The sequence below is a fragment of the Zobellella iuensis genome, from assembly GCF_016746085.1.
GTDB classification, from domain to species: domain Bacteria; phylum Pseudomonadota; class Gammaproteobacteria; order Enterobacterales; family Aeromonadaceae; genus Oceanimonas; species Oceanimonas iuensis.
This window is the reverse complement of the sequence record NZ_JAERTZ010000004.1, coordinates 1-108,420: the sequence shown is the minus strand read 5'-3', so window position 1 is coordinate 108,420 and position 108,420 is coordinate 1. Positions and strand designations below refer to the sequence as shown.

At 62.6% G+C, this 108,420-nt stretch carries 116 protein-coding genes (1 of these 116 only partly in view); 62 read left to right on the top strand and 54 right to left on the bottom strand.

Annotated elements, in window-relative coordinates; all coding sequences use genetic code 11:
- The 3 genes from JKV55_RS02265 to JKV55_RS02255 all read right to left on the bottom strand — a co-directional run.
- A protein-coding gene (locus JKV55_RS02265; RefSeq protein ID WP_202082122.1) for a DUF1820 family protein crosses the window boundary here: on the bottom strand, positions 1–88 show its 5' portion. The gene continues 23 nt to the left of window position 1, outside the view; 88 of the gene's 111 nt are visible here — the first part of the coding sequence; the start codon lies at positions 86–88; the stop codon falls past the left edge of the window.
- A 39-nt stretch (positions 89–127) separates the two neighbouring features.
- A complete protein-coding gene (locus JKV55_RS02260; protein ID WP_202082121.1) occupies positions 128–1,477 on the bottom strand; it encodes a sodium-dependent transporter in 1,350 nt (449 codons plus the stop codon).
- Positions 1,478–1,655: 178 nt separating this feature from the next.
- Positions 1,656–2,774, bottom strand: a complete 1,119-nt coding sequence (locus JKV55_RS02255; RefSeq protein ID WP_202082120.1) for an acyl-CoA desaturase — start codon at positions 2,772–2,774, stop codon at positions 1,656–1,658.
- Positions 2,775–2,918: 144 nt separating this feature from the next.
- Between JKV55_RS02255 and fabR the strand changes: the two genes are divergently transcribed.
- The 3 genes from fabR to JKV55_RS02240 all read left to right on the top strand — a co-directional run bounded on the left by fabR (position 2,919) and on the right by JKV55_RS02240 (position 5,014).
- On the top strand, positions 2,919–3,530 hold the full coding sequence (fabR, locus tag JKV55_RS02250) for an HTH-type transcriptional repressor FabR (RefSeq protein ID WP_202082119.1): 612 nt from the start codon (positions 2,919–2,921) through the stop codon (positions 3,528–3,530).
- A 23-nt stretch (positions 3,531–3,553) separates the two neighbouring features.
- Complete coding sequence (locus JKV55_RS02245) at positions 3,554–3,919, top strand: YijD family membrane protein (RefSeq protein ID WP_202082118.1); 366 nt, start codon at positions 3,554–3,556, stop codon at positions 3,917–3,919.
- Positions 3,920–4,198: 279 nt separating this feature from the next.
- Positions 4,199–5,014, top strand: a complete 816-nt coding sequence (locus JKV55_RS02240; protein WP_202082117.1) for a hypothetical protein — start codon at positions 4,199–4,201, stop codon at positions 5,012–5,014.
- A gap of 188 nt (positions 5,015–5,202) precedes the next feature.
- Here the strand turns inward: JKV55_RS02240 and JKV55_RS02235 are convergent, their stop codons facing one another.
- The 5 genes from JKV55_RS02235 to JKV55_RS02220 all read right to left on the bottom strand — a co-directional run bounded on the left by JKV55_RS02235 (position 5,203) and on the right by JKV55_RS02220 (position 8,876).
- Complete coding sequence (locus JKV55_RS02235; RefSeq protein ID WP_202082116.1) at positions 5,203–6,117, bottom strand: nucleotidyl transferase AbiEii/AbiGii toxin family protein; 915 nt, start codon at positions 6,115–6,117, stop codon at positions 5,203–5,205.
- Between the two features lie 5 nt (positions 6,118–6,122).
- Positions 6,123–6,896, bottom strand: coding sequence for a type IV toxin-antitoxin system AbiEi family antitoxin (locus tag JKV55_RS02230; protein WP_202082115.1), 774 nt, complete (start codon positions 6,894–6,896; stop codon positions 6,123–6,125).
- Between the two features lie 139 nt (positions 6,897–7,035).
- Positions 7,036–7,548: a tyrosine-type recombinase/integrase gene (locus tag JKV55_RS19855; RefSeq protein ID WP_237332613.1), complete on the bottom strand. Its 513-nt coding sequence runs from the start codon at positions 7,546–7,548 to the stop codon at positions 7,036–7,038.
- A gap of 63 nt (positions 7,549–7,611) precedes the next feature.
- Positions 7,612–7,815 (bottom strand): Arm DNA-binding domain-containing protein, encoded by a 204-nt coding sequence (locus JKV55_RS19850; RefSeq protein WP_255511227.1) that lies wholly within the window; start codon positions 7,813–7,815, stop codon positions 7,612–7,614.
- Between the two features lie 197 nt (positions 7,816–8,012).
- Complete coding sequence (locus JKV55_RS02220) at positions 8,013–8,876, bottom strand: YicC/YloC family endoribonuclease (protein ID WP_202082114.1); 864 nt, start codon at positions 8,874–8,876, stop codon at positions 8,013–8,015.
- A gap of 159 nt (positions 8,877–9,035) precedes the next feature.
- Here JKV55_RS02220 and rph point away from each other — a divergent pair, with 159 nt between their 5' ends.
- Positions 9,036–9,761: a ribonuclease PH gene (rph, locus tag JKV55_RS02215; protein WP_202082113.1), complete on the top strand. Its 726-nt coding sequence runs from the start codon at positions 9,036–9,038 to the stop codon at positions 9,759–9,761.
- 22 nt (positions 9,762–9,783) lie between these two features.
- Positions 9,784–10,425, top strand: coding sequence for an orotate phosphoribosyltransferase (gene pyrE / locus JKV55_RS02210; protein WP_202082112.1), 642 nt, complete (start codon positions 9,784–9,786; stop codon positions 10,423–10,425).
- A gap of 48 nt (positions 10,426–10,473) precedes the next feature.
- On the opposite strand, the gene mscS is transcribed toward pyrE, so the two are convergent.
- From mscS to coaBC, 4 genes are all read right to left on the bottom strand, one after another.
- Positions 10,474–11,349 carry a small-conductance mechanosensitive channel MscS gene (mscS, locus tag JKV55_RS02205; protein WP_202082111.1) on the bottom strand — a complete coding sequence of 292 codons (876 nt, stop codon included), beginning with the start codon at positions 11,347–11,349 and terminating at the stop codon, positions 10,474–10,476.
- 85 nt (positions 11,350–11,434) lie between these two features.
- Positions 11,435–12,034: a nucleoid occlusion factor SlmA gene (gene slmA, locus JKV55_RS02200; RefSeq protein ID WP_094040660.1), complete on the bottom strand. Its 600-nt coding sequence runs from the start codon at positions 12,032–12,034 to the stop codon at positions 11,435–11,437.
- A gap of 17 nt (positions 12,035–12,051) precedes the next feature.
- The gene (dut, locus tag JKV55_RS02195) at positions 12,052–12,507 is read right to left on the bottom strand and encodes a dUTP diphosphatase (RefSeq protein ID WP_094040659.1); all 456 of its coding nucleotides are present in this window, start codon (positions 12,505–12,507) and stop codon (positions 12,052–12,054) included.
- Positions 12,494–13,702 (bottom strand): bifunctional phosphopantothenoylcysteine decarboxylase/phosphopantothenate--cysteine ligase CoaBC, encoded by a 1,209-nt coding sequence (gene coaBC / locus JKV55_RS02190; RefSeq protein WP_202082110.1) that lies wholly within the window; start codon positions 13,700–13,702, stop codon positions 12,494–12,496. The genes dut and coaBC overlap by 14 nt, the downstream gene beginning before the upstream one ends.
- 107 nt (positions 13,703–13,809) lie before the next feature.
- Between coaBC and radC the strand changes: the two genes are divergently transcribed.
- From radC to mutM, 4 genes are all read left to right on the top strand, one after another.
- Positions 13,810–14,484 (top strand): RadC family protein, encoded by a 675-nt coding sequence (gene radC, locus JKV55_RS02185; protein WP_202082210.1) that lies wholly within the window; start codon positions 13,810–13,812, stop codon positions 14,482–14,484.
- 131 nt (positions 14,485–14,615) lie between these two features.
- Positions 14,616–14,852, top strand: a complete 237-nt coding sequence (gene rpmB, locus JKV55_RS02180) for a 50S ribosomal protein L28 (protein ID WP_014291125.1) — start codon at positions 14,616–14,618, stop codon at positions 14,850–14,852.
- An 11-nt stretch (positions 14,853–14,863) separates the two neighbouring features.
- Positions 14,864–15,031: a 50S ribosomal protein L33 gene (rpmG, locus tag JKV55_RS02175; RefSeq protein WP_094040656.1), complete on the top strand. Its 168-nt coding sequence runs from the start codon at positions 14,864–14,866 to the stop codon at positions 15,029–15,031.
- 93 nt (positions 15,032–15,124) lie between these two features.
- Positions 15,125–15,937, top strand: coding sequence for a bifunctional DNA-formamidopyrimidine glycosylase/DNA-(apurinic or apyrimidinic site) lyase (gene mutM / locus JKV55_RS02170; RefSeq protein WP_202082109.1), 813 nt, complete (start codon positions 15,125–15,127; stop codon positions 15,935–15,937).
- 24 nt (positions 15,938–15,961) lie between these two features.
- On the opposite strand, the gene coaD is transcribed toward mutM, so the two are convergent.
- Positions 15,962–16,441 (bottom strand): pantetheine-phosphate adenylyltransferase, encoded by a 480-nt coding sequence (gene coaD, locus JKV55_RS02165; protein ID WP_202082108.1) that lies wholly within the window; start codon positions 16,439–16,441, stop codon positions 15,962–15,964.
- A 77-nt stretch (positions 16,442–16,518) separates the two neighbouring features.
- Between coaD and JKV55_RS02160 the strand changes: the two genes are divergently transcribed.
- Positions 16,519–17,544, top strand: coding sequence for a glycosyltransferase family 9 protein (locus JKV55_RS02160; RefSeq protein WP_202082107.1), 1,026 nt, complete (start codon positions 16,519–16,521; stop codon positions 17,542–17,544).
- Here the strand turns inward: JKV55_RS02160 and JKV55_RS02155 are convergent.
- Together JKV55_RS02155 and JKV55_RS02150 are read right to left on the bottom strand one after the other, a co-directional pair.
- Positions 17,513–18,292, bottom strand: a complete 780-nt coding sequence (locus JKV55_RS02155) for a glycosyltransferase family 2 protein (protein ID WP_202082106.1) — start codon at positions 18,290–18,292, stop codon at positions 17,513–17,515. The two genes, JKV55_RS02160 and JKV55_RS02155, sit on opposite strands and share 32 nt — an antisense overlap.
- Entirely contained in the window at positions 18,289–19,350 is a 1,062-nt protein-coding gene (locus JKV55_RS02150; RefSeq protein ID WP_202082105.1) for a glycosyltransferase family 9 protein, read from the bottom strand. The genes JKV55_RS02155 and JKV55_RS02150 overlap by 4 nt, the downstream gene beginning before the upstream one ends.
- Positions 19,351–19,434: 84 nt before the next feature.
- Here JKV55_RS02150 and JKV55_RS02145 point away from each other — a divergent pair, with 84 nt between their 5' ends.
- Positions 19,435–20,142, top strand: a complete 708-nt coding sequence (locus JKV55_RS02145; protein ID WP_202082104.1) for a 3-deoxy-D-manno-octulosonic acid kinase — start codon at positions 19,435–19,437, stop codon at positions 20,140–20,142.
- On the opposite strand, the gene waaA is transcribed toward JKV55_RS02145, so the two are convergent.
- Genes waaA through waaF form a run of 3 tightly spaced genes read right to left on the bottom strand, consistent with a single transcriptional unit; the run spans position 20,127 to position 23,208 of the window.
- Positions 20,127–21,392 (bottom strand): lipid IV(A) 3-deoxy-D-manno-octulosonic acid transferase, encoded by a 1,266-nt coding sequence (waaA, locus tag JKV55_RS02140; protein WP_202082103.1) that lies wholly within the window; start codon positions 21,390–21,392, stop codon positions 20,127–20,129. The two genes, JKV55_RS02145 and waaA, sit on opposite strands and share 16 nt — an antisense overlap.
- Positions 21,393–21,400: 8 nt before the next feature.
- The gene (locus JKV55_RS02135; RefSeq protein ID WP_202082102.1) at positions 21,401–22,162 is read right to left on the bottom strand and encodes a glycosyltransferase family 25 protein; all 762 of its coding nucleotides are present in this window, start codon (positions 22,160–22,162) and stop codon (positions 21,401–21,403) included.
- A gap of 14 nt (positions 22,163–22,176) precedes the next feature.
- Positions 22,177–23,208 (bottom strand): lipopolysaccharide heptosyltransferase II, encoded by a 1,032-nt coding sequence (waaF, locus tag JKV55_RS02130; RefSeq protein WP_202082101.1) that lies wholly within the window; start codon positions 23,206–23,208, stop codon positions 22,177–22,179.
- Positions 23,209–23,280: 72 nt separating this feature from the next.
- On the opposite strand from waaF, the gene JKV55_RS02125 reads away from it, so the two are divergent.
- The gene (locus tag JKV55_RS02125) at positions 23,281–24,348 is read left to right on the top strand and encodes a glycosyltransferase family 9 protein (RefSeq protein ID WP_202082100.1); all 1,068 of its coding nucleotides are present in this window, start codon (positions 23,281–23,283) and stop codon (positions 24,346–24,348) included.
- A 67-nt stretch (positions 24,349–24,415) separates the two neighbouring features.
- Here the strand turns inward: JKV55_RS02125 and JKV55_RS02120 are convergent, their stop codons facing one another.
- Entirely contained in the window at positions 24,416–26,188 is a 1,773-nt protein-coding gene (locus JKV55_RS02120; protein ID WP_202082099.1) for a bifunctional glycosyltransferase family 4 protein/polysaccharide deacetylase, read from the bottom strand.
- A gap of 14 nt (positions 26,189–26,202) precedes the next feature.
- Complete coding sequence (gene rfaD, locus JKV55_RS02115) at positions 26,203–27,156, bottom strand: ADP-glyceromanno-heptose 6-epimerase (protein WP_202082098.1); 954 nt, start codon at positions 27,154–27,156, stop codon at positions 26,203–26,205.
- 141 nt (positions 27,157–27,297) lie between these two features.
- Here rfaD and JKV55_RS02110 point away from each other — a divergent pair, with 141 nt between their 5' ends.
- The 3 genes from JKV55_RS02110 to tdh all read left to right on the top strand — a co-directional run bounded on the left by JKV55_RS02110 (position 27,298) and on the right by tdh (position 30,286).
- Entirely contained in the window at positions 27,298–27,960 is a 663-nt protein-coding gene (locus tag JKV55_RS02110) for a TetR/AcrR family transcriptional regulator (protein ID WP_202082097.1), read from the top strand.
- 96 nt (positions 27,961–28,056) lie between these two features.
- Positions 28,057–29,247 (top strand): glycine C-acetyltransferase, encoded by a 1,191-nt coding sequence (locus JKV55_RS02105; RefSeq protein ID WP_202082096.1) that lies wholly within the window; start codon positions 28,057–28,059, stop codon positions 29,245–29,247.
- Positions 29,248–29,260: 13 nt separating this feature from the next.
- On the top strand, positions 29,261–30,286 hold the full coding sequence (tdh, locus tag JKV55_RS02100) for an L-threonine 3-dehydrogenase (protein WP_202082095.1): 1,026 nt from the start codon (positions 29,261–29,263) through the stop codon (positions 30,284–30,286).
- A gap of 142 nt (positions 30,287–30,428) precedes the next feature.
- Here the strand turns inward: tdh and JKV55_RS02095 are convergent, their stop codons facing one another.
- Positions 30,429–31,442 (bottom strand): substrate-binding domain-containing protein, encoded by a 1,014-nt coding sequence (locus tag JKV55_RS02095; protein ID WP_202082094.1) that lies wholly within the window; start codon positions 31,440–31,442, stop codon positions 30,429–30,431.
- A gap of 319 nt (positions 31,443–31,761) precedes the next feature.
- On the opposite strand from JKV55_RS02095, the gene JKV55_RS02090 reads away from it, so the two are divergent.
- From JKV55_RS02090 to glpG, 7 genes are all read left to right on the top strand, one after another.
- Positions 31,762–32,877 (top strand): branched-chain amino acid ABC transporter substrate-binding protein, encoded by a 1,116-nt coding sequence (locus tag JKV55_RS02090; protein ID WP_237332611.1) that lies wholly within the window; start codon positions 31,762–31,764, stop codon positions 32,875–32,877.
- Positions 32,878–32,969: 92 nt separating this feature from the next.
- Entirely contained in the window at positions 32,970–33,893 is a 924-nt protein-coding gene (gene livH, locus JKV55_RS02085; RefSeq protein WP_202082093.1) for a high-affinity branched-chain amino acid ABC transporter permease LivH, read from the top strand.
- Complete coding sequence (locus tag JKV55_RS02080; RefSeq protein WP_202082092.1) at positions 33,890–35,131, top strand: high-affinity branched-chain amino acid ABC transporter permease LivM; 1,242 nt, start codon at positions 33,890–33,892, stop codon at positions 35,129–35,131. Before livH ends, JKV55_RS02080 begins: the two co-directional genes overlap by 4 nt.
- Positions 35,128–35,892 (top strand): high-affinity branched-chain amino acid ABC transporter ATP-binding protein LivG, encoded by a 765-nt coding sequence (gene livG, locus JKV55_RS02075; protein WP_237332610.1) that lies wholly within the window; start codon positions 35,128–35,130, stop codon positions 35,890–35,892. The genes JKV55_RS02080 and livG overlap by 4 nt, the downstream gene beginning before the upstream one ends.
- A gap of 2 nt (positions 35,893–35,894) precedes the next feature.
- Positions 35,895–36,599, top strand: a complete 705-nt coding sequence (locus tag JKV55_RS02070; protein ID WP_202082091.1) for an ABC transporter ATP-binding protein — start codon at positions 35,895–35,897, stop codon at positions 36,597–36,599.
- A gap of 55 nt (positions 36,600–36,654) precedes the next feature.
- Positions 36,655–36,972: a thiosulfate sulfurtransferase GlpE gene (gene glpE / locus JKV55_RS02065; RefSeq protein ID WP_202082090.1), complete on the top strand. Its 318-nt coding sequence runs from the start codon at positions 36,655–36,657 to the stop codon at positions 36,970–36,972.
- Entirely contained in the window at positions 36,972–37,814 is an 843-nt protein-coding gene (glpG, locus tag JKV55_RS02060) for a rhomboid family intramembrane serine protease GlpG (protein ID WP_202082089.1), read from the top strand. Before glpE ends, glpG begins: the two co-directional genes overlap by 1 nt.
- Here glpG and JKV55_RS02055 read toward each other — a convergent pair.
- Entirely contained in the window at positions 37,808–38,209 is a 402-nt protein-coding gene (locus JKV55_RS02055) for a flagellar basal body-associated FliL family protein (protein WP_202082088.1), read from the bottom strand. The two genes, glpG and JKV55_RS02055, sit on opposite strands and share 7 nt — an antisense overlap.
- Positions 38,210–38,341: 132 nt before the next feature.
- Here JKV55_RS02055 and JKV55_RS02050 point away from each other — a divergent pair, with 132 nt between their 5' ends.
- The 7 genes from JKV55_RS02050 to JKV55_RS02020 all read left to right on the top strand — a co-directional run bounded on the left by JKV55_RS02050 (position 38,342) and on the right by JKV55_RS02020 (position 44,972).
- A complete protein-coding gene (locus JKV55_RS02050) occupies positions 38,342–38,893 on the top strand; it encodes a chorismate--pyruvate lyase family protein (RefSeq protein ID WP_202082087.1) in 552 nt (183 codons plus the stop codon).
- Positions 38,890–39,762 (top strand): 4-hydroxybenzoate octaprenyltransferase, encoded by an 873-nt coding sequence (gene ubiA / locus JKV55_RS02045; protein ID WP_202082086.1) that lies wholly within the window; start codon positions 38,890–38,892, stop codon positions 39,760–39,762. The genes JKV55_RS02050 and ubiA overlap by 4 nt, the downstream gene beginning before the upstream one ends.
- 140 nt (positions 39,763–39,902) lie before the next feature.
- Positions 39,903–40,520, top strand: coding sequence for a transcriptional repressor LexA (gene lexA / locus JKV55_RS02040; protein ID WP_202082085.1), 618 nt, complete (start codon positions 39,903–39,905; stop codon positions 40,518–40,520).
- 297 nt (positions 40,521–40,817) lie between these two features.
- On the top strand, positions 40,818–41,939 hold the full coding sequence (gene coxB / locus JKV55_RS02035) for a cytochrome c oxidase subunit II (protein ID WP_369409610.1): 1,122 nt from the start codon (positions 40,818–40,820) through the stop codon (positions 41,937–41,939).
- Between the two features lie 9 nt (positions 41,940–41,948).
- Positions 41,949–43,574: a cytochrome c oxidase subunit I gene (gene ctaD / locus JKV55_RS02030; RefSeq protein WP_237332609.1), complete on the top strand. Its 1,626-nt coding sequence runs from the start codon at positions 41,949–41,951 to the stop codon at positions 43,572–43,574.
- Positions 43,561–44,088, top strand: coding sequence for a cytochrome c oxidase assembly protein (locus tag JKV55_RS02025; protein WP_202082083.1), 528 nt, complete (start codon positions 43,561–43,563; stop codon positions 44,086–44,088). Before ctaD ends, JKV55_RS02025 begins: the two co-directional genes overlap by 14 nt.
- A gap of 14 nt (positions 44,089–44,102) precedes the next feature.
- On the top strand, positions 44,103–44,972 hold the full coding sequence (locus JKV55_RS02020; RefSeq protein WP_202082082.1) for a cytochrome c oxidase subunit 3: 870 nt from the start codon (positions 44,103–44,105) through the stop codon (positions 44,970–44,972).
- Positions 44,973–44,990: 18 nt separating this feature from the next.
- Here the strand turns inward: JKV55_RS02020 and JKV55_RS02015 are convergent, their stop codons facing one another.
- The gene (locus JKV55_RS02015; protein ID WP_094038765.1) at positions 44,991–45,197 is read right to left on the bottom strand and encodes a DUF2909 family protein; all 207 of its coding nucleotides are present in this window, start codon (positions 45,195–45,197) and stop codon (positions 44,991–44,993) included.
- Positions 45,198–45,223: 26 nt separating this feature from the next.
- Here JKV55_RS02015 and JKV55_RS02010 point away from each other — a divergent pair, with 26 nt between their 5' ends.
- The 11 genes from JKV55_RS02010 to JKV55_RS01960 all read left to right on the top strand — a co-directional run bounded on the left by JKV55_RS02010 (position 45,224) and on the right by JKV55_RS01960 (position 53,396).
- Positions 45,224–45,898 carry an SURF1 family protein gene (locus JKV55_RS02010; protein ID WP_202082081.1) on the top strand — a complete coding sequence of 225 codons (675 nt, stop codon included), beginning with the start codon at positions 45,224–45,226 and terminating at the stop codon, positions 45,896–45,898.
- Positions 45,888–46,319 carry a hypothetical protein gene (locus tag JKV55_RS02005; protein ID WP_202082080.1) on the top strand — a complete coding sequence of 144 codons (432 nt, stop codon included), beginning with the start codon at positions 45,888–45,890 and terminating at the stop codon, positions 46,317–46,319. Before JKV55_RS02010 ends, JKV55_RS02005 begins: the two co-directional genes overlap by 11 nt.
- Positions 46,320–46,327: 8 nt before the next feature.
- Complete coding sequence (locus JKV55_RS02000; protein ID WP_202082079.1) at positions 46,328–47,335, top strand: COX15/CtaA family protein; 1,008 nt, start codon at positions 46,328–46,330, stop codon at positions 47,333–47,335.
- Complete coding sequence (gene cyoE / locus JKV55_RS01995) at positions 47,296–48,192, top strand: heme o synthase (protein WP_202082078.1); 897 nt, start codon at positions 47,296–47,298, stop codon at positions 48,190–48,192. The genes JKV55_RS02000 and cyoE overlap by 40 nt, the downstream gene beginning before the upstream one ends.
- The gene (locus JKV55_RS01990; protein WP_202082077.1) at positions 48,185–48,832 is read left to right on the top strand and encodes an SCO family protein; all 648 of its coding nucleotides are present in this window, start codon (positions 48,185–48,187) and stop codon (positions 48,830–48,832) included. The genes cyoE and JKV55_RS01990 overlap by 8 nt, the downstream gene beginning before the upstream one ends.
- Before the next feature lie 103 nt (positions 48,833–48,935).
- Positions 48,936–50,303: an MATE family efflux transporter DinF gene (dinF, locus tag JKV55_RS01985; protein ID WP_202082076.1), complete on the top strand. Its 1,368-nt coding sequence runs from the start codon at positions 48,936–48,938 to the stop codon at positions 50,301–50,303.
- Positions 50,296–50,760 carry a tRNA (cytidine(34)-2'-O)-methyltransferase gene (locus JKV55_RS01980; RefSeq protein ID WP_202082075.1) on the top strand — a complete coding sequence of 155 codons (465 nt, stop codon included), beginning with the start codon at positions 50,296–50,298 and terminating at the stop codon, positions 50,758–50,760. The genes dinF and JKV55_RS01980 overlap by 8 nt, the downstream gene beginning before the upstream one ends.
- A gap of 118 nt (positions 50,761–50,878) precedes the next feature.
- Positions 50,879–51,181: a hypothetical protein gene (locus tag JKV55_RS01975; RefSeq protein ID WP_202082074.1), complete on the top strand. Its 303-nt coding sequence runs from the start codon at positions 50,879–50,881 to the stop codon at positions 51,179–51,181.
- 142 nt (positions 51,182–51,323) lie between these two features.
- Positions 51,324–52,259, top strand: a complete 936-nt coding sequence (gene fieF / locus JKV55_RS01970; protein ID WP_202082073.1) for a cation efflux pump FieF — start codon at positions 51,324–51,326, stop codon at positions 52,257–52,259.
- Positions 52,260–52,262: 3 nt separating this feature from the next.
- Positions 52,263–53,045 (top strand): serine O-acetyltransferase, encoded by a 783-nt coding sequence (gene cysE / locus JKV55_RS01965; RefSeq protein ID WP_202082072.1) that lies wholly within the window; start codon positions 52,263–52,265, stop codon positions 53,043–53,045.
- Between the two features lie 141 nt (positions 53,046–53,186).
- A complete protein-coding gene (locus tag JKV55_RS01960) occupies positions 53,187–53,396 on the top strand; it encodes a cell division protein ZapB (RefSeq protein WP_202082071.1) in 210 nt (69 codons plus the stop codon).
- A 31-nt stretch (positions 53,397–53,427) separates the two neighbouring features.
- Here the strand turns inward: JKV55_RS01960 and JKV55_RS01955 are convergent, their stop codons facing one another.
- The 7 genes from JKV55_RS01955 to argS all read right to left on the bottom strand — a co-directional run bounded on the left by JKV55_RS01955 (position 53,428) and on the right by argS (position 59,690).
- Positions 53,428–53,895, bottom strand: a complete 468-nt coding sequence (locus JKV55_RS01955) for a threonine/serine exporter family protein (RefSeq protein ID WP_439654892.1) — start codon at positions 53,893–53,895, stop codon at positions 53,428–53,430.
- Complete coding sequence (locus JKV55_RS01950; RefSeq protein ID WP_202082069.1) at positions 53,892–54,659, bottom strand: threonine/serine exporter family protein; 768 nt, start codon at positions 54,657–54,659, stop codon at positions 53,892–53,894. The genes JKV55_RS01955 and JKV55_RS01950 overlap by 4 nt, the downstream gene beginning before the upstream one ends.
- A gap of 128 nt (positions 54,660–54,787) precedes the next feature.
- Entirely contained in the window at positions 54,788–55,273 is a 486-nt protein-coding gene (gene rraA, locus JKV55_RS01945) for a ribonuclease E activity regulator RraA (RefSeq protein WP_202082068.1), read from the bottom strand.
- 96 nt (positions 55,274–55,369) lie between these two features.
- Complete coding sequence (hslU, locus tag JKV55_RS01940) at positions 55,370–56,698, bottom strand: ATP-dependent protease ATPase subunit HslU (protein WP_202082067.1); 1,329 nt, start codon at positions 56,696–56,698, stop codon at positions 55,370–55,372.
- A 49-nt stretch (positions 56,699–56,747) separates the two neighbouring features.
- Positions 56,748–57,278, bottom strand: coding sequence for an ATP-dependent protease subunit HslV (gene hslV / locus JKV55_RS01935; RefSeq protein WP_202082066.1), 531 nt, complete (start codon positions 57,276–57,278; stop codon positions 56,748–56,750).
- Between the two features lie 81 nt (positions 57,279–57,359).
- A complete protein-coding gene (locus JKV55_RS01930; RefSeq protein ID WP_202082065.1) occupies positions 57,360–57,932 on the bottom strand; it encodes an SPOR domain-containing protein in 573 nt (190 codons plus the stop codon).
- 3 nt (positions 57,933–57,935) lie between these two features.
- Positions 57,936–59,690, bottom strand: a complete 1,755-nt coding sequence (argS, locus tag JKV55_RS01925) for an arginine--tRNA ligase (protein WP_202082064.1) — start codon at positions 59,688–59,690, stop codon at positions 57,936–57,938.
- 168 nt (positions 59,691–59,858) lie between these two features.
- On the opposite strand from argS, the gene JKV55_RS01920 reads away from it, so the two are divergent.
- Positions 59,859–60,449: an LON peptidase substrate-binding domain-containing protein gene (locus JKV55_RS01920; RefSeq protein WP_202082063.1), complete on the top strand. Its 591-nt coding sequence runs from the start codon at positions 59,859–59,861 to the stop codon at positions 60,447–60,449.
- Positions 60,450–60,452: 3 nt separating this feature from the next.
- Here the strand turns inward: JKV55_RS01920 and priA are convergent, their stop codons facing one another.
- Positions 60,453–62,648 (bottom strand): primosomal protein N', encoded by a 2,196-nt coding sequence (gene priA / locus JKV55_RS01915; RefSeq protein ID WP_202082062.1) that lies wholly within the window; start codon positions 62,646–62,648, stop codon positions 60,453–60,455.
- 138 nt (positions 62,649–62,786) lie between these two features.
- Here priA and rpmE point away from each other — a divergent pair, with 138 nt between their 5' ends.
- From rpmE to JKV55_RS01900, 3 genes are all read left to right on the top strand, one after another.
- Positions 62,787–63,002: a 50S ribosomal protein L31 gene (gene rpmE, locus JKV55_RS01910; RefSeq protein WP_202082061.1), complete on the top strand. Its 216-nt coding sequence runs from the start codon at positions 62,787–62,789 to the stop codon at positions 63,000–63,002.
- A gap of 112 nt (positions 63,003–63,114) precedes the next feature.
- Positions 63,115–63,876, top strand: a complete 762-nt coding sequence (locus JKV55_RS01905; protein WP_202082060.1) for a thermonuclease family protein — start codon at positions 63,115–63,117, stop codon at positions 63,874–63,876.
- A 96-nt stretch (positions 63,877–63,972) separates the two neighbouring features.
- Positions 63,973–65,217 (top strand): malic enzyme-like NAD(P)-binding protein, encoded by a 1,245-nt coding sequence (locus JKV55_RS01900; RefSeq protein WP_202082059.1) that lies wholly within the window; start codon positions 63,973–63,975, stop codon positions 65,215–65,217.
- Between the two features lie 47 nt (positions 65,218–65,264).
- Here the strand turns inward: JKV55_RS01900 and trmA are convergent, their stop codons facing one another.
- Positions 65,265–66,362 carry a tRNA (uridine(54)-C5)-methyltransferase TrmA gene (gene trmA, locus JKV55_RS01895; protein ID WP_202082058.1) on the bottom strand — a complete coding sequence of 366 codons (1,098 nt, stop codon included), beginning with the start codon at positions 66,360–66,362 and terminating at the stop codon, positions 65,265–65,267.
- A gap of 254 nt (positions 66,363–66,616) precedes the next feature.
- On the opposite strand from trmA, the gene JKV55_RS01890 reads away from it, so the two are divergent.
- From JKV55_RS01890 to JKV55_RS01865, 6 genes are all read left to right on the top strand, one after another.
- Positions 66,617–67,318, top strand: a complete 702-nt coding sequence (locus JKV55_RS01890) for a GntR family transcriptional regulator (protein ID WP_202082057.1) — start codon at positions 66,617–66,619, stop codon at positions 67,316–67,318.
- A gap of 273 nt (positions 67,319–67,591) precedes the next feature.
- The gene (locus JKV55_RS01885) at positions 67,592–68,401 is read left to right on the top strand and encodes a transporter substrate-binding domain-containing protein (RefSeq protein ID WP_237332608.1); all 810 of its coding nucleotides are present in this window, start codon (positions 67,592–67,594) and stop codon (positions 68,399–68,401) included.
- 11 nt (positions 68,402–68,412) lie between these two features.
- Positions 68,413–69,078 (top strand): amino acid ABC transporter permease, encoded by a 666-nt coding sequence (locus JKV55_RS01880; protein ID WP_202082056.1) that lies wholly within the window; start codon positions 68,413–68,415, stop codon positions 69,076–69,078.
- Complete coding sequence (locus tag JKV55_RS01875; protein ID WP_202082055.1) at positions 69,075–69,725, top strand: amino acid ABC transporter permease; 651 nt, start codon at positions 69,075–69,077, stop codon at positions 69,723–69,725. The genes JKV55_RS01880 and JKV55_RS01875 overlap by 4 nt, the downstream gene beginning before the upstream one ends.
- Positions 69,712–70,440 (top strand): amino acid ABC transporter ATP-binding protein, encoded by a 729-nt coding sequence (locus tag JKV55_RS01870; RefSeq protein ID WP_202082054.1) that lies wholly within the window; start codon positions 69,712–69,714, stop codon positions 70,438–70,440. Before JKV55_RS01875 ends, JKV55_RS01870 begins: the two co-directional genes overlap by 14 nt.
- 30 nt (positions 70,441–70,470) lie before the next feature.
- Positions 70,471–71,331 (top strand): MurR/RpiR family transcriptional regulator, encoded by an 861-nt coding sequence (locus JKV55_RS01865; protein WP_202082053.1) that lies wholly within the window; start codon positions 70,471–70,473, stop codon positions 71,329–71,331.
- Here JKV55_RS01865 and JKV55_RS01860 read toward each other — a convergent pair whose 3' ends face one another.
- The gene (locus JKV55_RS01860) at positions 71,332–72,207 is read right to left on the bottom strand and encodes a LysR substrate-binding domain-containing protein (RefSeq protein ID WP_202082052.1); all 876 of its coding nucleotides are present in this window, start codon (positions 72,205–72,207) and stop codon (positions 71,332–71,334) included.
- A gap of 171 nt (positions 72,208–72,378) precedes the next feature.
- Here JKV55_RS01860 and JKV55_RS01855 point away from each other — a divergent pair, with 171 nt between their 5' ends.
- On the top strand, positions 72,379–73,230 hold the full coding sequence (locus JKV55_RS01855) for a bifunctional allantoicase/(S)-ureidoglycine aminohydrolase (RefSeq protein WP_202082051.1): 852 nt from the start codon (positions 72,379–72,381) through the stop codon (positions 73,228–73,230).
- Positions 73,231–73,642: 412 nt separating this feature from the next.
- Here JKV55_RS01855 and yjjG read toward each other — a convergent pair whose 3' ends face one another.
- The gene (yjjG, locus tag JKV55_RS01850; protein ID WP_202082050.1) at positions 73,643–74,317 is read right to left on the bottom strand and encodes a pyrimidine 5'-nucleotidase; all 675 of its coding nucleotides are present in this window, start codon (positions 74,315–74,317) and stop codon (positions 73,643–73,645) included.
- Positions 74,318–74,516: 199 nt separating this feature from the next.
- Here yjjG and JKV55_RS01845 point away from each other — a divergent pair, with 199 nt between their 5' ends.
- The 3 genes from JKV55_RS01845 (at position 74,517) to JKV55_RS01835 (ending at position 76,772) form a co-directional block, all read left to right on the top strand.
- Positions 74,517–75,443, top strand: a complete 927-nt coding sequence (locus JKV55_RS01845; protein WP_202082049.1) for a LysR family transcriptional regulator — start codon at positions 74,517–74,519, stop codon at positions 75,441–75,443.
- A 97-nt stretch (positions 75,444–75,540) separates the two neighbouring features.
- A complete protein-coding gene (locus tag JKV55_RS01840; protein ID WP_202082048.1) occupies positions 75,541–76,149 on the top strand; it encodes a LysE family translocator in 609 nt (202 codons plus the stop codon).
- A complete protein-coding gene (locus JKV55_RS01835) occupies positions 76,149–76,772 on the top strand; it encodes a LysE family translocator (RefSeq protein ID WP_202082047.1) in 624 nt (207 codons plus the stop codon). Before JKV55_RS01840 ends, JKV55_RS01835 begins: the two co-directional genes overlap by 1 nt.
- Here the strand turns inward: JKV55_RS01835 and JKV55_RS01830 are convergent, their stop codons facing one another.
- From JKV55_RS01830 to JKV55_RS01815, 4 genes are all read right to left on the bottom strand, one after another.
- A complete protein-coding gene (locus tag JKV55_RS01830; RefSeq protein WP_202082046.1) occupies positions 76,773–77,837 on the bottom strand; it encodes an META domain-containing protein in 1,065 nt (354 codons plus the stop codon).
- 229 nt (positions 77,838–78,066) lie between these two features.
- On the bottom strand, positions 78,067–78,660 hold the full coding sequence (locus tag JKV55_RS01825; protein WP_202082045.1) for an NADPH-dependent FMN reductase: 594 nt from the start codon (positions 78,658–78,660) through the stop codon (positions 78,067–78,069).
- Positions 78,661–78,779: 119 nt separating this feature from the next.
- Positions 78,780–79,571: a universal stress protein gene (locus tag JKV55_RS01820; protein ID WP_202082044.1), complete on the bottom strand. Its 792-nt coding sequence runs from the start codon at positions 79,569–79,571 to the stop codon at positions 78,780–78,782.
- A gap of 173 nt (positions 79,572–79,744) precedes the next feature.
- Positions 79,745–80,086: a hypothetical protein gene (locus tag JKV55_RS01815; RefSeq protein ID WP_202082043.1), complete on the bottom strand. Its 342-nt coding sequence runs from the start codon at positions 80,084–80,086 to the stop codon at positions 79,745–79,747.
- 199 nt (positions 80,087–80,285) lie between these two features.
- Here JKV55_RS01815 and JKV55_RS01810 point away from each other — a divergent pair, with 199 nt between their 5' ends.
- Positions 80,286–81,641: an MBL fold metallo-hydrolase RNA specificity domain-containing protein gene (locus JKV55_RS01810; protein WP_202082042.1), complete on the top strand. Its 1,356-nt coding sequence runs from the start codon at positions 80,286–80,288 to the stop codon at positions 81,639–81,641.
- Positions 81,642–81,653: 12 nt separating this feature from the next.
- On the opposite strand, the gene lhpI is transcribed toward JKV55_RS01810, so the two are convergent.
- The 5 genes from lhpI to proC all read right to left on the bottom strand — a co-directional run bounded on the left by lhpI (position 81,654) and on the right by proC (position 86,529).
- Entirely contained in the window at positions 81,654–82,604 is a 951-nt protein-coding gene (gene lhpI, locus JKV55_RS01805) for a bifunctional Delta(1)-pyrroline-2-carboxylate/Delta(1)-piperideine-2-carboxylate reductase (protein WP_202082041.1), read from the bottom strand.
- An 81-nt stretch (positions 82,605–82,685) separates the two neighbouring features.
- Positions 82,686–84,011 (bottom strand): TRAP transporter large permease, encoded by a 1,326-nt coding sequence (locus JKV55_RS01800; RefSeq protein ID WP_202082040.1) that lies wholly within the window; start codon positions 84,009–84,011, stop codon positions 82,686–82,688.
- A complete protein-coding gene (locus tag JKV55_RS01795; RefSeq protein WP_202082039.1) occupies positions 84,008–84,517 on the bottom strand; it encodes a TRAP transporter small permease subunit in 510 nt (169 codons plus the stop codon). The genes JKV55_RS01800 and JKV55_RS01795 overlap by 4 nt, the downstream gene beginning before the upstream one ends.
- 77 nt (positions 84,518–84,594) lie before the next feature.
- Positions 84,595–85,647 carry a TRAP transporter substrate-binding protein DctP gene (gene dctP, locus JKV55_RS01790; protein WP_202082038.1) on the bottom strand — a complete coding sequence of 351 codons (1,053 nt, stop codon included), beginning with the start codon at positions 85,645–85,647 and terminating at the stop codon, positions 84,595–84,597.
- Positions 85,648–85,704: 57 nt separating this feature from the next.
- Positions 85,705–86,529, bottom strand: a complete 825-nt coding sequence (gene proC, locus JKV55_RS01785; RefSeq protein ID WP_202082037.1) for a pyrroline-5-carboxylate reductase — start codon at positions 86,527–86,529, stop codon at positions 85,705–85,707.
- Between the two features lie 453 nt (positions 86,530–86,982).
- Here proC and JKV55_RS01780 point away from each other — a divergent pair, with 453 nt between their 5' ends.
- Positions 86,983–87,729 carry an AraC family transcriptional regulator gene (locus JKV55_RS01780; RefSeq protein ID WP_202082036.1) on the top strand — a complete coding sequence of 249 codons (747 nt, stop codon included), beginning with the start codon at positions 86,983–86,985 and terminating at the stop codon, positions 87,727–87,729.
- 10 nt (positions 87,730–87,739) lie between these two features.
- Here the strand turns inward: JKV55_RS01780 and JKV55_RS01775 are convergent, their stop codons facing one another.
- Both JKV55_RS01775 and JKV55_RS01770 read right to left on the bottom strand, forming a co-directional pair.
- On the bottom strand, positions 87,740–88,630 hold the full coding sequence (locus JKV55_RS01775) for a ribose-phosphate diphosphokinase (RefSeq protein ID WP_202082035.1): 891 nt from the start codon (positions 88,628–88,630) through the stop codon (positions 87,740–87,742).
- Complete coding sequence (locus JKV55_RS01770; RefSeq protein WP_202082034.1) at positions 88,627–90,135, bottom strand: thymidine phosphorylase family protein; 1,509 nt, start codon at positions 90,133–90,135, stop codon at positions 88,627–88,629. Before JKV55_RS01770 ends, JKV55_RS01775 begins: the two co-directional genes overlap by 4 nt.
- Positions 90,136–90,334: 199 nt before the next feature.
- Between JKV55_RS01770 and JKV55_RS01765 the strand changes: the two genes are divergently transcribed.
- From JKV55_RS01765 to JKV55_RS01745, 5 genes are all read left to right on the top strand, one after another.
- Complete coding sequence (locus tag JKV55_RS01765; RefSeq protein ID WP_202082033.1) at positions 90,335–91,060, top strand: ABC transporter ATP-binding protein; 726 nt, start codon at positions 90,335–90,337, stop codon at positions 91,058–91,060.
- Positions 91,061–91,070: 10 nt separating this feature from the next.
- Positions 91,071–93,434: an FtsX-like permease family protein gene (locus JKV55_RS01760; RefSeq protein ID WP_237332607.1), complete on the top strand. Its 2,364-nt coding sequence runs from the start codon at positions 91,071–91,073 to the stop codon at positions 93,432–93,434.
- 3 nt (positions 93,435–93,437) lie between these two features.
- The gene (locus tag JKV55_RS01755) at positions 93,438–94,646 is read left to right on the top strand and encodes an efflux RND transporter periplasmic adaptor subunit (protein ID WP_202082031.1); all 1,209 of its coding nucleotides are present in this window, start codon (positions 93,438–93,440) and stop codon (positions 94,644–94,646) included.
- A gap of 59 nt (positions 94,647–94,705) precedes the next feature.
- The gene (locus JKV55_RS01750; protein ID WP_202082030.1) at positions 94,706–96,991 is read left to right on the top strand and encodes a heavy metal translocating P-type ATPase; all 2,286 of its coding nucleotides are present in this window, start codon (positions 94,706–94,708) and stop codon (positions 96,989–96,991) included.
- A gap of 130 nt (positions 96,992–97,121) precedes the next feature.
- Positions 97,122–97,856: an endonuclease/exonuclease/phosphatase family protein gene (locus JKV55_RS01745; protein ID WP_202082029.1), complete on the top strand. Its 735-nt coding sequence runs from the start codon at positions 97,122–97,124 to the stop codon at positions 97,854–97,856.
- A 630-nt stretch (positions 97,857–98,486) separates the two neighbouring features.
- On the opposite strand, the gene JKV55_RS01740 is transcribed toward JKV55_RS01745, so the two are convergent.
- Positions 98,487–99,572, bottom strand: coding sequence for an ADP-ribosylglycohydrolase family protein (locus tag JKV55_RS01740; RefSeq protein ID WP_202082028.1), 1,086 nt, complete (start codon positions 99,570–99,572; stop codon positions 98,487–98,489).
- A gap of 155 nt (positions 99,573–99,727) precedes the next feature.
- Between JKV55_RS01740 and JKV55_RS01735 the strand changes: the two genes are divergently transcribed.
- On the top strand, positions 99,728–100,786 hold the full coding sequence (locus tag JKV55_RS01735) for a linear amide C-N hydrolase (RefSeq protein ID WP_202082027.1): 1,059 nt from the start codon (positions 99,728–99,730) through the stop codon (positions 100,784–100,786).
- Positions 100,787–100,805: 19 nt separating this feature from the next.
- Here the strand turns inward: JKV55_RS01735 and JKV55_RS01730 are convergent, their stop codons facing one another.
- The 8 genes from JKV55_RS01730 to JKV55_RS01695 form a co-directional block, all read right to left on the bottom strand.
- Positions 100,806–102,044, bottom strand: coding sequence for an MFS transporter (locus tag JKV55_RS01730; protein WP_202082026.1), 1,239 nt, complete (start codon positions 102,042–102,044; stop codon positions 100,806–100,808).
- A 425-nt stretch (positions 102,045–102,469) separates the two neighbouring features.
- Positions 102,470–102,640 (bottom strand): hypothetical protein, encoded by a 171-nt coding sequence (locus tag JKV55_RS01725; protein ID WP_202082025.1) that lies wholly within the window; start codon positions 102,638–102,640, stop codon positions 102,470–102,472.
- A 147-nt stretch (positions 102,641–102,787) separates the two neighbouring features.
- On the bottom strand, positions 102,788–104,449 hold the full coding sequence (locus JKV55_RS01720) for a hypothetical protein (protein WP_202082024.1): 1,662 nt from the start codon (positions 104,447–104,449) through the stop codon (positions 102,788–102,790).
- Positions 104,450–104,495: 46 nt separating this feature from the next.
- Positions 104,496–105,008 carry a HEPN family nuclease gene (locus tag JKV55_RS01715; RefSeq protein WP_202082023.1) on the bottom strand — a complete coding sequence of 171 codons (513 nt, stop codon included), beginning with the start codon at positions 105,006–105,008 and terminating at the stop codon, positions 104,496–104,498.
- A 72-nt stretch (positions 105,009–105,080) separates the two neighbouring features.
- Entirely contained in the window at positions 105,081–106,214 is a 1,134-nt protein-coding gene (locus tag JKV55_RS01710; RefSeq protein ID WP_202082022.1) for a hypothetical protein, read from the bottom strand.
- Between the two features lie 75 nt (positions 106,215–106,289).
- Positions 106,290–106,763, bottom strand: a complete 474-nt coding sequence (locus JKV55_RS20190) for a DUF2441 domain-containing protein (protein WP_500814670.1) — start codon at positions 106,761–106,763, stop codon at positions 106,290–106,292.
- A 193-nt stretch (positions 106,764–106,956) separates the two neighbouring features.
- On the bottom strand, positions 106,957–107,373 hold the full coding sequence (locus JKV55_RS01700) for a hypothetical protein (protein WP_202082020.1): 417 nt from the start codon (positions 107,371–107,373) through the stop codon (positions 106,957–106,959).
- Between the two features lie 92 nt (positions 107,374–107,465).
- A complete protein-coding gene (locus JKV55_RS01695) occupies positions 107,466–107,951 on the bottom strand; it encodes a hypothetical protein (protein ID WP_202082019.1) in 486 nt (161 codons plus the stop codon).
- Between the last annotated feature and the right edge of the window lie 469 nt (positions 107,952–108,420).

The following is a 108,420-nucleotide window of genomic DNA, read 5'->3' as shown; positions in this document are numbered from 1 at the left end:
AGATGGGGGTGGCTTCCCGCACATAGATTTCGTAGTGTTTACCCGCATTGACGAATTGCACGCGGTACAACAGCTCGGCAGATTTCATCTGACCATCCACTCCGGATAGGGTTGTCCACCGGCGGCGTCAGCCGCCCACCGACTGGATGATGACCACCAGCACCAGAACCGGGCACACCAGGCGCACGTACCAGGGCCAGATCTTCCAGAACAGCCCTTGTTCCAGGTCGGGGTTACCCGACTTCAGCTCGGCCAGCACCTGGTTGCGTTGCCATACCCAACCTGCATAAAGGGTAATACACAGGCTGACCAGGGGCTGGGCATACTGGGTGGTGAGGGTAATTACCAGTCCAAACAGGCTGCCAAAGTTAAACACTATCACCGCACTAATCAAGGTACAGAGGCCGGTCATCAGCCAGGTGGCCTTGATCCGGGACAGGCCGGTGGACTCCATGGCCAGGGAGACCGGCGCCTCCAGCATGGAGATGGCGGAGGTCAGCGCCGCCACTATCATCAGCACGAAGAAGGCAAAAGCCACCGGGTACTGGGCCTGGCCCATGGTTTCGAACAGCGCCGGCAGCACCGAGAACACCAGGGTGTCGGAGCTGAGCAGGCTGCCGTCTTCGGCGAAGATGGCCACGCCGTTGTGTTGGGCCACATACATGGCGGGCAGGATCAGCAAGCCGGCCAGGAAGGCGACGCTGGTGTCCAGCAGGGTGACCTGGGCCGCCAGGGCCGGAATGCTGGCCTGGCGGCTCAGGTAGGAGCCGTACAGCATCATCACCGCCGCGCCCAGCGAGAGCGAGAAAAAGCTCTGGCCCAGGGCGCCGATCAGCACCTCACCATGCCATACCCGGGAAAAGTCCGGCACCAGGTAGGCCTGGAGTCCGGCGCCGGCGCCCGGTTGCAGCAGCATATAGCCGGTCAGCAGTACCAGCATCACCAGCAGCAGCGGCATCAGCCGGCGCGACCACTTCTCGATGCCCTTTTCCAGGCCGCGGCTGACCACGCAGAGGCTGAGCAGCGCGAACAGCAGGGTGAACACCAGGTTGCGGGAGGTGGAAAAACCGGTCAGCCAGTCCGCCGACGCCTTGGCGCCCGTCAGCCTGGCCAGGGGCTCCAGGGCATAGGCGACGAACCAGCCGGAAACGATGGCATAGAAGGTGAAGATCAGGCTGACGGTCACCACCGCCGCCAGCCCCACCAGGCCGGCGATGAATTTACCCGCCGGGGTGCCGGTGAGCTGCTGCAGGGCGCGGAAGGGGCTGGCCTGGCCATGGCGGCCTATGGTGATTTCCGCCACCAGCATGGGATAGCCGAGCAGGAAGATAAACAGCAGGTAGACCAGCAGGAAGGCCCCGCCGCCGTTGCTGGCTGCCTGGGTGGGGAAGCCCCAGATATTGCCCACGCCGATGGCCGAGCCGGCGGCGGCCATTACGAATCCCAGCTTGCTGCTGAACTGTGCCCTTGCTTCCACGTCTTGCTGCTCCTGTCGACTGTAAAGCTAACCATACAGTCGTCGTTGGTTAAAAATGGCGGAGACTATGGTGTTTTGCAGAGTTTTTGTCAAAAGAGATTTGGCTGGGGCAGGGAATGAACGTGGAATGACCATTTTTTTCAGCAAGAAATAAGGCGGGGAGATCCCGCCTTATGCTTTAGGCAAACTGGGTGGTCAGCTTCAGCCAGTTGCGCCGTTGGGTGGTGAAGGCGGCCTTCAGTTCGTCGCAGCTGAGTTTGAGCCGCAGTTCTTCGTACTTGCAGCGAGCGGCCTTTTTCTTCAGTTCCAGTAAGGTCTTACGGGCCTGATAGTAATCCTTGAGCTGGTGCAGCAAACGTTCGTATTCGCTGTGCAGCAGGGCCAGCCACTGCTCGGTATCGGCATCCTGTTGCCGGCGCAGTATCTTCTGGCGGGTGATTTCCAGCCGGCGTTCCAGCTTCGCCTGCTCTATTTTTTCCTGGGGGCAGGTACGCAACCGGGTGGCCAGCCCCAGCCAGCCCAGGGTCCGGATCAGCCACTTGGTGGGATCGTAATGCCACCAGTTGATGCCGTTACGGTAGTCGTATTCGAACAGGTGGTGGAAGTTGTGATAGCCCTCGCCGAAGGTCAGCACCGCCAGAATGTCGTTGTCCCGCGCCGTGTTCTTGCTGGTGTAGGGCTGGCGGCCCCAGTAATGGGCGAGGGAGTTGATAAAGAAGGTGACGTGGTGGCCGAGGAAGAGGCGCAGCACGCCGGCCATCAGCAGCATGCCCCAGAGATCCCCGTGCCAGAGGCCGAGTAATACCGGCAGGCCGATGTTCATGGCCAGGGTGAGCGACAGATAATGCTGGTGCTGGAACTGTAGTATGGCATTGCGCTTGAGGTCGGGAACATTGCTGTCGTCCTCCGGGTGATACTCCCTCAACATCCAGCCCATATGGGAAAACCACAGTCCGCGCTGGGCGGAGTAGGGATCCTTGTCCAGGTCGTCCACATGGCGGTGATGGCGACGATGGTCGGCGCACCAGCGGAAGGCGGAGTTTTGCAGGGAGAGCGCGCCCCCCAGGGCGAACAGCCACTGCAGCAGGGGATGGGCCTCGTAGGCCTTATGGGCCCACAGCCGGTGGTAGCCGGCGGTGATCGACAGGCAGCTGTAACTGAACAGCGCCAGCATGGCCAGCCACTGCCAGCCGTCATAGCCCTGGGTCAGGCCATACCAGGGCACCAGCACCATGGCTGCCAGACCGCTGCTGGCAAAGAGGATGGCGTTGGTCCATATCAGGGGAGGTTTACGCATCTTGGTATCCATTGAGCGAACATCTGTACACTATTTTCATATTTAAAGCGGGATAGCGTCAATCATAAATTGACCAATCAGGGCTGACCGGGTTCACACAAAAAGGTATGATCCGGTCATTAAATAGTTGGACCCTGGTGTGCCGTGGGCATTCGCGCTGAACAAAAAGAAAAAACCCGGCGTTCTTTGATCGAGGCGGCGTTCCGCCAGTTAAGCGCCGAGCGCAGTTTTTCCAGCCTGAGCCTGCGCGAGGTGGCGCGGGAAGCGGGGTTGGCACCGACCTCCTTCTACCGTCACTTCAAGGATATGGAGGAGCTGGGGCTGACGCTGGTGGATGAAGGCGGCCTGACCCTGCGGCAACTGATGCGCCAGGCCCGCCAGCGAATCGCGGACGGCGGCAGCGTGATCCAGATATCGGTAAAGACCTTTATGGAATTTATCGATAGCAGCCCGGATGTGTTCCGGTTACTGTTGCGGGAGCGCTCCGGTACTTCGGCGGCCTTCCGCCAGGCGGTCGCGCGGGAGATCCAGCATTTTACCGCCGAGCTGACCGACTACCTTGAGGAGCGGCAGCGCACCAGCCGCAGCTATGCCGAGGCCCAGGCCCAGGCGATGGTGACCATCGTCTTCAGTGCCGGGGCCGAGGCGCTGGACATGAACGACGACGAGCGGGAGGCGCTGGCCGAACGCATGATCCTGCAACTGCGCATTATTGCCAAAGGCGCGGATGCATATAACAAGGCAAAGAGGCTCTAGGCCCTACATTAGGAAGGATAACCATGTCAGGAAGTAAGCAAATTCGCCGTAAACCCATCTTGTTGGCTCTGCTGGTCGGCATCTGTGGCAACGCCACGCTGGCCACCCTGAGTGTCAGCCAGCTGGCGTTTTCCATTTTCCCCATAGTCTCGCTGGTGCTGGCAGCCCACCTGCTGTACCAGGAATACCTGAGCGTGCCGATGGAAGGGGATACCCCGCTGTGCACCTTGCTGGGTTTCCTGATCGGGGTGTTCGGCTACTCCGCTTTTCTGCGCACCCAGTTCCCGGAAATGGGTTCCAACTACCTGTCGGTAATGATTTCCCTGGTGCTGGTGATCTGGCTGGCCCTGAAAATGGGCGTGGCGGCACGGCCCAACGCCGAGAAGTAATGGCTTGCCACTACTGCCCGCGAGCCCGCCGTTATGGCGGGCTTTTTATTGCAACGTCGGCTGAACTCTTCAATGCCATGTAACCCCTTGCCCTGATTGGACTTACTCTGTTTCCTGCATCGCCCGTTGGCTTATCGCTGTCTGCGGCCTATCAGCAGGACATGGGCCTTCACGGGGGCTCCTGTGATGATTGGTGGCGTTAAAAACCGGGTTATTCTAGCATGTCGGGCCCGGGAGCCGACCCTGAATGTCGGCCATGTTCTCATCGTTCCAAGGATCTTGCCGTGCCGACTCAAAGCGAACAGGCTGACCGCCGGCCACGAGTTCGAGATCACCGGGGATGTCAGCACGCTTTATCTTTGTGAGCGGTATTACGGTACCCTGCGTTACCTCCAGTGGGAGGTGCTGCAGGGACGCTACCTGCGCTGCCTGCTGCTGGAATACGCCGCCACCCTGGGGCTGGTCGATCTGGTACTGGCACCGCCTCAGCAGCCGGAGCCCGACTACGACTATATGTGGGGTGCCGATGACGTATGCTGCCTGAGCCGTTACGACGGCCTGCTGTATCTGCGGCTGACCGCCCTGGGCGCCTTTTGCCTGGGGCTGACCGGGGATTACCAGGATGTGGCGGCCCGCCGGCCAACCCCGCTCGCCCTTCACAAGGGGGGCCGGCTGGTGTTCAGCCTGCCGCCGGCCGAGGCCGAACTGTTGCTGATCGAGGCCCATGCAGCGCAGCATGGCGCCGATGGTTGGCGTTTATGCCGGGAAAAAATGCTCACCCTGCTGGAAAACGGCGGCAGCCTGGCGCCATTGCGGGCGTTTATGGCCGAACGCGATCCACAGCCGTTCCTGCCCGACGACGTTGAGCGCTTGCTGGATGAGTGCGAGGCCAATGCGCGGGCGGTGACGCCGGCGGGCAGGGTGTTGCTGCTGCACTGCCGGGATGCGGCCACCGCCGCCGCCATCGCCGCTCATCCGCAGACCGCCGGTCTGTGCCAGGCGGCGGGCGACCATCGCCTGCTGGTTGAACCCGAGCGGGAAGCGGCTTTCCGCCAGGCCCTGCACCGGGCCGGCTTTGGCATGGCGGCCACCTGACGCAGCCGGGCCGCATAAAAACGGGTGGTAGGCTATTCGCCCACCGTCCTTTGCTCGATTTGTTTGATACGTCCGTTCAGATCGGCCACCCTCTCCACTCTCAGGTGTTTGAAGATAAAGGGCATGATGGTCGGATGGTGACTTGGGGAAATTCAATGAGAAACCAAGAGGGCAGAAATAAAAAGATTTTATATCTTCAGGATTTCTTCAAGCCGGAGGTAAGCTTCTGCATGTTTTGCCGGCGTCATCCTAACCAGGTTCTGCAGTTTCCAGCGGACGGCTGGTAACCGGTCAATGCCGGAGAGCCCAAGGAGTGGCCAATAGGGTGTGCGATTTTTGAATGACAGTAAAAATGCCCGCTCCTGGGACGTCAAAGAAGTGTTGATGAGCCTCACCAGTTGCGCCCGTGTTGCTTCCAAGTCAGCCTGGGGAATGTCTTGATCGGCCATATTGCGAAATTCCCCCTCGTAGACACCGGAAATATCTTTAAAGTTTGGCCTGAGCAGCTCGGCAATAGGCCGCGGATGACTGATGATGTACACCAGCAGGGCTTTGCGCAGGTCATCGGTGAGCCCTTCGTTATCGAGTAGCTGCTTGATGTCGAAAAGATCTCGCGGGTGCTGGCGATCCAGCGCCGCGCATATTTTGCCAGCATACAAATCCGCGAAGCTCACCACGGCCATCTCGGCAAAGCCAAACTCTTCTTCAACGGCTTCACTGACCGGTATGATCCTGGGCTCGTAAACCGTGCCACGCAGTACGGGGGAGAGTTCTATTTTGATTTGAACGCCATCCCGCTCCACCAATAGACGCAGGGCATCCGCTTTATCCTGGAAGGAGCGGATAACCCGAGTATTGTCGATGCTGGCCGTGATGGTGGAAGCCAGGGTATCCAGGTTGTTCTTGATGGTCTGCAGGGCTTCATGCCGTTCCATCATGGGCAGGAAAACCAGATCGATATCGACCGAAAGTCGGGGAAAGTCACGAACGAACAAATTGATAGCCGTGCCACCTTTGAGGGCGAAACTGTCGTGCCGGGCAACAAAGGGAATCAGCCGCAGCAACAGCTGGACTTGTCGGTAATAGTGGCTTTGTCTGTCCATGTTATTTACATCTCCTTCGGCACGGTGATCTGCCAGGTTGGCTCCAGCTTGCCGCCTTTGGCGAGCAGTCGCTTACCGGTTCCAAGCGCATAATTTTCCGGTGTCAGGTGCTTGAGCCAGGCGTGTTGGTGTCTTCCTGCCAGCCAGAGGAAGAGCCGTTTCGCTTTGATACTGCAACAGGCTTTCAGCAAGGCGTCCAGCTTGCGTGGCGAGAGGTTGTGCAACCCTTGCATAAGCTGGTCGGCATGTTCAAAGCTGATGGTGTTGGGCACCGCTGCCAAGAGCTCGAGAATGGCTTTTTCCGGACAGGAATAGTGCAGTGGGGGGAGTGATGCCTGCCAGTTGTCTTGCCGGAGGTACTTATCGTCTTGCATCAGCGTCTCGGGCCACAGGCGGCGCGTTCCGTGCCACTCAAACCGTGCTGGAACGTCGATTCTGCCTAGCCATCGGGGAAGCGCGGCATCGGAATAGAGCTGAACCCTTGGCTTGCTTCCCTTGGACAGGTAATGGCCAAGGCCTTCCAACTCTAACGCGATCAAGCCTCCGACATGGACAGGCGCATCGGACATGCGCTGCAAGGATGCAACGATTCCTTTCCAGGACAGCCTTGCTTCCTGCCTGGCGTAAACACCGGCTACGAGAGGGATCAGGGTCTGGTTGCGCACCGCATTGTCCAGAAAATGCAGGTTGAACCCTTGTGCCTCCAGCCATGATTTGGTGGCCACCATATCCAAGGGCAGCACCTTCTGTAGCTGCTGTCTGGCTTCAGTATTCAGCATGGCTGGCCTCAACGTGGTTTGTAAACAATAAAATATACGTTGATTATTGACGTGATTTAGATATTTATCAAACCAATTCGCTTCTGTAGTTTGTTAATTTTCAATTTCACGCCAATTAATGCCGTGAAAATTATGGTTTTCAAACCCCGTCAAAGCTGATGTTGCCATTTGCATCACTGCCACAACTGCGGATTTTCAGTTCTTCCAACCCCAACAGCGCCGCGTCACTGAGTGGAATGTCGATCGCCCGGCGTTTCTTGGTGCGGTTTTTGGGGAGATGCCACACTCGGTTTTGCAAATCGAACTCGTGCCATGGCGCGGCAAGCAACTCCATTTTTCTCGTACAGGTCGTGATCAACAAAGCACAGGCCAAATAGTTCTCTCGACTGAATTGTGCCGGGATCCTTCTGAGCTTGGTAAAGAACTCAAGGACTTCGGCTTCGGTCATTGGGTCGTTGGCGGCTTGTTCCTCCCCACCGGCATCCCTGGGCCGGAAAGGACTGGCAGGGTTGAACTGGGTGACATCGAGCGGTCTTATCTTCTCCAACTCGACCTTGCCTATGTGCCAGGCAACCTCACGTTCGTAAAGACTCTTGTCTTTTTCGTGGGTAGCAATTTCCCGCTGGCGAAGCTGATGGTAGTCGGCAGACAAATCGTTCAGCGTTTTGAAGGGGTTCTGATTAGCCTTCTTACGTTATTGGACCTGATCGGCTCCCTATCGTTTTATCGCGAACCTCAGCCTTACCGCTTCATCCCGGGCGTCGGCCAGTGACCAGTCGTCCACTTTACCGATGCTGTACTCGCGCCGGAGCTTGGTCGTTGGTGTGGTGTAGCGCAACATCCAGTAGCCATCGCCACGCTTAGGCGTCATCAGGTACAGCCCATCGCCATCGGCATGCCGGACCGACGGTTTTGCCATGCAGCTTACCCATGATCTGCCTCAAAAAAGTTGGGGAGTACAATCTCGACTAAAAGCTATAGCGAGAAAGTACTCCCCAATCTACTCCCCATAACTACCCAAACAAAATAGAGCACTTTCGGACTTTACGACCTTCAATGTCATCTATATTGCTGATATTTATGTGCTTTTGTTGCATATCTGAAAAGCTGAAGAGATCACTCTATATTCTGGATCTGCTCCCGCATCTGCTCGATTAGCACCTTCAGCTCCACCGCCGAGGCGGTGATGTTGGCGTTGATCGACTTGGAGCCCAGGGTGTTGGACTCGCGGTTGAACTCCTGCATCATAAAGTCCAGCCGCCGGCCACAGGCGCCGCCTTTCTTGAGGATCTTGCGGGTTTCGCCGATATGGGTGGCGAGGCGGTCCAGCTCTTCGGCCACGTCCACCTTCTGGGCCAGCAGCACCATTTCCTGCTCCAGCCGCTGCGGGTCCAGCTCCAGTTTGGCCTCCTCGAAGCGCTCCTGCAGGCGCTGGCGTTGCCAGGCGAGCACGTCGGGCATATGGGTTTTCACCTTGGCCACTTCCTGCTCTATGCCGGTAAGCCGCTGTTCAATCAGTTCTTTCAGCTTGCCGCCTTCGCTGGCGCGGGCGGCGAGGAAGTCGTCGATGACCTTGTCCAGGCAGCCGATTAGGGCACTGCTGAGGGCATCCATATCCTGGGCCTGGGCTTCCATCACCCCGGGCCAGCGCAGTATGTCCATCGGGTTCATGCTGCCGTGGCCGGCCTTTTCCATCACCCAGGTGGCACCTTCGATCAGCTGTTCGGCCAGGGCCTTGTTCATCTGCAACTGGCCCTGGTTGGCCAGGTTGGACTCGAAGCGCAGGCCGCATTCCACCTTGCCCCGTTGCAGCCGGGCGCGCAGTTTTTCCCGTACCAGGGGCTCCAGGCCGCGGAACTGTTCGGGCAGCCGGGTGTAGGTCTCCAGGTAGCGCTGGTTGACCGAGCGGATTTCCCACACGGCGGTGCCCCAGTCTTGCTTGAATTCCTGACGGGCATAGGCGGTCATGCTGTGGATCATGGGGTTCTCATCTGGTAATTGGGCGTCATACCCAGAGTGTGACACAGGGTGGGGCCGGCGCCAATGGCGGACGGCATGCAATGGCCGGCCGCTTTCTCTATAATGGCGGCGTTTCGCCCGCCGGGCGATGCCGGTTTTTTATCCCCATTGGAGAATCTCATGTCAACACGAGCCAGCGGTCGCGCGGCCGATCAAATCCGGCCGGTCACCATTACCACCCATTATACCCGTCACGCGGAAGGCTCTGTGCTGGTGGAATTCGGCCATACCAAGGTGCTCTGCACCGCCACCGTGGAAACCGGGGTGCCCCGTTTCCTCAAGGGCAAGGGACAGGGTTGGGTAACGGCGGAATACGGCATGCTGCCCCGTTCCACCCACAGCCGGATGCATCGTGAGGCGGCCAGGGGCAAGCAGGGTGGCCGCACCATGGAAATCCAGCGGCTGATTGCCCGCTCTTTGCGGGCGGCGGTGGATCTCAAGGCCCTGGGCGAGTACACCATCACCGTGGACTGCGACGTGATCCAGGCCGACGGCGGCACCCGTACCGCCTCCATTACCGGGGCCTGTGTGGCCCTGGCCAATGCCCTGCAATGGATGCAGGAAAAGGGCATGATTGCCGCCAGTCCCCTCAAGACCCTGGTGGCCGCCGTGTCGGTGGGCATTGTCGATGGCCTGGCGGTGACGGATTTGGAATACACCGAAGACTCGGCGGCGGAAACCGACATGAACGTGGTGATGACCGCCGAGGGCAAGATGATCGAGGTGCAGGGCACGGCGGAAGGAGAACCCTTCAGCCACGAAGAGCTGCTGGCCATGCTGGCCCTGGCCCGACAGAGCATCAACGAGCTGGTGGAGCACCAGCGCCGGGCCATTGCCGGCCTGTAACACGAGCGGAGATAAGGAAAGCATGAAAGCCTACCAGCGTGAGTTTATCGAGTTCGCCATGAGCAAGTCCGTGCTCAAGTTCGGCGAATTCACCCTTAAATCCGGGCGCAAGAGCCCCTACTTCTTCAATGCCGGCCTGTTCAACAGCGGTCGGGATCTGGCCCGGCTGGGCCGCTTCTACGCCGCCGCCCTGGTGGACGCGGGCGTGGCGTTCGACGTGCTGTTCGGCCCGGCCTACAAGGGTATTCCCATCGCCAGCGCCACCGCGGTGCAACTGGCCGAGGTGCACGACCTGGACGTGCCCTACTGCTTCAACCGCAAGGAAGCCAAGGAGCACGGCGAGGGCGGCAACCTGGTGGGCAGCCCGCTTGCCGGACGCATCATGCTGGTGGACGACGTGATCACCGCCGGCACCGCCATCCGCGAGTCCATGGACATCATCCAGGCCAACGGCGCCACCCTGGCCGGGGTGCTGATCGCCCTGGACCGCCAGGAAAAGGGCAAGGGCGAGCTGTCCGCCATCCAGGAAGTGGAGCGGGACTACCAGGCTCAGGTCACCGCCATCATCACCCTGGCGGATCTGATTGAATTTCTGGGCGAAAAGCCGGAGATGGCCGAGCATCTGGAACGGGTCCGGGCCTACCGGGAGCAATACGGGATCTAATAAAAAAGCCGCTGAAAAGCGGCTTTTTTGTGGCTGATGGCGGCGGAGTCAGGCAACTTCCTGCTTTAAGCGCTGGGGCTCCTTCTGGTGCAGGTGCACATCCATCTGCGGGAAGGGGATGCCGATGCCGTTGGCGTCCAGCTCGTTTTTGATCTTTTCCAGCAGATCGAAGCGCACCGTCCAGAAGTCTTCGGCCTGCACCCAGGGGCGGACGATAAAGTCGACGGAGGAGGCGCCCAGGTTGTTCACCGCGACGCGGCACTCGGGTTCTTTCAGGATGCGCGGATCTGCGTTGACGATGCGGGTCAGCACTTCCTTGGTTTTCTTCAGGTCGGCGCTGTAGGCGACGCCGATCACCAGGTCGATGCGGCGGGTCTTCTCCCTGGAGTAGTTGATGATGTTGTCGTTGAGGATCTTGGCGTTGGGCACCACTATCATGCGGTTGTCCGGGGTCAGCAGTATGGTGGTGAAGATTTGCACCGAGTGCACCGTGCCGGCGGTGCCGGCCGCCTCCACGTAGTCGCCGGCCTTGAAGAAACGGAAGCCGATCAGCAGCACCCCGGCGGCGAAGTTGGACAGGGAGCCCTGCAGCGCCAGGCCCACGGCCAGGCCGGCGGCACCGACGATGGCCACGAAGGAGGCGGTCTGTACCCCGACCCGGCTCATGGCGGCGATGAGCACGAAGGCGAGCAGGCCGTACTTGATCAGGCTGGTGACGAAGTCGGAGATGGTGCTGTCGACCTTGCGCGCCTTGAGTACCTTGTTCAGGCCGCCGGTCAGCATGCCGACCGCCATGAAGCCGATGATCAGGGTCAGCAGGGCGGCGGCGATATTCACCGAATACTCGATGAGCAGCCCCTGGTTGTTGAGGATCCAGCTCTGGGCCTCGTTCAACATATCGGTATTGAGCAATTCTGTATCCATAATCGTGTCTCTCTCGTTATTGTTGGTTTTGGTCGCGCCCTTGCCGGTGGGGCCGGCAAGGGCGGGGGAGCAGTGACGACAGGCGTCAGGCGGCCACGGCCAGCTGCCGGTGCAGCAATTGCCAGTGGCTGTCGAAGTTGTGGGTGGGTTTGATGCGGAACTGGCTGCGAACGTACTGGTTGATGCGGCCTTCCGCGTAGGCCAGCAGCAGGTTGGCCAGCACGGTTTCGTTTTCGGCGAAGCCTTCGCCCTCGTAGAGGCGGCGCTCGCGCATCACCTGCTTGAGCTGGGTTTCCAGCCGGTCGAACAGCTGGTTGATGCGCGCCAGCAGCCGCTCGTGCTCGCCCTGCAGGGCATCGCCGTTGAGCAGGCGGGTAATGCCGGGGTTGCGTTCGCAAAAGCCCAGCACCAGCTGCAGTATGTAGCGCAGGCGCAGGGCGCTGTCCTTCTCATCCTGAAGAATAAGATTGATCCGGGAAAACAGGGTTTCCTCGATGAAGTCGATCAATCCCTCAAACATCCGGGCCTTGCTCGGAAAGTGGCGGTAAAGCGCCGCTTCCGACACGCCTACCGCCGCCGCCAGCTTGGCGGTGGTGATCCGCTGCCCCGGGCTGGTTTCCAGCATGTGGGCCAGGGCCTGCAGGATTTGTTCACGACGGTTTTTCTTGTTCTGGGTATTGGCCATAGGCGCACTCAACTTGGTTAGTGGCGACCGGAAGAGCCGAAACCGCCTTCTCCCCGCTCGCTTTGGTCAAATTCGTCAACTACCGTAAATTGGGCCTGCACCACGGGCAGGATCACCAACTGGGCGATGCGCTCCCCCGGCTGTATGGTGAAATGATCCTTTCCGCGGTTCCAGCAGGATACCATTAACTGACCCTGGTAGTCAGAGTCAATCAGGCCAACCAGGTTGCCCAGTACGATGCCGTGCTTATGGCCCAGGCCGGAGCGGGGCAGTATGGTGGCGCACAGGCCGGGGTCCTGGATATGGATGGCGATGCCGGTGGGGATCAGGGTGGTGTCGCCCGGGGCCAGCTCCAGCGGGGCGTCCAGGCAGGCGCGCAGGTCCAGCCCGGCGGAGCCCGGGGTGGCGTAGGCCGGCAGCGGGAAGTCGGTGCCCACGCGGGGGTCGAGGATCTTCAGTTCAATGGCGTTCATGGTATTGGTCTGCAATCAGAGTCATCAGGTGCCTGGCGAGCAGGGTCTTGCCGGCCAGGGGTAAATCGGTCCGGCCTTGTGGCCAGAACACGGTGAGGGCGTTGTCGTCGCTGTTGAAGCCTTGCCCGGCCTTGGCCACATCGTTGGCCGCGATCATGTCCAGCCCCTTGCGGCTGAGCTTGTCCCGGGCGTATTTTTCCACATCCCGGGTTTCCGCCGCAAACCCTATGGTAAAGGGCTTGTTCGGCAGGGCCGCCACCTCGGCCACGATATCGGGGTTTTTGGTCAGTTCGATGACCAGGGTGTCGCTGGCGGTTTTCTTGATTTTCTGCTCGGCGACGGTTTTGGGGGCGTAGTCGGCCACGGCGGCGCAGGCGATGAAAATCTGCTGCTCCGCGATGTGTTCCATCACCGCCCGGTGCATCTGGCGGGCGCTTTCCACCTCGATGCGGGCCACCCCGGCCGGGGTGGCCAGGCCGACGGGGCCGCTTACCAGGGTCACCTCGGCGCCCAGCTCAAGCGCCGCCGCCGCCAGGGCGAAGCCCATCTTGCCGGAGCTGTGGTTGGAGATGAAGCGCACCGGGTCCAGCGCCTCGCGGGTGGGACCGGCGGTAAGCATCAGTTTAACGCCCGCCAGGGGCCGGGCTTTGGGGGCGAAATGACGCTCTACCTCGGCCACCAGCTCCATCGGCTCCAGCATTCGGCCCGGTCCCACGTCGCCACAGGCCTGCTCGCCTTGGGCCGGGCCCCAGATCGCCAAGCCGCGGCCGGCCAGGGTCGCCAGGTTGGCCTGAGTGGCGGCGTGGCGGTACATCTGCTGGTTCATGGCCGGGGCCACCGCCACCTGGGCCGGGGTGGCCAGGCAGAGGGTGGTGAGCAGATCGTCGGCCAGTCCGGCGGCCAGCCGGGCCAGGGTATTGGCGCTGGCCGGGGCGAGCAGCAGCAGCTCGGCCCAGCGGGCCAGTTCGATGTGGCCCATGCCGGCTTCGGCGGCCGGGTCCAGCAGGGAGTCGGACACCGGCTCGCCCGATACCGCCTGCAGGGTAAGCGGGGTGATGAAGGCCTTGGCGGATTCGGTCATCACCACCCGGACCTCGGCGCCCCGCTCCTTGAGGCGGCGCACCAGCTCGGCGCTCTTGTAGGCCGCGATACCGCCGGTGATGCCGATAACTATGCGTTTTCCCGTTAATGACATGGCTGCGTTCCCAAACTGGACAGGCCGCAAGATTACCACAAACGGGTGAATTGTGGGGCCCGGGCGGGGGCTGGACTAGGCTTTAACGGTTGGGTGGGAGGGGCATGATGAGCATCAAGGACTGGCCGGAGGGGGAGCGCCCCCGGGAAAAACTGCTGAGCCGGGGGCCTGCCAGCCTGTCGGATGCGGAGTTGCTGGCGATTTTTCTGCGCACTGGCGCCAAGGGCATGGACGCGGTGACCCTGGCGCGTACCCTGCTGAGCCGGTTCGGCTCCCTGCGCCAGCTGCTGCTGGCGGATCGGCACCGTTTCTGCGAGGGGCCCGGCCTGGGGCTGGCCAAGTTCGTGCAGCTGCAGGCGAGCCTGGAGCTGATGCGCCGCTTTCTCGATGAAAAGCTGGTGCGCGAGCATGCCCTCACCAGCCCGGAGCTGACCCGGCAGTATTTGCAGGCGCAACTGCGGGATCGGCCGCGGGAAGTGTTCGCCCTGCTGCTGCTCGACAATCAGCACCGGGTGATCCGCTTCCATGAGCTGTTCTACGGCACCCTGGATGCGGCGGCGGTGTACCCGCGGGAAATCGTGGCCCTGGTGCTGAAACTGGGTGCCGCCGCGGTCATTTTGGTGCATAATCATCCATCCGGAGTGGCCGAGCCCAGCCGGGCGGATCGCATGATCACCGAACGTATTCAGGCCGCCCTGGGGCTGCTGGATGTCCGGGTGCTGGATCATCTGGTGGTTGGTGATGGTGAAACCGTATCCTTTGCCGAGCGTGGCTGGCTTTAGTGCCGGACGCTCGGCTTTTAGTTGATCTCGAGCGCGGTATGCTGTATAAATTGCCGCCTTATTTTGCCCCGATAGACGGCCAACGGGGTGATTAATTGCTCGAGCAAAAGTAAGTTTTGGAGAAGACTGACATGTCTAAAGTATGCCAAGTAACTGGTAAGCGGCCAGCTGTTGGTAACAACCGCTCTCACGCCAACAACGCCACCAAGCGTCGCTTCCTGCCCAACCTGCAGACTCACCGTTTCTGGGTTGAAAGCGAGAAGCGTTTTGTAAAACTGCGCATCACCACCAAGGGTATGCGTATTATCGACAAAAAAGGTATCGACAGTGTCCTGGCTGACCTGCGTGCCCGTGGCGAAAAGGTTTAAGGAGATAACCCATGGCTAAAGGTATTCGCGAGAAGATCCGCCTGAATTCCAGCGCTGGTACTGGTCACTTCTACACCACTACCAAGAACAAGCGCAACATGCCCGAGAAAATGGAGATCAAAAAATTTGATCCCGTGATCCGCCAGCATGTGATCTACAAAGAAGGCAAAATCAAGTAAGATTTTGCTCTTCTAAAAAACCCGGCCCCGGCCGGGTTTTTTTATGGCCGCCACCTTGGCTATACTGCCGCCTCAGCGCAACGGGAGGGCGAGATGCCGGAGTTACCAGAAGTCGAAGTCAGCCGTTTGGGCATAACCCCTCATCTGCTGGGGGAGTCGGTGATGCGGGTGGTGGTGCGCAACCCCAGCCTGCGCTGGCCGGTGCCGGCGGAAATCCAGGAGCTGGTCGGGCTCACCATCGTCGGCATTCGCCGCCGGGCCAAGTACCTGCTGCTGGAAACCGACTGGGGCACCGCCATACTGCACCTGGGCATGTCCGGCAACCTCAAGGTGCTGCCCCAGGGCACGCCGGCGGGCAAGCATGATCATGTGGATATCGAGCTGGCCAACGGCAAGCTGCTGCGGCTCAACGATCCGCGCCGCTTCGGTTGCCTGCTGTGGACCCGGGAGCCGGTGGAGCAGCACCCGCTGCTGGCCAGGCTGGGGCCCGAGCCGCTCACCGAAGCCTTCGACGGCGACTACCTCTACCAACGCAGCCGGGGCCGCAAGACGGCGGTCAAGCAGTTCATCATGGATAACCAGATCGTGGTGGGGGTGGGCAACATCTACGCCAACGAGTCGCTGTTCGGCGCCGGCATCAGCCCCAAACGGGAGGCGGGCAACATCGGCCGGGAGCGTTACCTGACACTGGCCGGGGAGATCAAGGCGGTGCTGGCACGGGCCATCGGCCAGGGCGGCACCACCCTGAAGGACTTTACCGGCAGCGACGGCAAGCCCGGCTACTTCGTACAGGAGTTGCAGGTGTACGGCCGGGCCGGCCAGCCCTGCACCCGCTGTGGTGCCCTGCTGCGCGAGGTGCGCATGAACGGCCGCAGCACCGTGTTCTGCCCGCTCTGCCAGCGGTGACGGCCCGGCTTTACAGCCAAGCCTTCAGCCCAGCTTCCTGGCCACCGCCTCGGCCACGGCGGCGGGCACGAACTGGCTGATATCGCCGCCGTGAATCGCCACTTCCTTCACCAGGGTGGAGGAGATAAAGGAGTTTTCCTCCGCCGGGGTGAGGAAGACGCTTTCCAGCTCCGGCATCAGCCGCCGGTTCATGTTGGCGAGCTGGAATTCGTACTCGAAGTCGGACACGGCGCGCAGGCCGCGGATCAGCACCCCGGCCCGGTGTGCCCGGGCGAAGTCCACCAGCAGGCCGGAAAAGCCCACTACCGTGACGTTGCCCAGTTGTCCGGTGACTTCCTTCACCAGCTCGACCCGCTCGTCCAGCGAGAACATGGGCCGCTTGCTGGGGCTGAAAGCCACCCCCACTATCACCTTGTTGAACAGTCGAGAGGCCCGCTCTATCAGATCCAGGTGGCCGTTGGTGATGGGATCGAAGGTGCCGGGGTAGATGACCCTGATGCTCATGGAATGTCCTTATTGGCAAACGCAGCTAAAGAGTTTGGGGTAGAATACCGCAGCACAAGAACAAGGTGGAGCGCGATATGAAACGGGTGTTGGTGGTACGCAACGACAAGATAGGTGATTTCATGCTGGCCTGGCCGGCTTTTGCCATGCTCAAGGCCTCACTCGGCTGCGAGGTCGTCGCCCTGGTCCCTTCCTATACCCGCGAGCTGGCCGAACTTTGTCCGAGCATCGACCGGGTGCTGCTGGATCCGGGCAAGCAGGCCCCGCCCGCCGCCCAGGCTGAGTTGCTGGCACAGCTCAAGACCGAGCGGTTCGATGCGGTTATCTGTCTGTTTTCCAATTTTCGCAACGCCAAACTGATGTGGCAGGCGGGCATCCCCCAGCGCTGGGCACCGGCCACCAAGCTGGCCCAGGTGCTCTACAACCACAGGGTGACCCAGCGCCGCTCCCGCTCCGCCAAGCCCGAGTACGAATACAACCTGGATCTGGTGCGGGCCTTCCTGCGCCATCATGGGGTGGCGGCGGTCGAGCCGGCGCCACCCTACCTGCGCTTCGAGGCCGCCGAGCTGGCGGCCTTCCGGGCTTCGCTGTCGGCGGCGCTGGGGCTGGCGGCCGAGCGGCCCTGGCTGTTGGTGCACGCGGGCAGTGGTGGCTCGGCCAATAACCTCTCGGCCGGCCAGTATGCACAGCTGATACGGCAGTTGTGTGGCCAGTTCCCGGACGCCCAGCCGGTGCTCACCGCCGGCCCCGGGGAAGCGGCGCTGGCGGAGCGGGTCGCGGCCGAGACCGGGGTGGGGGCCGTGGTGGCCCGGGATCTGCCCCTGCCGGCCTTCTGCCGGCTGCTGGCCTGCGGCAGCCTGTTCGTGGCCGGCAGCACCGGCCCCTTGCATATCGCCGCCGCCCTGGACGTGCCCACGGTGGGCTTTTTCCCGCTGCGCCGCTCGGCTACGCCGCTGCGCTGGCGGCCGCTCAACAGCGAGGGGCGGCACCTGGCCTTTCATCCCCCCGGCGAGGCCGGGGAGCAGGTGGAGGACATGAGCCGGGTGGAGATCGGCGCCGTGGCGGCGGCGGTCAGTCCCTGGGCCCGGACGTTTCTGTCCTGATCCAGAGATCGGCGTACTTCACGAAGGTGGAGTGGGCCGACAGCAGGCTGAGCAGCAGGCCCTGCCGACCGTCCAGAAAGCCCGCCTTCAGCAGGTACATCTTGAGGAAGCAGCCCACCCCGTGCAGCAACCCCTGGGCCAGGGAGCCCTTTTTGCCCCGCTCGGCCCGCTGCCGGGCCCAGGCGGCGGCGTAGCCGGCCGACTTCACCAGGTAGTGCTCCAGATCCCGGTAGGTGTAGTGCAGCAGATCCCCCCGCAGGCGGGCGGTTTTGATGCCCGGCTTCAGCTCCACCTTCTCGTGCACCAGGGCGTCGTTGTAGCCGGTGAGGGCCCTGGGGTAGAGCCGCAGCACCCGATCCGGGTACCAGCCGCAGTGGCGGATAAAGCGGCCGAACACCCAGGACAGGCGGGAAATGGCGTAGACGGTATCGCCGGTGGGACGGGCCAGCACCGCCTCGATGCTGGCCCTGAGTTCGGGGGTGACCCGCTCGTCCGCGTCCACCCACAGCACCCAGTCGGACTGCACCCTGCTCTGGGCCAGTTGCCGCTGGCGGCCGAAGCCGGGCCAGTCGGTGTTCTCGAAGAAGCGGGCCCCGGCGGCCTCGGCCACTTCCCGGGTGCGGTCGGTACTGCCCGAGTCCAGCACCACGATTTCGTCCACCCAGTCCAGGGTGGCCAGGCAGTCGGCCAGGTTGTCCGCCTCGTTCTTGACGATCAGGACGGCGGCGAGGGTGGGGCGCTGACTCATGAAGGCTCCTGTAACAGATTGAAATCCCGGGTGATGCGGTCGAACTGGGCAATCACCTGGTCGAGGGTGATGCGTTGCATGGCGTGCGGATCCCTGACCCGGGTGCGCCAGGGCAACTGGGCGGGGGTCTTGCCGGTTTCCGCCAGCAGGGCCTCTTCGTAGACGCTGACCACGTAGTCCCGGCAGCGGTAGGGGCCGGTGCGCCGGGGGTTGTGGTGGGCGTAGAGGCCGATAACGGGGGTGTCGACCAGGGTCGCCATATGGGCGGGGCCGGTATCCGGCGCCACCACCAGGCTGGCCGCTTCGATCAGGGCCAGCAGTTGCGGCAGGCTGGTCTTGCCCACCAGGTTTTCGTCGATGTTGTCGCCAAGATTGCAGATGTTCGCTGCCAGCTCCTGCTCCATTCTGGCGGGGCTGCCGATCAGTATCACCTTCATACCGCGCCCGTGGGCGTGATCGGCGAGGGCGGCGTAGCCTTCGGCGGTCCAGTTCTTGTAGGCCTTGCTGGCGGCGGGGCAGATCAGCAACAGCGGACGGTGGTCCCGGTGCGGGCGGGCCCAGTCCCGGGCCGCCTCCGGCAGGGGCAGGGACCAGCGCGGGGCGAGATCGTCCAGCCCCAGCGCCCGGCCGAAGCCCATAAAGCCGTCCACCACATGGTCGCCGGTGGCGGCCACCCTGAGGTTGGTGAACAGCCACTGCCCGTCCTTGGCCCGCTCCCGCTCGAAACCCAGCCGGTATCGGGCCCTGACGCCCAAGCTGGCGATGCTGGCGCGCAGGGCCGCCTGCATATGCAGCAGGGCGTCGAAGCGGCGTCCCCGCAGTTGTCGCCACAGGGCGAGATAGCCCTTCCAGCCGGCCTTCTTGTCGAAGGGGATCACCTCCACCCCGGGCAGCAGCTGCAGCAGGCCGGCTTCCACCCTGCCGGTTATCCAGGTGATACGGGTCCGGGGCCACTGGCGCTGGATGGCCTGAACCAGGGCCACCGCGTGGCAGCAGTCGCCGATGGCGGACAAACGCAGCAAACAAAGGGAAGACGGGGGCGAGCTGAACAGGGCCATGGGTGCACTCTCTTGGATCCGAGTCCGGCATTATGCAAAGCCCGGCGGGCCATGTAAAATCCGTGTTTTGGTCTGGGGGTGGAAATGGAACGGATAGAGCACGGCTCTGAAATTATCTGGTACGATCCCGAATGCTTCGGCGCATTCAAGCGGGATTACTTCGAAATCGACTACTGGCGCGAGCAAAATGCCATCCGCGGCAAGGCGGTGGGGCGCAACACCACCTGGTTCGTGGAGGACGAGGTGGGCGACAAGGTGCTGCGCCACTACTACCGGGGCGGCATGATAGGCCGGGTGATGGAGGATACCTTTCTGCACGTGGCCGAGTCCAAGAGCCGGGCCATGGCGGAATTCACCGTGCTGGCCAAGCTGCACCGCCGTGGCCTGCCGGTGCCCCGGCCCTGCGCCGCCCGCATGGTGCGCTCCAACCTGGTGTACCGGGCCGACATCATCCTGACCCGTATCAACCATGCCCGTGATCTGGTGGCCATCCTCAAGGAACAGGCACTGGGCTCCCAGGAATGGCAGGGTATCGGCAGGACCATCCGCCAGTTCCATGACGCCGGCCTCTATCATGCGGATCTCAACAGCCACAACGTGCTGCTGGACGACGGCGGCAAGAGCTGGCTGATCGACTTCGACAAATGCCATTTCCGCCAGCCCGGCAGCTGGTCCCGGGAGAACATGGAGCGGCTGCTGCGTTCCTTCCGCAAAGAGCAGGGCCTGCACCCCGGCTTTCACTGGGATGAGCAGGACTGGCAGGCGCTGCTGAGCGGTTACAGGGCGAGCTGATCCTGGATCAGGGCCTGGGTCCTGGCCAGGGCGCCCTTGTTGGTGGCGACCACCGCCCGGGCCCGGCGGCCCATGGCCCGGGCCTGCTCCGTATCGGCGAACAATTGCTCCAGGGCGGTGGCCAGTTCGCCGCCGTCGGCGATGATGCGGGCGCCTCCGGCATCGAGCAGCTGGCGGCTGATGTCGCCGAAATTGAAGGTGGAGGGGCCGGTCAGCACCGGCTTGCCCAGGGCGGCGGGCTCCAGCAGGTTGTGGCCGCCCCGCTCGATCAGGCTGCCACCGACAAAGGCGATGTCGGCCGCCGCCAGCATCAGCGGCAGCTCGCCCATGGTATCGCCCAGATAGACCTGGGTCTGCGGGCCGGGATTGCCCTCGGTACGGCGGCAGAGGGCCAGGCCCTGCCGCGTCACCAGCTCCGCCACCTGGTCGAAACGCTGGGGATGGCGCGGCACCAGTAGCAGCAGGGCATCGGGGTGCCGTTGCAGCAACTGGCGATGGACGGTGAGGAGCTGATCGTCTTCGCCTTCGTGGGTGGAGGCGGCGATCCAGAGCGGGCGTTGGGCGCCCAGCTGCTCGCGCAGTTGCCGGCCCTGTTCGACGACGGCCTCGCCGTACTCGATATCGAACTTCACCGAGCCGGTGACGCTGAGCCGCTCGCGGGGCACACCCAGCCCGGCGAAGCGCTCGGCATCGTCCCGGTGCTGGCAGGCGAGATGAGTGATATTGGCGGATAATAGCCGGAATATGCCGTGAAAACGCCGGTATCTGGCGGCGGAGCGGGCCGACAACCGGGCGTTGAGCACCAGCACCGGCAACCGGCGCCGGCCGCAGGCGTGCAGCAGGTTGGGCCAGAGTTCGGTTTCCATGATCAGCAGGGCCCGCGGCCGGAGGCGGCGCATAAAGCCTGCCACCGCCCAGGGGAAATCCAGCGGCGCATAGCGGTGCTCCACCAGGGCGCCCAACTTGGCCACCTGATCCGCCCCGGTGCGGGTGGTGGTGGTGACCACTATGGCAAGCGCCGGATGGGCGGCCTTTAGCGCCTTGATCAGGGGAGTGGCGGCCACCACCTCGCCCACGCTGACCGCATGCAGCCAGAGCGGTCTTGCTGTCGAGGTTGGCCTGACCCAGCCCAGGTGCTCCGGCCAGCGCCGGCCGAACCCCGGTTTGCCTCGTTTGGGCCAGTACAGCAGCCCCAGCAGCAGCGGGCTGAACAGGTGGATAAGCAGGTTGTAGAGTAAGAGATATCCCATAAGCAGGGTTAACGTTTATTAAGAAAATAGCTAAGGTTAAAAAGATTTCTTCTCATGATATTCAGATATCTAAAATATTCTTTTCTGATCCGGGTAGCTATTTTTCTTTTGGGCTTTTTAACGCCGCCAATATCGGATGCGACTCCGCGCTGATTGACTAATGGAGGCTCGATGCCATAGTTGCACTGGCCATTAAGGTACTCCATATCCATATAATCATCTACCGGCCACCACCACTTTTTACTGTGCGACAGGAACCTTTCCGCTGCAACTGGAGTTATGATATAGGCGTGAGCACAGCTGGGGCCACGAAGATATTTGACCAAGCGGTGTTGCTCATCTACATCTCGCTCTACCTTCCATTTAGGAAGGAACTTCAGGGAGTGTTTTGCCGTTCCTCTTCCTAGACGGATATAGTGGTAATCGTCGAGCAGGGCGCTGCACTCATGGAGTATCGATGGCAGATCTGCTGAAAGTTCGACATCATCTTCCAGCACCAGTATGTTGGCCTTTTCTTTTACACTGAGCTGCCATACTCCCCGATGACTAGCGAAGCAACCTCTCTCTCCTAAGGTAAGGGAGTGCCCCTTTTCGAACAATCTTTTCCTGTCATCGTATAGTGCAAGGTCTGGATCTGTATTTTCTCTGCCATTGACTGCACTGAAAAGGGTGTAGGTCAGGCCCAGTTCAGCGAGTCTTCTCGATACGTATTCTCTTCTTTCGAAAGACGAGGGCAGGTTAATAACGACAATCTTGATTTCTTTATTCATTACGCCACTCTGTGTCATAACATGTTCTCAAGCTTGCTTATGACAAGCTGGGCTGGCAGCTCTTTCAGGCACTTGAGGTGTCCGAGCGGGCACTCCCGCTTAAAGCAGGGACGGCATTCAATATCGGTATGCACCACGGCGACCCGCTCGGCCAGCGGCGGGGTATAGCGGGGCGAGGTGGAGCCGTAGATGCCGACCAGGGGGCGCTGCAGGGCGGCGGCGATATGCATCAGCCCCGAGTCGTTGGAGACCACGGCAGCGCTGAGCGCCATCAGGTCGATGGCCTGGTGCAGCGAGGTTCTGCCCGCCAGTATCTGGCAATGCTCCTGCAGCCTCTGCGGCAGGTGGTGTTTGATGGCCTCGGCTACCGGAATATCCTTGGTCGAGCCGAAGATCCACACCTGTCGGCCCTGTTCGATCTGGTGTTGGGCCACCTCGGCGTAGTACTGCTCCGGCCAGCGTTTGGCCGGCCCGAACTCGGCGCCCGGGCAGAGGCTCAGGACCGCTCTGCCGGTTGTCAGGCCCAGTTCGGCCAGGGCTTTTTGCTGGTTGGATAAGTCGACTTGTAACGCGGGCCAGGGCAGTTCGGGGAGACAGTGGTTATCCCTCATCTGTGCCTTGGGGTAGGCCAGCGACACATAGCGTTCCACCATCAGCGGAAAATCGGCCTTGTTGTTGCGCAGATCGTTCAGCAGGCCGTAGCGGGACTCGCCCTTCCAGCCGGTGCGTTTTTTGATGCCGGCAAACAGCGGGATCAGCGCCGATTTGAGGGAGTTGGGCTGGATGATGGCCCAGTCATAGCCCTCGGCGGCGAGCTTCCTGCCCAGGCGGAACCGCTCGGCCAGTTTAAAATCCCCATGGCCCAGCGGCATAACGATGGCCCTGTCCACCTCCGGCATCCGCTCCAGCAGGGCGCAGCACCAGGCCGGTGCCATCACATGCAGCTTGGCGCCGGGATGCTGCCGCTTCAGGGCGATATAGAGGCTCTGGGACATCACCATGTCGCCCACCCAGGAGGGGCCTATGATCAGGATTTTGTTCGTCATTGAGAATGTTTCCTCTTTGGCAGGCAAGCATTATACAATGCCAGGTAACTATTGACTCGGTTTAATACAGTTATGCTCAAGAAGTGGATATCCTCACTGCAACTGGCAAGAGACATCTGGCGTAGAAAGCTGGGGATCTGGTTATTCGACCGCCAAGGTGTGGCATTTAAACCGGATGGAGTCTTGAAGAGGGTGGTTCTGGTCCGTTGGGACGCCAAGTGGGGTGACTCCATCGTTTCTTCCTTTATTTTCCGGGAGTGGCGAAGAAGCTATCCTGATATCCGGCTGGATGTGATTACTACACCCAATATGTCCGCCTTGTTCCGGAAATATTTTTCTGCAGATCACGTCTATGAAATAAGAAAACGTCCTAGTTACGGTGAGCTGAATCAACTGGCGGCCGAACTGGGTGAAATGGATTTGTTGGTGCATCTTAGCAACGCATTGAAGATGAAAGATATTTTCTTTATGAGTCGAGTGAAGAGCAGAGCCATAGCGGGGTTGGACGAACAGGTCGGGCTGGTGAACTTGACGTTGGGTCGGTCTGGCAGAGGAAAGCATTTTTCAGAAAAATTTCGCTTGTTGCTTGAGAGAACCGGCGCAGACATTGAAAGCACCTCCTATATAGTGCCCGACGATATTGAAGCACAGAGAAAGGTCGATGTGTTTCTGGCCAGCTTGGACAAGCCATTGCTCGTTTTCAACCCTTACGGGAGTGGCCAATCGAGGCAGCTGAATCAAGAAAAGATAGGGGAAATACTGGGTGTGCTGCTGAGGCAGCGAGAGGATATCCATGTCGTCATTTTGACCACGCCGGAAAAAAAAGGTGAGGTGGAAAATATATGTCATGGTCATGAACGGGTTTTTTATTACCCGGACACTAAATCAATATACGATTCTATTGCCATTATGCGCAGGGCGGATTGGGTCATTTCCGTCGATACAGCGACGGTTCATATTGCGGTGGGTTTGGGCAAGAAGCTGTTGGCTTTTTATAACCCGGACGATGAAAACTTTGCCGAATGGGGACCCAATGATAACGACACCCTGGTATTGTTCTCCTCGCCGCATGTACCGCCCGATATGAACCGCCTTTCCCAGGAGCATTACACGCCTTTGCTGCGGCAGTTGCTTCGATAGTGATGAGCGGGCTTGTCGCGAATCATGCCCGGTCCGGCCACCGGGCATGTGTACAGTGTCTCTGTCGTTACTTCCCCATGGCTTTCCTGAACACATAGTCCCCCTTGATCTTCCGCCACAGCCCGAACACGTCGGTGCGGGGAAAGATGGCGATACGGCGGATCTGGTAAGGGTCTTCGTGCATGGCCAGGGGGCCGCTGTTGGTGGCCACGGCGAAGGGGTAGCCCAGCGTTTGGGCCAGTGCCTTGCTGTCTGCGTTATGGCTGCCGAAGGGGTAGGCGAAGGAGGCGAGGGGCCGGCCCAGCAGCTGTTCCAGTTGCGCCTTGTTATCGGCAATTTCCCGTCGCTGTTCTTCCCTGCTCAGGGTGTCCAGGTGCGGGTGGGTCAGGGTATGTCCGCCGAATTCCACCAGGCCGGAGTCGGCCATTTCCTTGATCTGCTCAGGATTCATCAGCTCGACCCGCTTTTCCGGGTTGTCGGGCTGCTCCACGTCCCAGCGGTTGAAGCGCTCGCCGGTGACCAGGTAGATCACCGCCTTGAAGCCGTATTTTTTCAATAGCGGGAACAGCAGCTCATAGTTGTCCCGGTAGCCGTCGTCCACCGTGATGATGATGTACTTCTTGCCGGGCTCGAGCCGGCTGGCCAGGCCCTGGTCGGCCAGATCGGCGAAGGTGAGGGTCTCATAGCCCAGGCGCTTGAGCAGCTTGAAGTGCTTTTCCAGCATGTTTACGTGCAGATAGGTGCCATGTACGCCTTTTTCGCTGTCATCGCGGATAAAGCGGTGGTACATGACGATGGGCACTTCCCGCCGCAGCCGGTGCACATAGACGCTCTGGTAGTGTTGCTCCAGCTGGTCGGCCACGGTGACGAGATCGTAGCCCTTTCTGACCCGATCCATGACTTCGGGCGCCGTGCCCTGGCTGGCCAGCGCCGTCGCTATCCGCTCGGGCAAGGCGGCAAAGTCGATATCCAGATCCCTGGGCCCGATATCACCGAAGTTGCCGGCCATGGCGGCATCGATATTGTCGGGCGTCACCAGCCCCGGGGCGCTGGCTTCGCCGATGGCGAAGGTGGGCCTGCCCATCAGGATGGACTCCATCGCCACCCGGCCGGCGCCGATCACCAGATCGGAGGTGGTCATCAGCCCGGGCACGTCCCGCACATAGCCGAGAAAGTCGACCTTGTCCTGAAAGCGCTGGAAGCGCTCGGGAAGCTCGGAGCCGGAGGCCACCTGCACCCGGTACCTGTCGGTATCCAGGCACTGATCCAGCAGCCGGTAGCAGAGCTCGCCCTTGGGGCCGGTGAGCCGGCCGACGATGCTGATCACCGGCCGTTCATTCACCGGTGCCGGCACGGGCTGGTAGTGACGGGTGTCGATGCCGTTGCGGCCGATGGCGATCAATCCGGGATCGACGCCAAGGGCGCTGATCAGCTGGTCCCGCACCGCCTCGCACACCGCCAGGGCACGGTCGCCCAGGGCGTGGAATTTCTTGCGCGAGGCGTGCACCGGCTGGCGGCCGTGTACCGAGGTGAGCATGGGGCTACCGGTCAGTTTGCAGGCCACATAACAGCTCCAGCTGGAGGCGCGGCTGTGGGCATGCACCAGCTGGATGCGGTGCTTTTTGATGAGATAAATCAGGTAACCCACATGCCAGAAGCGACGGGGGAGGCTGCGCTTGTTGAAGCGCAGCCGGAAGAACTGGCCCTGGTGTGGCTTGGTCAGGGTGTCGGAGACATAAAACACCCGGTGCCCGCGCCGGCTCAGTTCGTCGCCGAGGGTGGTGGCATACACCTCGGCCCCGGTCACCTCCAATTGGGACAGCGCCATCAGTATATTCATGAGCGGCCCGGACGTTACTTGTTCAACCAGGCCATGTATTCGGCCACCCCTTCGGCCACCGTTCTGAAGCCGTGGGGGTAGCCGGCGGCGCGCAGTTTGGTCAGGTCGGCCTGGGTAAAGCTCTGGTAGCGGCCCTTCAGCTGGTCGGGGAAGGGGATGTACTCAATCTGGCCCTTGCCATGGTGCTTGATCACCGCCTCGGCCACGCTCTTGAAGGGTTCGGCGCGGCCGGTGCCGCAGTTGAAAATGCCGGAAACCTGCGGGTTCTGCCAGAACCAGAGGTTGACCTTGCAGACATCATCCACATAGATGAAGTCGCGCATCTGGCCGCCGTCGGGGAAGCCGTCGCAGCCCTCGAACAGCCTGGGGTTCTCGCCCTTGTGCAGTTGGGTGTTGAGGTGAAAAGCCACGCTCGACATGCCGCCCTTGTGCTGCTCGCGCGGGCCGTAGACGTTGAAGTACTTGAGCCCCACCACCTGGGACTGGATGTCCGGCTGCAGGCGGCGCACATACTGGTCGAACAGCTGCTTGGAGTAGCCGTAGACGTTGAGCGGCTGCTCGTACCGGGGTTCTTCGATAAAGTTGTCGTTACGGCCGCCGTAGGTGGCGGCGGAGGAGGCGTAGATAAAGGGGATGTCCCGCTCCAGGCAGTAGTGCAGCAGATCCTTGGAGTACTCGTAGTTGTTCTCCATCATGAACTTGCCGTCCCACTCGGTGGTGGCGGAGCAGGCGCCTTCATGGAAGATGACCTCGATGCCGCCCCACTCCTCGAACTCGTCGCCGGACACGATGCGGTGCAGGAACTCGTCCTTGTCCAGGTAATCGGCGATGGTCAGATCCACCAGGTTGACGAACTTGGTGCCGTCGGTCAGGTCGTCGATCACCACCACGTCGGTCCGCCCCTGCTCGTTCAGGCTCCTCACCAGATTACTGCCGATAAAGCCGGCGCCGCCAGTCACAATGATCATCAAAGTCTGCCTCTTGCTGGCCGGAGTCTGTCCGGCAAAACGGGGTAAAGTAGGCAAAAGCTTACCATGGTTCGGCGGCAGAAAACTAACCCGCTTGCCTGTGTTACTATTCAGTTATGTCAGTGAGTTTTGGTTAACCGCATGAAAACCAAGGACCGTATTGTCGCCGCCGCCCTGCAGTTGTTCAACGAGCAGGGGGAGGCGAATGTTACCACCAATCATATCGCCGCCCATCTGGGCATCAGTCCGGGGAATCTTTACTATCATTTTCGTAACAAGAACGACATTATTCACCGTATCTTCGAGCAATACTCCGATCATTTACGCAAAAGTTTCACTCCTGTCACCGGCCCCGCCAGTGCCAGCCCGGCGGTGTGGTTCCACTACCTGGACGCCATCTTTTATGTAATGTGGGAATTCCGCTTCTTCTACGCCAACCTCAATGACATCCTGCGCCGGGATCCGGAGCTGCATAGCAAGTACCTGGCGGTGCAGCGGGAGCTGGAAATCAACCTGCAGGCGCTGCTGCGGGAGCTGAACGCCCAGCAGGTGCTGGCCATCCCCGACCAGGAGATAGAACCCCTGACCCAGACCCTGAAGATGGTCGTCTCCTTCTGGGTCAGCTACCAGTCGGCCCAGTCGCTCAACCCCCGCATCAGCCAGGCGGTGCTGTACGAGGGTGTGGCCCGGGTGCTGCTGCTGCTCAAGCCCTACTTCCACCCGGAGAAGGGAGCCGAACTGGCCAAATTGTCGGAGCATTATCAGGCCCTGGCCCGTGCGCCCAGTGATCCCTTTCACAAATAGCCAGCTTGATCAGAATATATTGTGTCAAAGGAGATTGTTGATAGTAAAATGACCTGAAATCAACCCAGTCAGCCAGATTGATAACGGGAGTTCAGTATGTCGTTGGCATTTTATGCTCATATCAGTGAGCAATTGGCGCAAACCAAGGCCGAAGGGCTCTACAAGCAGGAGCGGGTGATCACCTCGCCCCAGAGTGCGGCCATCGAGGTCGGTCAGCGGGAAGTGATTAACTTCTGTGCCAACAACTACCTGGGGCTCGCCAACCATCCCGAGCTGATCAAGGCGGCCCAGCAGGGGCTGGACAGCCACGGTTTTGGCATGGCCTCGGTGCGTTTTATCTGCGGTACCCAGGATCTGCACAAGCGGCTGGAGGCGGAGCTGTCCGCCTTCCTCGGCATGGAAGACAGCATCCTCTACACCTCCTGCTTCGATGCCAACGCCGGCTTGTTCGAAACCCTGCTGGGGCCGGAAGACGCCATCATCTCCGATGCCCTCAACCATGCCTCCATCATCGACGGGGTGCGGCTGTGCAAGGCCAAACGCTACCGCTATGCCAACAACGACATGACCGAGCTGGAAGCCTGCCTGCAGCAGGCCACCGCCGACGGCGCCCGTTTCAAGCTGATAGCCACCGACGGCGTCTTCTCCATGGATGGCGTCATCGCCAACCTCAAGGCCATCTGCGACCTGGCGGACAAGTACGACGCCCTGGTGATGGTGGACGACTCCCACGCCGTGGGCTTTGTGGGCGAGCAGGGCCGGGGCACTCCCGAGTACTGTGGTGTGATGGATCGGGTCGACATCATCACCGGCACCCTGGGCAAGGCCCTGGGCGGCGCCTCCGGCGGTTATACCGCAGGCAAGCAGGAAATGATCGACTGGCTGCGCCAGCGCTCCCGCCCCTACCTGTTCTCCAACTCGGTGGCGCCGGCCATCGTCGCCGCCTCCATCCAGGTGCTGGACATGCTGAAAGACGGCGACGAGCTGCGACGGAAAGTGCGGGAAAACAGCGACTACTTCCGGGAGCAGATGACCGCCGCCGGCTTTACCCTGGCGGGCAAGGATCACGCCATCATTCCGGTGATGCTGGGCGACGCCGCCCTGGCGGCCAACATGGCCGACAGGCTGCTGGAGCGGGGCATCTATGTCATCGGTTTCTCTTTCCCGGTGGTGCCCAAGGGCCAGGCCCGCATCCGGACCCAGATGTCGGCGGCCCACAGCCGCGCACAGCTGGACCGGGCCATCGCCGCCTTCACCGAAGTGGGCCGGGAACTGGGTGTGATTTAAGGGGAGCATGACGATGAAAGCACTGGCAAAACTGAAAGCGGAACCCGGCATCTGGATGACGGAGGTGGTCGAGCCCGAACTGGGCCACAACGATCTGCTGATCAAGATCCGCAAGACCGCCATCTGCGGTACCGATATCCACATCTACAACTGGGACGACTGGTCCCAAAAGACCATCCCCGTGCCCATGGTGGTCGGCCACGAATACGTGGGCGAGGTGGTGGCCATCGGCCAGGAAGTGCGCGGCTTTGAAATAGGCGATCGGGTGTCTGGCGAGGGCCATATCACCTGCGGCCACTGCCGCAACTGCCGTGCCGGCCGCACCCACCTGTGCCGCAACACCGTGGGGGTGGGAGTGAACCGGGAGGGCGCCTTCGCCGAGTACCTGGTGATCCCGGCCTTCAATGCCTTCAAGCTGCCGGACGAGATTTCCGATGATCTGGCCTCCATCTTCGACCCCTTCGGCAACGCGGTGCACACCGCCCTGTCCTTCGACCTGGTGGGCGAGGACGTGCTGATCACCGGTGCCGGCCCCATCGGCATCATGGCTGCCGCCGTGGCCCGCCATGTGGGTGCCCGCCATGTGGTGATCACCGACGTCAACGAGTACCGCCTCGAGCTGGCCCGCAAGATGGGCGTGACCCGGGCGGTCAACGTGGCCAAGGAAAAGCTGGACGACGTCATGGCCGAGCTGGGCATGACCGAGGGCTTCGACGTGGGCCTGGAAATGTCCGGGGTGCCGGCGGCCTTCCGCGACATGCTGGACAAGCTGAACCACGGCGGCAAGGTAGCCATGCTGGGCATACCGCCCTCCGACATGGCCATCGACTGGAACAAGGTGATCTTCAAGGGCCTGGTGCTCAAGGGCATCTACGGCCGGGAGATGTTCGAAACCTGGTACAAGATGGCCAGCCTGATCCAGTCCGGCCTGGATCTGACTCCCATCATCACCCACCACTTCAAGGTGGACGACTTCCAGCAGGGCTTCGACGTGATGCGCTCGGGCCAGTCCGGCAAGGTGATACTGGACTGGCAGTAAGCCGCCCCCACCTGGTTAAACAAGGGCCCGCCTCGGCGGGCCCTGTTCTTTGGGAAATCCGGCGATATGGGATCCTCTGTCGGCTTCCGGCTTCCGGCTTCCGGCTTCCGGCTTCCGGCTTCCGGCTTCCGGCTTCCGGCCCCTAATCCCTGCTCCCGGGCGGACATACCGATTCCCGCACCACCAGCCGAGGCTTGAGCTCCAGCTGTTCGGGCTGGTGATCCTTTTCCTTGATCCGCTTCAGCAGCAGCTCCAGGGCCCAGCGGCCCAGGGTACGCTTGGGATGGGAGATGGTGGTCAGCGGCGGGCTGGTAAAGCGTGCCATATTGACGTCGTCATAGCCGATCACCGAAATGTCCTGAGGTACCCTGAGCCCGGCCTGGGTGATGGCGCAGATGGCGCCGAAGGCCATGGTATCGCAGAAGGCGAACACGGCACTCGCCCTGGCCTGCTGCCGCAGCAACTGCTGCATGGCCTGGTAGCCGCTTTCGCTCTCGAAATCCCCCTCGATAATATGCTCGGGCGGCAAGCGGAGGCCGGCCTCGGCCAGTGCCCGGGTAAAGCCGTCCAGCCGCAGCCGGCTGGTGCCCTTGTGCAGGTGGCCGGTGATGCAGGCAAAATCCCTGTGGCCCTGCTCTAACAGGTATTTTCCCGCAAGATAGCCTCCAATGTCGGCATTATCATGAATAATGTCGGCGAAGTGGTTGTCCCGGCTCCAGTCCAGCATGACCAGCGGCAGCTTGGGTTGCTGTTGCAGCAGTTCGGTGAGGGAAGGGGGAGTATCGGTGCAGATCACCAACAGGCCGTCGACCCGCTTTTCCAGCAGCATGCGCAGGTGCATCAGCTGCCGTTCGGGCTGGTTCTCGGTATTGCACAGGATCAGGCTGTAGCCCAGCTCGAAGCAGAGATCCTCCACCGCCTGCACCACTTCCGCGAAAAAAGGATGGACGCTGGTGGTGACCAGCATGCCGATGGTACGGGTATTGTTGACCTTGAGGCTGCGGGCTACCGAGTTGGGGGCGTAGTTGAGCTCCTGTACCGCCTGCTCCACCCTTGCCCGGGCCGATGCGCTTACCTTACGGGTCCGGTTGAGCACGTGGGAGACGGTGGAGATGGATACTCCCGCCTGTGCTGCCACATCTTTGATGGTCGCCATGCTGAAACCTCGGGCTGAGAAAGAACGTATATTAGCAAATCTAATCGGTCAGTGGCGGTTTTATGCCCACCGCCAGGCGCGGCGGCGATGCCTGCCGGCAGGTTTCCGGATTAGCCATGGTTGTCCCGATTCTGTGTCGGGCGTATTTTACGCTATGGCGGAAGCCCCGGATGGGATCCGGCTTCACAATCTTTGTTTTTATTTTGTAACAAGCCCCATCTGGAGCATTTTTCTCTTGTGGAAATCGCGCGCTGGGGTTAGAAAAAAGGCAGACCGGATCATCTCCGGCAAGGCCAATATCAGGACAGAGGGAATTTACATGGTCACAAGGAATAAAAAGGCGGTAGCGGCGGCGGTGTTCGCCGCCCTGGGTTACGGCGCGGCCTTTTCCGCCTCGGCGGAAACCGTAAAAATTGCCATCGCCGGTCCGGTAACCGGTGCCGTGGCCCAGTACGGCGACATGCAGTTCACCGGCGGCCGCATGGCGGTCGAGCTGCTCAACCAGTCCGGTACCCTGGGCGAGTACAGCCTGCAGGCGGTGGAATATGACGATGCCTGCGATCCCAAGCAGGCGGTGGCGGTGGCCAACCGTATCGTCAACGACGGCATCCAGTTCGTGGTGGGCCACCTGTGCTCCGACAGTACCCTGCCGGCGTCGGACGTCTACGACGACGAAGGCATACTGATGGTCACCCCGGCGTCCACCAACCCCGCCATCACCGAGCGCGACCTGGAATTCGTGATGCGTACCATCGGCCTCGACAGTGATCAGGGGCCGACCGCGGCCCGCTACATCCTGGAGCAGGTCAAGCCCCAACGTATTGCGGTGATCCACGACAAGAAGCAGTACGGTGAAGGCCTGGCCTCCAGCGTGCGCGACGCCTTGAAAAACGCCGGTGTCGAGGTGGCGGCCTACGAGGGGATCACCTCGGGTGACAAGGACTTTTCCGCCCTGATTGCCAAGCTGCAGCGTGACCAGGTGGACTTCGTCTATTACGGCGGCTATCACCCGGAACTGGGACTGATCCTGCGGCAATCTGCCGAAAAAGGCTTCAAGGCCCGCTTTATGGGGCCGGAAGGCGTGGGCCACAAGGACATCACCTCCATCGCCGGCGACGCCTCCGAAGGCCTGCTGGTGACCCTGCCCAAGAAATATGACCTGGATCCGGCCAACGCCGCCGTGGTGGAGGCGATCAAGGCCAAGGGCGAGGATCCTACCGGCCCCTTCGTATGGACCACCTATGCCGCGGTGGAAGCCATTGCCGAAGGCATCAAGCGCGCCGGGACCGAGCCGGAAGCCGTGGCCGAGGCGTTGCGTGCCGAGCCGGTGAACACCGTGATGGGCCCGCTGTCCTGGGATGACAAGGGCGATCTGCTCGGTTTCGAATTCGGCGTGTTCGAGTGGCACAAGGACGGTTCCTCTTCCCAGCTGTAAGGGCGAGCTCCTCCTGAAGCAAGCGGGGCCTGCCGGCCCCGCTCTGGTATCCCCCGATTTTCCCGACCGCTCTTACGACAAGGAAAGGTTGTATGTCCGAGCCCGTGCTTTATTTCGTCCAGCAACTGCTCAATGGCCTGACCATCGGCAGCACCTATGCCCTGATCGCCATCGGCTACACCATGGTGTACGGCATCATCGGCATGATCAACTTCGCCCATGGCGAGGTCTACATGATCGGCGCCTATGCCGCCTTCATGGTGATGACCGCGCTGATGATGATGGGCATCGACAGCAGCTTCCTGCTGCTGACTGCCGCCTTCCTGGTGAGCATCACCCTGACCAGCGTCTACGGCTATTCCATCGAGCGGGTGGCCTACCGGCCGCTGCGCAGCAGCAAACGGTTGATCGCCCTGATCTCCGCTATCGGCATGTCCATCTTCCTGCAGAACATGATGCGCCTCAGCCAGGGCTCGCGGGACATCGCCATGCCCAGCCTGATCCCGGGCGGATGGAGCTTCGGTGAGGGCAGTTTCCAGGCGTCCCTGTCCTACATGCAGTTGATCATCTTCCTGGTGACCTTCGTCGCCATGACCCTGTTGTCGCTGTTTATTTCCCGCTCGCGCATGGGCCGTGCCTGCCGGGCCTGCGCCGAGGATCTCAAAATGGCCAACCTGCTCGGTATCAACAGCAACACCATCATCGCCCTCACCTTCGTGATCGGGGCCGCCCTGGCGGCGGTGGCCGGGGTGCTGCTGGGCTCCTACTACGGCGTCATCAACCCTTATATCGGCTTTATGGCGGGGCTCAAGGCCTTTACCGCCGCGGTACTGGGCGGCATCGGCAGCGTGCCCGGCGCCGTGCTCGGCGGCCTGCTGCTGGGCGTGACCGAGGCCATGACCGGGGCCTATTTCAGCACCGAGTACAAGGACGTGGTGTCCTTCGGCCTGCTGATCGCGGTGCTGCTGTTCATGCCCACCGGCATCCTGGGCAAACCGGAGGTGGAAAAGGTATGAACAAGCTCAAACCCGCCGTTATCGCCGTCGCCCTCTTCCTGGTGCTGGCCGGCTGGCTGCTCGGTTTCCGGCTGGAAACCGCCGGCACCCGGCTGGTGGTGACCAATCGCCTGGACACGGCCTGGGAGTGGCTGGCGCTGGGCGCGGCCCTGGTGTTCCTGGGGCAGTTGTTCCAGGCCCAGTTGCGTAAGCCTTTCCGCTACCTGTCCGATCGCAAGGGCCACTTCGCCCTGCCGGCCCCGGAGGAGCAGCCCTGGCTGTACCGCACCGTCACCGTGCTGGTGCTGGCCGGGCTGGTTATCTGGCCCTTCGTCGGCTCCCGTGGCGCCGTGGATCTGGCCACCCTGACCCTGATCTACGTGATGCTGGGGCTGGGGCTGAACGTGGTGGTGGGCCTGGCCGGCCTGCTGGATCTGGGCTACGTGGGCTTCTACGCGGTGGGCGCCTATACCTATGCCCTGCTCAACGCCTACCTGGGGCTGGATTTCTGGACCTGCCTGTTGCTCGCCGGCGGCATGGCGGCGCTGTTCGGTTTTCTGCTCGGCTTTCCGGTGTTGCGGCTGCGCGGCGACTACCTGGCCATCGTCACCCTGGGCTTCGGCGAAATCATCCGCCTCCTGCTCAACAACATGACCGAGGTGACCGGGGGCCCCAACGGCATCGCCGGTATTCCCAAGCCGACCCTGTTCGGGCTGGAATTCGAACGCCGGGGCGAGAACCTCTTCCACGAGTTCTTCGGCATCGCCTACAACTCGGGGCACAAGGTGATCTTCCTCTACCTGCTGGCGCTGGTGCTGGTGGTGTTCACCATCTTTATCATCAACCGGCTGCTGCGCATGCCCCTGGGCCGGGCCTGGGAGGCGCTGCGCGAGGATGAAATCGCCTGTCGTTCGCTCGGTCTCAACCCGACGCTTATCAAGCTGAGTGCCTTTACCATCGGCGCCGCCTTCGCCGGTTTCGCCGGCAGCTTCTTCGCCGCGCGCCAGGGCTTTATCAGCCCCGAGTCCTTCGTGTTCATCGAGTCGGCCATCATCCTCGCCATAGTGGTGCTGGGCGGCATGGGCTCGCAAATCGGGGTGGTGCTGGCGGCCATCGTCATGACCATACTGCCGGAGCTGACCCGGGAGTTTAACGAATACCGCATGCTGTTGTTCGGCCTGCTGATGGTGCTGATGATGATCTGGCGGCCCCAGGGCCTGCTGCCGATGCACCGACCGCACATGGAGCTGAAATCATGACCGAGCTGTTGAAGGTATCCGGCCTGACCATGCGCTTCGGCGGCCTGGTGGCGGTGGACGGGGTGGCGCTGTCCATGCGGGAGCGGCAAATCGTGTCCGTGATCGGCCCCAACGGCGCCGGCAAGACCACGGTGTTCAACTGCCTGTCCGGCTTCTACCGGCCGAGCGGCGGCACCGTCAACTTCCAGGGGCAGGACATCCAGGGCATGCCCGGCCACAAGATAGCCCGCCTCGGCATGGTGCGCACCTTCCAGCACGTGCGCCTGTTCAAGGAGATGACGGTGCTGGAAAACCTGCTGGTGGCCCAGCATCGCCATCTCAATACCAACTTTCTCGCCGGCCTGTTCAAGACCCCCGGTTTTCGCCGGGCGGAGCGGGAAGGGTTGGAGCGGGCCCACTACTGGCTGGAGAAGGTACGGCTGACCGAGTTTGCCAACCGCACCGCCGGTAACCTGGCCTACGGCCAGCAGCGCCGGCTGGAGATCGCCCGCTGCATGGCGGCCCGGCCGCAGCTGCTGATGCTGGACGAGCCGGCGGCGGGACTCAATCCCAATGAAACCCGGGAGCTGGATCGGCTGATCTGCGATCTGCGCGACCACGAAGGCGTGAGCATACTGCTGATCGAGCACGACATGAAACTGGTGATGGGCATCTCCGACCATATCTACGTGGTCAACCAGGGTCGGCCCCTGGCCGACGGCACCCCCGAGCAGGTGCGCAATAACCCCGACGTGATCAACGCCTACCTGGGAGAAGCCTGACCATGCTGCGAGTGGAAAACGTGAGTGCCGGCTACGGCAAGATCCAGGCGCTGGAAGAGGTGTCCATCCATATCGACCAGGGGGAAATCGTCACCCTGATCGGCGCCAACGGGGCGGGCAAGACCACCCTGATGATGACCATCTGCGGCGATCCCAAGCCGACCCGGGGACGGGTGCTGTTCGAGGGGCAGGATCTGAGCACCCTGGATACCGCCACCATCATGCGCAAGGACATCGCCATCGTGCCCGAAGGGCGGCGGATCTTTTCCCGGCTGACGGTGGAGGAGAACCTGCACATGGGCGCCTTCTTCGTGGACAAGGCCGAGCACCAGGGCCTGCTGGCGGAGGTGTACCAGATGTTCCCCCGGCTGCGGGAGCGCATGCACCAGCGGGCCGGTACCATGTCCGGCGGCGAGCAGCAGATGCTGGCCATCGGCCGGGCGCTGATGAGCAAGCCGCGGCTGCTGCTGCTGGACGAGCCCTCGCTCGGCCTGGCGCCCATCATCATCGCCCAGATCTTCGACACCATAGCCCGCTTGCGCGAGGAGCGGGGCATGACCATCTTCCTGGTGGAGCAGAATGCCAACCAGGCGTTGAAGCTGGCGGACCGGGGCTATGTGCTGGAAAACGGCCGCATCGTGCTGGCCGACACCGGTGCCGCCCTGCTGGTCAACGAGCAGGTTCGCCAGGCCTACCTGGGCGGATGATGCCAAGGCCGCCCGGATTGGGTACACTGCCCTAAATTCATGCGAGGAGTGATACATGGAGCAGTTTTCCCATATTTCGGTGGCCGAGGCCGAGACCCTGCTGGCCGAGGGCCGTGCCCGGCTGGTGGATATCCGCGATCCCCAGTCCTTTGCCCAGGCCCATGCCGAGGGTGCCTTTCATCTCACCAACGATAGCCTGGTGCGGTTTACCCATGAGGTCGACTTCGACACCCCGGTGATCGTGATGTGCTATCACGGTATCAGCAGCCAGGGCGCCGCCCAGTACCTGATCCACCAGGGCTTCGAGGAAGTCTACAGCCTGGACGGCGGCTTCGAGGCCTGGCGCCGTACCCAGGCCGTGGTCGGGGCCTGATGAAACTGCTGTTGGTGCTCGATGATCCGCGCCGGGCCCAGGCCTTCGTGGATTACCTGGCCGATATCGGGCTCAAATGCGAGCTGACCCTGGATGACGACGACAACGTCAGCATCTGGCTGGTCAACGAATCCCGCTACCAGGAAGCCCAGCAGGAAGTGAAACGTTTCCTGGCGGAGCCGCTGCACCCCCGCTATCAGGATGCCTCCTGGCGCCAGGGCGACACCCATGTCCGCTTTACCCGTGGCCGCCAGGAGCCGGGCTGGCTGGGCGACCTGCTGCGCCAGACCGGCCCGGTGAACATGCTGGTGCTGCTGGCCTGCCTGCTGGTGTATGGCCTGAGCTGGCTGGGGCTGCCGATGTTCGGGCTGCTGTCCTTCCCGCCCCGCTGGGAACAATTGCTGGGGCTGGAGTTCTGGCGCGCCTTTACCCCGGCGCTGATGCATTTTTCGCTGATGCACCTGGTGTTCAACCTGTTCTGGTGGTGGTACCTGGGCGGCATGGTGGAACGGCGCCTGGGCCATGGCAAACTGCTGGTGTTGCTGCTGGTGGCGGCGGTACTGCCCAACCTGATGCAGTTCTGGGCCAGCGGGCCCCGCTTCGGCGGCCTGTCGGGGGTGGTCTACGCCCTGCTGGCCTATGTCTGGCTCAGCGGCCGGCTGAACCCGCTCCGCGGTATCGGCCTGCCGGACGGCATGGCGGTGTTCATGGTGGTGTGGCTGGTGCTGGGGTTTGCCGACCTGCTGGGGACGCCGGTCGCGAATATGGCGCACCTGGGCGGCTTGCTGATCGGATTGTTGCAGGCCTGGCTGGATAATAGACTCAGACCCGCTCGTCACTGATGCAGGAAGTTGGTAAACAGCAGCCGGCGGATGGGGGCCTGGCCGGTTTCCTTCAGCAGCAGATCGTTCAGCCGTCGCTGGCCTTCGCTGGCCAGCTCGGTACGGGCGGTCAGGGAGCGGATTTCCTGCTGGTTTTTTTCCGCCAGCAGGTTGTTGATGGCGTCGCGCAGCAGCGGCATATGCTGCTCCACCAGCGGCATCTGATCGGCCCGCTCCAGCATCAGTTCGATGGACACGCGGATATAGCCGAGGGTTTGCCCGGAATTCTGGTAGTTGGTAATAATGTCCGGCGTCATGGTGTAGTATAAGGGCCCGTCGGGAGCCGGTGATGCTTCTTGTGCGTGGACCTGGCCCGTCGTGGCCAGCAGCATGCACAGAGCAACAAGGCGCAGCATAAACAATGTCTCCAAGCGTGTTATCAGGGGCGCATTGTTTAAACAAATACCGACCCGGTCAAGTAAATACGTGATTTTTAAAGTAACTGAGTCGTGCCTTTTTATGTGTATCCGTTATTTCAGGAATAATCCGTGACGCCATCTGCCGATCACCTCTGGCACTGGACGGCGGCACTGCCGTTGCGGCGGCCCGCTCTGTGCGACTGGCTGCGGGATCCCGGCTCCCTGACCGAGCGTTTGCGCCGGCATTGCCGGCAGTTCCGGGTGGCCCTGCTGGCCAGCGAAGCCCGGCTGTCCCCGACCCCGGCGCAAAGGGCCCTGCTGGACGCCGAACAGGCCTATTGTCGGGAGGTGTTGCTGTTGTGTGACGGCCGGCCCTGGGTCTATGCCAGTTCGCTGTATTCGCCGACCACCCGGGCGGCCATACCGGAGCTGGCCGAGCTGGGGCAGCGCGCCCTGGGCGAGTTGCTGTTCGATGCCCCGGATCTGCACCGCTCCGCCTTCGAGTATGCCGAGCTGGAACAGGCCGATTATGACCGGCTCGCGGTGCGGTTTGCCCTCGCCGAGCCTGCAGCCGGCCCGCTGTGGGGGCGGCGTTCCACCCTGGCCACCGGCCGGGCCCGGGTGCTGGTGACCGAGTTGTTTCTGCCCGCCGTACCCGCTTATCAGGAGCCCGTAGCATGACCACCCTGACTTCGCCTTCCCGCCCCCGCTGGCGCGCCTATATGGCGCTGGCCCGCATGGACAAGCCCATCGGCACCCTGCTGCTGCTGTGGCCGACCCTGTGGGCGATATGGATCGCCGCCGACGGCCGGCCCTCGCTGTGGGTGTTACTGGTGTTCGTCGCCGGGGTCTTTTCCATGCGCTCCGCCGGCTGTGTGATCAATGATTATGCGGACCGTCATATCGACGGTCATGTCAAGCGCACCCAGGCCCGGCCGTTGCCTGCCGGCGAACTGAGCGAACGCCAGGCCCTGGGCTTTTTCGCGTTGCTGGTGGGTATTTCCTTCCTGCTGGTGCTGACCACCAACACCCTGACCATCCAGCTGGCTTTCGCCGGCCTGGGCTGGGCGGCGCTCTATCCTTTTATGAAGCGTTACACCCATCTGCCCCAGCTGTTTCTGGGCATCGCCTTCTCCTGGGCCATCCCCATGGCCTTCGCCGCCCAGGCAAACAGCCTGCCGGCGGGGCTCTGGTTGCTGTTTGCCGCCAACCTGGCCTGGACCGTGGCCTACGACACCATGTACGCCATGGTGGACAGGGACGACGATCTCCGGATAGGCGTCAAGTCCACCGCCATCCTGTTCGGCCGGCGCGACAAGCTGATGGTCGGCCTGCTGCAACTGGCCACCCTGCTGCTGCTGGTGGCGGCGGGCCTGGCATTCGCCCTGGCCACGCCCTTCTACTGGGGGCTGCTGGCCGCTGCCGCGCTGTTCGTGTACCAGCAGCGGCTGATCCGGGACCGGGAGCGGATGGCCTGCTTCCAGGCCTTCCTCAACAACAACTATGCGGGCATGGCGGTGTTTGCCGGCCTGGTGCTGGCGCTGCTGTAACCGTATCGCCGTGGTTGGTCACAAAACGGGGGAGGGGAGGCCGCCGGCCAGGGAAGGAGCCAGGTCGTGGTTTATTGTGCTTGCCCTGCCGGATTTACTGGATATACTGACAGTTAACTGTATAAAAAGACAGGTTCCCCATGAAAGCGCTGACCCCCCGCCAGTCCCAGGTGCTGGACATCATCAAGGAGCATATCCAGCAGACCGGTATGCCGCCCACCCGTGCCGAAATTGCCCAGTCCCTGGGTTTCAAGTCCGCCAACGCCGCCGAGGAGCACTTGAAGGCCCTGGCCAAGAAGGGAGTGATCGAGATGATGCCCGGCACCTCCCGCGGCATCCGCCTGGCCCAGGAGGAAGAGCCGGAGACAGAGCAGGGTCTGCCGCTGATCGGGCGGGTGGCCGCCGGCGAGCCCATCCTGGCGCAGCAGCACATAGAAAGCCATTACCGGCTGGATCCGGCCCTGTTCCATCCGCCGGCCGACTTCCTGCTGCGGGTCAGGGGCATGAGCATGAAGAACATCGGTATCATGGACGGTGACCTGCTGGCGGTGCACAAGACCGGTGAGGCCCGCAACGGCCAGGTGGTGGTGGCGCGGCTCGACGACGAGGTCACGGTCAAGCGCTTCCGGCGCCAGGGCAGCAAGGTCAGCCTGCTGCCGGAGAACGAAGAACTGTCCCCCATCGAAGTCGACCTGCGCAGCCAGGAGCTGACCATCGAGGGCCTGGCGGTGGGCGTGATCCGCAACAGCGACTTTTAACTCGTCCGCTTGCCTTGGGGTTGGCGGGGGCTTAGCATGCTTCCCGCTTCCCGCTTCCCGCTTCCCGCTTCCCGCTTCCCGCTTCCCGCTTCCCGCTTCCCGCTTCCCGCTTCCCGCTTCCCGCTTCCCGCTTCCCGCTTCCCGCTTCCCGCTTCCCGTTTCTTTTTTCATTTTTTTACTTTTTCAGAATCAATGCTTTACTTAGTGTGTGCCGGGCCGATGGATGCGGTGGTTCGGTAAGCACTGACTCTCTTGCGAGTGCGCCAAAATAAAGGACTAAGACTTTTGGGGGTGCGTGTGAAGCCGATCGTTCTGCTGCTGTCGCTAGTGGCATCGCTGCCCGTGTGGGCGCAAAGCCGTTTCAACATGACCCAGGGGGTCACCGATATCAGCCAGAAGGTGTATGGCCTGCATATGACCATACTCATCATCTGTGCGCTGATCGGCCTGGTGGTGTTCGGGGTCATGTTCTGGGCCCTGCTCCATCACCGCAAGTCCAAGGGCGCCAAGGCCGCCCAGTTCCACGAAAGCACCAAGGTGGAAATCCTCTGGACCATCATCCCCTTCCTGATCCTGGTGGGCATGGCCGTTCCCGCCACCCGTACCCTGATCGCCATGGAGGATGCCAGCCAGTCGGATCTGACGGTGCAGGTCACCGCCTCCCAGTGGAAATGGCACTACCGCTATTTCGACGAGGACGTCGAATTCTTCAGCCTGCTGGCGACCCTGCCCCAGGAAATCGACGGCAGCCTGCGCAAGCGCGAGAACTACCTGCTGGAAGTGGACCGGCCCCTGGTGCTGCCCACCGATCGCAAGGTGCGCTTCCTGATCACCGCCGACGACGTTATCCATTCCTGGTGGGTGCCGGCCTTCGCGGTCAAGAAGGACGCCATTCCCGGCTTTATCAACGAGGCCTGGACCCGCATCAACCAGCCCGGCCTCTACCGCGGCCAGTGCGCCGAGCTGTGCGGCAAGGATCATGCCTTTATGCCGATAGTGGTGGACGCCCGCCCGCCCGAGGAATTCGAAGGCTGGCTGACCCGGGTGAAGGCGGAGCAGGCCGAAGCCCGGGCCGCCGAGCAGGAGCTGCTGGCGATGGAGATGACCATGGGAGAAATGATGACCTTGGGCGAGCAGGTGTATCAGCGCCACTGCGCCGCCTGTCATATGGCCAATGGCGAAGGCATTCCCGGCGCCTTTCCCGCACTCAAGGGCAGCGACATGATGCTGCACGACAGGGCCGCTCATATCGACATAGTGCTCTATGGCAAGGCGGGTACCGCCATGCAGAGTTTCGACCGGCAACTGGCGCTGAAGGAGCTGGCCGCCGTGATCACCTACGAGCGCAACGCCTGGGGCAACGACACCGGAGATCTGGTGCAGCCCAAGGACATCCACGAAGCCAGGCAGGGACAATAGGGGGCAGGGATGACGCAGTTAGACCGTACTCAGACCGCGGACGGCCAGTTGGGCGTGGCGGACGACCATCACCACCATGGCCCGGCCAAGGGCATCATGCGCTGGCTGTTGACCACCAACCACAAAGACATCGGCAGCCTCTACCTGCTGTTCAGCCTGGCCATGTTCCTGCTGGGCGGCAGCATGGCCATGGTGATCCGCGCCGAGCTGTTCCAGCCCGGCATGCAGCTGGTGGAGCCGAACTTCTTCAACCAGATGACCACCATGCACGGCCTCATCATGGTGTTCGGCGCCGTCATGCCCGCCTTCGTGGGCCTGGCCAACTGGATGATCCCCATGATGATAGGTGCGCCCGACATGGCGCTGCCGCGCATGAACAACTGGAGTTTCTGGATACTGCCCTTCGCCTTCCTGCTGATGCTGAGCTCGCTGTTCATGCCCGGCGGCGGCCCCAACTTCGGCTGGACCTTCTACGCGCCCCTGTCCACCACCTATGCGCCGGACAGCACCGCCCTGTTCGTGTTCGCCATCCATATCATGGGCATCAGCTCCATCATGGGGGCCATCAACGTCATCGTGACCATCTGGAACCTGCGGGCGCCGGGTATGACCTGGATGAAACTGCCCCTGTTCTGCTGGACCTGGCTGATCACCGCCTTCCTGCTGATCGCGGTGATGCCGGTGCTGGCGGGGGCGGTGACCATGGTGCTCACCGACAAGTACTTCGGCACCAGCTTCTTCGACGCGGCCGGCGGCGGCGATCCCGTGCTGTTCCAGCACATCTTCTGGTTTTTCGGCCACCCCGAGGTGTACATCATGATCCTGCCGAGCTTCGGCATCATCTCGGCCATCATCCCCACCTTCAGCCGCAAGCCGCTGTTCGGCTACGCCTCCATGGTGTACGCCACCGCCTCCATCGCTGGCCTGAGCTTCCTGGTGTGGGCTCACCACATGTTCACCGTGGGCATGCCGGTGGCGGCGGAGCTGTTCTTCATGTACTGCACCATGCTGATCTCGGTGCCCACCGGGGTCAAGGTGTTCAACTGGGTGGCCACCATGTGGCGGGGCTCCATCAGCTTCGAGGTGCCCATGCTGTTCGCCCTGGCCTTTATCGTGCTGTTCACCATCGGCGGCTTCAGCGGCCTGATGCTGGCCATCACCCCGGCCGACTTCCAGTACCACGACACCTACTTCGTGGTGGCCCACTTCCACTACGTGCTGGTGTCCGGCGCCATCTTCTCCATCATGGCGGCGGCCTACTACTGGATGCCCAAGTGGACCGGCCACATGTTCGACGAGCGGCTGGCCAAGTGGCATTTCTGGTGCTCGGTGATTTCGGTGAATATCCTGTTCTTCCCCATGCATTTCCTGGGGCTGGCCGGCATGCCCCGGCGCATTCCGGACTACGCCCTGCAGTTCGCCGACATCAACGCCCTGGTCAGCATCGGCGGCTTCGCCTTCGGTCTGTCCCAGCTGATCTTCGTGGCGGTGCTGGTGAAGTGCATCCGGGGCGGGGAAAAGGCGGCGGCCTGCCCCTGGGAAGGGGCCCACGGCCTGGAGTGGACTGTGCCCTCGCCGGCACCCTACCACACCTTCAGCACACCCCCGGAGGTGGAAGGCAATGGATCACGGTAAAAAGGCACTCAAGCTTGGCCTGGTGGCGGTGGGGATGTTCGGCTTCGGCTTCGCCCTGGTACCCCTGTACGACGTGTTCTGCGATATCACCGGGCTCAATGGCAAGACCGCCACCACGGCGGCGGCGGCCTCGCAGAGCCTGGATAAAAACCGGTTGATCACCGTGGAGTTCGTGACCTACAAGGCCAAGGGCCTCAGCGGCGACTTCGAGCCCTCGGTGCGCCGGCTGCAGGTGCATCCGGGCGAGATGCACCAGGTGGACTTTACCGTGACCAGCCTCACGGCGGAGGACCGGGTGCTGCGGGCCATTCCCTCGGTCTCGCCGGGGGTGGCGGCGGGCTACCTGCGCAAAACCGAGTGCTTCTGCTTCCGGGAACAGCCCCTGGCGGCGCGGGAGCAGGCGGTGATGCCGATGCGCTTCTATGTGGATGAGGCCCTGCCCGGCCATATCGAGGTGTTCACCCTGTCCTATACCCTTTACGACATCAGCGAGCAGGTTGCCACGCGCAGCTGAGCAAGGAGGCAGTCATGGCGGTCAAGACCCAGAGTTATTACGTTCCGGCCCAGAGCCCCTGGCCCATAGTGGGGGCGGTCGGGCTCTTCCTGCTGGCCTCGGGGGCCGGCATGTGGGCGGCGGGCATCGCCGGTATCTGGGGGCCGGTGGTGTTCGCCGCCGGCACCCTGGTGATGACCTTTATGCTGTTCGGCTGGTTCGGCAACGTCATCGACGAAGCCCACTCGGGGCTGTACAGCGAGCAGATGGACAGATCCTTCCGCCAGGGCATGAGCTGGTTCATCTTCTCGGAGGTGATGTTCTTCGGCGCCTTCTTCGGCGCCCTCTTCTACGCCCGGGTGCTGGCGGTGCCCTGGTTGGGCGGCGCCGGCAACAATGCCATGACCCATGAGGTGCTGTGGCCCGAATTTAATCCGATCTGGCCCCTGGTGCTGACCCCGGGGGGCATCGAAACCACCGCCATGGGTTGGTTCGGCCTGCCGCTTGTCAACACCATCATACTGCTGACCTCCTCGGTGACGGTGCACTTTGCCCATCTGGCGCTGCTGCAGGAGCAGCGGGCCCGGCTTAAGCAGTGGCTGGGCGGGACCGTGCTGCTGGGGGCGCTGTTCCTGGGTCTGCAGGCCTGGGAGTACGTGCATGCCTACCGGGATCTGGGCCTGCGGCTGGACTCCGGCATCTACGGCAATACTTTCTTCCTGCTCACCGGTTTCCACGGTGCCCACGTGACTCTGGGTACCCTGATGCTGTTCATCATGTGGCTCAGGGTCAACAAGGGACATTTCACCCCGGCTCAGCATTTCGGCTTTCAGGCCAGCAGCTGGTACTGGCATTTCGTGGACGTGGTCTGGCTTTGTCTGTTTGTCTTTGTCTATATTCTGTAATTGGATTCATATGATGCCTTATCCCGGAGTGGGATGGGGCACCAGCAAGCCGCTGGCCATGGCGGCGATCAACAGCAGCAGTATGATGACGGCAAACAGCAGCCGCCGGCCGATGTAGCGGGCCATCAGCGCCGGATCCCGGTTGCCGAGCATGGCCCTGAGGCCCAGCAGCAGGTTGCCGATCATCATCAATAACAGCAAAACAATCAGTAGTTTGAACAACATCAATCGTTTCCTGGAGAGACTAGGTCTTGAGTATAGGAAAAAGTTGGGGACTATTGGCGCTGACCCTGCTGATGACCACGCTGATGGTCACCATGGGTATCTGGCAGCTGTCCCGGGCCGATGACAAGCGCCAGCTGCTGCAGGAATGGCAGCAGCGACGCGACATTGTCCTGGAGCTGGATGAAGCCCTGACCATAGATACCCCCTTCGGTTATCGCCTGGATGTCGGGGGCGTTTATCTGGCCGGCGGCGATCTCTTTCTCGACAACCAGATCCAGGAGGGGCGGGTGGGCTACCGCCTGATCCGGCCATTGCAGACCCCCTACGGTCTGTTGGCGGTGGATACCGGCTGGTGGCCGGCGGATGCGGATCGGCGCCGGCTGCCGGTGGTGACGGTGCCGGAAGGTGCGGTGCAGTTGAGCGGGGCCCTGGTCCGGCCTTATCGGCCGCCCCTGTCCCTGGGCGGTGCCCCGGATCCCCAGGCACAACGCATCCATGGGCTGGATCCCGAGCTGTTGCTTGCCCGCTGGGGCCAGCGGACGCTGCCGTTCGTGTTGCGGCTGGAGGTGGAGGGAGCCGAGTGGCAGCCGGTGGTGATGGGGCCGGAGCGCCATCTGGGCTATGCGGTGCAGTGGTTCGCCATGGCCCTGGCGGTATGGGTGGCGGCGTTGGTGTTTTATCGGAGGCGGCATGAAGCATAAACCGGTGTTGGTGTTGATGGGGGTGTTCCTGCTGCCGGTGGCCCTGGCCTGGATCACCCTGCAGCAGGGCTGGTTCACGCCCGGGGTCAAGGGCCAGGGGGAATGGGTGGAAGGGCGGATAGAAGGGGCACGACAGTGGCGGCTGCTGCTGCCTTTGGCGCCGGAGTGCGGCCACTGCGCCGATGCGGGCCCCTTGCTGCACAACGTCGACCTCGCCCTGGGACGGGACCAGGAACGGGTGGTGGTGGTGCAGCTGCCGGCCGGGCCCGGGCTGGAGGCCGGCTTTGTCTATATCGCGGATCCGCCCGGCCAGCTCGTTATGCGCTATGCCCTGAGCGGCGACGAGCAGCAGGACCGGCTGACCGGCAAGGCCCTGCTCGGCGATCTGCGCCGCTTGCTCAAGTTTTCCCGGGCCGGATAGGAGGCACCATGCGCAAACTCTGTTTCTTTGCCTTTGCCCTGACCCTGGTGGTGGTGGTGCTGGGCGCCTATACCCGCCTTACCGACGCCGGCCTGGGCTGCCCCGACTGGCCCGGTTGCTACGGCTTCCACACCGTGCCCAAGTCCGAACAGGCCCAGCGGCTGGCGGCGGAGCGCTTTCCCGACAGCCCGCTGGAGCTGGTCAAGGCGCGCAACGAGATGGTGCACCGCTACGCGGCGGGCCTGCTGGGCGTCACCATACTGCTGATGGCGTTGTGGTCGCTGAAGGCGGCGCACCGTGCCTACCGGCTTCCCGCCTGGCTGCTGCTGGCGCTGGTGACGGGGCAGGCGACCCTGGGCATGCTGACGGTGACCCTCAACCTGCTGCCCTTCGTGGTGATGGGCCACCTGCTGGGTGGCTTTACCATACTGGCGCTGCTGTTTTTGGCGGTCTGCCGGGGGCGGCGACCGGTGGCTGAGCCGCCCCGGGTTGCCGGCCTGGGCGGCTGGTACCTGGCGGGGCTGGGGGCCCTGGTGCTGCAGATTGCCCTGGGCGGCTGGACCGCGGCCAACTACGCCGCCCTGGCCTGTCTGGAACTGCCGGTGTGCCAGGGAGACTGGCTGGGCCAGTGGCAGTGGAGCGCCTTCCATCCCCATGGGGTGCCAGCTGAAACCTATCAATACGGGGTGCTCAGCCAGGAGGAGCGGGTCACCATCCATGCCGCCCACCGGCTGTGGGCCCTGGTGAGCACGCTGCTGCTGCTGGCGCTGGCCTGGCGGCTGTGGCAACGACGCGGCATGAAGGGCTGGGGAGCCTGTCTGGCCCTGGGGGTCGCCGGCCAGCTGGCCCTGGGAGTGGCCAACGTGGTGCTGCACCTGCCGCTGGCGGTGGCGGTGGCCCACAATGCCGGGGCGGCGGTGCTGCTGCTGATTTTAACGGGAACGGGTGAACGCCTCTGGCGTTACAGGGAGGAATCATGGCACGAAGCGCATTATTGCCCAGAAGCTGGGAACTAAGCTGGCGGGATTATTTCGCCCTTACCAAGCCCAAGGTGGTGCTGCTGATCCTGCTTACCGCCGTGGTGGGGATGTTTCTTACCGGCTCCTTACCGAGTCCACTGGTGGCGGTGGCGGCCACCCTGGGGATAGGGCTGATGGCGGGCGGGGCGGCGGCCATCAATCATGTGCTGGACAGGCGCATTGACATCAAGATGGCCCGCACCTACCACAGGCCGGTGGCCCAGGGACGGGTGCAGACCCTGCCGGCTCTGGTCTTCGCCTTCAGCCTGTCGGCGGCCGGACTGGCGGTGCTGCTGCTGTGGGTCAACGCCCTGACCGCCTGGCTGACCCTGGCATCCCTGCTCGGCTATGCGGTGGTCTATACCGTCTGGCTGAAGCGGGCCACGCCCCAGAACATCGTGATCGGCGGCCTGGCCGGTGCCATGCCACCCTTGCTGGGCTGGACCGCGGTGACCGGGGACTTCCACGGCCATGCCCTGCTGCTGGTGATGATCATCTTTGCCTGGACCCCACCCCACTTCTGGGCGCTGGCCATCCATCGGCGGGACGACTATGCCAAGGCCGATATTCCCATGCTGCCGGTGACCCATGGCATCGAGTTCACCAAGACCTGCGTGCTGCTCTATACCCTGCTGCTCACCCTGGTGTGCCTGCTGCCCTGGGTGGTGGGCATGTCGGGTCCGCTCTACCTGCTGGGGGCGCTGGCACTCAACCTGCGTTTTATCCAGTGGGCCTGGCGGCTGAAATTTAGACCTGAGCCGCAAACCGCACTACAATGTTTCCGCTTTTCAATCAGCCACCTGATGTGGCTGTTCGTGCTGATACTGGCGGATCACTGGATAAACTATGGCTAATACGAGCAAGCTGATATGGATAGTGGCAATCACCTTACTGATAGCGGGTACCCTGAGCGGCATCGCCTGGTATAACAACAGGGAAAACAGCCTGACCGAAGCGGTGGTGGTCTATCCCGAGCCGCGGCCGCTCAAGGACATCGCCCTGTTCGACGCCGACGGCGAGCCCTTTACCGAGCAGCAGTTTACCGGCCACTGGAGCCTGGTGTTCGTCGGCTATACCTTCTGCCCCGACATCTGCCCCACCACCCTGGCGGACTTGGCGCGCGTCTATCCCGAACTGCAGCAACTGAACGAGCCGGTGCAGGTGGTGTTCGTGTCGGTGGATCCCGAACGGGATACCCCCGAACGGCTCAAGGCCTACACCGCCTATTTCAACCCCGACTTCGTGGCGGTGACCGCCGCTCACGAAGTGCTGATGCCGGCGGTACAGCAACTGGGGCTGATCTACGGCGTCTACGAACGGGAAGAGCGGGACTACCTGGTGGATCACTCCGCTTCCATTTCCCTGGTCAACCCCAGGGGGCAGCTGCATGCTTCCTTCCGTCCCAGCTTCGACGAACAGACCCAGATGCCGCTGGTTGATGGCGCCGGACTGGTCCGTGATCTAGCCCGTATCCTCAGGCAATGGGAGGGCTAGGTATAATGCCTTTCGGTTAAGAGGGACAGGACTGCCCAGGACGGCCGCCGAATGATACGGAGCGGCTGTCCGCCTTTCCCTTTATTTTTTGCAAGAGTGATTCATGTCTTCCTTCTTTAACGGGGCCAGGCACCGGCAGGTGTTCGTCCTGGCCCTACCCATGGTGCTGTCCAATATTACCGTGCCCCTGCTCGGCCTGGTGGACACCATCGTCATTGGCCATCTGGAGCAGGCCTACTACCTGGGCGGGGTGGCGGTGGGCGCCACCATCATCAGCCTGATCTTCTGGCTGCTGGGTTTCTTGCGTATGTCGACCACCGGGCTGACGGCCCAGGCCTTCGGTGCCGGCGACGGCGAACGGCTGCTGCAGGTGCTGGTGCGGGCCCTGCTGCTGGCCTGGGGCCTGGCGCTGCTGATCCTGCTGCTGCAATGGCCCCTGATGGAGCTGGCCTTCTGGCTGGCCGGTGGCAGTGCCGAAGTGCAGCACTATGGCCGTGAATATGTGAGCATACGCATCTGGAGCGCGCCTGCGGCCCTGACCAACCTGGTGCTGTTGGGCTGGCTGCTGGGCAACCAGAACGCCCGGGCTCCCATGTGGCTGCTGATCCTGGGCAACGGCGTCAATATCCTGCTGGATATCTGGTTCGTGCTGGGGCTGGGCTGGCAGGTAAAGGGGGCGGCGGCGGCCTCGGTGCTGGCCGACTACCTGGCCATGGGGCTGGGGGCCTGGCTGGTCTGGCGAACGTTGCGCGCCCGCGGGCTCGGGCCCGCCGGCTTCTGGCGGCGCTGCCTGGACCGCGGGGCCTTCGGCCGCTTGCTGGGGCTGAACCGGGACATCTTTATCCGCGCCCTCTGCCTGCAACTGACCTTTGCCTTCATGACCTTCCAGGGCGCCCGCCTGGGCGATGGCGTGGTGGCGGCCAATGCGGTGCTGATGAACTTCCTGATGTTTATCTCCTACGGCCTCGATGGCTTCGCCTACGCGGTGGAGGCTATGGTGGGCAAGGCGGTGGGGGAGCGCAACCGGCAGCGGTTCCGCCAGGCCTGTGCCCTCAACCTGTTCTGGGGCGCCCTGGTGGCGGTGCTCTTTACCCTGGTGTTCGCCCTGGCCGGCGAGCCGCTGATCGGCCTTATCACCAGCATCCCGGAGGTGCAGGCCCAGGCGAGGTACTACCTGCCCTGGCTGGTGCTGATGCCGCTGGCCGCCTGCTGGTGCTTTATCCTCGACGGCATCTTTATCGGCACCACCCGCGGCCGGGAGATGCGCGACATGATGCTGGTCTCCACCCTGGGGGTCTTTTTCCCGGTGTGGTGGCTGGCCCGGGGGCTGGACAACCACGGCCTCTGGCTGGCCATGCTCTGTTTTATGCTGGCCCGGGGCCTGACCCTGGGCTGGGCCTGGTGGCGGCTCGAGCGCCGGCAGGGGTTTACCGGCGAGGCCATATTGATGAGAGAAACCAAAGATGTTTGAGATTGCGCTCTACGAGCCGGAAATCGCGCCCAATACCGGCAACATCATGCGCCTGGTGCGCAACAACGGCTGCCGGCTGCACCTGATCGAGCCGCTCGGCTTCGACCTGGAGGAGAAGAAGCTGCGCCGGGCCGGGCTGGATTATGCGGATTTCGGCCGGATTCAGCTGCACCCCAACTATGCGGCGTTTCTGACGGCCATGGCCGGGCGGCGCCTGTTCGCCTGTACCACCAAGGGCAGCCGGCACCACCATGAGCCGGCCTACCAGCCCGGCGACGTGCTGCTGTTCGGCCCCGAGACCCGGGGCCTGCCGGATGCCGTGCTGGCGGCGGTGGCGCCCGAATTCCGCATCCGCATCCCCATGCAGCCCGACAGCCGCAGCCTGAACCTGTCCAATGCGGTCGCGGTCATCAGCTACGAGGCCTGGCGCCAGCAGGGCTTTGCGGGGGCGCGATAAAACCACTTAGATGACCTGGTTATTAAGGCATAAGCATGAAACTTCATTGATTATTTATCGATCACTCCGGACCTGTTCTACAATAGTTAGGCAATTTTTCAGCCAGAAGGAGACGGAGATGTTGGCAAGGCAATGTAGCTATACCCTACAGGGCGCAGAACCACTTCACGCCCATATAGTGGTCAATCCGACCGGTTTGCTGGAAGTTGATATTATTGAGAAAAATCAGCACTTTACCAGTGGTTTCGAGCACATTTACTTTAAGCGGGGCGACGAATGCATGCAGCTGGTGTGCGAGCAGTGCGAAGACGCCCCGGAGCAGCAGGTCAGCCTCAGCTTGCAGCGGCAGGATGCATTTGAGTTATATCAGATGATCGATGATGCCAAGGAGGAGCTGGAATGCCTGTTGTGTGACTTGTAGCAGCAACCAGCACCACCAAAGTACCGCATACAGAAGCCCCGCGCTTGCGCGGGGCTTTTGTATGCGGTGAGGGCCGGTGTCGGGGTCACATTCACCGGGGCGTGAGGGTATACTAAGCCAAATACCATCATCCGGCCGACTCATGAACCGACCCGCATCCTATTCCCGCCTGGTGACCACGGCGGCCATTGCCGCCGCCGTGGTGGCCGGCATCATGATTCTGGCCAAGTTGCTGGCCTGGTTTTACACCGGTTCGGCCAGCATGCTGGCGTCCCTGACCGACTCCCTGCTTGATATCAGTGCGTCTTTGATCAACCTGATGGCCATTCGCTATGCGCTGGTGCCCCCGGATCAGGAGCATAAATTCGGTCACGGCAAGGCGGAATCCCTGGCGGGGCTGGCGCAGTCGGCCTTTATCTGCGGCTCGGCGATTTTTCTCGTCATCAACGGTATTTCCCGGCTGCTGAACGCCCAAGAAGTCACCCATGCCGCCATGGGGGTCTGGGTCATGCTGTTTTCCCTGGCGCTGACCATGGGCCTGGTGCTGTTCCAGGGCTATGTGATCAGACGGACCCATTCGGTAGCGATTCGCGCCGATCAATTGCACTATCGCTCGGATATCCTGCTCAACGTCGGGGTGTTGCTGGCCATCGCCATGGCCTGGTACGGCTGGCACTGGGCCGACGGCGCCTTTGCCGTGCTGATCGGTGGCTATATCTTCAAAGGCGCCTTGAAAATCGGTTACGATTCGGTGCAGATGCTGCTCGACAGACAGTTGCCGGAAGAAGAGCAAAAGCGCATTATTGATACCTGTTTGGCGGTGGAGGGGGTACGTGGACTGCATGAGCTGCGTACCCGGCAGTCGGGACAGACCCGATTCATCCAGTTGCACCTGGAGCTGGACGATCAATTGCCCCTGGTCCGGGCCCATCGCATCGCCGACAGAGCAGAACGGGAACTGCGTACCCTGTTTCCCGGTACCGACGTCATTATTCATATGGACCCCATTTCGGTCGTGCCCCATGAGGCCCATTCTCAGGATATGAGTGAACATCAATTTATAGAAAACAAGGTCTAATCCATGGAAGACGGCATTCAATCCAGAACCTGGCTGCGTATCCGCGAAGAAGCCCAGCGGATGATTGTGGAAGAGCCGATGCTCGGCAGTTTTTTCTACTCCACCATTCTCAACCACGACACCCTGAAGTGCGCCCTGAGTTTTATCCTGGCCAACAAGCTGGAAAGTTCGGTGATGCCGGCGATCAGCCTGCGAGAAGTAATAGAGGTGGCGCTGGACGAAGAGCCGGCCATTCTGGACATGGTGGCCATGGATATCTGTGCCGTGCAGGAGCGGGATCCGGCAGTGGTGCTGTTTTCCACCCCCTTGCTTTACCTGAAAGGTTTTCATGCCCTGCAGGGCTACCGCATCTCCAACTGGCTGTGGCGCCACGGCCGCCGCTCCCTGGCCACCTACCTGCAAAACCAGATATCGGTGGTGTTCGGGGTGGATGTACATCCGGCGGCCCGCATCGGCAAGGGCATCATGTTCGACCATGCCACCGGTATAGTGGTGGGCGAGACCGCGGTGATCGAGGATGATGTATCCATACTGCAGAATGTGACCCTGGGCGGCACCGGCAAGGAAGGGGGCGATCGCCACCCCAAGATACGGGAAGGGGTGATGATCGGCGCCGGGGCCAAGATCCTGGGCAACATCGAAGTGGGCGAAGGCGCCAAAATCGGTGCCGGCAGCGTGGTACTGGAGCCGGTGCCGCCGCATACCACCGTGGCCGGCGTGCCGGCCAGGGTGGTGGGACGTCCCGGCTCGGACAAGCCGTCGCTGGATATGAGCCAGAATATCTGAGACTTTTGTTGACGCGCATGGCATAAATTAACTGCAAACGGCGGCCTTATACCCGGGGTCGCTTGTTGTCTTGGGTTGGCCGGGGTATCCTCGAACGCTGAGGGGCCTGCGGGCCGGGTAACGTTGATTAGGGGTTAGTGCATGTCTTTTGATGTATTGGAAAAACTGGAAGCCAAAATCCAGGCGGCGGTAGACACCATTTCCCTGTTGCAGATGGAAGTGGACGAGCTGAAAGAGCAGAACAGCCAGCTGGGTGACGAAAACCAGCAGCTGAAACAGCAACATGATGCCTGGCAGGAGCGGCTGCGGGTACTGCTTGGAAAAATCGATCAGGTAGAAGAAAGCGCCTGAGTCATAACGCCGGCATCGCCGGCGTTATGTTTTATACCAGGGGACGGCGTCGGTAGAACAGCAGCCCCGGCATCGCCAGCCCTATGGCCAGCCCGGCCACGATAAACATCGCTTTGATAAAGTTGGCTAGCAGGCTGCCCCACAGCTCGGGGGTATAGCCCTGCTGGCTGATCTCGACCAGGGCGATCATCGCCTTGTAGGCGTAAACCCCGGGAATCATGGGGATGACCGCCGCCACCGTAAATACCTTGGGATGCGCCAGGAAGCGGCGTGCCCAGTAGGCCCCGAGCATCCCCACCAGGGTCGCGGCCGCGAAGGTCGCCCACTCCATCGGCATGCCGGTCGTCAGCAGCAGATAACGGCTGCCGTGACCCAGGGCGCCCCCCAGCGCACAATACTTCAGGGCCTTGGGCGGGACATTGAACAGCAGGGCAAAGCCCAGGGCCGGTACGGTGGCGAACAGCATATCGTCGAACAATCCTGTCAATAGCGTCATCACCACCCCCGTACGCCGAGCAGGTTCATCGCCGAGATAATGCCGATGCTGGTGGCCAGGGTCAGCAGGGTGGCCATGGTCCAGCGCGCCAGGCCGGTATTGATATAGCCTTTGACCATGTCGGCGGCGGCATTGATCAACGGAAAGCCGGGTACCAGCATCAGCACCGAGGAGGGCACGGCCAGGAAGGGCTGGGCTCCCCACTGGTGCAGCAGTCCCTGACAGGAGATCAGGGTGGTGATGAAGGCGGTGCCGGCAAAGTTCAGCAACGGATTGAAATGGCGCAAAGCCAGCTCCTGGCGTACCCAGATGCCGCAGGATGACGCGATCAAGGTGAGGGCGAACACCGGCCAGTCGGCGCCGGCCAGCCGGGCGAAGGACGCACAGGACAGGCCGACCATCAGGATCACCAGGGGGCGAGGGTAGCGCAGCGGCTTGAGGCGCCCGAGCCGATGCGCCGCGGTCCGGCAGTCGAGCAGTTGTTTCTCGGCCAAGATGCAGATGCGCTGAACCTCCGACACCATCTGCATATTGATGCCTTTGTCGGGGCAGCGCCGGGTGGTGGTGAGGCAGTGTCCCTGCTGCAGGGTGGTGACAATCAGCGCGTCGTTGGCCAGGCTGACTTCCACTGCGTCCATCCCCAGCGCCAGGCCGATACGTCGGGTCAGGGTTTCGATGAGTGCGCTTTCTGCGCCGTGCTGCATCAGCAACTGACCGGTCTGAATGACCAGACGGGAAACCTGCCGCTGTGAGATCCTGTCCTGCATGGCACCACCTCCACTAGAGATGGTGTACTTTTACTTCATTTTTGGCTTTCGAAGGTTGTTTATTATCAATTTTTAGGTAGTAAAACAAAAAAGCCTGTCCGGAGACAGGCTTTGGGGTATCCGGAATTTTACTCTATATCCAGGGGCTCCGGGGAGAGGATGATGCCGGTGGTATCGGCATAGAGATGATCCTCCGGCAGGAAGGTGACGCCCCCGAAGTTGACGGGGATATCCTGCTCGCCGATCTCGCTGTCGTCGGCCCCGACCGGAATGGACGCCAGCGCCTGAATGCCGATGTCCAGCTCTTCCAGGGCATCCACCTCGCGCACACAGCCATAGCAGACAATGCCTTCCCAGCCGTTCTCTGCCGCCACTTCGGCAATCTCGGCATCGATCAGGGCGCGGCGCAACGAGCCGCCACCGTCGATCAGCAACACCCGACCTATCCCGCTTTCTTTAACCGCCTCCATGATCAGGCCGTTGGCCTCGAAGCACTTGATGGTGGAAACGGTGCCGCCAAAGGAGCTGCGGCCGCCAAAACTGGAGAACATGGGTTCGACCACGTCGACCATGTCAATATAGGTATCGCACAGTTCAGAAGTATTGTATTCCATGGAATCAGCCACATCTGGAAACAAGGTAACTTCAGTATAAAGAGGCGGGAGCGGTTTTCAATCACAATAATGTGACCGCTCCCGTTATTGGCGGGATCAGAGGATAAAACGGCTCAGATCTTCGTCTTCGACCAGATTTTTAAGGTAGCGATCCACATAGGTCTCGTCGATCACGAAGGTCTCTCCGGATTTGTCGGACGCCTCAAAGGACAGCTCGTCCAGCAACCGCTCCATCACGGTATGCAGGCGGCGGGCCCCGATGTTCTCGGTGGTTTCGTTGACCCGCCAGGCGGCTTCCGCCAGCCGGCGAATACCTTCCTTGGTGAACTCGACGGTGACGTTTTCGGTGGCCAGCAATGCCTTGTACTGCTCGGTGAGCGAGGCGCTGGGCTCGGTGAGGATACGCTCGAAATCATCGGTGGTCAGCGAGTTCAGCTCCACCCGGATCGGCAGGCGCCCCTGCAACTCGGGGATCAGATCCGAGGGTCTGGCCACCTGGAAGGCGCCGGAGGCAACGAACAGCATATGATCGGTGCGCACCATGCCGTGCTTGGTGTTGACGGTACAGCCTTCCACCAGCGGCAGCAGATCCCGCTGCACCCCTTCCCGGGACACATCCGGACCTGAGCTTTCGCCGCGTTTGCAGATCTTGTCGATTTCATCGATAAAGACGATACCCTGGTTTTCCACCGCGGCGATGGCCTGCTCCTTCAGCTCTTCCGGGTTCAGCAGCTTGGCGGCTTCTTCTTCCACCAGCAGTTTTAGCGCATCCTTGATTTTCATTTTGCGCTGCTTGCTGGTATTGCCGGACAAATTCTGGAACATGCTCTGCAGCTGGTTGGTCATCTCTTCCATGCCGGGAGGCGCCATGATCTCGACCCCCATCTGCGGCGCTGAGACGTTGATTTCAATTTCCTTGTCGTCGAGCCGGCCTTCCCGCAGTTTCTTGCGGAAGATCTGGCGGCTGTTGCTGTTGTCGGCCTTTTCCTCTTCGCCCCAGGTATTGCGCGGGTTGGGCAGCAGGGCATCGAGGATACGCTCTTCCGCCGCTTCTTCGGCCCGGTGACGGAATTTTTCCATCTGCTGCTCGCGGGTCATCTTCATGGCGATGTCGGTCAGATCACGGATGATGGTGTCGACTTCTTTGCCAACATAACCCACTTCGGTGAATTTGGTTGCTTCCACCTTGATAAAGGGCGCGTTGGCCAGCTTGGCCAGGCGGCGGGCGATTTCGGTCTTGCCCACCCCGGTCGGGCCTATCATCAGGATGTTCTTGGGCGTGACTTCCTGGCGCAGCTCGGGGTTGAGCTGCATCCGCCGCCAGCGGTTGCGCAGGGCGATGGCCACGGCGCGCTTGGCCTCGGACTGGCCGACGATATGACGGTCCAGCTCGTGGACGATTTCTCTTGGGGTCATTTCAGACATAATCAAATCCTGTAATACGGGCGGGGTCGCGGACCTGCCCGGGGCCGAATCAACGACTGTAGTCGAGCTCTTCGATGGTCTGGTTGCCATTGGTATAGACGCAGATGTCGCCGGCGATGGTGAGCGCCTTCTCGACGATGTCGCGGGCTTCCAGCTCGGTATTCTCCAGCAGGGCGCGGGCGGCGGACTGGGCGAAGGCTCCGCCGGACCCGATGGCGATCAGATCCTGTTCCGGTTGTACCACGTCGCCGTTGCCGGTGATGATAAAGGAGTGTTTGTCGTCGGCCACCGCCAGCAGGGCTTCGAGCCGGCGCAGCGTGCGATCGGTGCGCCAGTCTTTCGCCAGGGCCACGGCGGCCCGCTCGAGGTTACCCTGATGGGCCTGCAGCTTGGCTTCAAAGCGTTCCAGCAGGGTAAAGGCATCGGCGGTGCCACCGGCAAAGCCGGCCAGTACCTTGCCGTTAAACAGGCGGTGTACCTTGCGGGCATTGCCTTTCATCACGGTGTTGCCCAAGGACACCTGGCCATCACCGCCGATGACCACCTTGCCGTTACGGCGAACTGAAACGATTGTTGTCACTGTGAACCTCACTGGACTGTGTAGCCAGCCGGACTGGCAGAAATGTCATGATCACAGAAATGGGGACGGCAAGGGGAGAGTTCAACCCTCCCATAACCAGATAGCGCAGTGGTTGACCTTGGCCCGCATCAGCTTGTGCTTGTCCTGCTCGGCCTGGCGCTTGCGCTCATAGGGGCCGAGGATCACCCGGTACCAGATGCCGTTGCTGCCCTCGGAGCGGCGCACCTGGGCCACCAGGCCCTGGAAGGCGATATGTGCCTTGAGCTGCTCGGCCTGTTCGGCGGAACGGAAGGAGCCGCACTGCATCAGATGACGCTGGCTGGACTCCTCCACCTTGGGCACGTCCACCACGATTTCCTTGTTTTCCAACTGCTCGATATAGCGCCATTTTTCCACCGGACGCTGATCGATGGGATTGACCGGCGCCGCTGGCGGGGTCGTCGCATGCGCGGCCTTGGAGGACGCCGGGGTGGTGCGGGCCTCGGCCGAGCCCTTGACCAGATAGATCAGGTAGCCGAGGCTGGTCGCCAGCATCAGTACCAGTATGATGGCCAGCCAGGGAGTTCTCCGCTCGGGGGCGCGGCTGCGACTGCCGGATCGGGTAGAGCGGCTGTTGCCTTTGGGCTTGCTGCGCCCGACGTAATCCCTGGCCATGGTTTACATCCGTTCCATGGTGTCGATGCCGAGCAGAGACAGGCCCTGTTCCAGCACCTTGGCGGTGGCGGCGCAGAGGCGCAGGCGGCTGACGCGGGCTTCGGCGGTGACGCCCTCCTTGTTGATCGGGCAGGCTTCGTAGAAGCTCATAAAGGCGCCGGACAGTTCATACAGGTACAGACACAGCAGGTGTGGCATGCCTTTGTCAGCCACCGATTTAACGGTGTCGTTGAATTGCACCAGTTTCTGGGCCAGGGCTTCTTCGGCGGGAGCCTGGAGGCTGATGGTGCCGTCCAGCTGCTCGGGGGTGACGCCGGCCTTGCGGAAGATCGACTGCACGCGGGTGTAGGCGTATTGCAGGTAGGGGGCGGTATTGCCTTCGAAAGACAGCATATTGTCCCAGTCGAAGATGTAGTCGGTGGTGCGGCTCTTGGACAGGTCCGCATACTTCACCGCCCCCATGGCCACCCGGTTGACCACCAGGGCCTTGTCTTCGGCGCTGAGTTCGGTCTGCTTCTGCTCCAGCAGGGCGGCGGCGCGTTCTTCTGCTTCGTTGAGCAGGTCGACCAGCTTGATGGTACCGCCGGAGCGGGTCTTGAACGGGCGGCCGTCCTTGCCCAGCATCATGCCGAAGGCATGGTGTTCCAGGCTGACCGCATCGGGCAGGTAGCCGGCCTTGCGCACTATGGACCAGGCCTGCATCAGGTGCTGGTGCTGACGGGAGTCGATGAAATAGAGCACCCGGTCGGCGCCCAGCCGCTCGTAACGGTATTTGGCGCAGGCGATATCGGTGGTGGTATAGAGGTAGCCGCCGTCCTTCTTGCGGATGATGACCCCCATGGGGTCGCCGTCCTTGTTTTTGTACTCGTCCAGGTACACGACGATGGCGCCGTCGTCTTCCACCGCCAGGCCTTTTTGCTGCAGATCGGCGACGATGTCCGCCAGCATGGGGTTGTACATGCTTTCGCCCATCACGTCTGCCGGGGTCAGGGAGACCTTGAGCCGGTCGTAGACCTGCTGGTTGTGTTGCAGGGTGATGTCCACCAGTTTCTGCCACATCTGCAGGCAGTAGGCGTCACCGCCCTGCAGTTTGACCACGTAGCCCCGGGCCCGTTCGGCGAAGTCGGCATCCGCATCATACTGCTGCTTGGATTCCCGGTAGAACTGTTCCAGATCGGACAGGCCGGAAGACAGTACATCCGGATTTTGCTTCTCCAGTTCTTCCAGGTGGGCGATCAGCATGCCGAACTGGGTGCCCCAGTCGCCGATGTGGTTGGCACGGATCACCTTATGGCCGAGAAACTCCAGGGTGCGGACCACGGCGTCACCGATGATGGTGGAACGCAGGTGGCCTACGTGCATCTCCTTGGCCACGTTGGGAGCCGAGTAGTCCACCACCACCGTCTGGCGTTGTTCCGCCACCGGCACGTTGGCACGTGTGTCGGCCACCATGGCGTCGATCTGGCGGGCCAGCCAGCCGTTGTCGAGGAAGAAGTTGATAAAGCCCGGGCCGGCCAGCTCGGTTTTGGCCACCAGTTCGGAGGCGGGCAGGTTGTCCACCAGCAGCTGCGCCAGGACGCGGGGATTCTGCCCGGCGGGTTTGGCCAGCAGCAGGGCCAGGTTGGTGGCGAGATCTCCGTGAGCCTTGTCTTTGGTTCGGTCTACCTGGATGCGGGGCTCCAGCTCGGCGGGGAGCTTACCTTGTTGTTTCAGGGTTGAGACCGTCTGCTCAAGCAGTGCTTGAATATGTTCTTTCATTATCAGTTCACCAAAATTAAGACAAGGTCGGAAGAAACCTGGGGGGAGAAATTCTACTCATAACGGTCGCAGAAAACTACCGCCAGGGTACCGACGCGGGCTCCGATTGAAAGTCGGGGCGGCAAATACGGGTCTTTATGACTACTTATTAAGGGGGGAGGAGGGGATATGAAACTGGCGCTTTTACCGCTGACCCTTCACCTTATGCCCGGTGGCAAGTTGCCCTTGCGCATCTTCGAACCCAGGTATATCAGGATGGTCAGCGAAGCGAGCCGCAGCGGCTCGGGGTTTGGCATCGGCATGCTGGACGAGCTCGATGAGGACGGCAGCAGCGACTTGTTCATGCTGGGTACGCGGGTCGCTATTGTCGATTTCTATACCCTGGAAGATGGCCTGCTGGGCATTACCGTCGAGGCATCGGAACGCTTTTGTATCCGCCACCTCGAGCGGGAGCGGGATGGCCTGCTGCGGGCCGAGGTCGAACTGCTCGATAACTGGCAGCCCTGCAGCTTGTCGCCCTTCGAGCAGGTATTGTCCGACAAGTTGCAGGAGGTGTTCGAGGAATACCCGGAGCTGGCCGAGCTGCATCCGGCCCCCCGCTGGCGGGATGCGGCCTGGGTTACCCAGCGCTGGCTGGAAGTACTGCCGATACAAAGCCAGATGGCCCAGTTGCTGATGGCGGAAGACAGTTGCCGCCGGGCCCTGGCTTTTCTGATGTCGATGCTCAAACCGGAGTCCCAGGCGGGCAGCCGCCATTGAGCCTCACCATATCTCGACCGGATCGATATCCAGCGACCAGCGGACCTTGCGGGCGGCGGGTAACGACTCGATCAGGGCCAGGGCCTGCCGGCAGGTGCTGGCCAGCTCGCGCCGGCTGGATGCCTGCAACAACAGCTGGTAGCGATACTGGCCGGCCTTGCGTTCCATCTGCGCACTCATGGGCCCGATGCAGAGCACTGCCGGCGGCAGGCCGGGGGACAGCTGTCCGGCCAGTTGCTGCAGGAAGTCCTGGCAATAGTGGGCTTTGGTGGCCTGTACCCGGAACAAGGCCTGAAAGCTGAAGGGCGGCAAAAGTGCCGCCTGTCGCTCTTGCAGCGCGCCCCGGGCAAAATGCCGGTATCCCTGATTGGCCAGATCCTGGAGCAGGGCATGGTCCGGGTGATGGGTCTGCAGCACCACCCGTCCCGGCTTGCTGGCTCGTCCGGCCCGGCCCGCCACCTGGATATAGAGCTGGGCAAAGCGCTCGGTGGCACGGAAATCGCTGGCAAAGAGCGCACCGTCCACATCCAGCATGGCCACCAGGGTGACGTCGGGGAAGTGATGCCCCTTGGCCAGCATCTGGGTACCGATCAGGATCTGGTATTTGCCGGCCCGGATCCCCTCCAGGTGTTGCTGAAAGCTGCCCTTGCGGCGGGTATTGTCCCGATCGATGCGGATGGTGGCGTACTGGGGAAAGAGGCCGGCCAGGGCCTGCTCGACCTGCTCGGTGCCGAGGCCGGTCCCCAGCAGCTGGTCACTGCCGCAATGCGGACACCGGGGGGGGACCGGGCGCTGGTGATCGCAGTGGTGGCAATGCAGGCGGCCCCTGTGCTTGTGCCAGGTGTAGTGGGCGTCACAGCGTTCGCAGTCGGCCAGCCAGCCGCAGTCGTGGCAGAGCAACGCCGGCGCATAGCCCCGGCGGTTCAGAAACAGCATCACCTGATTACCATCGGCCAGCTCCTGGGTCATCAGCTGTATCAGTTGTGGTGACAGACCCGCGTGCAACTGCACATGCTTGCTGTCCAGCAGCTGGTGCCGGGCGACGGTGGCGGTGCCGGGGCGCTGGCTCAGGGTCAGCAGCCGGTATTTGCCGGCGGCGGCGTTGTGCAGGCTTTCGAAACTGGGGGTGGCCGAACCCAGGATAATGGGAATGTTCAGCTGTTGAGCCCGCAGTAACGCCATGTCCCGGGCGTGATAACGAAAGCCGTCCTGCTGTTTGAACGAGGTGTCGTGTTCTTCGTCGATAATGATCAGCCCCAGCCGCTGAAACGGGGTCAGCAGGGCGGAGCGGGTGCCGATGACGACGGCGGTGCTGCCGTCCCGGCAGGCCAGCCAGGCATCCAGCCGCTCCCGTTCGCTCATGCCGGAGTGCAGGGTACTGACCGGCACCCGGAACCGACGCTGAAAACGCGCTATGGTCTGCGGCGTCAGGCCGATCTCCGGAACCAGTACCAGCACCTGGTTGCCGGCTTGCAACACCGGCTCCATGGCCTGCAGGTAGACCTCGGTTTTGCCGGAGCCGGTGATCCCCTCCAGTAAAAAGGGACTGAAGCCTGCGGCCCGATGGAGCAGGCTGACCGCCAGGGCCTGCTCGGTTCCGAGCCGGGGTTTGTCCTCCTGGGCAATTCCCATCAGGGCACGCCAGTCGATGTGGTCGGGCAACTGCTCTTTTTTCTCGATCAGCTGTTTTCTGGCCATCGCCTGCAGGACGGCGCCGCTGATGCCTCTGGCGTCCAGCTCGCCGGCGGTCAGGGGGCCTTGCCGCAACAGCAGCAGGGCCTGCCGTTGCTTGATGGCCTGGGCCGGGGCCTCGGTGTTCGGGTCGAGCAGGTGCCAGTAGTCCATGCTGCGGTAGCAGGCGGCCTCTCCCTTGCGCAGCAGCGTCGGCAAGGCCTGGAAGTACACTTCCCCGGGCGCATGCAGATAATAGCGGGCGGCCCATGCCAGCAGGTGCAGTTCGGCTTCGGCGAGGATCGGGCGCCGGTCCAGCACCGCGGTGACGGTTTTGAGCCTGGCGGGGGGAACATCCGAGTGTTCGGGGTGGGCCAGCACCAGCGCCACCAGGGTGCGGTTGCCGAACGGCACCGTTACTCGGCACCCTTTGGCGGGCAAGGGCAGGGGACAGAGATAATCGAATTCCCGCCGTAACGGAACGGGTAAAACAACCCTGAGCAAACCGTGCTGTGCCGGTACCGACATTGGTGATTTTTCCCCCGTTTACCCTTGCCTGCAAAAAAGCGATCCTATATTATTCGCACCCTTCACAAAACGTGTATCACTCGTGTGGTGTCTGGCTCAGGATCAGATAGCGACACGGCCTACAGACAGAGGTTGTCCATGAAACAAGGTATCCATCCGGAATACAAAGAAATTACTGCCAAATGTTCTTGCGGTAACGAGATCAAGACCCGTTCCACCCTGGGCCATGATCTGAACCTGGACGTTTGCTCCGCTTGCCACCCCTTCTACACCGGCAAGCAGAAAATCGTTGACACCGGCGGCCGTGTTGATCGTTTCAACAAGCGTTTCGGCGCGCTGGCCAGCAAAAAATAAGCGATACTTTCGCGACAAAGGCGCCTCAGGGCGCCTTTTTGTTTGCCGCCATTCTTGCGCCGCACGGCTTTCCTTCCCATGGTTATAGCCATATGCCGGCGAGGACGTGGCCATGAACGGGTGGAAGTATGTTATTGCGCTGCTGTTATGGTCCTGGGGCGCGGCGGCAGAATGCCCCCGACTGCAGGCAGAGGAAAAGGCAAACATTCGGCACGTGGTGGATGGTGATACTGTTATTTTGCAGGATGGCAGGGTTATCCGCTTTATAGGCATAGATACTCCAGAGTTCAATAAACACAATGAACAGCCGGCAGAGGCCGGTGCCGAAACGGCGCGGCGCTGGCTTGTAAATAAAATTGTGAAACAGAGTCATTTGAAACTGGTTTTTGGGGTGAAAAGACGTGATGATTATGGCCGCTGGCTGGCCCACCCACTCACGTCCGAGGGTGAGCTGCTGGTGACACAGATGTTGGCCCAGGGGCTGGGTCAGTTGATGCTGCTCCCACCCAATGATGAATACTGGCCCTGCTGGCTGGCGGCGGAGCAGCAAGCCCGGCGGGCTCGCGTGGGCATCTGGTCTGTACCGCTTGCGGCAGAGCCGTCCGTGAGCGGATGGCAGATGTTTTCCACGTCGGTGGTCCGGGGATATTCGGGTACAGGCAGAGCTGAACTCCTGCTTGAAGGGAACCTCAGGGTCACGGCGGGCAGGCCACTGTCGTCCGCAGCGCGCACCAGGCTGATGGCTTTCAAGCCGGGCGATCGGCTGTTTGTGCGGGGATGGGTTCGAGCCGCAGAAAAAGGCTGGCAACTTTGGCTAAATCATTCCTGGCAGTTTTACCAGGATAAAGTTATTGATTGTGCTGGGCAATGTTGAATAAGTTGATTACTATCACATTGTATGAAAATTGTGATAAACTTGTTCACAGTTAACAAGCACAAGTGTCAACAATCGCATCAGGATATTCGCAGAATGACCGACTTTCGTCAACAAGCGCTCGACTATCATGCCTTCCCCAAGCCAGGCAAGATCTCCGTCGAAATCAGTAAACCGGCAGAAACCGCCAAGGATCTCGCCCTCGCCTACAGCCCGGGCGTGGCCGAGCCGGTGCGTGAAATTGCCGCCGATCCCGAAAACGCCTACAAATATACTGCCAAGGGCAACCTGGTGGCGGTGATCAGTAACGGTACCGCCATCCTCGGTCTGGGTAACCTGGGGCCGCTGGCTTCCAAGCCGGTGATGGAAGGCAAGGCGCTGTTGTTCAAACGTTTCGCCAACCTCGACTCCATCGATATCGAGGTGAAGCACCGTACTACCGAAGAATTCATCCAGACAGTGGCGGCCATTGCCGATACCTTTGGCGGCATCAACCTGGAAGACATCAAGGCACCCGAGTGCTTCGAGATCGAAAAGGCACTGATCGAGCGTTGTAACGTGCCGGTGTTCCACGACGACCAGCACGGCACCGCCATCGTCACCGCCGCCGGCATGCTCAATGCGCTGGAAATCCAGGGCAAGGACATCGCCGACTCCCGCATCGTGTGCATGGGCGCCGGTGCCGCCGCCGTGGCTTGTATGGAACTGCTGATCAAGTGCGGTGCCCAGCGCGAAAACATCTACATGCTGGACCGCAAGGGCGTGATCCACACTCGCCGCGACGATCTGAACGAGTACAAGGAACTGTTTGCCAACAACACCGACAAACGTACCCTGGAAGACGTGATCACCGACGCCGACGTCTTCGTGGGCGTGTCCGGTCCGGACGTGCTGCCGGCGGAAGCCGTGGCCATGATGGCGGAAAACCCGGTGATCTTCGCCTGCTCCAACCCGGATCCGGAAATCAAGCCCGAGCTGGCTCATTCCGTGCGCCAGGATCTGGTGATGGGAACCGGTCGCTCCGACTATCCCAACCAGGTCAACAACGTGCTGTGCTTCCCCTTCATCTTCCGCGGTGCCCTGGACGTACGTGCGTCCCGCATCAACGACGCGATGAAAGTGGCGGCCGTGGAAGCCATCCGCAGCCTGGCCAAGGAGCCGGTGCCCCAGGAAGTGCTGGTGGCTGCCGGTGTCGAGGCGCTGGAATTCGGCAAGCACTATGTGATCCCCAAGCCGATGGATCCGCGTCTGCTGCCCCGCGTGGCCCGTGCCGTGGCGGTAGCGGCGGTCGAGTCCGGTGTGGCCGGCATCGCGCTGCCGGAAAACTATATGCTGGACTGAGCGCGCGCTCGGTAACAGCAAGGGGAGCCTCGGCTCCCCTTTTTGCGTTATGGCTTGCGGGTCAGGTAAACCCCGGCTTCCATATGGTGGGTATAGGGGAACTGGTCGAACAGGGCGAAGCGGCTGATGTGGTGGGTCTTGGCCAGGATATCCAGGTTTTGCTGCAGGGTGTCCGGGTTGCAGGAGATATAGAGGATATGGTCGTATTCCTGCACCAGGCGCACCGTATCGTCGTCCAGCCCGGCCCGGGGCGGATCCACCAGTATGGTGTTGCAGTGGTAGCTTTGCAGATCGATGCCCTGCAGGCGGCGAAACTCGCGCACGCCGCGCATGGCCTGGGTGAATTCCTCCGCCGACATCCGCAAGATGGTGACGTTGTCTATGCCGTTGGCGGCGATGTTGTACTGGGCCGACTTGACCGAGGAACTGGAGATCTCGGTGGCCAGCACCCGGCGGAAGTTGGCCGCCAGGGCCAGAGAGAAGTTGCCGTTGCCGCAGTAGAGCTCGAGCAGGTCGCCCGCGGCGCCCCGGGTGACGTCCAACGCCCAGGCCAGCATCTGCTCGTTCATGCGGCCGTTGGGCTGGGTAAAGCTGTTTTCCACCTGCTGGTAGACCAGCTCGCGGCCCGCGACCTGCAGTTTCTCCACCACGTAATCACGCTCGACCACCCATTTCTGCTTCTTGGCCCGGCCGATGACGTCGGCCGTTATGCCCTGTTCACGCAGCTGCGCCCGCAATACTTGGGCGGCCTGGTGCCAGTCTTGCTCCAACTGGCGGTGATAGAGCAGGCTGATCACCAGCTCACCGCTGAGCGACGACAGAAAATCCACCTGGAACAGCTTGCGGCGCAGTACCGGCGAAGGGCGCAGGGCGTCCAACAGCAGCGGCATGGCCCGGTTGATAAGGGTAGAGGCGGCGGGAAACCGGTCGACCCGGTATTTCTGTTTGCTGGCCTGATCGAACATGATGTAGTAAAGATCGTCCCCCTGATGCCACACCCGGAATTCGGCCCGCATCCGGTAATGTTCCGGCTGGGAGGCGAAGACTTCCAGCTCCGGCGGAATAAAGCCGGCAAACTGACTGTGCAGACGCGCGGCTTTTTCCGCCAACTGGTGCGTGTATTGGGTGGTATCGAGGTGGGTCATGGTTGGGCTCCTGTACAGCGAGCCGCCGATTCTAAGGACTCTGGATGATTTGTCCAGTTTGTCAACAGCACAGCCCGGGGCCCTTCTTTCTTTAACAAAACATTACATTTATTGTTGACAATACCAGCCCTGTGCTAATCTGTGCGCGTTATCCGTTCCACCAACAGAGTGATCGCACCCCTGGTGGCCGACTCAAGACGGCAGGGATTCAGAGCACCTCACCAGGGAGCCTGCCATGTATTCAAGGTAGCGCCATGCAGAATAAAACCAACGATCTGGACACCGTCTATCAACGTATCTGGGAAGCCATCGTCGCCCACAAGCTGCTGCCGGGCACCCGCCTGAAAGAAGAAGATCTGAGCGAAACGTTCGGCCTCAGCCGGGGCTTCGTGCGCAAGTTGCTGCTGCAGTTGTCCCACCACAAGCTGGTCCACCTGGTGCCCAACAGCGGCGCCTTCGTGGCCGAGCCCTCGCCGGAAGAGGCGCGGGAAATCTTCCAGGCCCGCCGGCTGATCGAGGCCGAACTGGTGCGGGAACTGGCGAGCAAGTGCACGGCGCGGGAAAAGCAGCTGCTGCAGGAACACGTGGAGCGGGAGCACCAGGCCTTCGCCCAGGGGCAGCAGAGCCTGCGCATCCGGCTGTCCGGCGAGTTCCACCTGCTGATCGGCAAGCTGGCCAACAAGCCGGTGCTGACCTCCTTCCTGCACGAGATCATCCCCCGTTCTTCCCTCATCATCGCCCTCTACCAGGGGCCGGGGCCGCTCAAGGGCAAGGCCCGCCATTCCGGCCTGTCCTGCAGCGAGCACACCGGCCTGCTGGCCGCCATCGCCGCCCATGAGGTGGACAAGGCGGTGCAGCTGATGACAGACCATCTCAACGAGATCGAAGCCCAGCTGCAGCTGGAGCCGGCCCACGACGAAGACGTCAACCTCAAGGAAATCTTCGCCGACCTCTGAGTAGCCGCAAGACACTCCCCGGCCCCATCATCTGCCCCAAAAGGGGTGGCGGGGCCTCTTTTGGGTGCAGCGCCCGCCCCGCCAGCCCGTTCAGGCGTACTCTTTCCCGCCGCCGGGTCCGCCCGGTTAGTGACTGATCTTCCACCACTTATTTTCTCCACCATGGCCATCGGTCGCGGTGGCGGCAGCTTTGGCACTATCGTTGCAATTAAGGTCTTGCCTGAATCGAAAGTTTCAGGCTTGCCCGATACATGGAACCCACAGAGGTGAGTAATGGAACTCGTTAAATTGCATAGCTTGAAACAGATGATGGTTCACGGCCTGGCGGCCCTCGGCCTGCTGGCGGCGGCCAGCACCGCCCAGGCCAGCCAGTTGGCAGACATCGAACAACGCGGGGTGCTGCGGGTGGCGGTGCCCCAGGACTTTCCGCCCTTCGGCTCGGTCGGCCCGGATCTCAAGCCCAGGGGCTACGACGTGGACATGGCCGCCTACCTGGCGGAGGAAATGGGCCTCAAACTGGAGCTGATCCCGGTGACCAGCGCCAACCGCATCCCCTACCTGCAGACCGGCAAGGCCGATCTGGTGATCTCCAGCCTGGGCAAGAACGAGGAGCGGGAGCGGGCCATCGACTTCACCGAGGCCTACGCTCCCTTCTTCCTCGGCGTGTTCGGCAACGGCGAACTGCCGGTGGCGGCGGCCGCGGATCTGGACGGTCGGGTGGTCGGGGTGACCCGGGGCGCGGTGGAGGACATGGAGCTGGAGAAGGTGCTGCCCGCCTCGGCCAGACTCCAGCGCTTCGAGGATAACAACACCACCATCTCCGCCTATCTGTCCGGCCAGGTGCAGCTGATCGCCACCGGCAACCTGGTGGCCGCCGAGATCGCCGAACGCCACGCGGACAAGGCGCCGGTCGCCAAGTTCATGCTGAAGGACTCTCCCTGCTATATCGGCCTGAAAAAGGGTGAAGCCGAGCTGCGCGACAAGGTCAACGTGCTGATCGCCCAGGCCCTGGCCGACGGCACCCTGGAGCGTATTTCCCAAACCTGGCTGAAAGCCCCGCTGCCGGCCGGCTTCGGCAGCTGAGGAACGGACCCATGCTGAACTTTAGCGAGCTGTGGCCCTACCAGGAGCTGATCCTCCAGGGATTGTGGGTCACGGTGCAACTGACTTGCTATGCCACGCTGGGAGGCGTGGCCATCGGCACCGCCTGTGCCGCCGCCCGCCATTACGGCGGCCGGCCCCTGCGGGCGCTGGTGGGGGCCTATGTGGAGCTTATTCGCAACACGCCCTTTATCGTCCAGCTGTTCTTCATCTTCTTCGGCCTGCCCGGCCTCGGGATCAAGCTCGGCGCCTGGGAGGCCGGCCTGCTGGCCATGCTGATCAACCTGGGTGCCTACAGCACCGAGATCATCCGCGCCGGCCTGGCGGCTACCCCCAGGGGGCAGATAGAGGCGGCCCGGGTGCTGGGGCTCAGCCCCCGGCAGAGTTTCTTCCGGGTGGTACTGATCCCGGCGTTCGAGAAGATTTATCCGGCGCTGACCAGCCAGTGCATCATCGTCATGCTGGGCTCGGCGGTGGTGTCGCAGATTTCGGTGGCCGACCTGACCTACGCCGCCAACCTGATCCAGTCCCGCAATTTCCGCAGCTTCGAGGCCTACCTGGTGGTGGCGGCCTGTTACCTGGGGCTGGCGATACTGATGCGGCAACTGTTCGCGCTGCTGGGCAACCGCCTGTTCCGCCACCGGAGGGCCAAGGCATGATGGAATTCACCAACTGGGATATTTTCCGCAACCTGCTGCTGGCGGCACGCTGGACGGTGGCGCTGTCGCTGGTCGCCTTCGTCGGCGGCGCCCTGGTCGGGCTGCTGCTCACCGCCCTGCGCCTGACCGGGCGCCGGCCGCTGCAGTGGCTGGTGCGCGGCTACGTGGAGCTGTTCCAGGGCACGCCGCTGCTGATGCAGCTGTTCCTGGCCTTCTTCGGCCTGGCCATGCTGGGGCTGGATATCTCCGCCTGGGCCGCCGCCGCCCTGGCGCTGACCCTGTTCACCAGCGCCTTTCTCACCGAGATCTGGCGCGGCTGCATCGACACCCTGCCCAGGGGACAGTGGGAAGCCGCCCGCTGCCTGGGACTCGGTTTCGGCCAGACCCTGAGCCGGGTGATCCTGCCCCAGGCGGTGCGGGTGGCGCTGGCGCCGACCGTCGGCTTTTCGGTGCAGGTGGTCAAGGGCACCGCCCTGGCCTCAATCATCGGTTTCGTGGAGCTGACCAAGGCCGGCACCATGCTCAACAACGCCACCTTCGAGCCGTTCAAGGTGTTCGCCCTGGTGGCGCTGCTCTACTTCGCGCTCTGCTATCCGCTGTCCCTGGCCAGCCAGTACCTGGAGAAAAAATTCAATGGCACTCGTTAATATCGAACAAGTTCACAAGTACTACGGGGAGCTGCACGTGCTCAAGGGCATCGATCTCAGGGTCAAGGCGGGCGAGGTGGTGTCCATCATCGGCCGCAGCGGCTCCGGCAAGAGCACCCTGCTGCGTTGCATCAACGGCCTGGAGAACTACCAGCAGGGCGGCATCGTGGTCGACGGCAAGGAGGTGACCAGCGACGAGGTGCAGGTGCGCCGGCTGGCGCGCAGCGTGGGCATGGTGTTCCAGAGCTTCAACCTGTTTCCGCACCTGACGGTGGGGGAGAACGTGATGCTGGCACCCCGGCTGGTGCTGAAGCAGGCCAGGGAGGAAGCGCGGGAGCTGGCGCTGGAGGTACTCGGCAAGGTCGGCCTGGCCGACAAGTTCGACCAGTACCCGGACCGCCTGTCCGGCGGCCAGCAGCAGCGGGTGGCCATCGCCCGCGCCCTGGCCATGTCGCCCAAGGTGCTGCTGTGCGACGAGATCACCTCGGCACTCGACCCCGAACTGGTGGGGGAGGTGCTCAAGGTGCTGGAGGAACTGGCGGCGGAGGGCATCACCCTGATCCTGGTGACCCACGAGATGAACTTCGCCCGGGACGTGGGCGACAGGGTGGTGTTCATGCACCAGGGCAAGGTGTGGGAAAGCGGCCCGGCCGAGGAGCTGTTCGCCCGGCCCCGGACCGCCGAGTTGCAGAGCTTTATCAATGCGGTACTGTAGCGGGACCCTTGTCGACCAGGAAAGACCCGCATGAGCCAGCTTGGCGAACAGATCCGCGCACAGTTTTCGCAACTCGGCCCCCAGGAGCGGCGGGTGGCCAGCTTTATCCTCGACCATATGGACGATTTGGCCACCTACAACTCGGTAGAGATCAGCCGTTGCTGCGGGGTGTCCAAGTCCACCGTCAGCCGGCTGTTCCGCCGCCTCGGCTACGACAGCTTCCGGGAGATGCGCGATGAAAACCGCCGCCTGCGCCAGTCCGGGGTGCCGATACCGGCGGCGCTCGGCGACAGCCCGGCGGGCCTTATCGAGCGCCAGCTCAAGTGCGAGCAGGACAAGCTCGCCCAGTTGCTGACTTTGCTCGGCAACGGCGCGCTCGATGGCCTGATCGACCGCCTGGCCGCGGCGCGACGGGTGGGCATCATCGGCTTTCGCAACAGCTACCCGGTGGCTCTGCACCTGCGCCAGCAACTGGTGCAGGTGCGCGCCGGGGTGCAGTTGCTGCCCCAGCCGGGCCAGACCCTGGCGGAGGAACTGGTCGATTACGGCGCCGACGACCTGATCATCCTGGTGGCCTTTCATCGCCGGCCGGCGCTGTTTCCCACGTTGCTGGCCAGCCTGCGCCGGAGCGGGGTGCCGCTGGCGCTGATGGTGGAGACCCAGGCCGAACTGCCCGCAGCCCCGGACTGGCTGCTGGAGCTGCCGCTCGATTCGGTGTCCGCCTTCGACAGCTACAGCGCCGCCATGTGCACCGTCAGCCTGATCTGCAACCTGTTGCTGCACCGGCAACTGGCGCAGGGGCGGGAGCGCATCGGCCGCATCAACGAGCTTTACCGGCAGACGGAGGAGCTGGAGCTCAACCGGTTGTGGCAGTTTTCCGGCGGGGGCTGATCAGGGTTCGCCCTCGAAGGTGCGATCGCAGGCGCCGATCAGCCGCTCCGCCAGCAGCCGGCTGTGGGCCGAGAGCTGGGCCTGGGCGTGCAGGGTCAGCTCCAGATCCGGCACCGGCGGCAGGCCGTCGTGCTGGTCGAGGATGCGGTGGCGCTCGGTGACCAGGCGGCGGGGCAGCAGCGAGATGCCGAGGCCGGCCTCCACCGCGCAGCACACCCCGGACAGGCTGGTGCTCACATAGGCCAGCCGCCAGCTGCGGCCCAGGCTGTCGAAGGTGTGCGCCATCTCGCTGCGGTAGAGGCCGCCGATGGGAAAGGTGACCAGGGGGATGGGATGCTTGTGCAGGCTGTCACCGTGCAGGCTGTCGATCCAGCACAGCGGCTCGGGCCAGCTGGCCAGGCCGGGGGCGCTGCCCTGGCGCTGCTTGACCAGGGCCAGATCCAGGTCGCTGCGCTGGAACTCGCGCCAGATATCGCTGCACAGGCCGCTTTTCACCTCCAGGCGGATGCCCGGGTACTCGCTGGCGAAGGCCGACAGGGTGGGCATGATGGCGTGGGTGGCGAAGTCTTCCGGCACCCCCAGGCGGATTTTCTGCTGCTCGGCGCTCAGGCTGGTCTGGGCCAGCGCCTCGTTCATCAGCTGCAGGATGCGGCGGGCATAGCTCAGCACCCGCTCTCCCTCCAGGGTGGCGGTGACGTAGCGGCCCTTGCGCTGCAGCAGCTCGCAGCCGAGCAGGGATTCGAGCTTGCGCACCTGCTGGCTGACGGTGGACTGGGTGAGGTGGGTGCTGTCGGCGGCGCGGGTAAAGCTGCCGGTGTCGACCACGGCGACAAAGCTGCGCAGCAGCACGGGGTCCAGGGTGGTGTTCAGGTTCATGCCTTCCATCCAGTGGCAAAGCCACTAGTTGCCATTCAGTTATTTAATTTATAAATCAAATGCCCATGCTCTACAATCAGGGGTGTTCAGCATTTAAACAGCAGCCTCGTCAAGACCACTGCTGATCCGTTGGCGCAGACCAACCACTTTGCATAAAAAAGGACAGATGTCATGGCCCGTAACAGCTATTATGCCCCCACCGGCGGTCTGCCGCCCCAGACGCAGCTGATCAACGATCGCGCCGTCTTTACCGAAGCCTACGCCATCATCCCCAAGGGCGTGATGAGCGATATCGTAACCAGCTTCCTGCCGTTCTGGGACAACACCCGGCTGTGGGTCATCGCCCGGCCGATGAGCGGCTTCGCCGAGACCTTCTCCCACTACATCATGGAAGTCTCCCCCCAGGGCGGCAGCGACAAGCCCGAGCTGGACTCCGGCGCCGAAGGCGTGCTGTTCGTGGTGGAAGGGGAAATGACCCTGACCCTGGAAGGTAAAGTGCACCAGATGCAGACCGGCGGCTACGCCTTCCTGCCGCCCGGCACCAACTGGAGCCTGAAGAACAACGGCGACGCGCCGGTGCGCTTCCACTGGATCCGCAAGGCCTACGAATACGTGGACGGCATCGAAGTGCCGGAAGCCTTCGTCACCAACGAGAACGACATTGAGCCGACGCCGATGCCGGACACCAACGACGCCTGGGCCACCACCCGCTTCGTGGACTCCGCCGACATGCGCTACGACATGCAGGTCAACATAGTGACCTTCCAGCCCGGCGGCGTCATCCCCTTCGACGAAACCCACGTCATGGAGCACGGCCTCTATGTGCTGGAAGGCAAGGCGGTGTACCACCTGAACCAGGACTGGGTGGAAGTGGAAGCCGGCGATTACATGTGGCTGCGCGCCTTCTGCCCGCAGGCCTGCTACGCCAGCGGCCCGACCCGCTTCCGCTACCTGCTGTACAAGGACATCAACCGCCATATGGTGCTGAACGCCTCGCCCGCCTACCGCGGCAACCGGCGCTAAGCAGCCATGCCAGCACAAGGGCGGCCTCCGGGCCGCCCTTTTTGCGTATGGCCGTGAGGGGAAAATCGTCAGAGCCTGTTTTAAATCTTTGCGAAGCTTGTCTGTAACCATTGAGCAAAGAGTCAACAGGGCCACCTCCACCGACACGCTTCAAGCACATCCCTGTGACGCTCGGCACATGCCGTCCCTGGCATGTGACGGTCGGTGGAGGCAATCCCTGTTACCTCTTCCAAGCTTCGCAGTGGGCTGCGGGTCTAACCAACAGGCGACACCGAGCTTTGGAGAGGACAAAGAGTGCTGCTCCGCCGACCGTTGGCGCCAGGGATGGCGCCGTCGAGCCCCCAGGGATGGGTTTACGGCGAGTCGGCGGAGTAGTGCACTTTGGCCGCGTACACCAGATCGTAAACAGGTTCTAACACAGCAGCAGCCGGTGCAGTTCGTGCAGCGAACCGACCTGGTAGTGGGGGCTGATGCCCTCGGGGACGGGCTTGCCGGCGGGGTTCAGCCAGCAGGTGTGCAGGCCGGCGTTGAGGCCGCCGAGAATGTCGGAATGGGGGTTGTCGCCCACCATCAGCACCTGCTCCCGGGGCGGCCGGCCCATCAGCTCCAGGGCGTGCTCGAAAATGCCCGGATCCGGCTTGGCCAGGCCCACCTGCTCGGAGATCACCAGGGGGGAGAAGGCGTCCCTGAAGGCGGTGCGTTCCAGCCGTACCTGCTGCAGCTCGGTAAAGCCGTTGGTGATGATGCCGAGTTGGGCCTTGCCGGTCAGGGCGTCGATCAACTCCCTGGCGCCGGGCAGGGGGGCGCAGATGTCCGCCATGGCGGTGAGGAAGGCGCTGTTCAGCTCGCGGGGGCTGACCGCCAGCCGCTGTGCCCAGCCGGCGAAGCGCTGGTGCTGCAGTTGCTCGGCGGTGATGTCGCCGTCCTGGTAGGCCACCCACAACGGCTGGTTGAGGCTCTGGTAGTGGGCAAAGTCCTGCTCGCCGAAGTCCACCCCGAAGCCGGCGAACATGCGCCTGAGCCCGGCAAAAGCGTCGAAGTGGAACAGGGTGTCATCGGCGTCGAACAGTATCCATTTATAGTACATTTGTTGTTTTCTCCAGCGTCTTGCACGCTTTTGTCGGGGGCTTTCGACATAAAGGCGGAATTGTAGGCTTTCTGGCCACGAAAGCACAGGGCGTATCCTCACCGGAGCCTGGGTACCTGAGTGACTGTTTGCGGTCTCCTTCCCCCCTTGTGCGGGCTGGCCTAAGATAGGGGCCCGGCCCCGCTCAGGAAGACCCAAGGTGCAACTCAACTACAACCTGCTGCCCACCCTCAGGGTGCTGCTCGATACCCGCAACCTCAGCCTGGCGGCCGAGCGGCTGCACCTGAGCCAGCCCTCGGTGAGCAAGCAGCTGGCCCAGCTGCGCCGGGACTTCAACGACGAGCTGCTGGTGCGCGAGGGCCAGCGCTGGCTGCTCACGCCCCGGGCCGAGCAGCTGGCCCGGGAGCTGGCCGACGCGCTCGGCGGCCTGGAGCGGCTCTACGCGACGCCCGGCTTCGAGCCAGCCCGCTGCGAGCGGGTGTTCCGCCTGGCCTCATCCGACTATGTGGCCCAGTACATACTGCCGGACATCTGTGCCGAACTGGCCCGCCAGGCGCCGGGGGCGGCGCTGGAATACGAGCTGTGGGACAAGCGCCAGTTGCCGCTGCTGTGGGAGTCGCCGCTCGATCTGGTGTCCACCATCACCGAGCAGGTGCCGGAGCTGATCCGCGGCCTGCGCCAGGGGGAAGACGGCCTGGTGGTGCTGATGGGCCGGCAGCACCCGCTGGCGGGCCGGCCGCTCGGCCAGGACGACTACCTGGCCTGGCCCCATCTGCAGGTGAGCGGCGGCGGCGACAAGGACAGCCCGGTGGAGCGGGTGCTGGCGCCCCTGGGGCTGGCCCGGCGCTGGTTTGCCCGGGTGCCCTTCTTCCAGGCGGCGGTGGAGGTGCTGTGCCGCACCCACTGCCTGCTGACCACCCCGGCCCATATCGCTTGGCAGTTGTCCCAGGCCCATCCCCTCACCTATACCGCCCTGCCGTTCGCCACCCAGAGCCAGCAATACCACCTGATGTGGCACCAGCGCCACCACCAGGATCCGGCCCACCGCTGGTTCCGGGAGCTGTGTTTTCCTTTCCTGCGGGATCACCTGCAGCGCACCGTGCGGGAGAGTCGCACCAAGCTATAGCCTGTGGTTATGAAATCTATTCATAACTTTCATTATGGGCATGGTTAGGGCGGTATTAAGCTGAGACTCAGAACCCCGGTGACAAGAGAGGAAGAGCATGGAACTGACCAGTTGGCTGGCCTTGGCGGCGATTTGCGTGATGGGAGCCATCAGCCCCGGGCCCAGCCTGGCGGTGGTGATCCGCAACACGGTGCGGGGCGGCCAGGGGCACGGGGTGGCCACCGCCCTGGGTCACGGCCTGGGAGTGGGGCTCTACGCCCTGATCACCGCCCTGGGACTGGCGCTGCTGATCACCAAAACTCCGCTGCTGTTCGACCTCATCCGCTACGGCGGCGCCGCCTTCCTCGCCTGGCTGGGGCTGAAGGCGCTGCTGGCCCGGCCCGGCGACGCAGGGGGCCGGCAGGGCAGCCATCCGGTGCGCGGCCGGCGGGGCGCCTTCGAGGGCTTTATGGTGGCCTTCCTCAATCCGCAGCTGGCCATTTTCTTCCTGGCCCTGTTCAGCCAGTTCGTGCGTGCCGACACCGGCTGGCAGCAGGGCGGCATCATGATGCTCACCGCCGGCGGCATCGACGCCCTCTGGTATGTGCTGGTGGCCCTGGCGTTGTCGCGGGGGCCGGTGCTGGTGTGGCTCCAGGCCAAGTCGCGGATGATCGACAAGCTCAGCGGCCTGGTGCTGCTGGGGCTGGCGCTGAAGGTGGTGTTCTGATGGAAGCCCATACCCTGCTGATGTTCGTGATCGCCACCCTGTCGCTCAACCTGATCCCGGGGCCGGACGTCGTCTATGTGGTGTCCAGCACCATGCGCGGCCGGCTGCGCACCGGGCTCAAGGCCGCCCTGGGGCTGGGCCTGGGCTACCTGGTGCACACCGCCGCCGCCGTGCTGGGGCTGTCGGCGCTGATTTTGAGTTCCGCCTTCCTGTTCGGCCTGGTGAAGTACCTGGGCGCCTGCTACCTGCTCTACCTCGGTGTGATGGCGCTGCGCAACTGCTGGCGCGGCAGCTCGCCCCTGCGGCCGCAGGCCGGCGCCGCGCCGGCGCGGGGGGTGTTCCGCCAGGGGGTGGTGGTGAGCGTACTCAACCCCAAGGTGGCCATCTTCTTTTTGTCCTTCCTGCCCCAGTTCGTGAGCCTGAATTCGGCCAATCCCGCCGCCGAGCTGGTGCTGCTCGGCCTGCTGTTCAGCCTGCTGGCGACCCTGAGCAACAGCCTTTACGCCTGCCTGGGCGGCCTGGTGTTCGGCAACCCGGCCGGCGCCCGCTACACCCGGGTGCTGGAGGGCGGCTCCGGGGTACTGCTGCTGGGCCTGGGCGCGCGTATCGCCCTGAGCCGATAATCACTGGCCGGTAGCGCTATGGATACCGCCGTCAGGCTCCAGCTCGAAAAAGGCGCCATCCCAGGGCAGCAACAGCCGGTTGTCTCCGACCAGCAGCTCGAGCCAGGGCCGTTCGGCGCAGAACACCTCCAGCCGTTGCGGCCGGGTCGCTGTTTCCAGCGGCGGTAGGCTGCCCGGTGCCAGCCGGTAGTCGGCCAGCAGGGCGTCCGGCTCGAGCGGGCTTAGCCGGTAACGGGGGCTATCGCAGCGTTCCCCGTCCCACTCCGCCCAGGGAAAGCGTAGTTGCAGCCGCCGGCCGTGCCAGGCGGCGGCCTCCGCTTCGCTTAGGGCGCCGATACCGGGCAGGAGATGGGCGGTGAGGATCCAGTCGCCCATCAGCCGTTCTTCTTCCTCGATGCGGATAAACTTCAGCGGTGGGGCGTGATCCCGGCCATACAGATAGAGAAAGGGGCCCTGGGTGGTGAAGCGGGCGGCGCTTTCCAGCGCCGCCAGGTACAAAGCTTCCTGATGGTCGACCGCCTCGGTGCAGCTTTTTTGCGTGGCAATGAGGCCGCCTATCCGGATCCGCTCGCCGTCGATGTCGGCGAAGCCGCCGAATGCATTGCAGGAGGCGAAGCCGGCGACCCGGCCCTGCTCGGGGAAGGCCAGGGTGACCGGCACCCGGTCCAGCACGCCCCGGCCGCCCAGATCTTCCAGCCGCCACCGGCTGCCCGGCAGGGGCTCGGCGGGCTCCGGCTCGGCCCGGCGGATGCGGACAAGCTCCACCATGGGGCCGACCATGCCGATGGACAGCAGGTCGTCCCGCCGCCGGGCCTCCACCTCCACCGCCAGGCCGTCCCGGCGGAAGACGTCGGGCAGGTTGACCGGGTTGTGGTTGGTGCCGCCGGCGTCGCGGATAAGATAAAGACCGCCTTCCAGCTCCAGGTAATGCACCATGCCGGTGAACCTCAAATCGGGCTCGCCCGGGGCCAGCCGCTGCCAGTCGCCCTGGCCGGGAGAGGAGCAGGCCGACAGCAGCAACGCCAGGGGCAGCAGCAGAACGGAATAAAGCGAGGATTTCATCATAGACTCCCATGGAACATATTCGGGGCAAGCTTAGCGGAAGAAGGGCAGGGAAGGGAATCCGAGGAAGCCGGCCGCGGCCATGGCGCCGTGGCCGGCAAAAGGGCAGTTATTTCATGGAGTGCAGGCCGACCATATTGCCTTCGGTATCCTCCACCAGGGCGATAAAGCCGTGGGGGCCGATGGAAAACTTGTCGCGCACCAGGCGTCCGCCATTGGCCGCCGCCCGGGCTCAGTCTTCCTCCGCCCGGCCGCGCAGTATGGCCTCGAGGCTGAGCTTGGGGCAGACCGCATCGTTGATGTAGTCGATGAGATTGCGCGCCGCCCGGCGGATGAATTTTTCCGTGCCGGCATCGAGGCAGTGGCCCTCGGCATCGAACACCTGCTGCACATTGGCCACCGACACCGCCAGGGGCAGCGGCACCGCCCCTATGTGGGCGCAGATGGCGCGCAACTGTTCGGTGGACTTGATGGCGCCTATGGTGCCCGCCGCTACCCCCAGCAGGGAGATGGGCTTGCCGGCCAGCTTGCTGGGAAAGCCCAGGTTGTCGATGGCCAGCTTCATGGGGCTGCTGATGCCGCCGTGGTATTCCGGCGAGGCCAGCAGCACCCCGGTGGCCGAGGCCACCGTTTCCTGGAATTGGGCGATGGCGTCCGGGTTCTTCGCCGGCAAGCCCGGCAGGGGCAGCTCCAGGCCGTCCAGCCGCAGGGGGATCAGCTCCACCCCGGGCAGCTTCCTGAATTCGTCATGAACCAGTTCCAGCGCCATGGCGGTGTAGTTGCCGGGGCGTACGCTGCCGCAGAGGGTCACTATCTTGATGGACATGGGCACTTTCTCCTGTAGATGGCTCCTGTAGATGAGGCGACCGGATTTCTCCGGGCCGGTCGGATAGGAGTATAGAAAGGGGAAGGGCCGGGCGCCTGTCCGGCGGCCCGGCCATGGGGTCAGGAGGGCACCAGCAGAACCGGGTTGGTGGCGTGCCGGCAGATGCCTTCGGCGGTGCTGCCGAGGGGCAGCTCGGCGATGGGATTGGTGCCCCGCTTGCCGAGGACGATCAGGGGCGTTTTGACGTCGTTGGCGGCTTCGCAGATTTCCTCTACCGGATCGCCGACCACGGTGCGGGTATCCAGGTTGGCATTGCTGGCGATAACGGCTTCACCCGCCTGTACTTCCTCAAAGGCCACCTGATGGTCGGGATTGCTTACCACCATAACCAGGCCCTTACGGTCGGCTCCCAGCAGTTCGGCGAAGCAGGTACGGGCCCTGGCCGAGGCCGGCGAGTTGTCGGTGGCCAGCAGCAGGGGGGCATCGTCCTCCACGGTGCCGAGATCCGAGGGCACTATCAGCAGCGGCAGCTTGCTCATGCGCGCCAGGTTCAGCGCCACATTGCCCATAAAGAACTCCCGGCTGCGGGAATGGCTGCGATTGGCCACCACGATCAGATCGGCCTCTTTCTTTTTGGCGGTATCAAGGATGGAAGGCACTGCAAAGCCGGACACGAAATGGCCATGCACGGCTATGCCCAGCTCCCGGCCCAGATCCGCCGCTACCTGCTCCAGGTGGAGTTGGCGATTGGTGCGGCCGGTGGTGTCCTTGTGGGCCCGGCGGTGAGGTTCATCCGCATACACCAGGGTCAGCTCCCGGATACCGAACAGGGCCATCATATGCCTTAACCGGGCCTGCACCCGATCCCAGCCCGCCGAAAAATCAATACCTGCAACGCAATGCCTGAACATAAGAGCGCCTCCTGGCTGTAGGCCCAACCGGACATGAACTGTCACCTCACTCAAGGATAGCCCAGAGCCCGGGGCCCTGCCTTGACTCCCGACCCGGTTGCCGGATGCCCGGACCTGGCAGGCCGCAGCTCGACAAGGCGCCAAGGGCGCAGGCCAACGGCCAGGGGCAATCTTTATTCGAGGCGGCTCGCCCGGCGAATGTGCAGCAACTCGATTCGCGGGCCCACCAGGCCGGCGGGCAGGCCATCATTCCGCAGCCGGGCCAGGGCCTCTATCGCCAGGCCGTCCTGCTCGAAGGCGGGCGGCAGGTTAAGGGGATGGTAGTGGGTGCCGCGAATATCGCGAATGACATAGAGCCCGCCTTCCAGGTTGAGGTAGCGAATGGTACCGCTGATATAGATGCTGGGCTCGCCGGGAGCCAGCTCCAGCCAGCGGGGGATATTGGCGTGAACGGTGGTGGCCAGCACCAGACATAGCAGGAGGGCGTGCCAGCGATGGCAATAACGGCATGACATACAAGGCTCCTGTCGGGTGCCATATGATTTTTAAGCCTACAAGGTAATGGTGGAACCCCGCGCTCCTTGTGATGGCTCAGGGTTAACTATAGTCAGCATCCCCGGATCCACGGTATGCCGTAGATCCGGCAAAAGGTGCCGGGCTGGCGGATACTGATAACAAGGGCGCAGCGTCGCCATCGATTACAGGAGAGCCAAGGTGAAGATAACCTTTCTCGGCGCCACCCAAACGGTCACCGGATCCAAGTTTCTGGTGCACAGCGGAAACACCCGGATCCTGGTGGACTGCGGCCTCTACCAGGGCTACAAGTGGCTGCGGGAACGCAACTGGCAGCCGTTGCCGCTGGATATCGACCGGCTCGACGCCATAGTGCTGACCCATGCCCACCTGGATCACTCCGGGTATATTCCGGTGCTGTACCGCCAGGGCTACCGGGGCCCGGTGTATTGCCATCCCGCCACCCGGGCGCTCTGTGAAATTCTGCTGGCGGACAGCGGCAACCTGCAGGAAGAAGACGCCCGCTTTTTCTCCCGCCACCAACTGAGCAAACACGAGCAACCCGAACCCCTGTACGACCGGGCCACGGCGGAGCAGAGCCTGGAACTGTTCCGCCCGCTCGAATTCGGCCGGGTGCTGGAACTCGGTGATATGCGCCTGCATCTGCAGCCCGCCGGCCATATCCTCGGGGCCGGCAGCCTGATCCTCGAGGCCGAAGGCAAGCGGGTGGGCTTTTCCGGCGACGTGGGCCGGCCGAACGATCTCTTCATGTATCCACCCAATCCCTTGCCGGCACTGGATCTGCTGTTGCTGGAGTCGACCTACGGCGACCGCCGCCATGAGGCGGTGGATCCCTTCCAGCAGATGGAAGAGCTGGTCAACACCACGGTGGCCGGCGGCGGCGCCATGCTGATCCCCAGCTTCGCCGTGGGCCGGGCCCAGGCCATCCAGTACCTGCTGACGAGCCTGATGGAGCAGGGGCGCATTCCCAGGCTCAAGCTGTTCCTCGACAGCCCCATGGCCATAGAAGTGGGTGAAATTTACGAGCGTTTTGCCGACCAGCACAAGCTGAGCCGGGCCGACTGCCGGCGGATGACCCGGGCCGTTACCCTGGTGCGCAGCGTGGAGGACTCCAAGGCGCTGGCCGACGAAGTCTATCCCCATATCATCATCGCCGGCAGCGGCATGGTGACCGGCGGCCGCATCCTCCACCATATGAAACGGCTGCTGCCGGATCACCGCACCACCCTGGTGCTCACCGGCTACCAGGCGGGCGGCGGCCGGGGCGCCAAACTGCAGCAGGGAGCCGCAAGCGTGCGCATCCACGGCGACTGGGTGACCAACCGCGCCCGCATCGAGACGCTGCACGGGCTGTCGGGCCACGCCGACTATGTGGAGCTGCAGCAGTGGCTGGCGGCCTCGGCCCTGACCGCCGATACCCGCATCCAGCTGGTGCATGGCGAACCCGACGCCCTCGAGGCGATGCGCGACTACCTGCACCAAACCAGCCCCTACCGGGTGGAGATAGGGGAATACCAGCGGATACTGACCTTTTAGCCCGCGCCGTCCTTAGCGCCCTTCCCACAGGTGGATGGCTGCGGCCAGATCTTCCAGCGAGGCGCCCACCGACTTGAACAGGGTGATGCTGTGCTCGTCGGCCCGGCCCGGATGCTCACCCCGGGTGAGCCGGGCCAGATCGGCCTGGATGTCGTCCATGTTGAAGCGGCCTTCGGCGATGGCCTGGTGCAGGTCGCCGGCTTCGCCCCTGGCGCCGGCGTAAGTGTCCACGAACACCTCGGCCCCGGCCACGCAGTCGGCATCGCTCTCGCGCATGTCGGGGCGGAAGGCGCCCACCAGGTCGAGGTGGCAACCGGGCCGCAGCCATTTCCCCCGGATCAGCGGCTCGGTGGACAGGGTGGCACAACTGACGATGTCGGCGGTGCGGCAGGCGGTGGCCAGATCGGTGACAACCTCGACCGACTCGAATGGCCGCATGCCCTGGGCGTAATGCCGGTATTGCTGCGCCATGGCCTGGGTCTTATCGGCGTTGCGGCCCCAGATGCGCACATGACGGATGGGACGAACCGCGGCGTGGGCCTCGATCAGCATGGGTGCCACCTGGCCGGTGCCCACGATCAGCAGGGTATCGGCCTCCTGTCGGGCCAGGTAACGGGCCGCCAACGCCGAGGCCGCCGCCGTGCGCCGGCGGGTCAGCTCGTTACCGTCGATGCAGGCCAGGGGGTGGCCGGTCCGGCCATCGCTCAACAGGTAGAGGCCGGAGATAGAGGCCAGCCCCTGCGCCGCATTCTGCGGAAAAACGTTCAGCATCTTGATGCCTATATAGCCGTTATCCTCCCAGGCCGGCATCAGCAGCATGGTCGCCTCGCCATCGGGGCGGTTGATGCTGTGGTGGTGACGTGGCGGCGCCTGTATGCCGTCGCGGAAAGTCTGTTCAATTTTGGTAATCAGGCCGGTCCAGTCCAACCCCTGACTGACCTGTTCAGCCGATATCACTTGCATAATAGCCTCGTTGCTAGGTTTCCCGACCGGATGCGGGAAAGGATAAAACCGGTGTCCTCGGACACCGGTTCCACATGATGATTACCAGGCGGGGCCGCCCATCACCTCGGGCAGCCAGAGTGCCACCGCGGGGAACAGCAGTACGGCCGCCAGCACGATCAACTGGATGAAGATAAAGGGAAGTACCCCCTGGTACATGTGCTTGAGGGTGATCTCCGGCGGCGTGATGGCCCGCAGGTAGAAGATGGACGGCGCCAGCGGCGGCGTCAGGTAGCTGGTCTGCAGCACCACTAGGAAGGCCACGCAGAACCAGATTTCGTCGAAGCCGAGCAGACGGACCACCGGCATGGCCACCGGTATGATGATCAGTACCACCGACATCATGTCGAGCAAAAAGCCGGCGACAAAAGCGATGAGCAGGATCAGGCCGATGATGACCCAGGGCTCCATGCCGTTGCCGAGCAGCAGCGACTGCACCGCGTCCATGCCGCCGGTGGCGAAGAAGATGCCGGCGAACATGTGGCCGCTCAGCACGATCAGCAAGATCATGGCCGAGATGTTCACCGTGCTGACCACGGAGTCCCACAGGGTTTTCCGGTTCAGGGTGCGGTAGAGGATGGACAGCAGCACGGCCCCCATGGCGCCGCAGGCGGCGGCTTCGGTGGGAGTGGCCAGGCCCATCAGAATTGTGCCCAGTACCACGAAAATCAGCGCGGCGGCGGGCAGCAGGGCGGTGGCGGTGAACCACAGCTTCTGGCCCAGGCTGAATTGCTCGCTCTCGTGCCGGATCCGTGGCGCCAGCTCGGGCCTGAGGTAGGCCACCGCTATCACATAGAGGATGAAGAGTGCGGCCATCAGCAGGCCCGGCAGCAGCAGGCCGCTGAACAGGGAGCCTACCGATACCCCGGCCACTGGGCCCAGCACCACCACTGTGATGGAAGGGGGGATGGCGGTACCGAGCGAGCCGCTGGCGCAGATCACGCCGGACAGCAGCCGCTTGTCGTACATGTGCTTCAGCATGACGGGAATGGCCAGCATGCCGATCACCGCCTCGGTGGCACCCACTATGCCGCAGGAAGCGGCGAAAATGGTGCCGAGCAGTATAGCGCCTACGCCGAGCCCGCCCGGGGTCCTGGCGGTCCACATATGGATGGCCCTGAACAGCTTCTCGGCGATACCGGCCTTTTCCAGCAGGGAGCCCATGAAGATGAACAGGGGCACGGCCGCCAGTATGTAGTTGGAGGCGGTTTCCTCGATCTTGGTCAGCAACTGGTAGGCGGTGATGTCGCCGAACAGCATCAGGCCGAACACCGCCGCCACCAGTATCATGGCGAAGGCGATCTGGAAACCGGAGAAGATCAGCAATATCAGCAGGGGAAACATCAACAAAGACAGATAGGCGCTCATGCGGTGGCGACCTCCTCGTTGGTGACGAGAACGGCGGCGGATTTCAGCATTTCGGCCAGCAGCTGGAGGCCGAGCAGCAGAAAGCCGACGAACCAGGTGGCGTAGACAGGCCACATGATGGGGTTCCAGGCGGAGCGGCCGGAGCGTTCGTTCTTCACATAGGCTTCGTGCAGGTAATGGGCCAGCTCCCAGGTCAGCCAGCCGATGATCGGCAGGAACAGGGCGTAGCACAGGCAGTGGATGGCGGCGTTGGCGCGCGGGCCCAGCTTCATGCTCACCACGTCCACGCTGACGTGCTGGCCGAGGCGCAGGGCATTGGCCATGCCCAGCATAAAGATGGCGCCCATGATCATGTAGCTGACCTCGAAGGCCCACAGGGTGGGGGCGTTCAGTACATAGCGGCTGAACACTTCGAACACCAGGGCGCAGGTCAGGGGCAGGATAAGCAGGGCGCCCAAGGCGCCCGCCAGGCGGGTGATTCGTTCAATTCCGGTTATCAGTTTCATTGTTTTTCCTGGGGATTAGGGTCCATCGACAGCAGAGCGGCGCCCGAACGGCGGCCGCTCCTTGGTCAGTGGGGCGGTTATTGTCCCGCCATGCCAATCTGCATGCGGTACTGGGGCCAGGATTTCATCTGCTCCTTGAAGCCGCGCTGGGAGTCGAGTACCTGCCTGAACCAGTCGTTCTTGGCCGCGTATTCGTCTTCCCACTTCCGGGTTTCTTCGAAGATGGCTTCGATAAAGGAGGGGTCAAGCTGCACGATTTCATTGGGGCCGTTGGCCAGTTCCTCGTAGGCCTTCAGATCCGCGTAGGACGCCGCCAGCCAGGAGTCGAACACCGACAGCTTGGCCGCCTGGCGCAACAGGTTCTGCTCCTGCTCGTTCAGCCCGTTCCAGGCCTTCTTGTTGATCTGGCACTCGAGCACCCCGCCGGACTGGTGCACCCCGGGCAGGATCACGTACTTGGCCACGTTCTGGAAGCCGGTGGGCTTGTTCATCTCGGGGCTGCCCCATTCGGCGGCGTCGATGGCGCCCCGCTCCAGAGCGGTATAGATGTCGGCCCCGGCCATCACTACGGTGGAGGCGCCCAGGCGGGAGGCGATCTCGGCCCAGGCGCCGGAGGTGCGCAGCCTCAGGCCCTGGAAGTCCTCCAGGGTGCGTACCGGCTTGTTGGAATGCAGGAAGATCTCGGTCCCCAGGATGGAGCAGGGGAAGGCGACCACGTCGAATTTCTCCATGCGGTACTGCTCATACAGCTCGATGCCGCCGCCCTGGTACATCCACAGCATGAATTCCTCCGGAGTCAGGCCGCTGGAATGGCCGGCCAGCAAGGCGGTGGTGGGATCCATGCCGTAATCGTAGTTGATGTAGTTATGGCTGATCTGGGCCACGCCGGACTTGACGGTGTCGGTGACCTTGAGGGCGCCGCCCAGGGTGCCGCCCGGGAAGGGTTTGACGAGAATATTGCCGGCGCTCAGCTGGCCGACGTGGTCGGCGAAAAACTGGGCGTCACGCTCCAGCCAGGGGCCACCGCTCCAGGGGGTGGCCATGCGCCAGTTCTTCTCCGCGGCCTGGGCGGTCACGGTGACACCGGCCACCAGGGCGGCGACGGCGGCAATTTTGCTTAATTTTTTCATAGTGATTTTCCCTATCAGGTGAGTGTTTACTTGCTCGAAGATGCCGGCGGTGCCGGCTCAGACAAAGTCGGATCGCATCTCACGTGCACGCAGTGCGCATGCTTCCATGGCCGCGTGGACGATCTCGTTTAGTTCGTGGTATTCAAAGGTGGTGATGGCGCGCTCTGTGGTGCCCTGGGGCGACATGACGTCGCGCATCAGCTGGGCGGGGGATTTGTCACCGGCCAGTGCCATGCGCGCGGCGCCCAGGCCGGTCTGCAGCGCCAGGCGGCGGGCTATCGCCCGGGGCAGGCCAAGGGCCACGCCGGCATCTTCCATGGCACTGAAGAACATAAAGAAATAGGCGGGGCCGCTGCCGGATACGGCGGTGACTGCATCGATCAGCGGCTCGTTGTCGACCCACTCCACCAGGCCGACGGCGCCGAGCAGCTGGCCGGCCAGCTCCCGCTGCTCAGTGGAACAGTGCGCGTTGGCAAAGAGGCCGCTGGCCCCGGTGCCGACCAGGGCCGGGGTGTTGGGCATGCAGCGCACCACGGGCAGGCCACCGCCGAGCCAGTGACTGATGGTTTCTGCCTCGATACCGGCGACGATGGAGATGATCAGCGGGGGGCGGCTGCGTTGCCGGATGGCGTCGCACAGGGGCAGGCAGACATCGCGGACTACCTGGGGCTTGATAGCCAGCACCACCACGTCCGCCTGGGCTACGGCGGCGACATTGTCGTTCTGGGTGTTGATGCCATAGCGTTCCCGGATCCGGCGCAGGGCTTCTGCTTCCGGCGAGGTGGCGGTGATATCGGTGGCGGCATAGCCCTGGCGGAGCAGGCCGCCGAAGATGGCGCTGGCCATGTTGCCGGCGCCGATAAAGGTGAGTTTTTGACTCATGGCAGGCGGTTCCTTGCGATGGGTCCGAACCGGCCCGATGAAGAGGCGATTCGGGGAGCGGGCGGCGGAGTGCCGTCGCAGGTTAGGGTCCTTGGGCCGGAGAGCGGGGTGCAACCGGCAGCATTGGTGGTCTGGTGTCCTAGGGTGTGCATTTTGTTTCCTGAGATGTCCGTTTCTCTTGCCGGGCGGCAGGTGCCAGCCCCCTGGCACATGACACTGTCATGGTCGGAGCAATGTCCCGACCTGCCCTGATTCTGATGAGAAAAGGGGGGCGACGTCTTGTTCCAGAATTGGGATTTTTTGTTCCAGCTTCATCACCTGCTGGTTGTCGGTATGTAGCTTGATCGTTGTTGAGCGATCACTTATAAGTGATTCTCATTTTTAAACATGGTCTCCGGGCGGCTAACGGACGCCTAATGTATTGAACATGTGCCGAAGTGCACGGAAGTTGTGATGGATACAAAGATTCGTACTTTTCCTCTGCCGAACAGCTGCTTGCACCATGATCACGATCATCACCAGCTGGTGATCGCCCTGAACGGTCAGGCCGAGTTCGAAGTCGGCGGACGGGGCGGGCGTGTCGATGTGTTGCACGGCTGTCTGGTGCCCAGCAACGAGGTGCATTTTTATGAGGGGATCGGGGACAACGTCCATGTGGTGATGGACATGCCCCTCGGGCTCGTCGGCGATGACCTGGGGCGGTTGTTCGAACTGCCGCGCTATTTCGAGGCGGATGGCAGCATGCGCCTGCTGCTGGCCTACATGCAGCGGGAGGCCACGACCTGGGAGCTGTTTCCCGAGGCGGCCGAAGGAGTGGTCACCGGCTTTCTGGCCACCCTGTACCGGCAGATCTTTCCCGGAAACGGCATCAAGCTGCCGCGCGGCAAGCTGGACCTGGCGACCATTGAACACTTCATTCAACTCTATCTGCACGAGCCCATGCCCATCTCCCGGCTGGCGGCCCTGGCCCACGTCAGCCCCGGCCATTTCTACGTGCTGTTCCGCCAGGCGACCGGAATGACCCCGGGGCAGTATCTGCAGGAGGCGCGGCTGCAACGGGCCCGGCAACTGCTGTTGGAAACCGCGATGCCGTTGGTGGACATCGCCGAGCGGGTCGGCTTTTCCAGCCAGAGTGCCCTGACCCACGCCTTTCGCCGCCGTTACGGCCAGGCGCCAGGACTACTGCGGCGGCAAGTCTGAGAGGGGCGTTTTAGCCCGCCAGCCAGCGGCGGATGGCGGGCAGCAGCGCCGGGGAGAGGTCGATGGCATTGCTGGGATGGGGGATGCCGTTGCCGGTGAGCAGCCGGCGCAGCCCGGCCCGGTCCAGCTCCCCCTCTATGTCGTCGGCAAAGAGACCGTGCACGGCGGCGCAGTCCACCGGCCCCATGCCCTGGGCGCGCAGGGCCCGCAGACAGCTCAGCACCGTCCGGCCGCTGGCGATAACGTCGTCCAGGATCAGGGCGGTATGGCCCCGGTAAGCGCTCAGATCCGGCAGGCTCACGGCCACCTCCCGGTCGCCCCTGCGCACCTTGTCGCCCACCACATGGGGCCGGCCGCTGGCTCCGGCCAGCGCCGCCACCCATTGCTCGCTTTCCGCATCCGGGCCCACCAGCAGCACCGGCTCTTGCCAGCCGCGCAGCCAGTCCGCCAGCAGCGGCGTCGCGTGCACCACCACGCTTGGCACCGAATAGATCTCGTCCAGCCGGTGGATACGGTGCAGGTGCGGATCCACGGTGACCAGCCAGTCGATGCGGGGGGAGAGCAGGCGGGCGAAGCTGTGGGAGCTGAGCGCCTCGCCGGGGCGGAAGCGGGCGTCCTGGCGCAGGTAGCACAGGTAGGGGGCCAGCAGGCCGACCCGGGTAGCACCCAGCTCCCGCAGGGTGTCGCACAGAAAGCACAGGGGCAGGAACTTGTCGTCCGGGTGGGACAGCTCCGCCAGCACCAGGCAGGGCCGGCCGGCCACCTCGCTCAGCAGGCGCAGGTAGCTTTCGCCGTCCGGGAAACGGCGCCGCTCCAGTTGGCCCGGCTCGGCGCCCAGGCCCTGGCACAGGGGCGCGGACAGCGGATGGGGCTCCTCCAGGGAGAACAGCAGCGGGGTCATGGCGCCTCCCCAATCATAAAGAGATCATGGTTGTTGGCGTAGTAATCGGCCGCGTAGTCCAGCTCGCCCTGGCTGTCGGCGTAGAGGGTGAACAGCGGCTGGCCCCGGGCCAGGGCCTGGCCCAGCTTGGCGTGCAGGCGCAGGCCGGCGGCGGGTGAAATGGGTGCCCCGGCCAGCTTGGCCAGCCGGGCCAGGCGGCGGTTGTCCATGGCCAGCAGGGTGCCGCTGTGGCCGGCGCCCAGCTCCAGCCGGCAGGCCGCCTGGGGAATGGCCTTGAGCCCGCCCTGGGCGGTGCAGATGCGTTGGAACTGGGCCCAGGCCTGGCCGGAATCCAGGATTTCCCGGGCCTGGCCGACGGTGGTGGCCAGATCCGCCTGGCCGGCCATGTTCAGCAGGTGAGCAGCGAGGAACAAGGATCGCTCGCGCAGGTCGGCGGGCGCTTCCGGCGCGTTGTTGAGCACGGCGAGCACGTCCTGGGCCTCCTGGGCCGGGCCTATGCCGTAGCCGATGGCTTCCTCCCCCCGGGTGATCAGGCAGCGCACCTTGAGTCCCAGCGCCTTGCCCACGGTATCGAACAGGCTGGCCATCTGCCGGGCCTGGTGCTGGCTGCGCACCTTGGCGGTAGGGCCCACCGGAATGTCGATAAGGGCATGGGTGGAGCCGGCGGCCAGCTTCTTGGACAGCACCGAGGCCACCATCTGGCCCACACCGTCGATGTCCAGCACATGCTCGATACGGATCAGCATATCGTCCGCCGGGCTCAGGTTGACGGCGCCGCCCCAGGCCAGGCAGGCATTCACCTCGCGTACCGTGGCCTGGATCTGGGCCAGGCTGAGGCGCACATTGGTGAGTACCTCCATGGTGTCGGCGGTGCCGGAGGGGGAGGTGATGGCGCGGGACGAGGTCTTGGGCATCACCAGCCCGGCCGCGCTGGCGATGGCCACCACTATGGGGGTGGTGCGGTTGCCGGGCACGCCGCCGATGCAGTGTTTGTCCACCAGTTGCAGCTTGGCGGGCCAGCTCAGGCGCTTGCCGCTGGCCACCATGGCCTGGGTCAGGGCGATCACCTCGTCGCTGTTGAGCCGGTCGACGCAGGCGGTGACGAAGCTGGCGATTTGCATGTCGGAATAACGGTGGGCACTGATGTCCTGGATGATGTCTGAAATTTCCTTTGGCGACAGTTGGTTGCCGTAAATCTTCTTGCGCACCGCGCTCATGGAATGCAGCACCGGGGCATGGCTCAGGGTGACCGACTCGCCGCCCGTAAGCCCCAGGCGCTGCCAGGCGATACGCGAAAAGCCCACCTGCCCGGGGGGGATCACCGCCTCGGTGACCACGTTGAGGGTGGCGATGATGGCCCGCTCGCCCAGGCTGATCTGGATACGGGTGTTGGCATTGAAACCTTCGGCGCGGCACACCTCGCTGTCGGCCCGCAGGAACACCACCGGCTCCTGGTGGGTGTCTATCCCCATTTCGACGGCGATCAGGGCATGGGGTTCGGTCATGGCAAGCACCTGCTGCTGGGCTGCCCGGGGCGGGCAGGGGTGATGACTACCTACAAGCCTAGCGCGGCCCCGCAGGTTGTGCCCGGGGGCCGCGGCGGGGGCCGGTTTTCCGGGCCCGCTGCCCGGCCGGATCATGGCGAAGGGGAGCAACAGCGCTTAGGCTCTTGTTCAATGGAGCTTTTTACGCGAGAGCCGCAACATGCCGTCACTCACGGATCCCCGCCCGCCGGTTTATCGCACCCAGGGCCTGACCAAGGTCTACGGCCGGGGGCCCTCGGCGGTGCACGCCCTGCGCGGGGTGGAGCTGACGCTGCCCGCGGGTGAACTGGTGGTGTTGCTGGGCCCCTCCGGCAGCGGCAAGTCCACCCTGCTGAACCTGCTCGGCGGGCTCGATGCCCCCAGCGGCGGCCGGATCTGGTTCTTCGAACGGGAGCTGACCGCCATGGACGAGGCCCGCCTCACCCGCTACCGGCGGCGCCATGTGGGCTTTGTGTTCCAGCTCTACAACCTGATGCCCAGCCTGACCGCCCGGGAAAACATTGAACTGGTCACCGACATCGCCGAGCAGCCGCTGGATGCGGGCGAGGCCCTGGCCATGGTGGGGCTGGCGGCGCGGGCCGATCACTTTCCCGCCCAGCTCTCCGGCGGCGAGCAGCAGCGGGTGGCCATCGCCCGGGCCGTCGCCAAGCGGCCGACGGTGCTGTTCTGCGACGAGCCCACCGGCGCCCTCGACAGCCACACCGGCCGCGCCGTGCTGCGGGTGTTGCAGCAGGTGAACCGCGAGCTCGGCACCACGGTGCTGATCGTGACCCACGCCGCCGCCACCGCCGCCATGGCCCACCGGGTGATCCACTTCGCCGACGGCGCCATCCGGGCGGTGGAGACCAACCCCCACCCCTGCGGCGCCGAGGAGATCGAATGGTGAGGATGCCGTGATGAAAGCGCTCGATCGCAAGCTGGGCCGGGATCTGTGGCGGGTCCGGGGCCAGGCCCTGGCCATCGGCCTGGTGATCGCCATGGGGGTGATGCTGCAGGTGATGATGGACGGCCTGGTCAACTCCCTGGAGCAGACCCGGCAGGAGTATTACCAGCGCTACCGGCTGGCGGAGCTGTTCGCGCCGGTGAAGCGGGCGCCCCGGGCCGTGCTGGAGCGGGTGGCCCGGCTGCCCGGGGTGGCGGCGGTGGAGGGGCGCATCAACGGCGGCGCCCTGCTCAGCCTGCCGGGGCTGGCGGTGCCGGTGCGGGCCCAGGCGGTGTCGCTGCCGGCGTGGCGAGCGCCTCGGCTGAACGAGGTGCACCTGGTGGCGGGACGGCGGCCCGATCCCGACCGGCGGGACGAGGTGCTGCTGCTGGAAGGCTTCGCCAGGGCCCATGGCCTGGCGCCCGGGGATCGGCTGGCGGCCACCCTCAACGGCGCCCGTCGCACCCTGGCCATAGTGGGGCTGGCCCAGGCACCGGAGTTCCTGTACACCACGGCACCGGGCGAGATGGTGCCGGATGATGCCCGCTTTGCGGTGCTCTGGATGAACGAGACGGCGCTGGCGGCGGCCCTGGATCTGGAGGGGGCGGTGAACGAGGTGCTGGTCGGCCTGGCCCGGGGCGCCGAGCCGCGGGCGCTGCAGGACCGGCTCGACCGGCTGCTGGCCCCCTACGGCGCCCTGGGGGCCTACGGCCTGGACGAGCACCTGTCCAACCGCTTTATCGTCGAGGAGATAGCGGGGCTCAGGGTGTCCAGCCGCACGGTGCCGCCGGTGTTCCTGGCGGTGGCCGGCTTCCTGCTGTACATGGTGCTGTCGCGCATGGTGCAGGCCGAGCGCGACCAGATAGGCCTGCTCAAGGCCTTCGGCCATGGCGACGGGGAAGTGGGCCTGCACTACCTCAAGTTCGTGCTGGTGATCGCCCTGGCCGGCGCCCTGGCCGGCGCCCTGCTGGGGGTGCTGGCCGGGCGCGGCCTGAGCGGTTTCTACCAGCAGTACTACAAGTTTCCGTTCCTGCAGTTCGCGGTGGCGCCGTCCGCCCTGCTGCTCGGCCTGGGGGTGAGCCTGCTGGCCGCAGTGGCCGGGGCGGCCCTGGTGCTGCAGCGGGTGTTTGCGCTGGCGCCCGCCGAGGCCATGCGCCCGCCCGTGCCGCCGGACTTCAGCCGGAGCCTGCGCTTCGGCCCGCGCCTGAAGCGCTGGCTGGACCAGCCCAGCCGCATGGTACTGCGTGGCCTGTGGCGTCAGCCCGGCCGCGCCGCCCTGGCGGTGCTGGGCATGGCGGCGGGCATGGCGCTGTCGGTGGCCATGCTGAGCGTGATGACCGCCTTCGATCGCAGCCTGGAGCTGAACTTCAGCGTGCTCGAGCGGAGCGACGTCACCCTGAGCTTTGTCGAGCCCCTGGGCGAGCAGGGCCTCTATGCCCTGGCCCGGATGCCGGGGGTGCTGGAGCTGGAGCCCTTTCGCACCGTGCCGGCCCTGTTCAGTCATGGCCGGCACCGCTATCGCGGCGCCCTCACCGCCCTGGTGGCCGAGCCGCGCCTGTACCGGGCCCTGGACCGCCGGCAGCAACCCCTGCCCCTGCGCGCCGACGGGGTCATCCTCTCCCGCGCCCTGGCCGAGACCCTGGCCATAGGCCCGGGCGACCGGCTCCGGGTGGAGGTGCGCGAGGGCCGGCGGCCGGTGCTGGAGATCCCGGTGGTGGGGCTGGCCGACACCCTGCTGGGGGCGCCGGCCTTTATCGAACTCGGCGGGCTCAACCGGTTGCTGAAAGAGGGACCGCGGGCGTCCGGCGCCCACCTGCGCATCGACGCCGCCGCCGGCGAGCGGCTCTACCGGGAATGGAAGGAGATGCCGGTGGTGGCGGGGGTGAGCCTGCGCACGGAGCGGCGGGATGCCTTCCGCCGGGTGATGGACAGCGGCGCCGGCGCCACCCGCTATGTGATGGCGGCCATCGCCGCCGTGATCACCTTCGGCATCGTTTACAACAGCGCGCGCATCGCCTTCGCCGAGCGGGCGCGGGACCTGGCCAGCCTGCGGGTGCTGGGGCTGACCCGCGCCGAGGTGAGCTTTGTGCTGCTTGGCGAGCTGGGGCTGCTGATCCTGCTGGCGCTGCCCCTGGGCAGCCTGCTGGGCTACGGCTTCTCCCTGGCGGTGGCGGCGGGCTTTAGCACCGATCTGTACCAGGTGCCGGTGGCCTTCGAGCCCGCCGGCCACGGCGTGGCGGCCCTGGCGGTGCTGGCGGCGGCGGTGTTGTCCGGCGCCCTGGTGCGGCGCGACATCAACCGGCTGGATCTGGTATCCGCCCTCAAGACCCGGGAGTAATCCATGGCTCGACCCCAGTCCCGTCGCTGGCTCACCCTTGGCACCGCCCTGGCGCTGGCGTTGCTGCTGGCCTACGCCTTCCGGCCCGGGCCCGCGCCGGTGGACACCGGTCCGGTTCGGCTCGGCCCCATGGTGATGACCATCGACGAGGAGGGACGTACCCGGGTGCGCCAGCCCTATGTGGTGGCGGCCCCGGTCGACGGCCGGCTGCTGCGGGTGGAGCTGGAGCCTGGCGACGAGGTCGTCGCCGGCGAGACCCTGCTGGCGCGGCTGTTGCCGGCGGCGCCCGGGCTGCTGGATCGCCGGCGCCGCGAACAGGCGCAGGCCGGGGTGGCGGCGGCGGAGGCCGGCCTGGGCGTGGCGCGTGCCGAACGGGAGCGGGCGCGGGCGGAACTGGCGCTGGCCGAGGCCGAACTGGCCCGCGGCACCCGCTTGCATGAGCAGGGCGCCGTGACCGCCGCCGGGCTGGACGCGGCCCGCCGCGCCGCCCGGGTAGCGCGCGCGACCCAGGACAGCGCCGGGGCAGCGCTGCGGCTGCGCGAGGCGGAGCTGGCCCAGGCCCGGGCGCAGTTACTGGAGACCGACGCGGGCGAGGGGGCGGAGCCGTTGCCCCTGGCGCTGGTCGCGCCGGTGTCCGGCCGGGTGCTGCAACTGCTGCAAAAGAGCGAGACGGTGCTGGCCGCCGGCACCCCCATCATGGAGCTGGGCGACCCGGAGGGGGATCTGGAGGTGGTGGTGGAGCTGCTGTCGACCGACGCGGTGCAGGTGGCGCCCGGCATGGGGGTGATCATCGATCACTGGGGCGGCCCGGCGCCCCTGGGCGGGGTGGTGGCGCGGGTCGAGCCCCGGGGCTTCACCAAATTTTCCGCCCTGGGGGTGGAAGAGCAGCGGGTGAACGCCGTTATCCGCTTCGCCGGCGAGCCGGCCAGGCGCCGCAGCCTGGGCCACGGCTACCGGGTGGAGGCACGGATAGTGGTGTGGGAGGACGAAGCGGCGCTGATCGCCCCGTCCAGCGCCCTGTTCCGGGACGGCGAGCGCTGGGCGGTGCTGGTGGTGGAGGGCCGGCGGGTGCGGCTGACCCCGGTGCGGGTGGGGCATGACAACGGCGTTGAGGCGCAGATACTGGCCGGGCTGGAGGCGGGGCAGCGGCTGGTGCTCTATCCCGCCCCCGGGCTGGAGGACGGCGCCTGGGTGCGGCCGCGGGGGGACTAGCCCCGGGGCACCCCCCGGCGGGCTAAGCTTGGGGTATGCCGCTTTTTCATGGTGTCGCCATGGTTCACCGCTATTACGCCAACCTGCTGCTGACGGGAGCCACCGCCGGCGCCCTGCTGGGCGGCGGCCTGCTCTGGCTCGGCGGCCAGCCGGCGCCGGCGCGCTGGCTGTGGCTGGGGGCCTCGGCCTGCGTATTCCTGTTGACCCTCGTCGACATAGTGCGGGCCATGGCGCGCGGGCAGGCGGGGGTCGATCTGCTCGCCCTGTTTTCCATCGGCGGCGCCCTCGCCCTGGGGGAATACCTGACGGCCGGGGTCATCGCCCTGATGCTGGGCAGCGGCCGTACGCTCGAGGACTACGCCGAACGGCGGGCGGGGCGCGAGATGTCGGCGCTGCTTGAAAAGGTGCCGCGCCACGCCAACCGCTACCAGGGCCAGGCCATAGTGCAGGTGGCGCTGGCCGCCGTCGAGCCGGGCGACCGCCTGCTGGTGCGCACCGGGGAAACGGTGCCGGTGGATGGCAGCCTGCTGTCGGAGCAGGCGGTGCTGGACGCCGCCACCCTGACCGGCGAGTCCTTGCCCGTGGATTGCCGTGCGGGCCAGCGCCTGCAAAGCGGCTGCGTCAATGCCGGCGCGCCCTTCGACATGCTGGCGACGCATGCCGCCGAAGACAGCGCGCTGAGCGCCATCGTCCGGCTGGTACAGTCCGCCCGCGAGTCCAGGGCGCCGGCCATGCGCCTGGCCGATCGCTATGCGCTGCTGTTCGTGCCCCTGGCCCTGGCGCTGGCGGGAGCGGCCTGGGCCTGGTCCGGCGACCCGGTGCGGGCGCTGGCGGTGGTGGTGGTGGCCACCCCCTGTCCGCTGATCCTGGCGGTGCCGGTGGCGATAGTGGGTGCCATGTCGCGCTGTGCCAGCCACGGCGTGCTGATCAAGCACGGCGGCGCCATCGAGAAGCTGGCGCGGGCCGAGACCCTGTTCTTCGACAAGACCGGCACCCTGACCGGCGGGCGCGCCCGCCTGGTGGCGGTGGCCGGCGCGCCGGGGGCCGACGGCGAGGCGGTGCTCCGGCTGGCCGCGTCGCTGGATCAGATGTCCGACCATGCGGTGGCCCGGGCCGTGGTGCAGGCGGCCCGGGAGCGGAACCTGGAGCTGTTGCTGCCCTCGGCGGTGAGCGAACAGGCCGGCAGCGGTATCTGCGGCATGATCGACGGCCGCCGGGTACGGGTGGGCAGCCTCGATTATGCCGCCGGCCAGGAGCCTTACCCGCCCTGGGTGGAACGGCTGGCGCGGCGCGGCGGCCAGGAGGGGAGCGGCGATGTTTATGTGGCGGTCGATGGCCGCCTGATTGGGGCCCTGCAGATGGCGGACGAGATCCGGCTCGACACCCCGCGGGCCCTGCGGCTGCTGCGGCTGGCCGGTATCCGGCGCAGCGTTATGCTGACCGGGGACAGGCGCGAGGTGGCGGAAACCATTGGCGGCGTGCTGGGGGTGGACGAGGTGCTGGCCGAGCAGACCCCGGCGGCGAAGCTGGCCGCCATTGCCGCCTCCGCTGAGCGTGGCGTGACCCTGATGGTGGGCGATGGGGTCAACGATGCCCCGGCCCTGGCGGCGGCCGACGTGGGGATAGCCATGGGCGCGCGCGGTGCGGCGGCCGCCGCCGAGGCGGCGCAGGTGGTGCTGCTGGTGGACCGGCTGGACCGGCTGGCCTTTGCCCTGCGCATTGCGCAGCGGGCCAGGGCCATCGCACTGCAAAGCGTGACCCTGGGGCTGGGGCTGTCCATGGCCGCCATGGTGGTCGCGGCGCTGGGCTACCTGCCGCCCCTGGCCGGCGCCCTGTTGCAGGAAGGAATAGACGTTGCGGCCATCCTCAACGCCCTGCGCGTGCTGGGGCTGGAGCGCCAGCCCTTGAAGGCGCGCCTGTCGGAGGCCCGGGTCCGGCAGCTGCGGGAAGAGCACGCCGCCATGCTCCCGGTGCTGGAGCAGATCACCCGGCTGGCCGACCGGGCGGCGGAGCTGCCAGCGGAACAGCTGCTGGCCGGCCTGCTGCGGCTGCTCGCGGCCCTGCGCCAGGAGATTTTGCCCCACGAACGGCACGACGATGCCGAGCTGTATCCGCAGGTCGCCCGCCTGATCGGGGGCGACGATCCCATGGCGACCATGAGCCACACCCACCGGGAAATTTACAAATCGGTGCAGGGGCTGGAGCGCCTGGCCGCGGCGCTCGAGGCGCCGGAGCTGGCGTCGCCCGCCTTGCCCGAGCTGCAGCGTGCCCTGTACGCCCTCGACACCATACTGCGCCTGCATTTTGCCCAGGAAGAAGAGCTGTACCACAACCTGGCCGAATAAGCCCGGCCACCTCGCCGCCGTGCGGAGCCCGGGGCGGGCATTTCCCCGTTGGCGTGGCGGGGGATGACGGCGTGGCGACCGGGGATGCTAAGATGGAGGTTGTATCCCGGCAACCGCAGGACAGATTCCTATGCTCCGCCCCCGTATCGCGCCCCATCAGCTCGGCCACCAGCATCAGCAGTTGGATCGGGACGGCCTGGGGGTGTTGTGCTGGAATACCCAGAAACTGACCCTGAACCCCGAGTTCCGGCTGTGTCTGACGGGGTTGATGCAACGCTTTCCCACCAGTCTGCTGCTGCTGCAGGAGGCCAAGCTGGCGCTGCACAGCCGGCTGCAGCTGGAGGGCTGGTCCTACGCGGTGTCGCCCAATATCCAGACCCCGGCACACCTGTTCGGGGTGCTCACCGCCGGCCAGTGCGCCTTCGATGAAGTCACCGCCCTGCTCAGCCGCACCCGGGAGCTGCGCTTCGCCACCCACAAGAGCCTGATCCTCACCCGCCATCCCCTGGCCGGGGGCGAGCAACTGCTGGTGGTGAATGTCCATGCCATCAACTTCGTGCATCACGGCCTGTTCCACCTCGAAATGGAGCAACTCAAGCGGGAACTGTTGCTCCACAAGGGGCCGCTGATCGTGGCCGGGGACTTTAACGTCTGGAGCCGGCGGCGCTGGCGCTACCTGACCGAGTTCTGCCTGGCCACCGGCCTGCAGCAGGCGGTGATGGAGGACCCGCACCATATCAAGCACTACTTTCGCCAGCCGCTGGACTTTATCTTCTACCGGGATCTGATCCTGCACTCGGCCACCGCCATCAATACCGACATGGTCTCCGACCATAATCCCATCTACGCCCGCTTTTCGGTGTGAGGGGACCAAACGAAGTCATGTCCGCGAAGGCATCCAGGGCGGGGCCGATCCGGACAGGTTTCACTGGGCGCGAATGCCCCATGGACCCCCGCCTTCGCGGGGGTGACACCCACTCCCGTCATGCCCGCGAAGGCGGGCATCCAGGGCGGGCGGGGCCGATCCGGACAGGTTTCACTGGGCGAATGCCCTATGGACCCCCGCCTTCGCGGGGGTGACACTCACTCCCGTCATGCCCGCGAAGGCGGGCATCCAGGGCGGGCGGGGCCGATCCGGACAGGTTTCACTGGGCGTGACATGCGCCCATGGACCCCCGCCTGCGCGGGGGTGATACCCACTCCTGGATGCCCGCGAAGGCGGGCATCCAGGGCGGGCGGGGCCGATCCGGACAGGTTTCACTGGGCGCGAATGTCCCATGGACCCCCGCCTTCGCGGGGGTGACACCCACTCCCGTCATGCCCGCGAAGGCGGGCATCCAGGAGCGGGCGGGGCCGATCCGGACAGGTTTCACTGGGCGTGACATGCGCCCATGGACCCCCGCCTTCGCGGGGGTGACGGTGGGTATTGCGGGGGTGACGGTGGGTATTGCGGGGGCGCCTGCCCCGTACCTGAGCCAAGCGCCGTCATGGGGCGTCAGGGCGCCTCCGCTGCCAGCTGCTCCGCCAGTTGCCGGGCCAGCTCCAGCAATTCATCGGCCTCGGCCAGCCCGTCGATAAAGCGCTGGGGAATACCGGACAGCCCCACCTGGGCGCCCACCAGGGTGCCGGTGAGCATGGCGCGGGCCTGGTTTTGGCCGCCGCCGTTGATGGCGTGCAGCACGGCGGCCTCGAAGTCGTCGTGGAAACGGGCGGCCAGGTAGTAGACGGCGGGCAGCAGATGGTAGATGGCGCAGGGCATGCCGTATACCAGCGAGACCTTCCAGGCCGGCTCGATGCGGATGGCGGGATCCTCGGCGGCTTTGGCCACGCAGGAGGGGGTGAGCAGGGCGTCCGGCGAGGCGAAGCGGCCGGCCCGGGGCGGCTCGGGGGCGTGGGGCGGCTGCAACTGCTCGCCGCTCACGGCATGAAAGGGCAGCTCGTCGGCCCGGACCAGCGCCATCAGCTTGCCGGACAGGGCCGGATCCAGCCGGTGCCCCTGCACCAGCAGGCCGGTGACGGCGCCGAAGGCCACCGTCATCGCCACCAGGTTGTTGTCTATCTGGGTAAGCACGGTGTTGGCCGCCACCGCCTCGGCCAGCCGGCGCGGCGAACGGGCGTGGCGCACGGCAATGGCCAGGGTGCGCTCTATCGCCTCGGTGGTGTCGGCGAAGCCGCCGCAGCGGCCCCAGGGGTGGCCCTCTTCCACCCGCTTGTGCCAGGCGTCGCGCATCGACTGGCTGGTGTAGCCGCCGGGGCCGGCGTGGGGCGTGCCGTCCAGCAGGGGGAAGAAGTCATGGTCCAGCCGCCAGCAGAAGTCGGCCTCGTCGTAGTCGCCGCAGTCCACCAGGGAGGCCAGGGTCAGCTTGAGCAGCAGGCCCGCCTGGGAGAGTTCGCCGGCCTTCAGCCCCTGGTGGTAGCGGCCGGCTTTGGGGGTGGTGTAGCCGTCTATCCAGTCGCCGTGGTCCCGGCGCAGCTGCGCGAAATCGTAATACCAGTGCGGGCCCACGCCCAGGGCCTCGCCGATAAAGGCGCCCATGATGGCGCCGGCGGCGCGATCCTGCAGGGGAGAAAGAGGGGGCATGGCGGCTCCTCGATAAGGGGGACAATTTCTATTGTAGGCGCTGGCGCCACGCCCGGTGGGGAAGCGTGCCGGGTCTTGATGGTAGAGGGGTTACACTATAAAAAGACATCTGGGCCGGATCCCGGTGGGTCCGCCATGCCAACCATGGAGTTTACATGAAAAAACTTGCCGCTTTGATCCTGGCCGGCTGCGCCGTGCTCGGCGCCGGACTGACCGCCCAGCAGGCCCAGGCCTGTACCAGGGCCGTTTACCTGGGGGAGGAGGGACGCATCCTGACCGGCCGCACCATGGACTGGAGAACGGACATCGGCACCCACCTCTGGGTGCTGCCGCGCGGGGTGGAGCGCCACGGCGCCGCCGGGCCCGACTCCCTGCGCTGGACGGTGAAATACGGCAGCGTGATCGCCAGCGCCTACGACGTGGCCAGCAGTGACGGCCTGAACGAGGCCGGCCTGGCCGCCAACCTGCTGTGGCTGCCCGACTCCGTCTTCCCCGAACCGGACGGCGCCACGCCGACCCTGTCTTTGTCGCTCTGGGCCCAGTACATGCTCGACAATTTCGCCACCGTGGCGGAGGCGGTGGAGCATGTGCGCAAGCACCCCTTCCTGGTGCTGACCGGCCAGGTGCCCGGGCAGGACAGGGATGCCCTGGTGCACCTGTCGTTGTCCGACGCCGCTGGCGACAGCGCCATCATGGAATACCTGGACGGCGAGCTGATCATCCACCACGGCCGTGACTACCAGGTGCTGACCAACGAGCCGCCCTACGCGCAGCAACTGGCCCTGCTGCAATACTGGGAGAACATCGGCGGCACCACCATGCTGCCGGGCACCAACCGCCCGGCCGACCGCTTCGCCCGGGCCCATTTCTACATCAATGCGGTGCCCAAGGTGGAGGACGCCCGGCTGGCCACCGCCGCCGTGTTCAGCGTGATCCGCAACGTGTCCGTGCCCTACGGCGTGAGCACGCCCGAGGTGCCGCATATTTCCTCCACCCGCTGGCGCAGCGTGGTCGACCACAAGGATCTGCGTTACTACTTCGAGTCCGCCCTTAGCCCGAGCACCTTCTGGCTGGATCTCAAGGGCCTCGACTTCGCTCCGGAAGCGGGCAGCCGGGTGCTGCGCCTGGGCGAAGACCAGCGCCGGATACTGGCCGGCGAGGTGTCGGAGGAGTTGGAGGCGAGCGCGCCGCTGACCTTCCAGCCCGCCGCCTGAGCGGCCCAAGTGACGGCCTTTATGAGCGGGGCTCCTTCACCCGGGTCAGCAGCCAGGCGCCGAGGGCGAACAGCACCAGCAGGCTGAGCAGCGACAGCCGGTTGCTGCCGCTCACCAGCGCCACCGCCCCCACCAGCAGGGGCCCCAGCACCGCCGCGAACTTGCCCACCATATTGAACAGGCCGAAGTAGGCACCGGCCTGGTCGGCGGGGATCAGCCGGGAATAGAAGGAGCGGGACAGCGCCTGCACCCCGCCCTGCACCAGGCCGATGGCCCCGGCCATAAGGAAGAACTGGCGCTCGGTTTGCAGGCTATAGCCCCAGGCGGTGACCCCCACATAGACCAGCAGCCCCAGGTAGATGGCCCGCCGGGTGCCGATGCGCTCGCCCAGGTAGCCGAAGGCCACGGCGGCGGGAAAGGCGATAAACTGCACCATCAGCAGCGCCGCCACCAGGCTGTTGCTGTCGAAGCCCAGGGCCATGCCGAAGTCCACCGCCATGCGGATAACGGTGTGCACCCCGTCGATATAGAGCCAGTAGGCGATAAGGAAGGTGAACACCGCCGGTCGGCCCGCCGCCTGGCGCAGCAGGGCGACCAGGGCCGCGAAGCTGGAGTCGGTGCCGGCAGCGGCGGGCCGCTCCTTCACCCAGAAAAACAGCGGCAGGGCGAACAGCGTCCACCAGGCCGCCACCATCAGGAAGGAGACCTTCACCGCCTGGGTGGCCGAGGCCAGGCCGAACCACTCGGGCTTAGTGGCCATCACCACATTGAGCGCGAACAGCAGGCCGCCGCCCAGGTAGCCCAGGGCATAGCCCCAGGCCGAAACCCGGTCGCTCTCTTCCGGCGCGGCCACGTCCACCAGCAGGGCGTCGTAGAAGGTGAGGCCGCCGAAAAAGCCGACGCTGGCGGCGGCGAACAGCAGCGCCGCCAGCAGCCACTGGCCCTCGCCGGCCCAGAACAGCCCCAGGGTGGGCAGCACGCCGATCAGGGTGAACAGCAGCAACAGGCGCTTTTTGGCGCCGTGCCGGTCGGCCACGGTGCCCAGCCAGGGAGACATCAGCATCACCAGGAGGCTGGCCGCCGAGCTGAACAGCCCCAGCCAGAAGGTGCTCTGGGCCGCCGCCATCTCCCCGGCCCAGTACTGCTTGAACAGCACCGGGAAAAAGCCGGCCAGCACGGTGGTGGCGAAGGTGGAGTTGGCCCAGTCGTACAGCGCCCAGGACCAGGCGGCACGGGTTTTAAGGGTGAGGGTGGTCATGGAGAGATCCTCGAATGGGGGTTGGGGCCGATCATCGCACGCTTCCTTTACCATTGGGTGTCGGCCGGCGAGGGGTGTATCCGCCCCTGCTTGACGCCGGTGCCACAGGCCGCTTGGGCCGCCTGCTTAAACGATCTTCTCTAGTCTGGTCGCGATTGCGGGCAGCCACCAAGGTGACGGGGTGTTTTTATGGGCGGAGACCGACGGCCTGGCCTGATAAGAGCGAGCCTGGTAATGGCTTTTCCATGGCGAGAAGTGGACTCCCTGCTGCCATTAAATAACTGTTCCGAATGGTAGATCACTACCGACAGCGACTGGGCTCCGCTAAGCAGACCCTCCGCGCCAGGGATGGCGCGGCGGAGCCCCCAGGGATGGATTCTCGGCGTGTCTGCGTGCGGGGCCCGGTTGATGTAGCACTATTAGGATCAGTTATTTAGTAGCTGGTAGTGCTTTTTGTTCTCGTTTTCTTCATACCACTCATAATCTTCTTGTTCGAGCGTAGATTCTCCGGAAATATCATCAATTAAGTCATCGATAAAGTCTGGATCACTCGGACTTCTGCCGTACATTGCACATAAATCTTGATAGTCGCTCATTGGCTACTCTTAAACTGATAAGGCTTATAACGCCCGCCTAAGGGGCTGGCAACGCATTACCACTAAACTCAAACACAACAACCGAAACCACCGTGGCTCATTGGGACTGGAAACGCTACGCGTTGACAGTCCCTCTTGAGGCGTTTGTTAGCTCTGTTTCATTTTTGATGAGGAACATACCGTCATAAGATAATCCAATAAAGCTACTGATTTGGTTAAGATACCTTCAAAAACAGAAATTAGATCTTTGCTACCAATTTCAAATTCAGCTGCAATTTTTTTGTAATTACTACCTTTTCTATGTGCTGAACTACTAGAACGCAGGTTTTGAAGCTTCCTTAAAAACTGAATATGATTTTCATACTCTTCTATAGAGATATTTTTAAGAGCAGTTTCTAGGCGAGATATACCACCTTTTATATTTCCTCTCAATTCGTTTTCAATGAATTGGTTCAATTGCTTTTCGTTTAAAGAATCTATAAGAACTTTGGTAAGACCGAGAACAAGATCATCAAAATCACGTTGTTCGTTTGTTGATGGAATTCTTAGGCATTCAAAGTGATGAATATCTTCATCACTTAGTGGGAGCAATAAGTTCCATCCCAAATTTTCAATACTAACTTTTTGCAATTCTGAGTACTTAGATTTGAACACATGCTCCAAGCGATCTGAGTCCGCAAATTGCGCCATTATTTGACGTTTATAATAGGTTTCGCTTACACCACCAGATGGAGGCACATTATATGATCTCCAATGTAGCTGTTCTTCATATGGAAGATCCCTACCTAAATCACCCAACCAGACACAAACCTTGCCATCATGATGATTATCTATCTGAAGTCCCCACAAGCTTGCGCATCTTAGAATAGAGTCACAAACTGAATATTTACTTGGTTTTCCATAGTATTTATCTAACACCTCTTTTTTAAAGTGAACAGCTGTTAGGTAGTTTGGTGCTTCTGGATTTGCACCGAAAAAGTTGGCAAGCAATTCAGGGTTTGAGTTGTATGATATATCATCTCCAAATTCATCTGTGTCTATGATGAAGTCGACATATTTCTTTGATTCTTCTTTTGTGAACCCATATAAGCCACTCTTTGATTTAGGAAATGGGGTTATAAGTTTTTTACCTAGCAATCTTGAAAATGCTTGATGTTCACCAAAACCACCAAAGTCACCGTATGCAAGTGTCCATATATGAAATTCACTTTCTTCAGATGTTTCATCTTCCTCTAGAGATAATTCCTTTTCAGAAGCTCGTGAATGCTCTCTACAATCAAACTGTATTGATAAAAACATCTCTTTTATGGCAAGAAATTGCTTTAACTCCTTTAAGCGTATTTGTATATGATTTGAACTTATCTCCACAACAATAGTTTCATTGCCATCATCATCAATTTTTATATATCTGTTATTTATGTGATCATGATATAGATTATGAAATAATCTGAACTCTTCAGATATTTCGTTATAGTTATCTTTGAAACCATGAAAATCTCTACAAATAACTAAAGGTTCAACACCATTGTCACTCCCGAATCTGTGATATTCTGGAATTTCTTCACCTTCATCATAATATACACAAGAACTGGGCATCCCGGACCCAATGCTCAAATCCCATGTGTAATTAGAAAGAACTTCTTTCTTTTGGTCTATCGGAACTAGAGCACAATAGATACCGTAATTGCGGTCTCCATTTCCATAGTCGGAGAGATAGATAGTTAACATTTCCGTTGTTTTTGGTTCTTGAAGAACTGACTCAAGCATTTTTTGCTGTGATAACCGTTCTTTTTCTTTTTCAATATTCATATTTACTACAACCTTGAATTTTTTGCAGTGAGAGCTAACGTGGCCATCAGTGGCGCGAGGTACGAGCGTCCACCTGCATGGTGTTGTTCGCACTGTCTTGGTTTCCGTCGAAGTAAGTTCTTTTCGCCAATCCTGCAAACGACTGTATGAAATTTCCAAAGTCACCGGCCGAAATCGATGCCTCGAAAGGGTCGGTTTTATTCCGGTTGTTGTCTCTGAGTGTCAGCTGAGCATCACTGGAGAAAGAGAAGCGACCGTGTGCAATGGCGTTCCGAATCCGTCGAATGGTGACGTCGCCAGCCGACACATTGAAGGCCGAGAAATCTAGGTTAGCTTCGTCGATTCCGCTTATCGCCGTTTCTCGGGGATACACGAACACGATGTAAGCGTAAGACATCAACAATCCTGGATTCACCAGTTCACAGTTCTCATTTTTCTTGCGATAGCTAGCGACCGAAGCTTTTAGGTTGGGATCTACGCTGGTCGCTGAATTGAATATCCACCCGATGGCTATTTGAGCCTGAACCACCAAATTCCAGTCTGTATCATCCGGCATCATCTTCTCCCTGCGAACGCCTGGCTTTGCGGCGTGCCGAAGCGCAGCTTAGGCGCGTCCGACAACAGCCAATTGTTATAGCATGATTTCTGCAAATGCTGCTCGCGCATCTTGTAAAGATTTTTCCACTCTTGGGAAGTCACGGCGCCTCTCCGCAAGGTATTTTTCAATAACTGAAAAACAATGATCAAGATCCGATAAATCTTCGTCGGTAAATGTAATCGTGTTTATCCCAAACTTAGAAAAATACTCATTACGTTTTTTCATTTCCTTTGCCCAATCATCTCGTAGCACATCATTCATTTCTGACTTAGTTACATTACGAATTCTGTCTACCTTCATATGCGTGGATGCAGGGCTTATTTCAAACCCAGTCTTACTCATCGTATAAGGATTAAGCACAACGTAATCAAGGCGGTATTTATGTTTCTTTTCTTTACCTGCGAATCGCAGCTCTGGAATAAGGAATGGTTCCTCGTATGGAGTTGAAGACTTACGCAAATATGTAAGATAGCGGTCTGCGATCCCTTTCTCATACTGTGAATTAGAGACCCGCTTCAAAATGCTCCGGTAGAACTGTGAGAACTGCTTTGGAGAGTCGAATTTCACTGGCTCATCTGATTCAGGGTCTATCAGTCCCGACTGCATTACATGCCGAACTGTCCAGTAGTTAAAGTCGGCCCGGCGCATTTCGGATTTATCGTTTACCCATTCATCGCTTCTCATTTCTGGCGAAATAAGTAATCCCCATACTAAATTGCCTGAACCAAACCAAACAGACCATAGATTCTCGTCGGGCTTGTTACGCACACGCTCCTTAAAGTTGCGGTAGAAATTTCTGGTTAAAAACAGGAACAAGTACTCGGTAAGAAGATCATCCTTGAGCGCACACATCAGAAAATACTCACGACCAACGCGCCCATAGTACTCTGGTTTTAGGCGGCCCTGCTCTGCTTGGCTCTGTACGCGTTCGGTGAGTCCCTTGAGCCACTGTGAGATAAAGTCTTTAGGGTCGAGAAATGCAGTTCGGACGCTGTCGACATAGACATTATTATTGGAGCCGAGCATCGCGTGAAACGAGTGAATCGATCGATTTCCCGTAATATCCTCAAAGCGATCTAAAGCGTCTGGCTGCAATTGCCGAATCCGCTCAGTCAATTGCTGCTCTTGCTTTTCGAGAAAGCGCTTATCAAGCCCACGAACATCCATCAGATCGACATACTCCTATAACGTGGAGCGAAGCGGCGGCTGAAAGCCGTCCGCCTTCCGCGAATTGTTAAATTTTTATTCGACCCTGGCGCCAATTGTGACCGGCAATTCGAGGACAACCTCAGTCAATCCCGAGAGTTCCGCAGGGCCATCGTGTCCACTCCAATACTCGTGAGCCAAATAGGAACAAATCAGGGTAGTCTGGTTATTGTCCAGCAATCGCATGTTTCCCTTGAAAACCGGTCCTTCTGTATAGATCTCCCGTATTGGCGAGTTGATCTCTCCATAGGACGATCTAAATTGCCGAGCCTCTTCTATTGAGCAACAAGCAAAAATGCTCTGAAACCGCGACGGGCGGTCAGGGAAGTGAGCCTTTCGAACATTCTCAAATAGCAACTCGATTATTGGACTAGCTATATTGCCACGACTGTCATTTCTCAGGAGATACTGTTCACCATGAGCTGACAAACCGGAGGGGTAAAGCATGTCCACATGTGCCTGGAGAAAGTCAGGTTCCACATCCGCATGGCGAACTAACTCCAGCACCATTCCTTCCATGAGCGTACCTGCTCTGTCCACAGCAAAGAATCTATCCAAACTTCCCCCAGAGAATTTAACGCCGTGCTCAACGGCAGTTTGTAAGTTGTGGTTTTGTGGATTACTTTTGCGCAGCAAAACCACAAAGCCGCGACTTACAAACTGTCCAGCGCACGCAGTGCGCGGGTTGCAGCACTTTGTTATGCTACTTCTTTTCAGGGATTCGCCCGGTATATCTATAAATTACCGTAGGACAATACTCTTTATCAGAGTAAGTTATTATAAATTGATGATTTGATAAAAGTTTTTTCTGACTTACCAGGCTAGCAACAATACTTTTTTCGGAAATTCTAGTTGCAGGATCAAAGCTATATTTAACGGAACCATTTTCAATAATATTAATGACAAGGCCACTAAATTTATTACCTTCAATTTTTGGCTTAATAATTGCCTCAATTAGCACGCCCTCCTCAAAAATGTAAAAGTCACCAAAAGAATAATGCCATTCAACGATTTCTTCGGTTATTTCATTTTCAAATACAGCAGGCTCTTTACAGTCTAGGCTAAGAGAAAAGGCATTTTGTGAAAATATACAGAATAGAAGAAAAAATATTTTTTTCATTCAATGCTCACAGGTTTTCATGCATAACGATTAAGCTAAGGGGCGGGCTTTAGCCCGTCCCAGTGAGCGAAGCGAACGATTTGAGCGCATTGTTATACGGCACAATCTTGTAGAAGTTCAATGTCTTTTAAATGCTTATTTATCTGTTTTTCTGCCGAGGTAATGACATATTTCTTAAGTGCTATTAAGTGAGCGACTGACGGAATTCGAACCGGTATGTTGAATAGATTCCCCTCAATAGAGTCCCTGATAATTTCTTCAAAAGTGAGTCCATCCTTTGGGGGCGTAATAATGTCTGCGTAGTGATGCCTTTTTAGCGGGAGTTGGATGCCGGCTTTAGAAAATGAATTACGCTCAAGCCCGTTGAGATTGAAGCTAGAAAGGGCACGATAAATTCGCTCTGAATTAGCGGGGCTTGGATTAACGAGAAGATCCATGTCGTCTACTTCTCTGCTAGGGCAATACCAAGCAACCGCTAAGCCTCCAACAACCACGAACTCGACATTACTTGCTGCGAATGCTTGCACAATTTCCTTATTGGCCCCTGTGCAAATAAGATTGTCGCCGATTCTGTTCATATGGGTGCCGTATAACGCCTTACTCACCGGAAAATTGGGAGCGCAGCGAGTAATTTTTCCGGTGCAGTAATTTGTTAGCAGCACCAATTAATTTTCGCGGCTTGCCGCCACACGATGCTTAACGAAGTTACTGTAACCGTTAATTTAAAACCAAACCAGCCAAGTGCGATACAGCGAAATAACTGGAACCCTAAAAGCCTTTTACAAACGGAGCAAAGAATTTTAAAGAACAACGCTACTGAATCAGCCGAGATTGCTCCGAACCAACAAACTGGCGTACTTTGCGCTTTGGCTTTGTAGCTAAGAAAACCAAATGCGAGCAAGACCAGAATAAAACGTACATTTAAAACTTTAATAGCTGCTAACGCTCGCCTAACCGGCGAAAAATAGCAGGCTAAACTTAGCGACGAAGGAGCGCAGCCTGCTGTTTTGCGTCCTTTGGTTTAGGCGCTTGTTATAGCCACACACA

Coding starts and splice junctions, on each gene's coding strand:
- JKV55_RS02255 (WP_202082120.1), bottom strand. CDS start 2,774: ATGCGTAAACCTCCCCTGATATGGACCAACGCCATCCTCTTTGCCAGC.
- JKV55_RS02245 (WP_202082118.1), top strand. CDS start 3,554: ATGTCAGGAAGTAAGCAAATTCGCCGTAAACCCATCTTGTTGGCTCTG.
- JKV55_RS02235 (WP_202082116.1), bottom strand. CDS start 6,117: ATGGACAGACAAAGCCACTATTACCGACAAGTCCAGCTGTTGCTGCGG.
- JKV55_RS02230 (WP_202082115.1), bottom strand. CDS start 6,896: ATGCTGAATACTGAAGCCAGACAGCAGCTACAGAAGGTGCTGCCCTTG.
- JKV55_RS19850 (WP_255511227.1), bottom strand. CDS start 7,815: ATGGCAAAACCGTCGGTCCGGCATGCCGATGGCGATGGGCTGTACCTG.
- JKV55_RS02220 (WP_202082114.1), bottom strand. CDS start 8,876: ATGATCCACAGCATGACCGCCTATGCCCGTCAGGAATTCAAGCAAGAC.
- rph (WP_202082113.1), top strand. CDS start 9,036: ATGTCAACACGAGCCAGCGGTCGCGCGGCCGATCAAATCCGGCCGGTC.
- pyrE (WP_202082112.1), top strand. CDS start 9,784: ATGAAAGCCTACCAGCGTGAGTTTATCGAGTTCGCCATGAGCAAGTCC.
- mscS (WP_202082111.1), bottom strand. CDS start 11,349: ATGGATACAGAATTGCTCAATACCGATATGTTGAACGAGGCCCAGAGC.
- slmA (WP_094040660.1), bottom strand. CDS start 12,034: ATGGCCAATACCCAGAACAAGAAAAACCGTCGTGAACAAATCCTGCAG.
- dut (WP_094040659.1), bottom strand. CDS start 12,507: ATGAACGCCATTGAACTGAAGATCCTCGACCCCCGCGTGGGCACCGAC.
- coaBC (WP_202082110.1), bottom strand. CDS start 13,702: ATGTCATTAACGGGAAAACGCATAGTTATCGGCATCACCGGCGGTATC.
- radC (WP_202082210.1), top strand. CDS start 13,810: ATGAGCATCAAGGACTGGCCGGAGGGGGAGCGCCCCCGGGAAAAACTG.
- rpmB (WP_014291125.1), top strand. CDS start 14,616: ATGTCTAAAGTATGCCAAGTAACTGGTAAGCGGCCAGCTGTTGGTAAC.
- rpmG (WP_094040656.1), top strand. CDS start 14,864: ATGGCTAAAGGTATTCGCGAGAAGATCCGCCTGAATTCCAGCGCTGGT.
- mutM (WP_202082109.1), top strand. CDS start 15,125: ATGCCGGAGTTACCAGAAGTCGAAGTCAGCCGTTTGGGCATAACCCCT.
- coaD (WP_202082108.1), bottom strand. CDS start 16,441: ATGAGCATCAGGGTCATCTACCCCGGCACCTTCGATCCCATCACCAAC.
- JKV55_RS02160 (WP_202082107.1), top strand. CDS start 16,519: ATGAAACGGGTGTTGGTGGTACGCAACGACAAGATAGGTGATTTCATG.
- JKV55_RS02155 (WP_202082106.1), bottom strand. CDS start 18,292: ATGAGTCAGCGCCCCACCCTCGCCGCCGTCCTGATCGTCAAGAACGAG.
- JKV55_RS02150 (WP_202082105.1), bottom strand. CDS start 19,350: ATGGCCCTGTTCAGCTCGCCCCCGTCTTCCCTTTGTTTGCTGCGTTTG.
- JKV55_RS02145 (WP_202082104.1), top strand. CDS start 19,435: ATGGAACGGATAGAGCACGGCTCTGAAATTATCTGGTACGATCCCGAA.
- waaA (WP_202082103.1), bottom strand. CDS start 21,392: ATGGGATATCTCTTACTCTACAACCTGCTTATCCACCTGTTCAGCCCG.
- JKV55_RS02135 (WP_202082102.1), bottom strand. CDS start 22,162: ATGAATAAAGAAATCAAGATTGTCGTTATTAACCTGCCCTCGTCTTTC.
- waaF (WP_202082101.1), bottom strand. CDS start 23,208: ATGACGAACAAAATCCTGATCATAGGCCCCTCCTGGGTGGGCGACATG.
- JKV55_RS02125 (WP_202082100.1), top strand. CDS start 23,281: ATGCTCAAGAAGTGGATATCCTCACTGCAACTGGCAAGAGACATCTGG.
- JKV55_RS02120 (WP_202082099.1), bottom strand. CDS start 26,188: ATGAATATACTGATGGCGCTGTCCCAATTGGAGGTGACCGGGGCCGAG.
- rfaD (WP_202082098.1), bottom strand. CDS start 27,156: ATGATCATTGTGACTGGCGGCGCCGGCTTTATCGGCAGTAATCTGGTG.
- JKV55_RS02110 (WP_202082097.1), top strand. CDS start 27,298: ATGAAAACCAAGGACCGTATTGTCGCCGCCGCCCTGCAGTTGTTCAAC.
- JKV55_RS02105 (WP_202082096.1), top strand. CDS start 28,057: ATGTCGTTGGCATTTTATGCTCATATCAGTGAGCAATTGGCGCAAACC.
- tdh (WP_202082095.1), top strand. CDS start 29,261: ATGAAAGCACTGGCAAAACTGAAAGCGGAACCCGGCATCTGGATGACG.
- JKV55_RS02095 (WP_202082094.1), bottom strand. CDS start 31,442: ATGGCGACCATCAAAGATGTGGCAGCACAGGCGGGAGTATCCATCTCC.
- JKV55_RS02090 (WP_237332611.1), top strand. CDS start 31,762: ATGGTCACAAGGAATAAAAAGGCGGTAGCGGCGGCGGTGTTCGCCGCC.
- livH (WP_202082093.1), top strand. CDS start 32,970: ATGTCCGAGCCCGTGCTTTATTTCGTCCAGCAACTGCTCAATGGCCTG.
- JKV55_RS02080 (WP_202082092.1), top strand. CDS start 33,890: ATGAACAAGCTCAAACCCGCCGTTATCGCCGTCGCCCTCTTCCTGGTG.
- livG (WP_237332610.1), top strand. CDS start 35,128: ATGACCGAGCTGTTGAAGGTATCCGGCCTGACCATGCGCTTCGGCGGC.
- JKV55_RS02070 (WP_202082091.1), top strand. CDS start 35,895: ATGCTGCGAGTGGAAAACGTGAGTGCCGGCTACGGCAAGATCCAGGCG.
- glpE (WP_202082090.1), top strand. CDS start 36,655: ATGGAGCAGTTTTCCCATATTTCGGTGGCCGAGGCCGAGACCCTGCTG.
- glpG (WP_202082089.1), top strand. CDS start 36,972: ATGAAACTGCTGTTGGTGCTCGATGATCCGCGCCGGGCCCAGGCCTTC.
- JKV55_RS02055 (WP_202082088.1), bottom strand. CDS start 38,209: ATGCTGCGCCTTGTTGCTCTGTGCATGCTGCTGGCCACGACGGGCCAG.
- ubiA (WP_202082086.1), top strand. CDS start 38,890: ATGACCACCCTGACTTCGCCTTCCCGCCCCCGCTGGCGCGCCTATATG.
- lexA (WP_202082085.1), top strand. CDS start 39,903: ATGAAAGCGCTGACCCCCCGCCAGTCCCAGGTGCTGGACATCATCAAG.
- ctaD (WP_237332609.1), top strand. CDS start 41,949: ATGACGCAGTTAGACCGTACTCAGACCGCGGACGGCCAGTTGGGCGTG.
- JKV55_RS02025 (WP_202082083.1), top strand. CDS start 43,561: ATGGATCACGGTAAAAAGGCACTCAAGCTTGGCCTGGTGGCGGTGGGG.
- JKV55_RS02020 (WP_202082082.1), top strand. CDS start 44,103: ATGGCGGTCAAGACCCAGAGTTATTACGTTCCGGCCCAGAGCCCCTGG.
- JKV55_RS02015 (WP_094038765.1), bottom strand. CDS start 45,197: ATGTTGTTCAAACTACTGATTGTTTTGCTGTTATTGATGATGATCGGC.
- JKV55_RS02005 (WP_202082080.1), top strand. CDS start 45,888: ATGAAGCATAAACCGGTGTTGGTGTTGATGGGGGTGTTCCTGCTGCCG.
- JKV55_RS02000 (WP_202082079.1), top strand. CDS start 46,328: ATGCGCAAACTCTGTTTCTTTGCCTTTGCCCTGACCCTGGTGGTGGTG.
- cyoE (WP_202082078.1), top strand. CDS start 47,296: ATGGCACGAAGCGCATTATTGCCCAGAAGCTGGGAACTAAGCTGGCGG.
- JKV55_RS01990 (WP_202082077.1), top strand. CDS start 48,185: ATGGCTAATACGAGCAAGCTGATATGGATAGTGGCAATCACCTTACTG.
- dinF (WP_202082076.1), top strand. CDS start 48,936: ATGTCTTCCTTCTTTAACGGGGCCAGGCACCGGCAGGTGTTCGTCCTG.
- JKV55_RS01980 (WP_202082075.1), top strand. CDS start 50,296: ATGTTTGAGATTGCGCTCTACGAGCCGGAAATCGCGCCCAATACCGGC.
- JKV55_RS01975 (WP_202082074.1), top strand. CDS start 50,879: ATGTTGGCAAGGCAATGTAGCTATACCCTACAGGGCGCAGAACCACTT.
- fieF (WP_202082073.1), top strand. CDS start 51,324: ATGAACCGACCCGCATCCTATTCCCGCCTGGTGACCACGGCGGCCATT.
- cysE (WP_202082072.1), top strand. CDS start 52,263: ATGGAAGACGGCATTCAATCCAGAACCTGGCTGCGTATCCGCGAAGAA.
- JKV55_RS01960 (WP_202082071.1), top strand. CDS start 53,187: ATGTCTTTTGATGTATTGGAAAAACTGGAAGCCAAAATCCAGGCGGCG.
- JKV55_RS01950 (WP_202082069.1), bottom strand. CDS start 54,659: ATGCAGGACAGGATCTCACAGCGGCAGGTTTCCCGTCTGGTCATTCAG.
- rraA (WP_202082068.1), bottom strand. CDS start 55,273: ATGGAATACAATACTTCTGAACTGTGCGATACCTATATTGACATGGTC.
- hslU (WP_202082067.1), bottom strand. CDS start 56,698: ATGTCTGAAATGACCCCAAGAGAAATCGTCCACGAGCTGGACCGTCAT.
- JKV55_RS01930 (WP_202082065.1), bottom strand. CDS start 57,932: ATGGCCAGGGATTACGTCGGGCGCAGCAAGCCCAAAGGCAACAGCCGC.
- argS (WP_202082064.1), bottom strand. CDS start 59,690: ATGAAAGAACATATTCAAGCACTGCTTGAGCAGACGGTCTCAACCCTG.
- JKV55_RS01920 (WP_202082063.1), top strand. CDS start 59,859: ATGAAACTGGCGCTTTTACCGCTGACCCTTCACCTTATGCCCGGTGGC.
- priA (WP_202082062.1), bottom strand. CDS start 62,648: ATGTCGGTACCGGCACAGCACGGTTTGCTCAGGGTTGTTTTACCCGTT.
- rpmE (WP_202082061.1), top strand. CDS start 62,787: ATGAAACAAGGTATCCATCCGGAATACAAAGAAATTACTGCCAAATGT.
- JKV55_RS01905 (WP_202082060.1), top strand. CDS start 63,115: ATGAACGGGTGGAAGTATGTTATTGCGCTGCTGTTATGGTCCTGGGGC.
- JKV55_RS01900 (WP_202082059.1), top strand. CDS start 63,973: ATGACCGACTTTCGTCAACAAGCGCTCGACTATCATGCCTTCCCCAAG.
- trmA (WP_202082058.1), bottom strand. CDS start 66,362: ATGACCCACCTCGATACCACCCAATACACGCACCAGTTGGCGGAAAAA.
- JKV55_RS01890 (WP_202082057.1), top strand. CDS start 66,617: ATGCAGAATAAAACCAACGATCTGGACACCGTCTATCAACGTATCTGG.
- JKV55_RS01885 (WP_237332608.1), top strand. CDS start 67,592: ATGGAACTCGTTAAATTGCATAGCTTGAAACAGATGATGGTTCACGGC.
- JKV55_RS01880 (WP_202082056.1), top strand. CDS start 68,413: ATGCTGAACTTTAGCGAGCTGTGGCCCTACCAGGAGCTGATCCTCCAG.
- JKV55_RS01875 (WP_202082055.1), top strand. CDS start 69,075: ATGATGGAATTCACCAACTGGGATATTTTCCGCAACCTGCTGCTGGCG.
- JKV55_RS01870 (WP_202082054.1), top strand. CDS start 69,712: ATGGCACTCGTTAATATCGAACAAGTTCACAAGTACTACGGGGAGCTG.
- JKV55_RS01865 (WP_202082053.1), top strand. CDS start 70,471: ATGAGCCAGCTTGGCGAACAGATCCGCGCACAGTTTTCGCAACTCGGC.
- JKV55_RS01860 (WP_202082052.1), bottom strand. CDS start 72,207: ATGAACCTGAACACCACCCTGGACCCCGTGCTGCTGCGCAGCTTTGTC.
- JKV55_RS01855 (WP_202082051.1), top strand. CDS start 72,379: ATGGCCCGTAACAGCTATTATGCCCCCACCGGCGGTCTGCCGCCCCAG.
- yjjG (WP_202082050.1), bottom strand. CDS start 74,317: ATGTACTATAAATGGATACTGTTCGACGCCGATGACACCCTGTTCCAC.
- JKV55_RS01840 (WP_202082048.1), top strand. CDS start 75,541: ATGGAACTGACCAGTTGGCTGGCCTTGGCGGCGATTTGCGTGATGGGA.
- JKV55_RS01835 (WP_202082047.1), top strand. CDS start 76,149: ATGGAAGCCCATACCCTGCTGATGTTCGTGATCGCCACCCTGTCGCTC.
- JKV55_RS01830 (WP_202082046.1), bottom strand. CDS start 77,837: ATGATGAAATCCTCGCTTTATTCCGTTCTGCTGCTGCCCCTGGCGTTG.
- JKV55_RS01825 (WP_202082045.1), bottom strand. CDS start 78,660: ATGTCCATCAAGATAGTGACCCTCTGCGGCAGCGTACGCCCCGGCAAC.
- JKV55_RS01820 (WP_202082044.1), bottom strand. CDS start 79,571: ATGTTCAGGCATTGCGTTGCAGGTATTGATTTTTCGGCGGGCTGGGAT.
- JKV55_RS01815 (WP_202082043.1), bottom strand. CDS start 80,086: ATGTCATGCCGTTATTGCCATCGCTGGCACGCCCTCCTGCTATGTCTG.
- lhpI (WP_202082041.1), bottom strand. CDS start 82,604: ATGCAAGTGATATCGGCTGAACAGGTCAGTCAGGGGTTGGACTGGACC.
- JKV55_RS01800 (WP_202082040.1), bottom strand. CDS start 84,011: ATGAGCGCCTATCTGTCTTTGTTGATGTTTCCCCTGCTGATATTGCTG.
- JKV55_RS01795 (WP_202082039.1), bottom strand. CDS start 84,517: ATGAAACTGATAACCGGAATTGAACGAATCACCCGCCTGGCGGGCGCC.
- dctP (WP_202082038.1), bottom strand. CDS start 85,647: ATGAAAAAATTAAGCAAAATTGCCGCCGTCGCCGCCCTGGTGGCCGGT.
- proC (WP_202082037.1), bottom strand. CDS start 86,529: ATGAGTCAAAAACTCACCTTTATCGGCGCCGGCAACATGGCCAGCGCC.
- JKV55_RS01780 (WP_202082036.1), top strand. CDS start 86,983: ATGGATACAAAGATTCGTACTTTTCCTCTGCCGAACAGCTGCTTGCAC.
- JKV55_RS01775 (WP_202082035.1), bottom strand. CDS start 88,630: ATGACCCCGCTGCTGTTCTCCCTGGAGGAGCCCCATCCGCTGTCCGCG.
- JKV55_RS01770 (WP_202082034.1), bottom strand. CDS start 90,135: ATGACCGAACCCCATGCCCTGATCGCCGTCGAAATGGGGATAGACACC.
- JKV55_RS01765 (WP_202082033.1), top strand. CDS start 90,335: ATGCCGTCACTCACGGATCCCCGCCCGCCGGTTTATCGCACCCAGGGC.
- JKV55_RS01760 (WP_237332607.1), top strand. CDS start 91,071: ATGAAAGCGCTCGATCGCAAGCTGGGCCGGGATCTGTGGCGGGTCCGG.
- JKV55_RS01755 (WP_202082031.1), top strand. CDS start 93,438: ATGGCTCGACCCCAGTCCCGTCGCTGGCTCACCCTTGGCACCGCCCTG.
- JKV55_RS01750 (WP_202082030.1), top strand. CDS start 94,706: ATGGTTCACCGCTATTACGCCAACCTGCTGCTGACGGGAGCCACCGCC.
- JKV55_RS01745 (WP_202082029.1), top strand. CDS start 97,122: ATGCTCCGCCCCCGTATCGCGCCCCATCAGCTCGGCCACCAGCATCAG.
- JKV55_RS01740 (WP_202082028.1), bottom strand. CDS start 99,572: ATGCCCCCTCTTTCTCCCCTGCAGGATCGCGCCGCCGGCGCCATCATG.
- JKV55_RS01735 (WP_202082027.1), top strand. CDS start 99,728: ATGAAAAAACTTGCCGCTTTGATCCTGGCCGGCTGCGCCGTGCTCGGC.
- JKV55_RS01730 (WP_202082026.1), bottom strand. CDS start 102,044: ATGACCACCCTCACCCTTAAAACCCGTGCCGCCTGGTCCTGGGCGCTG.
- JKV55_RS01725 (WP_202082025.1), bottom strand. CDS start 102,640: ATGAGCGACTATCAAGATTTATGTGCAATGTACGGCAGAAGTCCGAGT.
- JKV55_RS01720 (WP_202082024.1), bottom strand. CDS start 104,449: ATGAATATTGAAAAAGAAAAAGAACGGTTATCACAGCAAAAAATGCTT.
- JKV55_RS01715 (WP_202082023.1), bottom strand. CDS start 105,008: ATGATGCCGGATGATACAGACTGGAATTTGGTGGTTCAGGCTCAAATA.
- JKV55_RS01710 (WP_202082022.1), bottom strand. CDS start 106,214: ATGGATGTTCGTGGGCTTGATAAGCGCTTTCTCGAAAAGCAAGAGCAG.
- JKV55_RS20190 (WP_500814670.1), bottom strand. CDS start 106,763: ATGGTGCTGGAGTTAGTTCGCCATGCGGATGTGGAACCTGACTTTCTC.
- JKV55_RS01700 (WP_202082020.1), bottom strand. CDS start 107,373: ATGAAAAAAATATTTTTTCTTCTATTCTGTATATTTTCACAAAATGCC.
- JKV55_RS01695 (WP_202082019.1), bottom strand. CDS start 107,951: ATGAACAGAATCGGCGACAATCTTATTTGCACAGGGGCCAATAAGGAA.